Annotated in this window: 76 protein-coding genes (1 of these 76 cut by a window edge); 35 read left to right on the top strand and 41 right to left on the bottom strand. The window is 58.7% G+C overall.

The window, feature by feature from the left end; genetic code table 11:
* Nucleotides 1-198: 198 nt before the first annotated feature.
* Nucleotides 199-1227, top strand: coding sequence for a UDP-N-acetylmuramate dehydrogenase (gene murB, locus ACSVHP_RS14430; RefSeq protein ID WP_447552247.1), 1029 nt, complete (start codon nucleotides 199-201; stop codon nucleotides 1225-1227).
* Nucleotides 1224-2186 (top strand): bifunctional biotin--[acetyl-CoA-carboxylase] ligase/biotin operon repressor BirA, encoded by a 963-nt coding sequence (gene birA, locus ACSVHP_RS14425; RefSeq protein WP_234674044.1) that lies wholly within the window; start codon nucleotides 1224-1226, stop codon nucleotides 2184-2186. Before murB ends, birA begins: the two co-directional genes overlap by 4 nt.
* A 47-nt stretch (nucleotides 2187-2233) precedes the next feature.
* Here the strand turns inward: birA and bcsG are convergent, their stop codons facing one another.
* From bcsG to bcsE, 3 genes are read right to left on the bottom strand one after another with little or no spacing between them, the layout of a single operon-like run.
* A complete protein-coding gene (gene bcsG / locus ACSVHP_RS14420) occupies nucleotides 2234-3916 on the bottom strand; it encodes a cellulose biosynthesis protein BcsG (protein WP_447552246.1) in 1683 nt (560 codons plus the stop codon).
* Nucleotides 3909-4103, bottom strand: coding sequence for a cellulose biosynthesis protein BcsF (gene bcsF, locus ACSVHP_RS14415; protein WP_417314467.1), 195 nt, complete (start codon nucleotides 4101-4103; stop codon nucleotides 3909-3911). The genes bcsG and bcsF overlap by 8 nt, the downstream gene beginning before the upstream one ends.
* Nucleotides 4100-5662 carry a cellulose biosynthesis c-di-GMP-binding protein BcsE gene (gene bcsE / locus ACSVHP_RS14410; protein WP_417314465.1) on the bottom strand — a complete coding sequence of 521 codons (1563 nt, stop codon included), beginning with the start codon at nucleotides 5660-5662 and terminating at the stop codon, nucleotides 4100-4102. The genes bcsF and bcsE overlap by 4 nt, the downstream gene beginning before the upstream one ends.
* A gap of 173 nt (nucleotides 5663-5835) precedes the next feature.
* On the opposite strand from bcsE, the gene bcsR reads away from it, so the two are divergent.
* The 9 genes from bcsR (at nucleotide 5836) to ACSVHP_RS14365 (ending at nucleotide 21677) form a co-directional block, all read left to right on the top strand.
* Nucleotides 5836-6024 (top strand): cellulose biosynthesis protein BcsR, encoded by a 189-nt coding sequence (bcsR, locus tag ACSVHP_RS14405; protein WP_417314463.1) that lies wholly within the window; start codon nucleotides 5836-5838, stop codon nucleotides 6022-6024.
* Nucleotides 6025-6035: 11 nt separating this feature from the next.
* Nucleotides 6036-6788 (top strand): cellulose biosynthesis protein BcsQ, encoded by a 753-nt coding sequence (gene bcsQ, locus ACSVHP_RS14400; protein WP_234674074.1) that lies wholly within the window; start codon nucleotides 6036-6038, stop codon nucleotides 6786-6788.
* A complete protein-coding gene (bcsA, locus tag ACSVHP_RS14395; RefSeq protein ID WP_417314901.1) occupies nucleotides 6785-9400 on the top strand; it encodes a UDP-forming cellulose synthase catalytic subunit in 2616 nt (871 codons plus the stop codon). The genes bcsQ and bcsA overlap by 4 nt, the downstream gene beginning before the upstream one ends.
* Nucleotides 9401-9410: 10 nt before the next feature.
* Nucleotides 9411-11795, top strand: coding sequence for a cellulose biosynthesis cyclic di-GMP-binding regulatory protein BcsB (gene bcsB / locus ACSVHP_RS14390; protein WP_447552245.1), 2385 nt, complete (start codon nucleotides 9411-9413; stop codon nucleotides 11793-11795).
* A gap of 6 nt (nucleotides 11796-11801) precedes the next feature.
* Nucleotides 11802-12908: a cellulose synthase complex periplasmic endoglucanase BcsZ gene (gene bcsZ / locus ACSVHP_RS14385; RefSeq protein ID WP_447552244.1), complete on the top strand. Its 1107-nt coding sequence runs from the start codon at nucleotides 11802-11804 to the stop codon at nucleotides 12906-12908.
* Nucleotides 12890-16387 carry a cellulose synthase complex outer membrane protein BcsC gene (gene bcsC, locus ACSVHP_RS14380; protein WP_447552243.1) on the top strand — a complete coding sequence of 1166 codons (3498 nt, stop codon included), beginning with the start codon at nucleotides 12890-12892 and terminating at the stop codon, nucleotides 16385-16387. Before bcsZ ends, bcsC begins: the two co-directional genes overlap by 19 nt.
* A gap of 118 nt (nucleotides 16388-16505) precedes the next feature.
* Complete coding sequence (gene hmsP, locus ACSVHP_RS14375; RefSeq protein ID WP_234674051.1) at nucleotides 16506-18512, top strand: biofilm formation regulator HmsP; 2007 nt, start codon at nucleotides 16506-16508, stop codon at nucleotides 18510-18512.
* A gap of 159 nt (nucleotides 18513-18671) precedes the next feature.
* A complete protein-coding gene (locus ACSVHP_RS14370; RefSeq protein ID WP_234674052.1) occupies nucleotides 18672-19958 on the top strand; it encodes a dicarboxylate/amino acid:cation symporter in 1287 nt (428 codons plus the stop codon).
* A gap of 225 nt (nucleotides 19959-20183) precedes the next feature.
* Nucleotides 20184-21677 (top strand): M16 family metallopeptidase, encoded by a 1494-nt coding sequence (locus ACSVHP_RS14365; RefSeq protein WP_234674053.1) that lies wholly within the window; start codon nucleotides 20184-20186, stop codon nucleotides 21675-21677.
* 97 nt (nucleotides 21678-21774) lie between these two features.
* On the opposite strand, the gene kdgK is transcribed toward ACSVHP_RS14365, so the two are convergent.
* A complete protein-coding gene (gene kdgK / locus ACSVHP_RS14360; RefSeq protein WP_447552242.1) occupies nucleotides 21775-22704 on the bottom strand; it encodes a 2-dehydro-3-deoxygluconokinase in 930 nt (309 codons plus the stop codon).
* A 230-nt stretch (nucleotides 22705-22934) separates the two neighbouring features.
* Here kdgK and pdeH point away from each other — a divergent pair, with 230 nt between their 5' ends.
* Nucleotides 22935-23708, top strand: a complete 774-nt coding sequence (gene pdeH / locus ACSVHP_RS14355) for a cyclic-guanylate-specific phosphodiesterase (protein WP_234674055.1) — start codon at nucleotides 22935-22937, stop codon at nucleotides 23706-23708.
* Nucleotides 23709-23829: 121 nt separating this feature from the next.
* Nucleotides 23830-25872, top strand: a complete 2043-nt coding sequence (locus ACSVHP_RS14350) for an AsmA family protein (RefSeq protein WP_447552241.1) — start codon at nucleotides 23830-23832, stop codon at nucleotides 25870-25872.
* A gap of 60 nt (nucleotides 25873-25932) precedes the next feature.
* Here ACSVHP_RS14350 and ACSVHP_RS14345 read toward each other — a convergent pair whose 3' ends face one another.
* The 3 genes from ACSVHP_RS14345 to ACSVHP_RS14335 form a co-directional block, all read right to left on the bottom strand.
* Nucleotides 25933-27255 carry an MFS transporter gene (locus tag ACSVHP_RS14345; RefSeq protein WP_447552240.1) on the bottom strand — a complete coding sequence of 441 codons (1323 nt, stop codon included), beginning with the start codon at nucleotides 27253-27255 and terminating at the stop codon, nucleotides 25933-25935.
* A 273-nt stretch (nucleotides 27256-27528) separates the two neighbouring features.
* Nucleotides 27529-28554: an inner membrane protein YhjD gene (gene yhjD / locus ACSVHP_RS14340; protein WP_447552239.1), complete on the bottom strand. Its 1026-nt coding sequence runs from the start codon at nucleotides 28552-28554 to the stop codon at nucleotides 27529-27531.
* A gap of 51 nt (nucleotides 28555-28605) precedes the next feature.
* The gene (locus ACSVHP_RS14335; RefSeq protein WP_447552238.1) at nucleotides 28606-29505 is read right to left on the bottom strand and encodes a LysR family transcriptional regulator; all 900 of its coding nucleotides are present in this window, start codon (nucleotides 29503-29505) and stop codon (nucleotides 28606-28608) included.
* Nucleotides 29506-29624: 119 nt separating this feature from the next.
* On the opposite strand from ACSVHP_RS14335, the gene ACSVHP_RS14330 reads away from it, so the two are divergent.
* Nucleotides 29625-30383 carry an SDR family NAD(P)-dependent oxidoreductase gene (locus tag ACSVHP_RS14330; protein ID WP_417313716.1) on the top strand — a complete coding sequence of 253 codons (759 nt, stop codon included), beginning with the start codon at nucleotides 29625-29627 and terminating at the stop codon, nucleotides 30381-30383.
* Nucleotides 30384-30606: 223 nt separating this feature from the next.
* Nucleotides 30607-31209, top strand: a complete 603-nt coding sequence (locus ACSVHP_RS14325; RefSeq protein WP_447552237.1) for a response regulator transcription factor — start codon at nucleotides 30607-30609, stop codon at nucleotides 31207-31209.
* Nucleotide 31210: 1 nt separating this feature from the next.
* Here the strand turns inward: ACSVHP_RS14325 and ACSVHP_RS14320 are convergent, their stop codons facing one another.
* Nucleotides 31211-31660 carry a lysozyme gene (locus tag ACSVHP_RS14320; RefSeq protein ID WP_447552236.1) on the bottom strand — a complete coding sequence of 150 codons (450 nt, stop codon included), beginning with the start codon at nucleotides 31658-31660 and terminating at the stop codon, nucleotides 31211-31213.
* Nucleotides 31661-31727: 67 nt separating this feature from the next.
* Nucleotides 31728-32270 (bottom strand): GNAT family N-acetyltransferase, encoded by a 543-nt coding sequence (locus ACSVHP_RS14315; RefSeq protein WP_447552235.1) that lies wholly within the window; start codon nucleotides 32268-32270, stop codon nucleotides 31728-31730.
* Nucleotides 32271-32418: 148 nt separating this feature from the next.
* On the opposite strand from ACSVHP_RS14315, the gene ACSVHP_RS14310 reads away from it, so the two are divergent.
* A complete protein-coding gene (locus ACSVHP_RS14310; RefSeq protein ID WP_447552234.1) occupies nucleotides 32419-34008 on the top strand; it encodes an STY4199 family HEPN domain-containing protein in 1590 nt (529 codons plus the stop codon).
* 56 nt (nucleotides 34009-34064) lie between these two features.
* Here the strand turns inward: ACSVHP_RS14310 and ACSVHP_RS14305 are convergent, their stop codons facing one another.
* The 3 genes from ACSVHP_RS14305 to ACSVHP_RS14295 all read right to left on the bottom strand — a co-directional run bounded on the left by ACSVHP_RS14305 (nucleotide 34065) and on the right by ACSVHP_RS14295 (nucleotide 38181).
* On the bottom strand, nucleotides 34065-35714 hold the full coding sequence (locus tag ACSVHP_RS14305; RefSeq protein ID WP_447552233.1) for an alpha,alpha-trehalase: 1650 nt from the start codon (nucleotides 35712-35714) through the stop codon (nucleotides 34065-34067).
* 200 nt (nucleotides 35715-35914) lie between these two features.
* Nucleotides 35915-37267 carry a glutathione-disulfide reductase gene (gorA, locus tag ACSVHP_RS14300; RefSeq protein WP_234674066.1) on the bottom strand — a complete coding sequence of 451 codons (1353 nt, stop codon included), beginning with the start codon at nucleotides 37265-37267 and terminating at the stop codon, nucleotides 35915-35917.
* A 71-nt stretch (nucleotides 37268-37338) separates the two neighbouring features.
* A complete protein-coding gene (locus ACSVHP_RS14295) occupies nucleotides 37339-38181 on the bottom strand; it encodes a 23S rRNA (adenine(2030)-N(6))-methyltransferase RlmJ (protein ID WP_447552232.1) in 843 nt (280 codons plus the stop codon).
* Nucleotides 38182-38395: 214 nt separating this feature from the next.
* Here ACSVHP_RS14295 and prlC point away from each other — a divergent pair, with 214 nt between their 5' ends.
* Entirely contained in the window at nucleotides 38396-40438 is a 2043-nt protein-coding gene (gene prlC, locus ACSVHP_RS14290) for an oligopeptidase A (RefSeq protein WP_447552231.1), read from the top strand.
* A 7-nt stretch (nucleotides 40439-40445) separates the two neighbouring features.
* A complete protein-coding gene (gene rsmJ / locus ACSVHP_RS14285) occupies nucleotides 40446-41210 on the top strand; it encodes a 16S rRNA (guanine(1516)-N(2))-methyltransferase RsmJ (RefSeq protein WP_417313722.1) in 765 nt (254 codons plus the stop codon).
* Between the two features lie 124 nt (nucleotides 41211-41334).
* Here rsmJ and uspA read toward each other — a convergent pair whose 3' ends face one another.
* A complete protein-coding gene (gene uspA, locus ACSVHP_RS14280) occupies nucleotides 41335-41772 on the bottom strand; it encodes a universal stress protein UspA (RefSeq protein WP_003861223.1) in 438 nt (145 codons plus the stop codon).
* Between the two features lie 283 nt (nucleotides 41773-42055).
* Between uspA and uspB the strand changes: the two genes are divergently transcribed.
* Nucleotides 42056-42391, top strand: a complete 336-nt coding sequence (uspB, locus tag ACSVHP_RS14275; RefSeq protein WP_102890054.1) for a universal stress protein UspB — start codon at nucleotides 42056-42058, stop codon at nucleotides 42389-42391.
* 37 nt (nucleotides 42392-42428) lie between these two features.
* Here the strand turns inward: uspB and ACSVHP_RS14270 are convergent, their stop codons facing one another.
* From ACSVHP_RS14270 to pitA, 3 genes are all read right to left on the bottom strand, one after another.
* Nucleotides 42429-42836 (bottom strand): hypothetical protein, encoded by a 408-nt coding sequence (locus ACSVHP_RS14270; protein WP_447552230.1) that lies wholly within the window; start codon nucleotides 42834-42836, stop codon nucleotides 42429-42431.
* A complete protein-coding gene (locus tag ACSVHP_RS14265; RefSeq protein WP_447552229.1) occupies nucleotides 42814-43203 on the bottom strand; it encodes a polymorphic toxin type 44 domain-containing protein in 390 nt (129 codons plus the stop codon). The genes ACSVHP_RS14270 and ACSVHP_RS14265 overlap by 23 nt, the downstream gene beginning before the upstream one ends.
* A gap of 173 nt (nucleotides 43204-43376) precedes the next feature.
* Complete coding sequence (pitA, locus tag ACSVHP_RS14260) at nucleotides 43377-44876, bottom strand: inorganic phosphate transporter PitA (RefSeq protein ID WP_234674072.1); 1500 nt, start codon at nucleotides 44874-44876, stop codon at nucleotides 43377-43379.
* Nucleotides 44877-45103: 227 nt separating this feature from the next.
* Between pitA and ACSVHP_RS14255 the strand changes: the two genes are divergently transcribed.
* On the top strand, nucleotides 45104-46303 hold the full coding sequence (locus ACSVHP_RS14255) for an NAD(P)/FAD-dependent oxidoreductase (protein WP_447552228.1): 1200 nt from the start codon (nucleotides 45104-45106) through the stop codon (nucleotides 46301-46303).
* Between the two features lie 101 nt (nucleotides 46304-46404).
* Nucleotides 46405-47430 carry a TerC/Alx family metal homeostasis membrane protein gene (locus tag ACSVHP_RS14250; protein ID WP_417313724.1) on the top strand — a complete coding sequence of 342 codons (1026 nt, stop codon included), beginning with the start codon at nucleotides 46405-46407 and terminating at the stop codon, nucleotides 47428-47430.
* Between the two features lie 82 nt (nucleotides 47431-47512).
* Here the strand turns inward: ACSVHP_RS14250 and ACSVHP_RS14245 are convergent, their stop codons facing one another.
* Entirely contained in the window at nucleotides 47513-48172 is a 660-nt protein-coding gene (locus ACSVHP_RS14245) for an HAD family hydrolase (protein ID WP_417313725.1), read from the bottom strand.
* Nucleotides 48173-48411: 239 nt separating this feature from the next.
* Here ACSVHP_RS14245 and ACSVHP_RS14240 point away from each other — a divergent pair, with 239 nt between their 5' ends.
* Nucleotides 48412-48939, top strand: a complete 528-nt coding sequence (locus tag ACSVHP_RS14240) for an NlpC/P60 family protein (protein WP_447552227.1) — start codon at nucleotides 48412-48414, stop codon at nucleotides 48937-48939.
* A gap of 5 nt (nucleotides 48940-48944) precedes the next feature.
* Here the strand turns inward: ACSVHP_RS14240 and ACSVHP_RS14235 are convergent, their stop codons facing one another.
* Together ACSVHP_RS14235 and ACSVHP_RS14230 are read right to left on the bottom strand one after the other, a co-directional pair.
* Nucleotides 48945-49739 carry an SDR family NAD(P)-dependent oxidoreductase gene (locus ACSVHP_RS14235; RefSeq protein ID WP_447552226.1) on the bottom strand — a complete coding sequence of 265 codons (795 nt, stop codon included), beginning with the start codon at nucleotides 49737-49739 and terminating at the stop codon, nucleotides 48945-48947.
* 32 nt (nucleotides 49740-49771) lie between these two features.
* The gene (locus tag ACSVHP_RS14230; RefSeq protein WP_447552225.1) at nucleotides 49772-50653 is read right to left on the bottom strand and encodes a LysR family transcriptional regulator; all 882 of its coding nucleotides are present in this window, start codon (nucleotides 50651-50653) and stop codon (nucleotides 49772-49774) included.
* A gap of 99 nt (nucleotides 50654-50752) precedes the next feature.
* Here ACSVHP_RS14230 and ACSVHP_RS14225 point away from each other — a divergent pair, with 99 nt between their 5' ends.
* The 8 genes from ACSVHP_RS14225 (at nucleotide 50753) to arnF (ending at nucleotide 58973) form a co-directional block, all read left to right on the top strand.
* The gene (locus ACSVHP_RS14225; protein WP_234675311.1) at nucleotides 50753-51259 is read left to right on the top strand and encodes a phenolic acid decarboxylase; all 507 of its coding nucleotides are present in this window, start codon (nucleotides 50753-50755) and stop codon (nucleotides 51257-51259) included.
* Nucleotides 51260-51582: 323 nt separating this feature from the next.
* Complete coding sequence (gene arnB, locus ACSVHP_RS14220; protein WP_447552224.1) at nucleotides 51583-52722, top strand: UDP-4-amino-4-deoxy-L-arabinose aminotransferase; 1140 nt, start codon at nucleotides 51583-51585, stop codon at nucleotides 52720-52722.
* Nucleotide 52723: 1 nt separating this feature from the next.
* Nucleotides 52724-53707: an undecaprenyl-phosphate 4-deoxy-4-formamido-L-arabinose transferase gene (gene arnC, locus ACSVHP_RS14215; protein WP_447552248.1), complete on the top strand. Its 984-nt coding sequence runs from the start codon at nucleotides 52724-52726 to the stop codon at nucleotides 53705-53707.
* Entirely contained in the window at nucleotides 53704-55686 is a 1983-nt protein-coding gene (gene arnA, locus ACSVHP_RS14210; protein ID WP_447552223.1) for a bifunctional UDP-4-amino-4-deoxy-L-arabinose formyltransferase/UDP-glucuronic acid oxidase ArnA, read from the top strand. Before arnC ends, arnA begins: the two co-directional genes overlap by 4 nt.
* Nucleotides 55683-56585: a 4-deoxy-4-formamido-L-arabinose-phosphoundecaprenol deformylase gene (gene arnD, locus ACSVHP_RS14205; RefSeq protein ID WP_447552222.1), complete on the top strand. Its 903-nt coding sequence runs from the start codon at nucleotides 55683-55685 to the stop codon at nucleotides 56583-56585. The genes arnA and arnD overlap by 4 nt, the downstream gene beginning before the upstream one ends.
* Nucleotides 56582-58237, top strand: coding sequence for a lipid IV(A) 4-amino-4-deoxy-L-arabinosyltransferase (gene arnT / locus ACSVHP_RS14200; RefSeq protein WP_447552221.1), 1656 nt, complete (start codon nucleotides 56582-56584; stop codon nucleotides 58235-58237). The genes arnD and arnT overlap by 4 nt, the downstream gene beginning before the upstream one ends.
* Nucleotides 58234-58572 carry a 4-amino-4-deoxy-L-arabinose-phosphoundecaprenol flippase subunit ArnE gene (gene arnE, locus ACSVHP_RS14195; protein ID WP_417316404.1) on the top strand — a complete coding sequence of 113 codons (339 nt, stop codon included), beginning with the start codon at nucleotides 58234-58236 and terminating at the stop codon, nucleotides 58570-58572. The genes arnT and arnE overlap by 4 nt, the downstream gene beginning before the upstream one ends.
* Entirely contained in the window at nucleotides 58569-58973 is a 405-nt protein-coding gene (arnF, locus tag ACSVHP_RS14190; protein WP_447552220.1) for a 4-amino-4-deoxy-L-arabinose-phosphoundecaprenol flippase subunit ArnF, read from the top strand. The genes arnE and arnF overlap by 4 nt, the downstream gene beginning before the upstream one ends.
* Here the strand turns inward: arnF and acpT are convergent.
* The 20 genes from acpT to ACSVHP_RS14090 all read right to left on the bottom strand — a co-directional run bounded on the left by acpT (nucleotide 58930) and on the right by ACSVHP_RS14090 (nucleotide 75985).
* Nucleotides 58930-59523, bottom strand: coding sequence for a 4'-phosphopantetheinyl transferase AcpT (gene acpT, locus ACSVHP_RS14185; protein ID WP_417316408.1), 594 nt, complete (start codon nucleotides 59521-59523; stop codon nucleotides 58930-58932). The genes arnF and acpT overlap by 44 nt on opposite strands.
* Nucleotides 59524-59525: 2 nt before the next feature.
* A complete protein-coding gene (locus ACSVHP_RS14180; RefSeq protein ID WP_417316410.1) occupies nucleotides 59526-60755 on the bottom strand; it encodes a beta-ketoacyl-ACP synthase in 1230 nt (409 codons plus the stop codon).
* The gene (locus tag ACSVHP_RS14175) at nucleotides 60752-61483 is read right to left on the bottom strand and encodes a 3-ketoacyl-ACP reductase FabG2 (RefSeq protein WP_447552219.1); all 732 of its coding nucleotides are present in this window, start codon (nucleotides 61481-61483) and stop codon (nucleotides 60752-60754) included. The genes ACSVHP_RS14180 and ACSVHP_RS14175 overlap by 4 nt, the downstream gene beginning before the upstream one ends.
* A complete protein-coding gene (locus ACSVHP_RS14170) occupies nucleotides 61480-61953 on the bottom strand; it encodes an ApeP family dehydratase (protein ID WP_447552218.1) in 474 nt (157 codons plus the stop codon). The genes ACSVHP_RS14175 and ACSVHP_RS14170 overlap by 4 nt, the downstream gene beginning before the upstream one ends.
* Entirely contained in the window at nucleotides 61950-63119 is a 1170-nt protein-coding gene (locus ACSVHP_RS14165; protein WP_447552217.1) for a beta-ketoacyl-[acyl-carrier-protein] synthase family protein, read from the bottom strand. Before ACSVHP_RS14165 ends, ACSVHP_RS14170 begins: the two co-directional genes overlap by 4 nt.
* A 1-nt stretch (nucleotide 63120) precedes the next feature.
* A complete protein-coding gene (locus ACSVHP_RS14160) occupies nucleotides 63121-63699 on the bottom strand; it encodes a DUF3261 domain-containing protein (RefSeq protein WP_447552216.1) in 579 nt (192 codons plus the stop codon).
* Nucleotides 63696-66011 carry an MMPL family transporter gene (locus ACSVHP_RS14155; protein WP_447552215.1) on the bottom strand — a complete coding sequence of 772 codons (2316 nt, stop codon included), beginning with the start codon at nucleotides 66009-66011 and terminating at the stop codon, nucleotides 63696-63698. Before ACSVHP_RS14155 ends, ACSVHP_RS14160 begins: the two co-directional genes overlap by 4 nt.
* The gene (locus tag ACSVHP_RS14150) at nucleotides 65980-66585 is read right to left on the bottom strand and encodes an outer membrane lipoprotein carrier protein LolA (protein WP_447552214.1); all 606 of its coding nucleotides are present in this window, start codon (nucleotides 66583-66585) and stop codon (nucleotides 65980-65982) included. Before ACSVHP_RS14150 ends, ACSVHP_RS14155 begins: the two co-directional genes overlap by 32 nt.
* Nucleotides 66582-67004, bottom strand: coding sequence for an acyl-CoA thioesterase (locus tag ACSVHP_RS14145; RefSeq protein WP_417316424.1), 423 nt, complete (start codon nucleotides 67002-67004; stop codon nucleotides 66582-66584). Before ACSVHP_RS14145 ends, ACSVHP_RS14150 begins: the two co-directional genes overlap by 4 nt.
* Before the next feature lie 3 nt (nucleotides 67005-67007).
* The gene (locus ACSVHP_RS14140) at nucleotides 67008-68699 is read right to left on the bottom strand and encodes a glycosyltransferase family 2 protein (protein WP_447552213.1); all 1692 of its coding nucleotides are present in this window, start codon (nucleotides 68697-68699) and stop codon (nucleotides 67008-67010) included.
* Nucleotides 68690-69043, bottom strand: coding sequence for an ApeI family dehydratase (locus ACSVHP_RS14135; RefSeq protein WP_447552212.1), 354 nt, complete (start codon nucleotides 69041-69043; stop codon nucleotides 68690-68692). The genes ACSVHP_RS14140 and ACSVHP_RS14135 overlap by 10 nt, the downstream gene beginning before the upstream one ends.
* Nucleotides 69030-70388: an AMP-binding protein gene (locus ACSVHP_RS14130; RefSeq protein ID WP_447552211.1), complete on the bottom strand. Its 1359-nt coding sequence runs from the start codon at nucleotides 70386-70388 to the stop codon at nucleotides 69030-69032. The genes ACSVHP_RS14135 and ACSVHP_RS14130 overlap by 14 nt, the downstream gene beginning before the upstream one ends.
* A complete protein-coding gene (locus tag ACSVHP_RS14125) occupies nucleotides 70381-70968 on the bottom strand; it encodes a hypothetical protein (protein WP_447552210.1) in 588 nt (195 codons plus the stop codon). The genes ACSVHP_RS14130 and ACSVHP_RS14125 overlap by 8 nt, the downstream gene beginning before the upstream one ends.
* 6 nt (nucleotides 70969-70974) lie before the next feature.
* Nucleotides 70975-71226, bottom strand: coding sequence for an acyl carrier protein (locus tag ACSVHP_RS14120; protein WP_417316434.1), 252 nt, complete (start codon nucleotides 71224-71226; stop codon nucleotides 70975-70977).
* A gap of 11 nt (nucleotides 71227-71237) precedes the next feature.
* Nucleotides 71238-71495: a phosphopantetheine-binding protein gene (locus ACSVHP_RS14115; RefSeq protein WP_234675333.1), complete on the bottom strand. Its 258-nt coding sequence runs from the start codon at nucleotides 71493-71495 to the stop codon at nucleotides 71238-71240.
* Entirely contained in the window at nucleotides 71476-72309 is an 834-nt protein-coding gene (locus ACSVHP_RS14110; RefSeq protein ID WP_447552209.1) for a lysophospholipid acyltransferase family protein, read from the bottom strand. The genes ACSVHP_RS14115 and ACSVHP_RS14110 overlap by 20 nt, the downstream gene beginning before the upstream one ends.
* Complete coding sequence (locus ACSVHP_RS14105; protein WP_417316438.1) at nucleotides 72288-73010, bottom strand: beta-ketoacyl synthase chain length factor; 723 nt, start codon at nucleotides 73008-73010, stop codon at nucleotides 72288-72290. The genes ACSVHP_RS14110 and ACSVHP_RS14105 overlap by 22 nt, the downstream gene beginning before the upstream one ends.
* Nucleotides 73011-73076: 66 nt before the next feature.
* On the bottom strand, nucleotides 73077-74141 hold the full coding sequence (locus ACSVHP_RS14100; protein WP_234675321.1) for a class I SAM-dependent methyltransferase: 1065 nt from the start codon (nucleotides 74139-74141) through the stop codon (nucleotides 73077-73079).
* 65 nt (nucleotides 74142-74206) lie between these two features.
* Entirely contained in the window at nucleotides 74207-74596 is a 390-nt protein-coding gene (locus tag ACSVHP_RS14095) for a hypothetical protein (RefSeq protein WP_447552208.1), read from the bottom strand.
* A 339-nt stretch (nucleotides 74597-74935) separates the two neighbouring features.
* Entirely contained in the window at nucleotides 74936-75985 is a 1050-nt protein-coding gene (locus tag ACSVHP_RS14090) for an AI-2E family transporter (protein ID WP_234675323.1), read from the bottom strand.
* A 142-nt stretch (nucleotides 75986-76127) separates the two neighbouring features.
* Here ACSVHP_RS14090 and ACSVHP_RS14085 point away from each other — a divergent pair, with 142 nt between their 5' ends.
* Entirely contained in the window at nucleotides 76128-77345 is a 1218-nt protein-coding gene (locus ACSVHP_RS14085) for an MFS transporter (RefSeq protein WP_447552207.1), read from the top strand.
* Between the two features lie 3 nt (nucleotides 77346-77348).
* Here ACSVHP_RS14085 and ACSVHP_RS14080 read toward each other — a convergent pair whose 3' ends face one another.
* Nucleotides 77349-77906: a DcrB family lipoprotein gene (locus tag ACSVHP_RS14080; protein WP_234675325.1), complete on the bottom strand. Its 558-nt coding sequence runs from the start codon at nucleotides 77904-77906 to the stop codon at nucleotides 77349-77351.
* Nucleotides 77907-77978: 72 nt separating this feature from the next.
* Complete coding sequence (locus tag ACSVHP_RS14075) at nucleotides 77979-78644, bottom strand: 7-cyano-7-deazaguanine/7-aminomethyl-7-deazaguanine transporter (RefSeq protein WP_234675326.1); 666 nt, start codon at nucleotides 78642-78644, stop codon at nucleotides 77979-77981.
* Nucleotides 78645-78810: 166 nt separating this feature from the next.
* Here ACSVHP_RS14075 and tusA point away from each other — a divergent pair, with 166 nt between their 5' ends.
* From tusA to ACSVHP_RS14055, 4 genes are all read left to right on the top strand, one after another.
* Nucleotides 78811-79053 carry a sulfurtransferase TusA gene (gene tusA, locus ACSVHP_RS14070; RefSeq protein ID WP_234675327.1) on the top strand — a complete coding sequence of 81 codons (243 nt, stop codon included), beginning with the start codon at nucleotides 78811-78813 and terminating at the stop codon, nucleotides 79051-79053.
* A 204-nt stretch (nucleotides 79054-79257) separates the two neighbouring features.
* The gene (locus ACSVHP_RS14065; RefSeq protein WP_234675328.1) at nucleotides 79258-80229 is read left to right on the top strand and encodes a TRAP transporter substrate-binding protein; all 972 of its coding nucleotides are present in this window, start codon (nucleotides 79258-79260) and stop codon (nucleotides 80227-80229) included.
* A gap of 12 nt (nucleotides 80230-80241) precedes the next feature.
* Nucleotides 80242-80751: a TRAP transporter small permease gene (locus ACSVHP_RS14060; protein ID WP_234675329.1), complete on the top strand. Its 510-nt coding sequence runs from the start codon at nucleotides 80242-80244 to the stop codon at nucleotides 80749-80751.
* 10 nt (nucleotides 80752-80761) lie between these two features.
* Nucleotides 80762-80790 carry the beginning of a TRAP transporter large permease gene (locus tag ACSVHP_RS14055; RefSeq protein ID WP_447552206.1) on the top strand. Its footprint extends 1258 nt past the window's final position, so only the first 29 of its 1287 coding nucleotides appear in the window; it begins with the start codon at nucleotides 80762-80764; the stop codon falls past the right edge of the window.

Genomic DNA, 80790 nt, shown 5'->3' with positions numbered 1-80790 from the left:
TCCCCATGTGAGAGTAGGGAACTGCCAGGCATCAATCAAGAAAAACCCCGTACCGTAAGGTACGGGGTTTTTTGCTTTGGTCAGCGCAACACATACAGCCGGTTTTCCGGCCTACAAAATATAATCCCCCGTAAACTAATCACCCATCCCACTGTATATACGGTAAACTATCCCGGTTTTTGCATCAGGATAGCCTCTATGAACCACTCCCTTAAGCCCTGGAATACCTTTGGTATTCAGCGTAATGCGAATGAAATTGTACGTGCCGAAAATGCCCAGCAACTGCTGGATGCATGGCAAAACGCAACAGAAAACGGTGAACCTGTACTGATTCTGGGCGAAGGAAGTAATGTCCTGTTTCTCGAAGATTTTGCGGGAACCGTGATCGTTAATCGCATCATGGGAATTAACGTTAAAGAAGCCGACGACAGCTGGCATCTGCACGTGGGGGCGGGAGAAAACTGGCACCGGCTCGTGCAGTACACGCTTGAAAAGGGGATGCCTGGGCTGGAAAACCTTGCGCTGATCCCGGGCTGCGCCGGATCGTCACCTATTCAGAATATCGGTGCCTATGGCATTGAACTTAAACATGTTTGTGAATATGTCGACTGCATCGAGCTGGCAACCGGCCAGGCGCTGCGTCTGAGTGCCGAACAGTGTCGTTTTGGCTATCGCGACAGCATTTTCAAACATGAATACCAGGATCGCTACGTGATTGTTGCCGTCGGCCTGCGCCTGGCGAAAGCCTGGGATCCGGTGCTCACTTACGGCGATTTGACCCGCCTCGATCCGGCCACGGTCACCCCGAAAGAGGTGTTTGACGCCGTATGCCACATGCGCATGACCAAACTGCCCGACCCGAAAGTGAACGGAAATGCCGGTAGTTTCTTTAAAAACCCGGTGATCGGTGGCGAAACGGCGAAAGCGTTTATTGAAGCCTGGCCGATGGCGCCGCACTATCCTCAGGCCGATGGCAGCGTAAAGCTGGCTGCGGGCTGGCTTATCGATCGCTGCGATTTGAAGGGCGTTACCGTCGGTGGTGCTGCCGTTCATCGTCAGCAGGCGCTGGTTCTGGTTAACCAGGGCAATGCGACCGGCAGCGACGTGGTTCAGCTGGCACATCATGTACGCCAGCGTGTGGGCGAGAAGTTTAACGTCTGGCTCGAACCGGAAGTTCGCTTCATTGGTCGTTCGGGCGAAGTGAATGCCGTGGAGGCCATTGCGTGAAGGATAACACTATCCCCTTAACCCTGATCGGCATTCTGGCCGACGGTGAGTTTCATTCCGGTGAGCAGCTCGGCGAGCAGCTGGGAATGAGCCGCGCCGCCATTAACAAGCACATCCAGACGCTCCGCGACTGGGGTGTGGATGTCTTTACCGTGCCTGGCAAAGGTTACAGTCTGCCGGAGCCAATCCAGCTCCTCAGCGAAGAGCTGATCCGCAGTCAGATTGAGCACGGGAACGTGGCTGTCCTGCCGGTTATCGATTCGACCAACCAGTATCTGCTGGATCGTCTCGGCGAACTGAAATCGGGCGATGCCTGCGTGGCGGAATATCAGCAGGCCGGTCGCGGTCGTCGCGGGCGCAAGTGGTTCTCACCCTTTGGCGCCAACCTGTACCTCTCTATGTACTGGCGTCTTGAGCAGGGGCCGGCTGCCGCTATCGGTTTAAGCCTGGTGATCGGGATTGTGATGGCGGAGGTCCTGCACGATCTGGGCGCGGATAAGGTTCGCGTTAAATGGCCGAACGATCTCTACCTACAGGATCGCAAGCTTGCGGGGATCCTGGTCGAACTGACGGGAAAAACTGGCGATGCCGCGCAGATTGTGATTGGCGCAGGCGTGAACATGGTAATGCGTAACGTGCAGGCGGACGTGGTTAACCAGGCCTGGACCAACCTTCAGGAAGCGGGGATCACTATCGATCGTAATACCCTTGCCGTGCGGATGATCAAAGAGCTGCGCAGCTCCCTGACGCTGTTCGAACAAGAGGGTCTGGCACCGTTCCTGTCGCGCTGGGAGAAGCTGGACAACTTTATCAATCGCCCGGTTAAGCTGCTGATTGGTGAAAAGGAAATCTACGGGATTTCTCGCGGAATTGACGCGCAGGGCGCATTACTGCTGGAGCAGGATGGCGTGATTAAGCCCTGGGTTGGCGGCGAGATCTCGCTACGCAGCGCGGAATAAAAAAGGGAGCCATTGGCTCCCTTTTCTTTATCACTCTTTAAGAGGCGTTACTGCGGATACAACACCCAGTCCCCGCCGTTCAGGCGAACATACGGTTTATTCTGGTACTGGATCACCACCGCGTTCGCATTCTCCGACACCTCCGCCGTTTGCGGCAGACCGCTGGTGAGCTGGTTCCAGTTCACGCTGTCCTCGACAAACAGCTTCCCGTCAACCGCGCGGGCAACCAGCTCTGAAATCGCCAGATAGCTGCTCGGCTGCGTGATTTCAATCGGCGCACCCTCATGCGGTGCCTTCATGCCGAAGAACTTAATCCCGGCGGGCACGTTTGTGATTGACGGGCTTGGGATATCACGCAGGCCAGATACCTGCATTCTGTCGCCCTTCAGCGCGCCGCCGTGCTCTGGCACTACCACGACCATCACCTTGCGGCCCGATTTTTCCAGTTCGGTAAAGAACGCGTCCAGCTCGTCGAACAGCTTCTGGGCGCGAACTTTGTAATCCGCCGTTTTGCTCACGCCCGGGAAGTGGTTTCCGTCGTGCAGCGGCAGGGTGTTATAGAAGGTCGCGCTGCGGCTGTTTTCGCCCTCTTTGCTGACGGTTTGCAGCCAGCGTTGCAGCACGGCGGTGTCGTCGTAAACCGGTGAGCCGTCAAAGCCCAGCAGCGAAACCGGCAGACCGGTCTGATCCATCAGCGGCGCCTGCATTCCACCCTGCTCACGCACCTCTTTCAGGAAGTTACCGAACTGACCGTTGTGGCCCATCATCAGATGCTGCGTAAAGCCGAGCTTCGACAGGTTATCGAACAGATAACACTGGTTGCCCGCAGGCTGATACAGGTTTTTATGCGACGGCTGACCGCAGCTTGCGCGCAGCAGGCGGATCGCCGCCGGGCCGCTGTAGGAGGTCGCCGAGTTGAAATCTTTGAACTGGATATCGAAATGCGACCACAGCGGGTGCGACATCAACCCCGCCGCATCCACGTCCGCCCACGACAGGGAGCAGATGTTGATTACCAGCAGTTCAAACGGCTGCGCGTCCGCAGGCAACGCATCCGGGAATTTGGTCTGGCGCTTGTCTTCCGCGGTATAGAAGCTGGAAAGCCAGGCGTTCAGGTTGGTAGAGGTCGGCGGCGCGGTCTGTGCGGGAATATCACCCACCACCGGTGTATCGCCTGCGGTTGCCACGGTTGCTGCCGCCGAGCCGCCGGTCGTTGTTACCGTGGTGGTCGGTTGACCCGCCGGCCACAGGGAGAAGCTCGGCCCGGCCAGCGTCAGCACGTTAAGCCAGACCAGGATTGCCACCACAAACACCGTCACGCGGATCCACTGGGACAGGAACAGCCACGCCACCAGCAGCACAAACACCGCGCCAATCATCTGCCAGTTAATAAAGCGCTCGGTCAGATCGAGAAGGTAGTCCGTACTAAATCCCGCTACCTGCGAGCCCTGGCTCATAATGCTCTCAGGTCCCGGTAACCAGGTGTCGTGCCAGAAGAGGCCAAAACCAATCGGGATAGCTATCCAGTGGCGTAAACGGTGCAGCCTGATGTTCGGGATTGGCATCAGCAGGAAAGCCATAAACACCAGGTTAGCCAGCGGGTGGAAGTTCAGATAGCCCGCCCACAGCAGGCCAAACTTGACCAGAAAATAGAAGTTCCAGCCGGACAGTCCGCGCCAGTATTGCCAGAGTGGCGACGGCGCCGAAGAGGTATAGGAAGAATTAGTCATGTTTTCGATTTGCCCTGGCGTTTGTCGCCCGTGTCAGTGTTCCGGCTGGTTTAACGTAGCGAGGTTTTACAAAAAGAATTCTGGCCGTATCGCGAAGACGGCGCAGGGAATGGCGAGCGTAATAGCCCAGCGGGAAGAAAATAAGCGCACAAAGTACGACCAGTTGAATAATGTCGCTGATATTCATAATGACGCATGTTCCTTATTCTCAGACAGCAGGCGAAGGGGTTCAGGTATTCGGCGCCAGACATGTCCGTCATGCTTAGCATTGAGAATAGGTTTTTCATCGGTGGTCATCGGCAGCGGTTTTACCCACTGTTCCGGTGCCAGAGTTCTCATTTGCACCAGTTCTGCGCTAATCAGATTGTCCTCAAACCAGATCATTCGGTTAGAGAAAATATCCCCCGTTGGCAGCGGGAAAATATGGTTCAGCGCCGTGTCGAGATCGTTGACCCGGCAGAAAGATAAAAACAGCACCAGACGGTTGTCGCCAATCGTCATGATGTCCCCGGTGCGGTTCGGGCGGCAGAGCGTCAGCGCTTGCTCAACGCGAATGCCCGGTACGGGGCGCAGCGCCACCATTACGCCTTTGCCATCAGCCGGAAGCAGGGTGTTACTCATCATATTGCCAACGGCGTCGCAGAAGGTGTCCCACTTTTGATAGCCGCGCAGCTTCATCGGCTGGGTCATGGACAGCAGGGTGGAGATATCTTCCGGCACGTGGCGGCCAAACTGCTGGCCCTGAATGCTTTCGATCAGCGTCAGGCAGCGGGAGAGCGGGGCATTCCACGGCACCACCATGTTTGCGCCGCAGCCCAGCAGCAGACGTTCATCCGTTGCGCGCAGGCTGGTGTTATTTTCACGCACTACGATTTTCAACGCGCTGCCGCGCTGGCGGCGCAGGGTATGAATATGGCGCGCCAGGGATTCGATTTGATTATTCTGCATCAGCGAGAAGACGATTGTCGCCGCCTGGGTGGTACGGGCTTCATTGAATACCGCTTCGTTGGTCTCAAGCAGCGTCCAGTTTTCAGACAGCGCAGGCGCACCTTCTAATACTGCAATATGGCTGACGATGCGTTTTTCATCGCTGCGCGGCTGCACCACGGTCTCTTCCTGCTGCGCGAGATGCCATTCATTATTGATATGTTTGAGGGTCAATTGCTGGCGCGCGCTTACCCCTTTTTCATTACACCAGAAGGCAATATCGTAAAGATAACTGTCAGCCTGGTCGCGGATACTGGCGAGCCCGAACAGGGAGCGATATTCCGTCATCAACAGCGAAAACAACTTATCATTATTAGTGCAAGGGTTAATGACCAGCAGGGTGCAATTTTGATTGCGGGCCCATTTATTGATTTTTTGCAGCCACTTAAGCAGCTTCTCATTTGATATATTATGCAGTGCGTTATTAGAACATTTGAGAATCACTAAATAGTTGTCGGGATCGAGCGTGCACTGAATATCGCGGGGCAGAAAGTAGAGACTCTCCGCCTCTGTTGTCATTGAGAATAGCCGCACGGATTGTGGGCCGCTCTCGTCGGCAAGTCTGATGATTGTCTTCGGGTCTTCGCCCATGGTGACAACGGCAACGCGAGCATCCCTGGCCTGCGCAGCAATTGTTTGATTTACCAGGCTTACGGCGTCCTCGTTGCGATCCGTGTTAATCCACCAGACTCCTCCGACCGGCATGTGGCGCAATTCATCCCATAAAGACTGGATGCCAATAGAAAATATGGAGTCCACGGTTTCCCTCTTTTCATCTAATTTATCTGTATCTCAGTTTACTAGCGAAAGCGAAGAAATAAACCTAACATTGAAATTAAAGAACATCAGATTTAGCATGTAAACGAAAATTCTCAGGCAGGATGCCTCGCTACATCTGATCGTACGATTTTACTCAGTGGGATGAGAGAAAAATGCATAATAACGAGTCCGGAACCCCCATCGATTCCACTCTTGGATACACATTCCAAAACGATTTCCTGGCGTTAACTCAGGCTTTTTCATTGCCTGAAATAGATTACACCGATATTTCCCAGCGGGAACAGTTGGCGGCGGCTATTAAACGCTGGCCATTATTGGCTGAATTTGCTCAACAACAATAAGGAAGCCATTGATGGCCATACTAGGATTACAGGGCGTCCGTGGTGGAGTCGGTACGACATCCGTGACCGCGGCGCTGGCGTGGTCATTACAGTTATTAGGCGAATCGGTGCTGGTTATTGATGCCTGCCCCGATAATTTGTTGCGCATGTCCTTTAACGTTGATTTCAACCGTCCCGACGGCTGGGCGCGCTCGCTGATTGATGGCAAAGAGTGGCAGGACGCCGGAATGCGCTACACCTCCCAGCTCGATCTGCTCCCCTTTGGTCAACTGACCCGTCGTGAACAGGAAAATTATGCTGCGCACCAGCCGACGCTGGAGCTGTTCACCCGCGCGCTGGAGCGGTTGAGCCTGGAGGGGCATTATCAGTGGATTTTGCTCGATCTGCCGCACGGCAACGACCCGCTGACCCGTCAGCTGATCTCTTTCTGCGACCATATCCTGTCGATTGCCAACGTCGACGCCAACTGCCATATCCGCCTGCACCAGCAGGCGCTGCCCGCGCAGGCGCATATCCTGATTAACGACCTGCGCATCGGCAGCCAGATTCAGGACGATCTGTATCAGGTGTGGCTGCAAAGCCAGCGCCGCCTGATGCCGATGGTTATCCACCGCGATGAAGGCATGGCGGAATGCCTCGCCTCCAAACAGCCGCTCGGCGAGTACCGCAGTGATTCGCTGGCGGCCGAAGAGATCCTGACGCTGGCGAACTGGTGTCTGCTGCACTTTGCCAAAAGGGCGGAATCTGCCGGGAGCGCGGTATGAGCCGCCTGTCCAGCTGGTTGCTCATCCCGCCGGTCAGCGCGCGCTTAAGCGAACGCTACCGCCACTACCGTCGGCACGGCGCGTCACCATTAAGCGCCGCGCTCGGCTGTTTCTGGATGGTGCTGGCCTGGATGTTTATCCCCCTTGAACACCCCCGCTGGCAGCGCATTCGGGCTGAACATCACGCGCTCTATCCGCACATTAACCCCGATCGGCCACGGCCGTTAGATCCCGCACGCTATGCGATTCAGGCGGTATGGCTGATAGCGACCTCAGCGCGGCAAGAGAATCCTCGCCCGCGCTGGCGCAGCTTCGACCGGGCGGCAAACCTGCGCGAACGCTACCATCAGTGGCTTGACCGGCTTCCTGACCGCGTGGGCGACAGGACCAGCCATCTGGATAACCACAAAGAACTCGGACACCTCCATCCGGGTTTGCGTCGTTTTATTCTCGGCGTGATTGTGGTGTTCTCGCTGATCCTGGCGCTGGTCTGCATCACGCAGCCGTTTAACCCGCTGGCGCAGTTTACCTTCCTGATCCTGCTGTGGGGCGTGGCCCTGCTGGTGCGCCGTATTCCGGGTCGCTTCTCGGCGCTGATGCTGATCGTGCTGTCGCTGACCGTGTCCTGCCGCTATATCTGGTGGCGTTACACCTCGACCCTGAACTGGGACGATCCGGTGAGCCTGGTGTGCGGTCTGATCCTGCTGTTTGCTGAAACCTACGCGTGGATTGTGCTGGTGCTGGGCTACTTCCAGGTGATCTGGCCGCTCAACCGCCAGCCCGTTCCGCTGCCGAAAGACACCAACCAGTGGCCGTCCGTTGACCTCTTCGTGCCAACCTATAACGAAGATTTGAGCGTGGTAAAAAACACCATTTACGCGGCGCTGGGTATCGACTGGCCGAAAGATAAGCTCAAAATCTGGATCCTCGATGACGGCGGTCGCGAAGAGTTCCGCCAGTTCGCAAGCCAGGTAGGGGTGGAGTACATCGCCCGAACCACGCACGAACACGCCAAAGCCGGGAACATCAACAACGCGCTGAAATATGCCAAAGGGGAGTTTGTCTCCATCTTTGACTGCGACCACGTCCCGACGCGCTCGTTCCTGCAAATGACGATGGGCTGGTTCCTGAAAGAGAAAGAGCTGGCGATGATGCAGACGCCGCACCACTTCTTCTCGCCGGATCCGTTTGAACGTAACCTCGGCCGTTTCCGCAAAACCCCGAACGAAGGGACGCTGTTCTACGGCCTGGTGCAGGACGGTAACGACATGTGGGATGCGACCTTCTTCTGCGGCTCCTGTGCGGTGATTCGCCGCGGCCCGCTGGATGAGATTGGCGGCATTGCGGTTGAAACGGTGACCGAAGATGCCCACACCTCCCTGCGTTTACACCGTCGTGGACACACCTCGGCCTACATGCGTATTCCGCAGGCGGCGGGGCTGGCGACCGAGTCGCTCTCCGCGCACATCGGCCAGCGTATTCGCTGGGCGCGCGGCATGGTGCAGATTTTCCGCCTGGATAACCCGCTGACGGGCAAAGGCTTAAAGCTGGCGCAGCGCCTGTGCTACGTCAACGCCATGTTCCACTTCTTGTCGGGTATTCCGCGGCTTATCTTCCTGACCGCGCCGCTGGCGTTCCTGCTTCTGCACGCCTACATCATCTACGCCCCGGCGCTGATGATTGCCCTGTTCGTTCTACCGCACATGATCCACGCGAGCCTGACCAACTCCAAAATTCAGGGCAAATACCGCCACTCGTTCTGGAGTGAAATCTACGAAACGGTGCTCGCCTGGTATATCGCCCCGCCAACGATGGTGGCGCTGATTAACCCGCACAAGGGCAAGTTTAACGTCACCGCGAAGGGCGGGCTGGTGGAAGAGGAGTACGTCGACTGGGTGATCTCCCGTCCGTATATCTTCCTGGTGCTGCTCAATATCGTCGGGGTGATTGCCGGGATCTGGCGCTACTACTACGGCCCGGAAAACGAAATCCTGACCGTATTCGTGAGCCTGGCGTGGGTGTTCTACAACCTGATTATCCTCGGCGGCGCGGTGGCGGTGTCGGTGGAGAGCAAGCAGGTGCGCCGGGCGCATCGCGTCGAGATCAGTATGCCTGCGGCCATTGCCCGCGAAGACGGCCATCTCTTCTCCTGTACCGTGCATGACTTCTCTGACGGCGGGCTGGGTATCAAGATCAACGGCCAGGCAAAAGTGCTGGAGGGGCAGAAGGTCAACCTGCTGCTCAAGCGCGGTCAGCAGGAGTATGTCTTCCCGACGCAGGTGGTGCGCGTGTTGGGTAACGAAGTGGGTTTACAGCTGATGCCGCTGACTAAAAAGCAGCATATCGATTTTGTGCAGTGTACGTTCGCCCGCGCGGATACGTGGGCTCTCTGGCAGGACAGCTTCCCGGAAGATAAGCCTCTGGAAAGCCTGCTGGATATTCTTAAGCTGGGGTTCCGTGGCTATCGTCACCTTGCAGAATTTGCCCCGTCGTCTGTGAAATTAATTTTCCGGTCACTTACCTCGCTGGTTTCCTGGGTCGTGTCGTTTATTCCACGCCGACCTGAGCGGGAAGAGGCGAAGCAATCGGACCCGGTTATGGCTCAACAATGATGATAACGCGATGAAAACTAAACTTTCCTGGTTATGTGCAGTGGCAATGGGGATGAGTGCGCTTCCCTCTATGATGGCGAACGCGGCTCCTGAAACGCCTGCGGCCACGACCGCGCCCGTGGCGCAAGACGCCGCGCCGGCCGTCACCGCGGCCGACAGCGCTGCGCCTGAACAACCGGCTGACGGTGCGCCGCAGCAGGTAGGCAGCGTTATGCCGGGCGTGCCGGGTGCGAACGCGCCGGTGGTAGTGGATAACGCCCCCTCCAGGGACGTGAAGCTCGCCTTCGCGCAGATCGCCCCGCCGCCGGGCAGCATGGTGCTGCGCGGGATCAACCCGAACGGTGGCGTTGAGTTTGGGATGCGCAGCGACGAAGTGGTATCGAAGGCGATGCTGAACCTCGAATACACCCCGTCACCGGCGCTGCTGCCGGTGCAGTCGCAGCTGAAGGTCTACCTCAACGACGAGCTGATGGACGTTCTGCCGGTCACCAAAGAGCAGCTCGGCAAAAAGACGCTGGCGCAGGTGCCGATCAACCCGCTGTTTATCACCGACTTCAACCGCGTGCGTCTGGAGTTTGTCGGCCATTACCGCGACGTGTGTGAAAACCCGGCCAGCAGCACGCTGTGGATGGACGTCGGACGCAATACGTCCCTGCAAATGACCTACCAGTCGCTGGCGCTGAAAAACGATCTCTCGGCGTTCCCGGTGCCGTTCTTTGACCCGCGCGATAACCGTCAGCTTGTGCTGCCGATGGTGTTTGCCGCGTCGCCGGACACGACCCAACAGCTGGCCGCCACCATTGTGGCCTCGTGGTTTGGCTCGCGTTCCGCCTGGCGCGGACAGAGCTTCCCGGTGATGTACGATAAGCTCCCGGACCGCAACGCCATCGTATTTGCGACCAACGATAAACGCCCGTCGTTCCTGCGCGATCACCCGGCGGTGAAAGCCCCGACCGTGGAAATGATGAGCCACCCGGATAACCCGTACGTGAAGCTGCTGGTGGTCTTCGGTCGTGATGACAAAGACCTGCTCCAGGCCGCGAAAGGCATTGCACAGGGTAACGTGCTGTTCCGCGGCAACAGCGTGACGGTGGATAACGTGAAGCCGCTGCTGGCCCGTAAACCGTACGATGCGCCGAACTGGGTGCGTACCGACCGCGCGATCACCTTCGGTGAGCTGAAAACCTATGAAGAGCAGTTGCAGTCCACCGGGCTTGAGCCTTCGCCGGTCAGCCTGTCGCTGAACCTGCCGCCGGATCTGTATCTGATGCGCACCAACGGCATTGATATCAGCCTGAAATACCGTTACACCGCGCCTGCCACCAAAGACAGCTCGCGTATGGACATCAGCCTGAACAACCAGTTCCTGCAATCCTTCAGCCTGACCAGCAACCAGGAGACAAACCAGCTGATGCTGCGTCTGCCGGTGCTTCAGGGTCTGCTCGATGGCAAAACCGATGTCTCTATTCCGGCGCTTAAGCTCGGCGCGGTGAACCAGCTGCGCTTTGACTTCCAGTACATGAACCCGATGCCTGGCGGCTCGGTGGATAACTGTATTACCTTCCAGCCGGTGCAGAACCATGTGGTGATTGGTGACGACTCCACCATCGACTTCTCGAAGTATTATCACTTCCTGGCGATGCCGGACCTGCGCGCCTTTGCCAACGCCAGCTTCCCGTTCAGCCGCATGGCAGATCTCTCTGAGTCCATCGTGGTGATGCCAAAATCACCGAGCGAAGGGCAGGTGACGACGCTGCTGGATACGCTGGCCTCCGTGGGCGCGCAGACCGGCCTGCCGGCCATTAACCTGACGCTGACCGACGACGGCAGCCAGATCCAGAACAAAGACGCCGACATCATGGTGATCGGCAATATCCCGGACAAGCTGAAGGACGACAAGCGCGTCGACCTGCTGGTGCAGGCTGCCCAGTCGTGGGTGAACACCCCGATGCGTCAGACCGAATTCCCGAGCATCATGCCGGACAACAACGACCGTCAGGCTACCGTGCAGACCACGGTCACCTCAACTGGCCCGATGGCGGCGATCGTCGGCTTCCAGTCGCCGTATAACGACCAGCGCAGCGTGATCGCGCTGCTGGCAGACAGCCCGCGCGGATATGAGCTGCTCAACAATGCGATGAACGACAGCGGTAAACGTGCGGCGATGTTTGGCTCCGTGTCGGTGATTCGCGAGTCGGGCGTAAACAGCCTGCGCGTGGGCGACGTCTACTACGTTGGCCATCTGCCGTGGTTCGAACGTCTGTGGTATGCGCTGTCGAACCACCCGGTTCTGCTGGCGATCCTCGCGGCGGTGAGCGTCGTGCTGCTGGCGTGGGTGCTGTGGCGTCTGCTGCGTATCATCAGCCGTCGTCGTCTTAACCCGGACCATGAGTAAGTAGCCATGAACGCCTTTCGCTGGTGTGTTTTCGCCGCGCTGATGCTGGCGGCGACGAATCTTCGGGCCGCCTGCACCTGGCCCGCCTGGGAGCAGTTTAAACAGGGCTATATCAGCGAGGGCGGGCGCGTTATCGATCCCAGCGATACGCGCAAAATTACCACCTCCGAAGGGCAGAGCTACGCCATGTTCTTCGCGCTGGCCGCCAACGACCGCAAGGCGTTTGACCTGCTGTATGGCTGGACGCGCGATAATCTCGCCGCAGGCGATTTAGCCGCGCATCTGCCCGCCTGGCTGTGGGGGCAAAAGGATAAAGAGCGCTGGGCGGTGATCGACGAAAACTCCGCCTCGGATGGGGATGTGTGGATCGCCTGGTCGCTGCTCGAAGCCGGACGACTGTGGAAACAGCCTGAGTACACCCGCGTGGGCAAGGCGCTGCTCAACCGTATCGCCAGCGAAGAGGTGGTGAAGGTGCCGGGGCTGGGCTCCATGCTCTTACCCGGCAAAATCGGCTTTGTAAAAGAGAATACCTGGCGCTTTAACCCCAGCTATCTTCCTCCGCAGCTGGCGAGCTATTTCACCCGCTTTGGCACCCCCTGGACCACCCTTCGCGAAACGAACCAGCGTCTGCTGCTGGAAACCGCGCCTAAGGGTTTTTCCCCGAACTGGGTGCAGTATCAGAAAAACAAAGGCTGGCTGCTTAAGCAGGATAAAGACCTGATTGGCAGCTACGATGCCATTCGCGTCTACCTCTGGGTGGGGATGATGAACGATAACGATCCGCAAAAAGCACGGCTGCTGGCGCGTTTCCGGCCAATGGCGGCGATGACCGCCAGCCGCGGGCTGCCCCCTGAGAAGGTGGATGTCGCGACCGGAAAACGCACGGGTGATGGCCCGGTCGGTTTTTCCGCCTCCCTGCTGCCGTTTCTTCAAAAGCGTGACGCGCAGGCCGTTCAGCGCCAGCGCGTTACCGATCATTTTCCCGATAACGACGCCTATTACAGCTACGTGTTGACCCTCTTTGGACAAGGCTGGGATCAGCACCGTTTTCGCTTCACCGAAAAAGGTGAATTAATACCGGATTGGGGCCAGGAATGCGCAAGTTCACACTAAATCTACTCACTTTTTCGCTTGGCCTGGCCATGATGCCGATGGCCCTGGCCGCCAATTCTCCGCAGCAACAGCATCTGCTGGAGCAGGTGCGTCTGGGTGAATCGACGCAGCGCGAAGATTTAGTACGCCAGTCGCTCTACCGCCTGGAGCTGATCGACCCCAATAACCCTGACGTCATTGCCGCCCGTTTCCGCTACCTGCTGCGCCAGGGCGATACCGGCGGGGCGCAGAAGGAGCTGGACCGCCTGAAGGGGATCGCCCCGGACTCCGGCGCGTACCAGTCCTCCCGCAACACCATGCTGCTCTCCACCCCGGACGGCCGTCAGGCATTGCAGCAGGCGCGTCTGTTAGCCACCACCGGACATACTCAGGAAGCCATTACCGCCTACGAAAAACTGTTTAGCGGCAACCCGCCGAGCGGCGATCTGGCGACGGAATACTGGAACGTGGTGGCGAAAGATCCCGCCCGTCGCAATAACGCCATCAACCAGCTGAAAAAAATTGACACCAGCAGTCCCGGCAACGTGCAGCTTCAGGCGACCCTCGCCGGGCTGCTCTTCCAGACCGGGCGCCGCGACGAAGGCTTTGCGGTTCTTCAGAGCATGGCGAAAACCAACAACGGGCGTAACCAGGCGTCTGATATGTGGTATCAGCAGATCAAAGACCAGCCTGCCAGCAGCGCCAGCGTCAGCGCGCTGCAAAAATACCTGACCGTGTTCAGCGACGGCGACAGCGTGACGGCCGCCCGCGCGCAGCTTGACGCGCAGCAAAAACAGCTCGCCGATCCAACGTTCCGCGCCAAAGCCGAAGGGCTGGCGGCGGTGGATGCCGGGCAGGGCAGCAAGGCCGTCGCCGAGCTGCAAAAAGCGGTCAGCGCCAACCATACCGACAGCGAAGCCGTCGGTGCGCTCGGTCAGGCCTATTCGCAAAAAGGGGATCGCGCCCGCGCGGTGGCGCAGTTTGAAAAAGCGATCGCCCTCGATCCGCAGAGCGACAACCGGGGCAAGTGGGACAGCCTGCTGAAGGTTAACCGCTACTGGCTGCTGATCCAGCAGGGCGACGCCGCCCTGAAAGCCAACAACCCGGCGCAGGCCGAGCGCTATTACCAGCAGGCGCGTAACGTCGATAGCACCGACAGCTACGCGGTGCTCGGGCTGGGCGACGCGGCGGTGGCGCGTAAAGATAACGCCGCCGCCGAGCGTTACTATCGCCAGGCGCTGCGAATGGACAGCGGCAACAGCAACGCCGTGCGCGGGCTGGCGAATGTCTATCGCGCCGAGTCGCCGGAAAAAGCGACGCAGTTTATCCAGTCGCTCTCCGCCAGCCAGCGCCGCAGCATTGACGATATTGAGCGCAGCCTCACCAACGAGCAGCTTTCGCAGCAGGCGGAGCAGCTGGAAAACGCGGGCAACTATGCCCAGGCCGCCGAAATTCAGCGCCGTCGGCTGGCGATGTCGCCGGGGGACGTGTGGATCACCTATCGCCTGTCGCGGGATCTCTACAGCGCCGGGCAGCGCGGTCAGGCCGATACCCTGATGCGCCAGCTGGCGAGCCAGAAGCCGAACGATCCTGAACAGGTGTACGCCACCGGGCTGTATCTCTCCGGAAACGATGAGGACAGGGCCGCGCTCGCGCACCTCAACACCCTGCCGCGCGCCCAGTGGAACGGCAATATTCAGGAGCTGGCGGATCGTCTGCAAAGCAATCAGGTGCTGGAAACGGCGAACCGCCTGCGCGATGGCGGCAAAGAGCAGGAGGCCGAAACCCTGCTTCGCCAGCAGCCCGCTTCCACGCGTATTGACTTAACCCTCGCGGACTGGGCGCAGCAGCGCGGCGATTATGCGGGGGCGAAAGCGGCCTATAACACCGTGCTACAGCGCGAGCCGAAAAACGACGACGCTATTCTGGGCCTGACCGAAGTCTATATTTCAGAAGGCAACAAAGAGGCGGCGCGCACCGCGCTGGCAACCCTTCCGCCTGAACAGGCCGGGGAGCCGCAGTCGCTGAACATGCAGCGCCGCATCGCGATGGCCCAGGCTGGGCTTGGGGACACGGCGGCGGCAAATCAGACCTTTAGCAAGCTTATCCCGCAGGCCACGTCCCAGCCGCCGTCAATGGAGAATGCGCTGGTGCTGCGCGATGCGTCGCGCTTCCAGGCGCAGAACGGCCAGCCGAAGCAGGCGCTGGAAACCTACAAAGATGCGATGGTGGCGTCCGGCATCACCCAGACGCGCCCGACGGATAACGACAGCTTTACCCGACTGACGCGCAACGACGAGAAGGACGACTGGCTCAAGCGCGGCGTGCGTAGCGACGCGGGCGATCTCTATCGTCAGCAGGACGTTAACGTCACGCTGGAGCACGACTACTGGGGCTCCAGCGGCACGGGCGGCTATTCCGATCTCAAAGCCCATACCACCATGTTGCAGGTGGACGCGCCGCTCTCTGACGGACGGATGTTCTTCCGTAGCGATCTGGTCAATATGGACGCCGGAACCTTCGATACCACGGACGGGAAGTACGATCCGAAGTGGGGGACCTGTGCGGCTACCGACTGTCACGGCAGCACCAACCAGTCCGCGAACGGCGCGAGCGTTGCCGTTGGCTGGAAGAATAAAACCTGGGAGATGGATATCGGCACCACGCCGATGGGCTTCGACGTGGTCGATGTGGTGGGCGGCATAAGCTACAGCAACGATCTCGGCCCGATTGGCTATACGGTCAACGCCCATCGTCGTCCGATCTCCAGCTCGATGCTGGCCTTCGCCGGGCAGCGCGATCCCAACACCGACACCACCTGGGGCGGCGTGCGTTCCACCGGCGGCGGGGTGAGCCTGAGCTACGACAAGGGCGAGGCGAACGGCGTCTGGTCGAGCCTGAACGTCGACAGCCTGACGGGTAAAAACGTGGAGGATAACTGGCGCGCCCGCTGGATGACCGGCTACTACTACAAGCTCATCAACAAGAACAACGAGCGCCTGACGGTGGGCGTCAGCAATATGCTGTGGCACTACGATAAAGACCTGAGCGGCTACACCCTCGGTCAGGGGGGCTATTACAGCCCGCAGGAGTATGTTTCCTTCGCGCTGCCGGTGACCTGGCGTAAACGCACCGAAAACTGGTCGTGGGAGCTGGGCGGATCGGTGTCGTGGTCGCACTCGAAGACCAAAGACGGGATGCGCTATCCGTTGCAGGGCTTGATCCCGGATAACCAGAAAGATGCCGAAGGTAACGATATGTATACCGACAAGCATGAGCCTGAAAACGGCAGCAGCTCGTCAGGAACCGGTTATACCGCCAGGGCCCTTATCGAGCGTCGCGTCACCTCCAACTGGTTTGTCGGGGTCGGCGTGGATATTCAGCAGGCAAAAGATTATACCCCGAGCCATGCGCTGCTCTATGTTCGCTATTCAGCCGCTGGCTGGCAGGGCGACATGGATATGCCGCCGCAGCCGCTCATCCCGTACGCAGACTGGTAATCGGATTTCGCTTAATCGATTTGTAAGTCTCTCTAAAAATTGCAGCAATCGGGTATACTCAGGCGCACCAGGTTTATGCCCGGTGCGCCCTGCGCTTTGAGTTTTGTGGAGAGTCATTTTGCGTGTCAGCCGTTCTTTAACTATCAAACAGATGGCAATGGTTTCAGCCGTTACCCTGCTGTTTGTATTCCTGTTCTGCGTCATTCTGCTGTTTCATTCCGTACAGCAGAATCGCTACAACACGGCTTCGCAACTGGAAAGTATTGCCCGCTCGGTGCGCGAGCCGCTCTCCTATACCATCCTGAAAGGGGATATTCCCGAGGCCGAGAGCATCCTGAAACGCATTCAGCCCGCCGGGATTGTCAGCCGCGCCGACGTGGTGCTGCCTAACCAGTTCCAGGCGCTGCGCATGAGCTTTATCCCCGAGCGCCCGGTGCCGATGATGATCATGCGCATGTTTGAGCTGCCGGTGCAGATCTCCCTGCCGATTTACTCCCTTGAACGCCCGGCGAACCCGCAGCCGCTGGCCTATCTGGTGCTCCAGGCCGACTCGTATCGCATGTATAAATTCGTGATGAGCTGGGTTGTGACGTTAGTAACTACTTACTTACTTTTAACGCTGATCCTGAGCGTGGCGTTGACCTGGTGTATCAACCGCCTGATTGTCCACCCGTTGCGCCGCATCGCCCGGGAGCTGAACAATCTGCCTCCGCAGGAGCAGGTCGGGCACCAGCTGGAGGTGCCGCGCCTGCACCAGGACGATGAAATCGGGATGCTGGTGCGCAGCTATAACCTCAACCAGCAGCGTATTTCGCGCCAGCAGGATCAGCTGAACAGCAGCGCCACCCGCTTCCCGGTCTCTGAGCTGCCGAACAAAGCCTTTTTGATGGCGATGCTGGAGCAGACCGTCGCCCGCCAGCAGACCACCGCGCTGATGGTGGTGGCCTGTGAAACCTTGCAGGATACGGCGGGCGTGTTGCAGGAGAGCCAGCGCGAGGTGCTGCTCTTAACCCTGGTCGAGAAGGTGAAATCGGTGCTGGCACCGCGCATGGTGCTGACCCAGGTTAGCGGCTATGACCTGGTGATTATCGCCCACGGCGTGAAAGAGCCGTGGCACGCCATTACGCTAGGTCAGCAAGTACTCACTGTCATTAATGAGCGGTTGCCGATTCAGGGCATCCAGCTTCGTCCAAGCGCCAGCATCGGCATTGCGATGTTCTACGGCGATCTCACTGCCGAACAGCTTTACCGCCGCGCCTTCTCGGCGGCCTTCACCGCCCGTCGCAAAGGCAAGAACCAGATCCAGTTCTTTGACCCGGAGCAGATGGAAAAGGCGCAGCAGCGGCTGACCGAAGAGAGCGATATTCTGACCGCGCTGGATAACCGCCAGTTTGCGATCTGGCTCCAGCCGCAGGTCAACCTGGTGACGGGCGAAGTGAAAAGCGCCGAAGCCCTGCTGCGTATGCAGCAGCCGGACGGCGCGTGGGAGCTGCCGGAAGGGTTAATCGAGAGCATTGAGTCCTGCGGCCTGATGGTGACCGTCGGTTACTGGGTGCTGGAAGAGTCCTGCCGCCAGCTGGCGGCCTGGCAGGAGCAGGGCGTGACCCTGCCGCTGTCGGTGAATCTGTCTGCGCTCCAGCTGATGCATCCGACGATGGTCTCAGAGATGCTGGAGCTGATTAACCGCTACCGCATCAAGCCGGATACGCTGATCCTGGAGGTGACGGAGAGCCGCCGCATCGACGACCCTAACGAAGCGGTGAAAATCCTCAAACCGCTGCGCAACGCGGGGATCCGCATCGCGCTGGACGATTTTGGCATGGGCTATGCCGGGCTGCGCCAGCTCCAGCACATGAAAACCCTGCCGGTGGACGTGCTGAAAATCGACAAAGCCTTTGTGGACGGGCTGCCGAACGACAGCAGCATGGTGGAGGCGATTATCCAGATGGCGCGCAGTCTTAACCTGCACGTCATTGCCGAAGGGATTGAAACCGAAGCCCAGCGCGAGTGGCTGGCGGCGGCGGGCGTGGAGAGCGGACAAGGCTTCCTGTTTGGCCGCGCGGTGCCTGCGGATATCTTTGAAAAACGTTACCTCTCCGGCGAACGCCATCCCGCAAAAGTGTAATTTTGTTGCTGGCTTGTGCGAGCCAGCTCAAAGTTCTTAACATTTCTGTTTCAAATTTGAACCTGCTTTATTTCTGTCCTGTTATGTGGGTGTTATTTTAAAGCCGCAGGTTAACCATAACCTTACAAAGCCTGTGGTTTTTCTTTCCAAGGACACCCTATGAAAACCTCAATCTTCAAGAGCCTTTACTTTCAGGTCCTGACGGCCATCGCAATCGGTATTCTGCTTGGTCACTACTACCCGGAAGTGGGTGCGCAGATGAAACCGCTGGGCGATGCGTTCGTTAAGCTCATCAAAATGATCATCGCGCCCATCATCTTTTGTACCGTCGTTACCGGTATCGCTGGCATGGAAAGCATGAAGGCGGTCGGTCGCACGGGCGCCGTGGCGCTGCTCTATTTCGAAGTGGTCAGTACTATCGCGCTGATCATCGGTCTGATTATCGTTAACGTCGTGCAGCCCGGTGCGGGCATGAACGTTGACCCGTCCACGCTCGACGCGAAGGCGGTTGCGGTCTATGCCGAGCAGGCAAAAGACCAGGGCGTGGTGGCCTTCCTGCTGGACGTGATCCCCGGCAGCGTGATTGGCGCCTTCGCCAGCGGTAACATCCTGCAAGTGCTGCTGTTTGCGGTGCTGTTTGGCTTTGCGCTGCACCGTCTGGGCAGCAAAGGGCAGCTGATCTTCAACGTGATTGAGAGCTTCTCGCAGGTCATTTTCGGCATTATCAATATGATCATGCGTCTGGCCCCTATCGGCGCGTTCGGCGCGATGGCCTTCACCATCGGCAAATACGGCGTGGGCACGCTGGTACAGCTGGGGCAGCTGATCGTCTGCTTCTATATCACCTGTATTCTGTTCGTGGTGGTGGTGCTGGGGTCGATTGCCCGCGCGGCAGGCTTCAACATCTTCAAGTTCATCCGCTACATCCGCGAAGAGCTGCTGATCGTGCTCGGAACCTCATCGTCGGAATCCGCGCTGCCGCGTATGCTCGACAAGATGGAAAAGCTCGGCTGCCGTAAGTCGGTGGTGGGGCTGGTTATTCCAACGGGCTACTCGTTTAACCTCGACGGCACCTCGATCTACCTGACGATGGCGGCGGTGTTTATTGCGCAGGCGACCAACAGCCATATGGATATCTTCCATCAGATCACCCTGCTGGTGGTGCTGCTGCTGTCATCAAAAGGGGCGGCAGGGGTAACGGGCAGCGGGTTTATCGTGCTGGCGGCGACCATCTCTGCGGTGGGGCATCTGCCGGTAGCGGGTCTGGCGCTGATTCTGGGTATCGACCGCTTTATGTCCGAGGCGCGTGCGCTGACCAACCTGGTGGGCAACGGTGTGGCGACGGTAGTCGTCGCGAAATGGGTGAAAGAGCTGGATCACAAAAAGCTTGATGACACCTTAAATAACCGCCATTCCGATACGAAAACGCAGGGTGTTTCCTCCTGATATTGTCACAAATGCCCGCTATCCCTTGTGGGGATGCGGGCTGCTGCGCATAATACCCCCTCATACCTGTCATAATTCGACAAGATTTTTTTTAGGTATATTTCACTTCCGCCCGTGACGTTTCGCTGAACGCGCGGTCTAATCGAAGTGTTTTCATCGTCATATTTGGAGTGCTCCACGTCGGGAGATACTCTTTTTAACCAGGAATGTTGATCAGGGGTTCACATGCAGGGCACAAAAATTCGACTCTTAACCGGCGGTTTGCTGATGATGGCAGCAGCCAGTTATGTGCAGGCAGATGCGCTCCAGCCAGACCCGGCCTGGCAACAAGGGACTCTGGCGAATGGTTTTCAGTGGCAAGTGTTAGCCACCCCGCAGCGCCCGAGCGACCGTATCGAAATCCGTCTGTCTGTGAATACTGGCTCCCTCACTGAAAGCACCCAGCAGACCGGTTTAAGCCATTTTATTCCTCGACTGGCGCTCACCCAGAGCGGCAGTTTGCAAGCGGTGCAGGTGCGCTCTCTGTGGCAACAGGCCATCGATCCGAAGCGCCCGCTTCCTCCGGCGGTAGTCTCCTATGACTACACCATGTTCAACCTGAGCCTGCCAAACAACCGTAACGACCTCCTTAAAGAAGCGCTGACCTATCTGTCAGATGCCACCGGTAAACTCTCTATCACGCCTGAAACCGTTAACTATGCCCTGAGCAACAGCGACATGGTGGCGACCTGGCCTGCGGATACCAAAGAGGGCTGGTGGCGCTATCGCCTGAAAGGCTCTGCGCTGCTGGGCCACGATCCGGCCGAGCCGCTGAAGCAGCCCGTCGATGCCGAGCAGGTGAAATCTTTCTACCAGAAATGGTACACCCCGGACGCCATGACCCTGATTGTGGTCGGGAACGTCGACAGCCGGTCGATTGTCGAGCAGATCAACAAGGCCTTTGGCGATCTGAAGGGCAAACGCGAAGCGCCAGCGCCCGTGCCTACGCTTTCTCCGCTGCGCGCCGAGCCGGTCAGCATCATGACCGACACCGTGCGCCAGGACCGCCTCTCGATGATGTGGGACACGCCGTGGCAGCCGATTCGTGAATCCTCCGCGCTGCTGCGCTACTGGCGCGCGGATCTCGCCCGTGAAGCGCTGTTCTGGCACGTTCAGCAGTCCCTCAGCAAAAACAACACCAAGGATATCGGCCTCGGCTTTGACTGCCGCGTGCTGTTCCAGCGCGCCCAGTGCGCCATTAACGTTGAATCTCCTGGCGATAAGCTGAACGCGAACCTCGCGCTGGTGGCAAAAGAGCTGGCGAAAGTGCGTAAAGAGGGGCTCGGCGAAGAGGAGTTCAACGCGCTGGTGGGGCAGAAGAAGCTGGAGCTGCAAAAGCTGTTTGCAACCTACGCCCGTGCCGATACGGACATTCTGATCAGCCAGCGTATTCGTTCGCTGCAAAACCAGGTGGTGGATATTGCGCCGGAGCAGTACCAGAAGCTGCGTCAGGACTTCCTGAACGGTTTAACGGTGGATATGCTGAATCAGGATCTGCGCCAGCAGCTGTCGCAGGATATGGCGTTGGTTCTGCTCCAGCCGAAGGGCGAGCCGGAATATGACATGAAAGAGTTGCAGGCAACCTGGAGCGGCATTATGGCGCCGGTAACGCAGGCGGCGCAGCCCGCCGTGGCGGATGATTTACATCAGGACGCGACGGATATTCCGCAGGGTCAGTAACGGTATACCCCCTCACCCTAACCCTCTCCCCACAGGGGAGAGGGAACTTGAACACCCTCGCCCCTTTGGGGAGAGGGCCGGGGTGAGGGGTAATCCCTTAAACCGGCATCGCTTCCCGCGGAATAATCGCGCCGCGATACTGGATCACCGTACTGGCCGTCAGGTGTCCGCGCTGTGCTGCCGCTTCCGGCGTACCGCCCGTCAGACGCACCGCCAGATAACCCGCGCTAAACGAATCACCCGCCGCCGTGGTATCAATCACCTTCTCTTTGGCTAATTTCACCGCCGGGACCTCTACCAGCGGTTCACCCGCCACGGCCACCAGGCAGGACTCTGCGCCGCGCTTGATCACCACTTCGCTCACGCCAGCGGCCTGGGTACGGGCGATGACCTCATCAACCGGCTTCTCACCCCACAGGGCGTCTTCGTCGTCCAGCGTTAAGAAGGCGATATCGGTGCATTGCAGCATCTGCTGATAAACCTGCTGTGTCTCTTCACGGCTGGCCCACAGGCGAGGACGATAGTTGTTATCGAAGATCACCTTGCCGCCGTTGGCGCGGCATTCGCGCAGCAGCGACAGCAGCTTATCGCGGCTGGCCGGGCTGAGAATCGCCAGGCTGATCCCGCTCAGATAGAGATAGTCAAAGGTAGCCAGCTCTTCGCAAATGGCGGCCGCAGCGTCGCTTTCCAGCCAGAATTTTGCGGCGGCTTCGTTACGCCAGTAATAGAACGTGCGCTCGCCGGTGCTGTCGGTTTCGATGTAGTACAGACCCGGCAGGCGGTTTTCCATCTGCTGAATCAAAGACGTCTGGACATTTTCACTCTGCCAGGACGCCAGCATCTGCTGGCTAAAACTGTCCGTACCCAGTGCGGTAACGTAGTTCACGACGAGCGCGTCGGGGGCGACCTGACGGGCAATATAAACCGACGTGTTCAACGTATCGCCACCAAAACCGCGGCTGACGTCCGCGCCTTTTTGTGACAGTTCAATCATGCATTCGCCAATCACGGCAATTTTTTTAGACATAGTCGTGAACCTGAACAGATAAATTAACGTTAGTGTGCGTTGTGTGGATTATGCGGTCAACTATATTAAAACGACGTTCCATTATTTTATTTGAGCCAGCGCGTGTTCCTGGCAATTTCTGTCATCTTAATTTCATTTTCCCGCCCGGCTGAACATAAAGTTCTCAATTGCCGGGCCGATAACCCATTGACGAGTCCAGAAAGGCTATCCCATACAACAGGGCATCTGAAATGAAGGCAGAGCAGGTTATCCAGCGGCTAAGCACCACGCCTGAGGCAAGTATTGAGAACTTGCAGGAGCATCGCTACTGGCTGCAATGTGAGCGCGAATACACCTATCAGCCGATCTACCGCACCGACGGGCGGCTGATGGCGATCGAGATCTTAACGGTTGTGACCCACCCGTCGAACCCGACGCAGCGGATCGCGCCGGATCGCTATTTCGCAGAAGTCGCAGTGCGCCAGCGCATCGACGTACTGCAAGAGCAGCTGGAGATGCTGGCGACTAAGCGGGCCTTCTTCGCGCAGCACAACATTCTGGCCTCGGTAAACGTGGACGGCCCGACCCTGATGGCGCTGCGTCAGAACGCGCAGCTTCAGGCGCTGATCGCCACGCTGCCGTGGATGCGCTTTGAGCTGGTGGAACACGTCCGCCTGCCGCAGGATTCGTCATTCGCCTCGATGTGCGAGTTTGGCCCGCTGTGGCTGGACGACTTCGGCACCGGGATGGCGAACTTCTCCGCGCTCAGCGAAGTGCGCTATGACTACATCAAAGTGGCGCGCGACCTGTTCATCATGCTGCGCCAGACCCCGGAAGGACGAAACCTCTTCACGCTGCTGCTACAGCTGATGAACCGCTATTGCCAGGGGGTGATTGTCGAAGGGGTAGAAACGCTGGAAGAGTGGCGCGACGTGCAAAACTCGCCTGCCGCGGCGGCGCAAGGCTATTTCCTCTCTCGTCCGGTGCCAATGGATACGCTGGATAACGTCACTATCGCATTGTAATTAAAGCTGTTTCCCATAATGGCGCGTAGCCTGTACGCGCTATTACCGGACACAGCGCCCCCGCTTACCCAAGCCATGAACTATATTCATGAAAGGTAAGGCCATTGGTAAGGGGAAAACAATGACGAAAACGACCAGGATTGTCACCTGGGTACTTGGGATTTTCTTGTTATTGATTGTGGTGGCAATCATCATTATCGCCACGTTCGACTGGAATCGTCTTAAGCCAACCATTAATGAAAAAGTTTCAACCGAACTGAACCGACCCTTCGCCATTCGCGGCGATTTGGGCGTCGTCTGGGAGCGTCAAAAAGAGGAAACCGGCTGGCGAAGCTGGGTGCCCTGGCCGCACGTTCATGCAGACGATATTGTTCTCGGCAACCCGCCGGACATCCCTGAAGTGACGATGGTGCATCTGCCGCGCGTGGAAGCCACGCTGGCGCCGCTTGCCCTGCTCACCAAAACGGTCTATCTGCCGTGGATCAAACTCCAGCAGCCCGATGCGCGCCTGATTCGCCTGTCGGAAAAAAACGATAACTGGACCTTCAATCTTGCCAGCAGCGACGAAAAAGATCCCAACGCGAAGCCTTCATCCTGGTCGTTCCGCCTGGACAATATTCTGTTCGATCGCGGGCGGATCGCTATCGACGATAAAGTCAGCAAGGCGGACGTGGAGATCTTGGTCGATCCGCTGGGCAAGCCGCTGCCGTTTAGCGAAGTCACCGGCAGCAAGGCCAAAGGGGATAACGCCAAAGCGGGCGATTACGTGTTTGGCCTGACGGCGAAAGGGCGTTACAACGGTCAGCCGCTGAGCGGTAAGGGTAAAATCGGCGGAATGCTGGCGCTGCGCAGCGAAGGCACGCCGTTCCCGGTGCAGGCCGATTTCCGCTCGGGCAACACCCGCGTGGCCTTTGTCGGCACGGTGAACGACCCGATGAAAATGGGCGGCGTCGATCTTCAGCTGAAGTTCGCCGGGGACTCCCTGGGCGAGCTGTATGACCTGACGGGCGTGCTGCTGCCGGATACGCCGCCGTTTGAAACAGACGGTCATCTGGTGGCAAAAATCGATACGGAAAAAGCCTCGGTCTTTGATTACCGCGACTTTAACGGCCGGATTGGCGACAGCGACATTCACGGCAGCATGACCTACACCACCGGAAAACCGCGCCCGAAACTGGAAGGGGATCTGGAATCCCGCCAGCTGCGCCTGGCCGATCTGGGGCCGCTGATTGGCGTCGACTCCGGGAAGGGTACCAAGTCGAAAGAGGTGAAAAAGGACGTCCAGCCTGCGGGCAAAGTGCTGCCTTATGACCGCTTCGAAACCGACAAATGGGACGTAATGGATGCCGACGTGCGCTTCAAGGGCCGCAAAATCGAGCACGGCAGCACCCTGCCGATAAGCGACCTCTCGACCCATATCATCCTCAAAAACGCCGACCTGCGGCTGCAACCGCTGAAGTTCGGCCTGGCGGGCGGGACGATTTCATCGAATATCCACCTTGAAGGGGATAAAAAGCCGATGCAGGGGCGGGCGGATGTGAAGGCGCGCAGGCTGAAGCTGAAAGAGCTGATGCCAAACGTGGAGCTGATGCAGAAGACCCTCGGCGAGATGAACGGTGACGCGGACATTCGCGGCGTGGGTAACTCCGTGGCGGCGCTCCTCGGCAGCAGTAACGGTGACCTGAAGCTGCTGATGAACGACGGGCTGATCAGCCGCAACCTGATGGAAATCCTCGGCCTGAACGTCGGTAACTTCATCATCGGGCAGATCTTCGGTGACGACGAAGTGCGGGTGAACTGCGCGGCGGCGAATCTGGATCTGGTCAACGGCGTGGCGCGTCCGCAGATTTTCGCCTTCGATACCGAGAACGCGGTGATTAACGTGACCGGGACGGCGAGTATGGCCTCCGAGCAGCTGGATTTGACCATCGATCCGGAGAGTAAAGGGATCCGTATCATCACCCTGCGCTCGCCGCTGTACGTGCGCGGAACCTTCAAAAATCCTCAGGCGGGCGTGAAGGCCGGGCCGCTGATTGCCCGCGGTGCCGTTGCGGCCGCGCTGGCGACGCTGGTGACACCGGCAGCGGCGCTGCTGGCGTTGATATCACCGTCGGAAGGGGATGCAAATCAGTGCCGGAATATTCTGTCGCAGATGAAGAAGTAGCTCCCTTTCTCCCTCTCCCTGTGGGAGAGGGTCGGGGTGAGGGCATCAGGCCGCAGTGAACTACAGATCCTGATGCTTAGTCTCGTGCGTCAGCAGCAGGGCAATCAGCGTCAGCGCGGCCATCGCCGCCAGATACACGCCCACGTAGAACAGGCCGTAGTTCGCCTGCAACCAGGTCGCAATGTACGGTGCCACGGATGCGCCGAGGATGGACGACACGTTATAGGAGAACGATGCCCCGGTATAACGCACTTCCGTCGGGAACAGCTCCGGCAGCAGCGCGCCCATCGGGCCGAAGGTCAGCCCCATCAGGCTCAGGCCAATCAGCAGATACGCCATCACCAGCGCCGGGCTACCCGAGCCCAACAGCGGCGGAAAGACGAACAGCGCGAAGAGAATAATCAGCGACGTAATCACGATCATGCTGGAGCGGCGGCCAAACTTGTCCGCCAGCAGGCCCGCAATCGGCACCATCACGCCAAAGCCAATCACCGCCATCATCAGCATCCACAGCACTTCGTTACGCGGCAGCCCCAGCCCAACCGGCGCGGCGGCGGTACTGAAGGTCATCGAGTAGACGGTCATGATGTAGAACAGCGTATAGGTAGCCAGCATGATAAAGGTGCCCAGCACGGTCACGCGAACGTGTTTGGTCAGCAGCGTACCCAGCGGCACCTTAACCTGTTTCTTGGCCGCCGCCACTTTGGCGAACACCGGGGTTTCATGCAGCGACACGCGCACGTACAGGCCAATCAGCACCAGCACCGCCGAGAAGACGAACGGAATACGCCAGCCCCAGCTCATGAACTGCTCGTCGGTTAACAGCCAGGAGAGCAGCAGGAAGGTGCCGTTAGCAAAGAAGAAGCCGATAGGCGCGCCCAGCTGCGGGAAGGAGCCGTACAGCGCACGCTTGCGCGCAGGGGCGTTCTCGGTCGCCAGCAGCGCCGCACCGCCCCATTCACCGCCCAGGCCCAGACCCTGACCAAAACGCGCCAGCGCCAGCAGAACCGGCGCCAGAATGCCGATGGTTTCGTAGGTCGGCAGCAGGCCGATCGCCACGGTGGAGATCCCCATCGTCAGCAGCGACGCGACCAGCGTCACTTTACGCCCGACGCGGTCGCCAAAGTGACCAAACACCGCCGAGCCGATTGGACGCGCGATGAAGGCGATAGCAAAGGTGGCCAGAGACTGTAGCGTGGCGGCCGTCGGGTCGCCCTGCGGGAAGAAGATATGCGGGAAGACAATCACCGCGGCGGTGGCATAAATATAAAAGTCGAAGAACTCAATGGCCGTGCCAATCAGCGAGGCGACGACAACTTTATTGCGTGAGTTTACCGGGGTGCTTTCCGGCTCAGAGTCGAGTGTGGTGGCGGTTGCTTGCATAAAATATTCTTATATTTTGACGAACGAACGGCCATATTACGCACAGCAAAAGCGACATTTCAATCTGTAACAAAGGGGCGCGCTGGCGATAAAACCAGCAAAAAGCGGATAATTTTCAGACCAGAGAAATACCATCTATGAAATGCTTCACACTTTTTAAATATCAGCGAATAACACTGGTTTTTGGTTAAATAAAAGTTACGGGCTGGATTTATATTCTGAAATTATAGAACGGGCTGAATTTTTGCATTCTTATTCAGCCCGATGAATAGGTTAGTGGTGGGTTTTGCCCGGCATACGCGGGTCATCTTTGTACTCGGCGGTGGCGATCCACGCGGCGCAGAACAGCGTCAGGCGAGCGAAGAAGTAGAAGAACGCCATTAGCCCCAGCACCGAACCAAACGCTGCGCCGGACGGGGACTTCACCAGCGATGGCAGCGTGTAGGTCATCACGATTTTGATGATCTCAAAGCCTATGGCCGCAATCATCGTGCCGCGGATCAGCGCCTTCTTGCGCGGACGGTGGCGCGGCAAGCGCCAGAAGATCCAGAAGAACAGCAGGTAGTTGGCAAAAATGGATATCGCCAGCCCAATCAGTCGCCAGGCGGGCTTAAGCCATTCGATGTAGTCCAGATACAGCGCCGAGATAATCATCTGCTGCGCGGAGCCCGCGACGGAAGTAATAGAGAGCGTCACTATCAGCGCTACCAGTAGCCCAATCAGCGAAATAAAATCGCGAAAATACTTCACCCAGATTTTTTCTTCGTCCTGCGGCTTGCGCTCCCACACGTCGCGCGACTGGGCGCGGATCGCCTCGCGCAGGTTGCCCATCCAGTTAATGCCGGAGTAGAGCGCAATCAACAGACCGACGATACCTACGGTGGTGCGCTGCTGAACGGCGGTGTTGATGGTGCTTTTCAGCGTGGTGGCGAGCGTCTGGTCACTGACGTTGGTCAGGATCTTATTGAAGATGTCCTGAAGCAGCGTGGGATGAGAGGCCAGCACAAAACCGGCCGCTGCAAACGACACCATCAGGATCGGGATCATCGATAAAAACGAGAAGTAGGTGATGGCGGCACCAAACTGATTTCCCATTCTGTCGTTAAAGCGTTCCGTTGCGCGTATCAGGTGCGCCACCATCGGGAACTGCTGGATGCGCTGTACCATGCCGGTAACGGTTCCCAGCGCTTTGCTGGCGGTGCCTGGCTCCTTCGGCGTTTCAGGCTCGTTATCCATCTTTTTGATGGGTTCGTAATCTAACTGTTGTGTCGGTCGTTGCGGGTTATTTTCCGGCGTCACGCGCATTTTCCTTTTTCGTTGAGCTGGATGTTATTGAATTATAGCCTGCGTCTAGTCTACGTAAGCTTTTGTTACCTCAGTCAGCCACTCCATGAACAGATGAACCCGGCGGGAGAGGTTGCGACGGTGCGGATAAATGAGCGATACGGGCATCGGCTCCGGGCGGTATTGCGGCAGGATCTCCAGCAGCTTTTTCGACCGCAGGGCATCACGCACGCCAACGCGCGGCACCTGAATAATGCCTAAACCCGCTACGCAGGCGGTGTGATAGGTCTCCGTGCTGTTGACCGTCAGCACGCCGCCCGTTTTCACCCACTGGGTGCTGCTGCCGTTGAAATACTCAAAGCCCAGCGGGCGCGTACCCAGGCTGGTGGCATAGTGAATAACCGCATGGGAGCCTAAATCCTCCAGGCCGTCAGGGTAGCCAAAACGCTCCAGATAATCCGGGCTGGCGCAGTTAACTACCGACAGTTTTCCCAAAGGACGGGCAATCAGCCCGGAGTCCTTCAGCGTGCCGACGCGCACCACGCAGTCAAACCCTTCGCGGATCACATCCACCAGCCGATCGCTGCTGCTGAGCTCCAGCTCAATGCCGGGATACTGCTGCAAAAATGACGGGAGTTTTGGGATGACTAAATTTCGCGCAACGCCCACCGGCATATCCACGCGGAGCCGTCCGCTGATGCTGGAGGGGTCGAGCTGGAACATGCCGTCGAGTTCATCGAGGTTGCTCAGCAGATCTTTTGCACGCTCGTAATAGACCATGCCGTCCTGCGTCAGGCTGACGCGGCGCGTGGTGCGGTGGAGTAACTGCGTGCCGAGCATATTTTCCAGCGCCTGAATGTGCCGGGAAACGCTCCCTTTAGGCAGGCCTAAGGTGTCGGCCGCGCGGGAAAAGCTCTCCAGCTCCGCCACGCGAAGGAACAGCTGCATTGCGTGAATTTTATCCATAGAACAGGCTCATTGTTGTTCGTAATGAAACAGTGAAGCGTTATTGGCGGTATTTATTGATTTTCTATCATCTAATAAGCTGTTCCTCAACGACCAAAATAACCGAAAAGAGGTTTCTCATGTCTGAACGTATTGCTTTAGTCACTGGCGGTAGCCGCGGCCTGGGTAAAAACGCGGTATTAAAGCTGGCGGCTGCCGGCACCGGAATCATCCTGACCTATAACAGCAGCGAGCAGGAAGCGCGTGAAGTTGTCCGCGAAATTGAGGCAAAAGGGGTTAAAGCGGCGGCATTGCAGCTGAACGTCGGCAATACTGCGAGCTTCGAGGATTTTGCTCTACGGGTGCAGGACACCCTTAAAAATATCTGGCAGCGCGATACCTTCGATTATTTATTGAACAACGCCGGCACGGGGTTATATGCACCTTTTGCCGAAACCACCGAAGCGCAGTTCGATGAGGCGATGAACGTCCACTTTAAAGGCCCGTTTTTCCTGACCCAGCGCCTGCTGCCGCTGATTAAAGACGGCGGGCGGATCCTGAACGTGTCCAGCGGCCTGGCGCGCTTCACTCAGCCAGGCTCCGGCGCGTACGCCGCAATGAAAGGGGCGATGGAGGTGCTGACCCGTTACCAGGCTAAAGAGCTGGGGGCGCGCGGAATTTCCGTGAACATTATTGCCCCGGGCGCCATTGAAACCGATTTTGGCGGGGGCCGGGTACGCGATAACGCCGAGCTTAATAAGGTATTGGCTGCTCAAACCGCGCTGGGGCGCGTCGGCCTGCCGGATGATATTGGCGATGCCATTGCCGCGCTGCTCAGCGACAATCTGGGCTGGATGAACGCGCAACGCATTGAAGTCTCAGGCGGGATGTTCCTGTAAGTCTCCCGGTGGGGAAAGGACTCTCCTATTAAGGCGATCCTTAAGCAAGTTGTGTCAAAATCTGGCGAAAGTAAATGAAGCGGAGCAATTTGTAACGCTTCCCGTAGTTGGGTTTTTTATCCAGAAAAGCCTCTGTAGAATCCCCCGGCGCGATTTAGCGCGTCTACATTAACCATCCATGATCGTATTTCGTGGTAGAGCGCTCTCATCGGGGGAGAAATTAATGCGAGTAATCATGTTTGACAGGCAGTCGATATTTATTCATGGAGCAATCAATAGTCTTAAGACGTTTATTCCGGAAATAGATATATCAGGGACGAGTCAGACTGATGAATTATGGACACTTTTATCCCACTCGCCGGCCTCTATTGTCATGTTAGACGGCGGTATTATTCAGCGCGACTGCATGGCTTTGCTGAAGGAGATGCTGACGCGTTTTCCGGCGGCACGGCTGGTGGTGGTGCTAACTAAAAAAGAGGCGCGCTGGGTTGAGCAGCTGATGCAGTGCAACGTGATGGCGATTATTCCACGTAACGCCCATCCCGAGCGCTTTGCCGCGGTGCTGGACTCCGTGTCTAAGGGGATGGTCTGTTTCCCCTGCGAGTGGGTCGCACAGGATAACGCGTCACCGCGTGAGCTCACCTCGCTCAGCGAGCGCCAGCTTGACGTCTTAAAGCTGCTGGCCGAAGGGGAGTCGAACAAAGGCATCAGCCGGGCGTTAAATATCAGCACCGGTACGGTCAAAGCGCACCTTGAAGCGCTGTTCCGACGCCTCGACGTTAAAAACCGGACCCAGGCAGCGATGCTTTATACCCGTGCGGCATAATTTACTCGTCGTGAAAAAGCGCACACTCGGCCTGGCGCATTGCCGCCAGGCTTTCAACCTTCTTTCCGTTTAACATCAGAGCGTTGCGCCACCGCGTCGTTGCCTCTTCGTAGCGCCCGTGTGCCACATTCTGGAGGATGCCGGTTTGCAGGCAGTCGAAAATTCCGCAGCTGAACAGTAATGACACCAGCGCATCGTGTTTTTTTTGTGAGAGCGGATAGGGAATTATTTTCCGTAACACGCGTTCGCATTTTTGAATATCGTCAATGAGTAAACGTTCCGCCTGAGAAGAGGTGATGATGCTGTATGACTTTTCAGACTGACCAATAATATGGCCATATCCAATAATCCATAAACCGCTTTCATCACGATATTTTTCCAGGGAAAGTCCCTGATGTTTTTTTATAAACTCAATTCCGGCAGACGATGTGTTAAGTAACGGGCCAGTCATAATCGTTTCCTCTGTGAGGCGCTACTGTAGAGGAAACGATGATTAAGACATATCCGCCAAATGGCCCCTAATTAGCCTTTAGCGTCTGAATCTCATGTTTTAATAAGCCGAACAGCCAGTCATTTTGCCAGCGCCCTGCAAGATAATAACTTTCACGCAGTTCGCCCTCCAGCCGAAATCCGGCCTTCTCCAGCAGCCCGCGGGACGCCGCATTGCCGGCGGTAACGGTGGCGGTCAGCCTGCGAATGCCGCCATGAGTAAACGCATAGTCGACCAGCGCCTCTAACGACTCATAGCCATAGCCTTTGCCCTGTGCAGACGGCGCAAACAGAAAGCCCACCTCCGCGCAGTCGCTTTCCCGATGGATGTAACCCGTCACGCCAAGCGGCGTCTGGCTGACGGTATCTCGCACCACCAGGCACAGCCAGTGCGCGCTGCCGGGCATCCACGGCAGCAGGCGGGAATCAAAGGCTTCGCGGATCGCGCTAACAGGACGGTCCTCTGCGACATAGCGCATTACGTCTGGATGTTGCTGTAATGCAAGGAAAAAGGGCCAGTCTTCTTCGCCGAGCGGCGTGCAGGTCAGGCGTGCGGTCGTGAGAACGGGCATGACGATCCTCCTTAAGCTTTTAAAATGATTCTAAGGCTGTCACTTTATTTCAACGGAAACTCGGTTATGTTTATAACCTCGTATAATTAAAAAGAAAAACGGCTCTGGCGCGGTCAGCCCTATGTTTTCGTTGTCTTAAAGGAAAACAATGACTCTCAGTACTACACACCTTATCCGCGAGCAGTTTGAACACTGTCTGGCGGTCATTCGTCAGGCCTCTGTCGAAATTTTACTGCTCTTGAATGTACATGTTTCTGAAGGAAAAGACCCTCGCTGGTTCCTGGAACAGCTGGATAGCGCGCGCTTAGCTCTGGGCGGATGGGCGGCGGTCGCGAAGCAGCTGCATCTGAACGACGCCGAGATGTCCGATTTCACGTTGCAGCTCAGGCTGTTGCAGCAGCGCGTTCCGCAGTATGAAAGCGGGCAGGAGGTGAGTGAAAATCAGCTGATTGCCGCGATGCGCTTTGTCACCGCGCTGGAGCGCGTGCGTCTGCAACAGCCGCTGTTAACCTACAGCACCGAGCTTTCTGTGGGTAGCGAGCTTCAGCAGCAGCAGGCGCACAAGCAGGTGCGGGCGATCGAGCTGATGCTAAAAGGGCTGATCCAGCAGGCGTGGCCCGACCCTGTCCGGCTCAATAACCATCTTAAAACGCTTTTTAACCCTGACCGCGTTCGCCGCTGGCTCAAGCTTGGCGAAATCAACGATGTCCTGAGCGGCATGATGTTTAGCGAGCTGGCGCAGATGGTGGTGGATAAACGGGAGTTTAGCCGTTATTACTCGTCGCTGTTTAGCGACCCGATGATGCTGACCCTGCTGGTTGAGCCGCGCAAAACGCTGCAAACCTTCCTCGACGATATTCGCCTGATCCGCAACAGCATTACCGTGCAGCAGCACCTAAGCCCGGCGCAGATCCTGCTGCTGGATAGCTACTATTCGCAAATCACCCGGCCCGTCCAGCGGGCGTTTGAAGAGGGGCGCACGCGCATCAACCCGGCGGGACTGATGGCGGTGGATGCCGGGGAGCTGCACCGCTTCTGGGAAAAGGCACAGCAGAGGGACCGGGTCACCGGAGGCGATCTTTTTGAGGTGCGCGATACCATCGAAAAGCCGACCCACCGTGCGCCGCGCACCCCGGAGCAGCGCGAGCAGCTGATCTCCGGCGTACTCTGGGGAGCCGTTGGGGTGATGGTGATTGCCATTGTGGTCGGGGGATTCTGGCTGGTGACCAGCGTTCAGCCAGCGCCTGCAACGGTGAGCGCCGCCGCGCCCGCGCCGATCGAAGAGATGCGCGAAACGCCCTCGTCGCGTGAGACCTTAACGCGTATGGGGGTGACCTGGGATGAGAACAATTTCCGCTCCGCCATCAACCGTAACGACACGCGCGTGGCGCTGCTGTTTTTACAGGGCGGTATGGACTGGAAGCTGTCATGGACGGAAGAGGCGATGTCGGCGGGCTATGACGACGTGCTGGAGCTGATGCTGCGCTACCGCCAGCAGATGGTGGAGCAAAAGCCGTGCCGCCGGTTTATTAATACGTTGAGCCACGCCATGTCGAACGGGGAGTCGCTGACGTCGCAGCGCAAAGACTATCTGAAGGCGTTTTGCACCGTTCCGGCGGTGGTGAAGCGCCAGCAGCATTACGTGGATATGGCGAAGCGGCGCGCGAAAGCGCAGCCGGATGCGGAAACGAAGAAATGGCAGTCTATACAGACGGCGATATATGAGGTGATTCGCTAAACGTTTCCCCTCACCCTAACCCTCTCCCAAAGGGAGAGGGAACTACAAGAGTTCAGTTAAGGCTCCCCATACAACCCAATCAATCTCCGTACCACGCCGTTCGACCAGCCGAACCCGTCCTGCAACGGATACTCACCCCCGCCACCTTCGCGCGGGGTACTGCTGGCGATGTGGTACTTCTCGATAAGCTTATGGTGCGACTTATAAAAATGGTTCACCGTTTGCAGCCAGCTCCAGGCGATCTCATCGCCCAGCGAGTCGTTACCGTACTGTTTGAACCCCTGGATCGCCATCCACTGCAATGGCGCCCAGCCGTTCGGTTTATCCCACTGCTCGCCGGTTTCGTATTCGGTTGCCAGAATACCGCCGGGCGTCAGCAGACGCGCTTTCACCGCATCGGACAGGCGCTCCGCCTGCTCATGGGTCGCCATGCCCACGTACAGCGGCACGATGCTGGCGGCAGAAAACAGCGCCATCTCTTCGCGTCGCCAGTCGTAGTCGCGATAGCAGCCGTTTTCGTCATCCCACAGATAGCGGTTAACGGCGGCGCGGCGGTCGCTGGCCTTCTGGTGGAACAGCTCGGCGGTCTCTTTATCCCCCTTCGACGCCGAAATATTGGCGATAGCGCTTTCCAGCTTGAACAGGAACGCGTTCAGATCGATAGGGATGAACTGCGTCGTGCGGATGCTCGCCAGTCGACCCGGGTCGCGCAGCCAGCGTGAGGAGTAATCCCAGCCGGAGGCAGCCCCGGCGCGCAGGTCGCGATACACTTCGTTCGGCGGACGCCCTGAGTGTCGGGCGGTTTCCACGTCCTCGATCCAGGATTCGTCGCGCGGCGTGTCGCGGTCGTCCCAGTAGCGGTTAAGCAGGGAGCCGTCCGGCATTCGCACCGCGCTGCGGTACGCCTGGTTGAGCAGCAGCGATTCCGCGCCGTCCATCCAGAAGGCGTACTCCATCTTCAGGTGCTCCAGATAGCGCTTCGCCCCGCGCACGCCATCCTCTTCAAACAGCTCGACCATCAGCGCAAACACGGGCGGCTGGGAGCGGCTCAGATAGTAGGTGCGGTTGCCGTTCGGGATATGCCCGTAGCGCTCAATTAACCACGCGAAGTTATCCGCCATGCATTTAAGCAGGTCGTTACGCCCGCTTTCCGCCAGCCCCAGCATGGAGAAGTACGAGTCCCAGTAGTAGGTTTCGCTGAAGCGACCGCCGGGCACAATATACGCCTGCGGCAGCGCCAGCAGCGACGACCAGGGGATGTGATCCTGCGGCTCGCGCGTCAGCACCGGCCACAAGTTGTCGATATGTTCTTTAAGCGACATACCGGGATCCGAGACATACTCTTTGCTGTAGTCTTCCGGCATCCAGAAGTGGTTCTCCACAAACCGCGCCAGGTCGAAGTCCCGGTGACGACGGACCTTACGGTAGCGGATCAGGATATCCAGCGGATCCATCTTCGGCGCACAGTCAGGGAAGGTTTTGCTGTCCGCAAACAGCCGCGTCGACTGAACGTGCTCGAACAGTTCAAGGTAGCGGTCGGCGGGCGTCAGGGCATCGGAAGCGGGCAGCCCCTCGATCATCTCGGGTTCCGGCTCCGCCTCAATCATTTCATCCAGTTTCAACTCGCAGGGATCGGTTTCGTAGCAAAGCTCTTCCTTAATTTCGAACTCAACGATATCCGCAGGGTGTAGTTTCTGGTTGAACATAATGATAAGCGCCTCCGGTTGCATATTCACTTTTGACAGGTTTTTCCGGGTGTCTATTAAGCGTAGACATTCGCTTCGGTAGTTGGGTAGGGATATGTGCGGTTGATCACGCTTTTCGGAGCATTCGTTTTGCAACAGTTTATGAATGTTAAAAAAAAGCCCCTCCGGAGAGGGGCTTCGGAACGACGTTCACGCGCGTATTAACGCATGGTGACAAACTCTTCCGCTGCGGTCGGGTGGATCGCCACGGTGTTGTCGAAGTCTTTCTTGGTTGCGCCCATTTTCAGCGCCACCGCGAAGCCTTGCAGGATCTCGTCCATACCAAAGCCGATGCCGTGGATACCGACAATCTTCTCGTCCGGGCCCACGCAAACCAGCTTCATGCGGCACGGCTGGCGGTGAGAGGTGACGGCGGTGTACATCGCGGTAAACGACGATTTATACACTTTCACCTGGTCGTCGCCGTACTGCTCGCGCGCCTGCGGCTCGGTTAAGCCGACGGTGCCGATTGGCGGGTGGCTGAAGACCACGGTCGGGATGTTGGTGTAGTCCAGATGCTCGTCCGGCTTGTTGTTAAACAGGCGCTCGGACAGGCGACGGCCCGCCGCAACGGCAACCGGGGTCAGCTCAACGGCACCGGTGTTATCGCCGACGGCATAAATGCCCGGCACGCTGGTGTTCTGGAACTTATCGACAACGATGTAGCCTTTGTCATTGGTTTTCACGCCCGTCGCGGCCAGGTTGAAGTTGTCGTTCGCCGGTTCACGGCCAATCGCCCAGATCAGGCAGTCGACGGTCTGGCTGCGGCCATCTTCCAGCTCCAGGGTCAGGCTGCCGTCCGCGTTTTTCACCACCGCTTTTGGAACGGCGTTGGTGTGCAGGGTTGGGCCTTCGGCGTTCATTACTTCAACCAGGGTATCGACGATCAGCGGATCAAAGCTGCGCAGCGGCGCGTGTTTACGCACGAACAGGTGCGCTTCGGCGCCCAGACCGTTAATCACGCCCGCCAGCTCAACGGCGATATAGCCTGCGCCAACCACGGCAACGCGTTTTGGCAGGGCAGGCAGTTCGAAGAAGCCGTCAGAGTCGATACCGTATTCCACGCCCGGAATATCCGGATGGGAAGGGCGGCCGCCGGTGGCGATCAGGATATGATCGGCGGTGATCGTTTCGCCGTTCACTTCGATCGTTTTCGCGTCCACAAAGCGGGCAAAGCCGTGGATCACATCAACGTTGTTCTTGCCCAGCACGTTGTCGTACGAGGTGTGAATGCGGTCGATATAGGCGGTACGGCTGGCAATCAGCTTGTCCCAGTCGAAGTGGTTGATGGTGGTGTCAAAGCCGTAGTCCGGGCCGTACATATGGATAGCTTCGCGGATTTGCGCGGCGTGCCACATCACTTTTTTCGGTACACAACCCACGTTCACGCAGGTGCCGCCCAGCGCTTTGGCTTCAATCAGCGCACACTTCTGGCCGTACATGGCTGCGCGGTTGATAGAGGCGATGCCGCCGCTGCCGCCACCGATTGCGATGTAGTCATAATGCTTAGTCATAGCTTTTGTCCTTAATCGTGAATTGCCGCGATTGTATACCTGAAATCAATTGGTTCCATCAATGACTGCGATTACTCCGGCACGATCCAGCTGACCGTGGCGTGGCCTGTTCCCGCAGGCACCAGCGTTTTGTGGAGCCACGGCAGCACGCTGTTCATCTGCGCTTCGAGCTTCCACGGCGGGTTGATCACAATCATGCCGGAGGCGGTCATGCCGCGCTGGTCGCTGTCCGGACGCACCGCCAGCTCGATTTGCAGGATTTTGCGGATGCCGGTGGCTTCCAGGTCTTTGATCATGCGCTTGATTTGCGCGCGCAGCACCACCGGATACCACAGGGCGTAAGTGCCGGTTGCAAAGCGTTTGTAGCCTTCGTTAATGCCCGTCACCACCGCCTGATAGTCGGTTTTGATTTCGTAAGGCGGGTCGATCAGCACCAGGCCGCGACGGGATATCGGCGGCAGTTTGGCTTTCAGCTGCTGATAGCCGTCGGCTTTGTCCACGCGGGCGCGGCTGTCTTTCTGGAACTCAGAGCGCAGCAGCGGGAAGTCGCTCGGGTGCAGCTCGGTCAGCTGAAGGCTGTCCTGCTCGCGCAGCAGCTGGCGGGCGATGAGCGGCGAGCCAGGGTAGTAGCGCAGCTGGCCGTTACGGTTGAAATGATTCACCACGCCAATGTATGGCTCCAGCTCGGCCGGCAGATCGTCCTGCTGCCAGATGCGGGCGATGCCTTCCAGGTATTCACCGGTACGCTCGGCGTGTTCCCCGCTCAGCTGATAACGGCCCGCGCCCGCGTGGGTGTCCAGATAGAGAAACGGCTTATCTTTCTCTTTCAGCGCTTCGATGATCAGGCTCTGAACGGTGTGTTTAAGGACGTCGGCGTGGTTGCCTGCGTGGAAGCTGTGGCGATAACTGAGCATGGGTGAACGTGTTCCAGGTTGTCAACGTAGGCCCGATAAGCGCAGCGCCATCGGGCAAAAATAGAGCGTATCGCCACAGTATACAGAAAAGTTCCCACTGCCGCGAAAGCGCAACGTCTGGCATTGAAATCCTCTACACTTAACCCCATTACAGAACAATATGCACAGCGCCGGATGCGCGCTTCATTTACCTTATTCAAACAGGACAGCGCTTATGACCAATCCATTACTGACGCCTTTTTCATTACCGCCGTTTTCTAAAATCCGCCCTGAGCACGTGGTTCCGGCCGTTACCCAGTCGCTGGACAACTGCCGCGCGGCGGTGGAAAGCGTGGTGGCGCAGGGCGGGCCGTACACCTGGGAAAACCTGTGTCAAAAGCTGGCCGAAGTGGACGACGTGCTGGGGCGCATCTTCTCCCCAATCAGCCACCTGAACTCGGTGAAGAACAGCCCGGAGCTGCGCGAAGCTTACGAACAAACTCTGCCGCTGCTCTCTGAGTACAGCACCTGGGTCGGTCAGCACGAAGGGCTGTATCAGGCCTACCGCGACCTGCGCGACGGCGACCACTATGCCGAACTGAATACCGCGCAGAAAAAATCGGTCGATAACGCCCTGCGCGACTTCGAGCTTTCGGGGATTGGCCTGCCGAAGGAGAAGCAGACCCGCTACGGCGAAATCGCCGCCCGTCTGTCCGAGCTCGGTAACCAGTACAGCAACAACGTGCTCGACGCCACGATGGGCTGGTCGAAGCTGATTACCGATGAATCTGAACTCGCCGGGATGCCGGAAAGCGCGCTGGCGGCGGCGAAGGCCCAGGCCGAAGCGAAAGAGCAGGAAGGTTTCCTGTTAACGCTGGATATCCCGAGCTATCTCCCGGTCATGACCTACTGCGACAACCAGGCGCTGCGTGAAGAGATGTATCGCGCGTACAGCACCCGCGCGTCCGATCAGGGGCCGAATGCCGGTAAATGGGACAACAGCCCGGTGATGGCGGAGATCCTCGCCCTGCGTCACGAGCTGGCACAGCTGCTGGGCTTCGACAGCTACGCGGACAAATCCCTCGCCACCAAAATGGCGGAAAACCCGCAGCAGGTGCTCGACTTCCTGACGGATCTGGCGAAACGCGCCCGTCCGCAGGGTGAAAAAGAGCTGGCCCAGCTGCGCGCCTTCGCCAAAGCGGAGTTCGGCGTGGACGAGCTTCAGCCGTGGGATATCGCGTACTACAGCGAAAAACAGAAGCAGCATCTCTACAGCATCAGCGACGAGCAGCTGCGCCCGTACTTCCCGGAGAACAAAGCCGTGAACGGCCTGTTCGAAGTGGTGAAACGCATCTACGGCATCACTGCCAAAGAGCGTACCGACATTGACGTCTGGCATCCTGAAGTGCGCTTCTTCGAGCTGTACGACGAGAAGAACGAACTTCGCGGCAGCTTCTACCTCGATCTCTATGCGCGTGAGAACAAGCGCGGCGGGGCGTGGATGGACGACTGTGTGGGCCAGATGCGTAAAGCCGACGGCACGCTGCAAAAGCCGGTTGCCTATCTGACCTGTAACTTTAACCGTCCGGTGAACGGCAAACCTGCGCTGTTTACCCACGACGAGGTGATCACCCTGTTCCACGAGTTCGGTCACGGTCTGCACCATATGCTGACCCGTATCGAAACCGCAGGCGTGGCGGGTATCAGCGGGGTGCCGTGGGATGCGGTCGAGCTGCCGAGCCAGTTTATGGAAAACTGGTGCTGGGAGCCGGACGCGCTGGCGTTTATCTCCGGCCACTACGAAACCGGCGAGCCGCTGCCGAAGGAGCTGCTGGATAAAATGCTGGCGGCGAAGAACTACCAGGCGGCGATGTTTATCCTGCGCCAGCTGGAGTTCGGCCTATTCGACTTCCGCCTGCACGCGGAGTTCAGCCCGGAGCAGGGGGCGAAAGTCCTCGAAACCCTGGCCGAGATTAAAAAGCAGGTTGCCGTTATTCCTAACCCAACCTGGGGCCGTTTCCCGCACGCGTTCAGCCATATCTTCGCGGGCGGTTACGCGGCGGGCTACTACAGCTACCTGTGGGCCGACGTGCTGGCGGCAGACGCCTTCTCCCGCTTCGAAGAGGAGGGGATCTTCAACCGTGAAACCGGACAGTCGTTCCTCGACAACATCCTGACCCGCGGCGGTTCCGAGGAGCCAATGGAGCTGTTCAAACGCTTCCGCGGCCGCGAGCCGCAGCTGGATGCGATGCTGGAGCACTACGGGATCAAGGGCTAGTCGATTCGTGAAGATCCGCTTAGTAGATGAAACAGGCGCCGGGGACGGCGCCTTATCTGTTTTAGCCGCCCGCTGGGGGCTGGAGCACGATGAAGAGAACCTGATGGCGCTGGTGATGACGCCCGCGCATCTGGAGCTACGCAAGTGCGACGAGCCGAAGCTCGGCGGGATTTTTGTCGACTTTGTCGGCGGGGCGATGGCCCACCGGCGCAAGTTCGGCGGCGGTCGCGGTGAAGCGGTCGCCAAAGCGGTGGGCATTAAAGGCAGCTACCTGCCTGACGTGGTGGATGCCACGGCGGGGCTGGGGCGCGACGCGTTCGTGTTGGCCTCTGTGGGGTGCCGTGTGCGGATGCTTGAGCGCAACCCGGTCGTCGCGGCGCTGCTCGACGACGGCCTGACGCGCGGCTACGCCGACCCGGAAATCGGCCCGTGGTTGCAGGAGCGTTTGCAGCTTATCCACGCCTCCAGCCTGACGGCGTTAACGGATATCACCCCGCGCCCGCAGGTGGTTTATCTCGACCCGATGTTCCCGCACAAGCAGAAAAGCGCGCTGGTGAAGAAAGAGATGCGCGTGTTTCAGTCGCTGGTGGGGCCGGATTTAGATGCCGATGGATTACTGGAGCCTGCCCGTCAGCTTGCGACGAAGCGGGTGGTGGTGAAGCGCCCGGACTACGCACCGCCGCTGGCGGACGTTGCCACGACCAATGCGGTGACTACAAAAGGGCATCGGTTTGATATTTATTCAGGAACGCCGGAGGAGGGGGCGGCCTGATGCCCTCACCCTGACCCTCTCCCACAGGGAGAGGGAACAAACATAAAAAAACGGCAACCATGTTGCCGTTTTGCGTTGACCAGGTAGGCCCGGTAAGCGTTAGCGCCACCGGGCTTTTTTACGCTTATTCGTCTTCTTCGTCACGCAGCGGGACAATCAGCATATCCACGTGAACGGTGTTAATCAGCTGGCGCGCGGAGGACATCAGCTTGCTCCAGAAGTCCTGATGATGACCGCAGACCACCAGGTCCATGTCGTATTTCTTAATCGCATCAACCAGCACCTGACCCAGGTCGCCGCTGCCGCTCAGGGTTTCGGTGATTGGATACCCCGCGTTAGTGGACAGCTCGCTCAGCGCATGGTGAGTCTCTTCGGAAATGCGCTTTTGCATATCGCCCAGATTGACATCGATCAGGCCGGTATAGAGATCGGAGTAATTCACATCAACGTGAATCAACGAAACTTTAGCGTTGTACGGACGCGCCATGGATACCGCTTTATCAACCAGCACTTTGCTCTCCGGGGAGAGGTCTACCGCGATGAGAATGTGTTTGTAAGCCATAGTGTTACTCCTTCCTTAAGTTATCGATGACTAAATGGGGAAGCCGTCGTCTGATGCTTTCATTACCGCCCAGTTGAACAAAATTTTCAAGCTTTGGTGTTGATAACGATTAACCATGTGGCAAAAAAATTAGTGGATCTCCTACACTATTTAATGAGCCGGTCGGATATTAAAATGTGACCCCGATCGACTTTCGAGTCATTCTTCACTGATCTGTCTGTCAGGGCATTGGGGTGCGGTAGTCCCGAAGCGTTGCTTCGTGGGCGGACGCCGGGGAGGAAGTATGATTAGCACCGTCGCATTGTTTTGGGCGTTATGTGTGGTTTGCATAGTGAATATGGCGCGCTACTTCTCATCGTTACGTGCGCTATTAGTGGTACTTCGTGGTTGCGATCCGTTGCTTTATCAGTATGTGGACGGTGGAGGGTTCTTCACCTCGCATGGACAGCCCAGCAAGCAGATGCGTCTGGTAGGGTATATCTACTACCAACGCTACCGCGATCATCACGACGATGAATTTATTCGTCGCTGCGAGCGCCTGCGTCGTCAGTTCATTTTGACCAGCGCCCTCTGCGGGCTGGTTGTGGTGAGTATGATTGCACTGATGATTTGGCACTGAGTATAAAAAGGCGAGGATGGCCTCGCCTTTCTTTGATTCAGGGCGTGACGGTGAACTGAAGATTCGACACGTTTTCCTTCAGCGTGATTACCTTCCCGCTGTAGGCAATGTTCACCTCACCATTTTTACCTGCCTCGGCATGCGTAATGCTGCCCGTACCCACGATAACGGGCGATTTCGTCGCGAGCTGAACAAGGACATCCTCGTCATTTCCCTTCAGTTTATTCGAGAGATAATAACGATAAAGGGTTGGTACGGTTGCGCCACCTTGATCGTTAACGGTCATGTACAGCCATACGCTATCTGACAGCTTATAGGCCCGCTGCAACCTGTCACCGCTACGTGGATCCGGGCTATGGTTGAGCCAGATAAAGCCCAAAACGACTATCAGCAATACTACTGTGACGGTGCCGTGAACCCACTTAATAGCCGTTTTGAATGGCATAGGCGATTCCTTCTTTGATATTGCGCTGATCCGTAGGGTCATCGCCGTAGGGCGGCTTTTCGTGCCACTTTCCCCACTCAGGTTTTGAGGTACCAGCACGGCCCTGTGCCCAACCTGCACCCATCAGGAGGATCTTTTCCGGAATGCCTGCTGCTGTTCCGGCAGCGCCAAAATTGAAATTACCGAATGCGGCGAAATAGGGATCAAATTTTTTGTAATCCCACGGTCCGCCATTTCTGACTTGTTGGTAAAACCAGTAATACGTTGAGGGTGTGGCCATATTTCGCGACATCCCGTTACGGCGAGCTTCACGCATGTTATTCGCTATTACAATCGAGCCTGGACCAGGAGTGGGAACAGAAGCCATATTTCTTCCTTTGAGAGCATTTTATCCTCCATGCATGATAGTTTCTCGCATGTTGAAAATCTGAACAAAAAATGTTCAGATTTTTCTAATGAAAGTAAGGACTTAAGTTGAATGAGCACGCAAAAAAAAAGCGGGTCAGTTTCCTGACCCGCTTTTTTGTCGCACTCAGCCAATTAAATCAGCTTCAGCGAGATCCAGTACAGACCGCCAGACAGCAGGATGGATGCCGGGAGGGTGAACACCCAGGCCATCAGAATGCTGGTCACGGTTTTACGTTGCAGACCGCCACCGTCAACAAGCATGGTACCTGCCACGGAAGAGGAGAGTACGTGGGTCGTTGATACTGGCATACCCGTGTAGCTCGCCAGACCGATTGAAACGGCTGCCGTCATCTGCGCGGACATACCCTGCGCATACGTCATGCCTTTCTTACCGATCTTCTCACCGATGGTGGTCGCCACACGACGCCAGCCAATCATCGTACCGATACCCAGAGCCAGCGCAACGGCCATGATGATCCAGATTGGCGCGTACTCGATGGTGTTGAGCATATCGCCTTTCAGTTTCTTCAGCAGACGCTGATCGTCAGCGTTCACTTCCGGCAGCTTCGCGACTTTGTCGGTCACGTCAGAGATGCAGAGCATGATGCGACGCAGCTGACCGCGCTGTTCCACGGCAAGTTTGTCGTAGCTTTCGATATCACCCAGCATGTTTTTAGCGCGTTCCAGCGCGTTAATCGCGTTTGCTGGATGGCAGTGGAACTCGCCCGGTGCCGTTGCTGCACCCGCTTCCGGAGAAGGGATCAGCTGGTCAACGCCGGTCGCTTTTTTCAACAGCGCAGGGTGCTGCTGGAAATAGACTTCAACGTTGTTAACGGCATCACGCGTACGGGTGATCTCATAACCAGAGGCGTTCATGTTGACCACGAAACCGGCCGGAGCCACGCCAATCAGAACCAGCATCACCAGACCAATGCCTTTCTGACCGTCGTTTGCGCCATGAGAGAAGGCCACACCGATAGCGGAAATGATCAGCGCGATACGCGTCCAGAATGGCGGCTTTTTCTTGCCGTCTTTCTTTTCACGCTCTGCCGGCGTCAGGTGAATACGGGCGCGTTTTTTGGTACCGCTCCAGTAACGACGCAGGATGAAAATCAATCCACCTGCGACCACCAGACCCACGATAGGAGAGATGATCAGCGAGCCGAAAATACCGAGCACTTTCGGGATGTTAAGCGCATCAACAACAGACGTACCGGTCATCAGGGCGTTGGTTAACCCGATACCGATAATTGCGCCGATGAGCGTGTGAGAACTGGATGCAGGCAGGCCGAAATACCAGGTACCGAGGTTCCAGATAATTGCAGCAAGCAGCATTGAGAACACCATAGCGAGGCCATGGCCAGAACTAACGTTAAGAAGCAGATCCGTTGGCAGCATATGCACGATCGCATACGCAACGCTCAGTCCGCCCAGGAGGACACCAAAGAAGTTAAATACCGCCGCCATAACGACCGCAACCTGCGATCGCATTGCGCGAGTGTAGATAACCGTTGCTACTGCGTTCGCAGTGTCGTGGAAGCCATTAATCGCTTCGTAGAACAATACAAATGCCAGAGCAAGCAATAATAAAAGCCCGGTATGTAAATCCAGGCCGGCAAACAAATGTAGCATAGGACGTTACGCCATTTTGAGGACATGAACGCGGCGCATTATCCAGGACAAATGCGCAACGGGCAAAGTGAAATATAGACTTTTTTTGACATACCACCGTAATTGAGATTTATGCCTGAATGTTTATTCTTTAAATTTCAAGGGAATGGCTTTGTAATATCTTTTTACGCTGGTGTGACCACATAGGAAACTTTACAATCCGCGCACTTTACGAAGAGGATTTTGATGTGGAAAGGTTTGATGCCGTTGTGATTGGCGCCGGTGCGGCGGGTATGTTTTGTGCGGCAATGGCCGGACAAGCGGGTCGTCGCGTGCTGCTGCTGGATAATGGTAAAAAACCCGGCCGCAAGATCCTGATGTCCGGCGGCGGGCGCTGCAACTTTACCAATCTTTATGTCGAACCCGCGGCTTATTTGAGTCAAAACCGTCATTTTTGCAAATCTGCGCTGGCGCGGTATACCCAGTGGGATTTTATCGACCTGGTCGGCAAGCACGGCATCGCCTGGCATGAAAAAACGCTCGGGCAGCTGTTCTGCGACGACTCCGCGCAGCAGATTGTCGATATGCTGGTGGCCGAATGCGAAAAGGGCGGCGTGGTGATGCGCCTGCGCACCGACGTGCTCGACGTCGCGCGTGACGAGCAGGGCTACACCCTGCAACTGAACGGCGAAACGGTCAGCGCGGCGAGCCTGGTCATTGCCAGCGGCGGTCTGTCGATGCCGGGCCTGGGGGCGTCGCCGTTTGGCTATAAAATCGCCGAGCAGTTTGGCCTGAAGGTGCTGCCCACCCGAGCCGGTCTGGTGCCTTTCACGCTGCATAAACCGCTGCTGGAGCAGCTTCAGACGCTCTCTGGCGTATCCGTTCCGTCCGTGATTACCGCCGAGGACGGCACCGTATTCCGCGAAAACCTGCTCTTCACCCACCGTGGCCTGTCTGGCCCGGCGGTGTTGCAGATTTCAAGCTACTGGCAGCCCGGCGAGTTCGTGACGGTAAACCTGGTGCCGGAGTGCGATCTTGACGCGTTCCTCAACGAGCAGCGCGCTGCCCATCCGAATCAAAGCCTGAAAAACACCCTGGCGATGCAGCTGCCGAAGCGCCTGGTAGAGTGTCTGCAACTGCTGGGACAAGTGCCGGACGTGTCCCTTAAGCAGCTCAACAGCCGAGAGCAGCAGACGCTGGTCGATACCCTCACTCACTGGCGCGTTCAGCCTAACGGCACGGAAGGGTATCGCACGGCGGAAGTGACCCTCGGCGGAGTCGATACCGACGAGCTCTCCTCACGCACCATGGAAGCGCGCAACGTGCCGGGGCTCTATTTTATCGGTGAAGTGATGGACGTCACCGGCTGGCTTGGCGGGTATAATTTCCAGTGGGCGTGGGCAAGCGCCTGGGCGTGCGCGCAGGCGCTGGCCGAAAAGAACGTTTAAAATCTATTTTTTAGAGTGCGCCGTCGTCTGGGGCACTCTTTTTCTCCTCTGGGTTAACCCAGTCTGCATGGTTAGTGTTCTGTCTTATAAAAGGGTTGTGTATGTCTGCTGCTCATCTCGGTTTCCCGACGGAAACCGTTGTTGTCTTTGTGGTGATGGCCGTAGGGGCGATGTTTATCGACCTCTTTATGCATCGTCACGATAAACCGATATCGCTGAAAAGCGCCGCGCTATGGTCTATTTTCTGGGTCATGATGGCGATGGCGTTTGCCGGGTTCCTCTATATTCACCACGGTGCGGAGATGGCGAGCCTGTTCCTCACCGGCTATGCGCTGGAAGAGGTGCTCTCCGTCGATAATCTGTTCGTGATGATGGCGATCTTCGCCTGGTTTGGCGTGCCGGATAAGTACCGTCACCGCGTGCTCTACTGGGGCGTGCTGGGGGCGATTGTCTTCCGCGGCATTTTCGTCGCCATTGGTACCAGCCTGCTGAGCCTGGGGCCGTACGTTGAGGTGATTTTCGCGCTGGTCGTCGGCTGGACGGCGGTGATGATGCTTAAGCGCAACGAAGAGAGTGACGAAGTCGAAGATTACTCGGGCCATCTGGCCTATCGTCTGGTGAAGCGCTTTTATCCGGTGTGGCCGAAAATCAGCAGCCACGCTTTTATCCTGACCCAGAAAGAGGTAGATGCGGAGCTTGAAAAGCCGGAAAACCAGGACGTAACGGTTGGCCGCGTGAAGAAAGCGAAGCGCTACGCTACGCCGCTGCTGCTGTGCGTGGCGGTGGTGGAGCTGTCTGACGTTATGTTCGCGTTCGACTCGGTTCCGGCCATCATCGCCGTGAGCCGCGAGCCGCTGATTATCTACAGCGCGATGATGTTCGCGATCCTGGGCCTGCGTACCCTCTATTTTGTGCTGGAGGCGCTAAAGCAGTATCTGGTGCATCTGGAAAAAGCCGTCGTGCTGCTGCTGTTCTTTGTGGCGTTCAAGCTGGGGCTGAATGCGACGGATCACTTCTGGCATCACGGGTATAACATCGGTGCCACCGCAAGCCTGTTTGTGGTGCTGGGGGTATTAGCGCTGGGGATTATTGCGAGCGTGATGTTCCCGGGCAGGAAAGAGGCCTGATTTAGTGCCCGGTGGCGCTGCGCTTACCGGGCCTACAGGAAAACCGTAGGCCGGGTAAGCGCAGCGCCACCCGGCAATAAACTTACTTAATCGGCGAATTCCGGCGCGCGCGCGGCGGGTGGAAATGCCGCCAGTGCGGATCCTGCGCCGCGGCCAGCAGTTCGTGATCGCCACGGGTATCGCCCCAGGCGCGCAGGTGGTAGTCGTTCAGATTGCCGTACACCTTCTCAAGCCTTGCGACCTTCTGCGCACAGCGGCAGTTGTGTCCGGTAATGCGTCCGGTCAGCTTGCCGTCCTTCACTTCTAGCTGCGTACCAATCAGCTTGATCCCCAGCTTGTCGGCCCAGGGCTGTAGTACCAGCGCCGGAGAGGCGGAGCAGATGGTCACTTCCGCACCGGAATTGACCTCTGCGGCGACCGCCATCACGCCCGCCGGGCGCATCAGCTTCGTCCAGTATTTCTCGCAAAACGCTTCGGCCTGCTGGCGCAGCCAGCGTTCGTCGACGCCCGTCAGGAAGGTTTTGATCAGCACCTCTTTCAGCTCGTCGCGGGTCAGCTTGCGGCGAACGCAGTGGAGCGTAGGCAGCGCCATACGCACCAGGCGGCCCGCGAAGTAACGTTTGCCAAAGGCAAAGCGCAGGAAGGGGATAAAACTGTCGTGGTGAGTCAGAGTTCCATCAAAATCAAAGACGGAGAGCACGCTGGATTTCGCCACGGCCTCGTCGGCAATCATATTGGTCATAAATAGGTCTTAGCTGAAATACACATTCTGTTCATTAGTTTACCCGCTTTAACACCACAGTCCTTATACATGTGCATATTTTTATCGATCTTGCGACCCTGGCCGTCAGTCCAATTTTGGTCTCGATAAACGTTGGGTAAAAAGTGAGCTGTCTATATTATCACCGCATCGAAAGATATTTCAGGGGAACCTTGTTCTCCACACGTAAGGAAAAACTCACTCACTGCTTTTGATGCGTTATGAACTACAGACTTCTTATTTCAATACTGTCGTTAAGCTTTGCCTCGTTTTCTGCTTTTAGCTTTCAGCTGCCCCCGTCGATGTTATCGGAGCACAGTTCCTTATTGATCTCTCCGGCAAAAAGCGCGTTGATGCATGACGATCCCGGCCCGCTGCGCTCGCGTATTCTCGATCAATACCAGAAGTGGAAAGGGACGCACTACCGCTGGGGCGGCACCACGCACAACGGCGTGGATTGCTCGGCGCTGATGCAGCATCTGTTCAGCGACGCGGCGCACCTTAACCTGCCGCGCACCACGGGCGAGCAGATCCAGCGCGGCGTTAAGGTGGCGCAATACCGGTTGAAAGCGGGCGATTTAGTCTTCTTCCAGACCGGGCCACACCGCCGTCACGTCGGCGTCTATATCGGTGACAGCCAGTTTATTCACGCCTCGACCAGCCAGGGCGTCACCGTGTCGACGCTTGCTGATAATTACTGGCAGGCGCGCTTTATTACTGCCCGCCGGGTGGCAGGCAGTGCGGCCTGAGTCGGCTAGATAATGTCGTCCACCACGCCACCGTCGACGCGCAGCGCTGCGCCAGAGGTGGCGGAGGACTGGGCCGAGCAGACGTAGACCACCATGTTAGCCACCTCTTCCACCGTAGCGGCGCGCTGGATAACCGAGCTTGGGCGATTGGCCATCACGAACTCTTTCGCTAGCGTTTCCAGCGATTTGCCGGTTTTTTCCATTTCGTCTTTCATCATCTCGGCAAAACCGTCCGACATCGTTGGCCCCGGCAGCACGCTGTTGACCGTAACGCCGCTGCCCGCCACGAATTTTGCCAGCCCGCGCGCCAGCGAAAGCTGTGCGGTTTTGGTCACGCCGTAGTGGATCATGTCTGCCGGAATATTGCAGGCCGATTCCGACGAGATAAACACCACGCGCCCCCAGCCTTTTTTCACCATGCCCGGCAGCAGGGCACGGGACAGGCGCACGCCGGACATCACGTTGGTCTGCCAGTAACGCTCCCAGGTCTCATCGTCGGTGGCGTAAAAATCCTGCGGGCCGTAGATCCCGGCGTTATTCACCAGAATATCCACGTCTGACGCAACCTTCAGCAGCGCATCCACACCCTCCTGCGAGCTAAGATCGGCAATGGCGGCGCGAACCTGCACGCCCGGTACCACCTGCTGTAGCTGCTGAATACCTTTATTCACCGAGTCGGTGCTGCGCCCGTTGACGATCACTTCCGCGCCGCTCTCCGCCAGCCCGCGGGCAATGGCAAAACCAATGCCGCCGGTTGAGGCGGTGACCAGCGCGACTTTCCCCGTAAAATCGATTTTCATTGCCTGCTCCTTGTCGTTTTAAGGTTGTGACCTTAAAGCGTAGCAGGTGGGGATGACGGCTCCTGGCTAAAGAGGCGCAACAGGATGTCGACCTGCTCGTCGAGCGGGGCGAGGGAGCGCTTCACGATCAGGTGCAGCGGCGTGGCGCGGCGCGTGCCGTGGCCGAGCGGCAGCATTTTCAGCACGCCCTGTTCCAGCTGAGGCTGAATACGCTCTTCCGGCAGCCAGCCGTAGCCCACCTGATACATCACCGCCTCTATCGCGGCGTCGATGGTCGAGAAGGTCCACGACTCTCCGGCGGCGCGCGCGGCCTGCTGGCTGTCCGCAATCTGAACGAGCGGCCAGGGGCGCAGCATCTCCTCATTTAATGGGGCGGGGAGCGAAAACAGGGGATGATCCCGATGGGCGACGGCAACGAAATCCACGTTCATCAGCCACTCGCCGAGGCCGGTGATGTCCTGGCGACGGGTAAGCACCATCACGTCGGCCTCGTTATTCAGCGCGTCGGCGCGGGTATTTTCCAGCACCTCGGTGAGGCGCACCTGGGTCTGCGGATAGCGCTGCTGGAATTCTCTTAAAATGGCGAACAGCCGACGGCGCGGGAAAATACTGTCTACCATAAGATCGATGCGGGTGCGCATCCCGCTCTTAAGCGTCGCGGCGCGCGTTTCGACGTAGGCGAACGCCTTCAGCAGCGGTTTCACCTGATTTAACAGCAGTTCCCCCGCGGGCGTCAGTACCGCCCGTCGTCCTTCCGCCACCAGCAGCGCGACGCCCAGGCGCTCCTGCAATAATGCGAGGTTGTAGCTCACGGAAGACTGGCTGCGGTTGGTAAGTTCTGCCGCTTTGGCAAAACTGCCCGCCTCTACGACGTGTTCCAGTAATGACCACTGCTCCAGCGTTGTTTTGTGCATGACATATCTAAATTTTGAATTAATTTGATTCAAACATAGCGTTATTCATTCATTTTTTGAAGGGGTACGATACGTTCATCAACACAAAGGAGACACATTATGAGCAACTTTGATAAACATGATTTGAGCGGCTTCGTCGGTAAACACCTGGTTTATACCTACGATAACGGCTGGAACTACGAAATTTACGTGAAAAATGAAAACACCCTCGACTACCGTATCCACAGCGGCCTGGTGGGGAACCGTTGGGTGAAAGACCAGCAGGCGTACATCGTTCGCGTCGGCGAAAGCATCTACAAAATTTCCTGGACTGAACCGACCGGTACCGACGTCAGCCTGATCGTGAACCTGGGCGACAAACTGTTCCACGGGACTATCTTCTTCCCGCGCTGGATCATGAACAATCCGGAAAAAACCGTCTGCTTCCAGAACGATCATATCCCGCTGATGAACAGCTATCGTGACGCAGGCCCGGCGTACCCAACCGAAGTGATTGATGAGTTTGCCACTATTACCTTTGTGCGCGACTGCGGGGCAAATAACGACAGCGTCATTGATTGTGCCGCCAGCGAATTACCAGAAAACTTTCCAGATAACCTGAAATAAGCGCGACAATTAACTAAAAAGAAAAGTTCCCGCCCCGTTTCAATTAACGTTGAAATGGGGCGGGATTTTTTTATTTGTTGAGGCTCTGTTTAGAAAAAACATAATTGAGAGTGAAGTAAATCACATAATAAATAATTCATAATCAGCTAAGCCACTGTTATATATGCATTAAAATGCATGCATACAATTAAGTACAGCCCTGTCTTAATTTTTTCCTAAGAAATGAACGCTACCTTGTGATGAGTTTATGGTTCGTTGAAATACACGCTCCGGCATTTGGTTAATATAAAAAAGCTGCCTTTCATATCTCAAGGAAATTAATAATGAGTGATTTTCTGCCTTTTTCTCGCCCCTCGATGGGAAGCGAAGAATTAGCCGCGTTGCAGGAGGTCATTACCTCTGGCTGGATCACCACCGGGCCAAAAAATCAGGCACTTGAAGAGGCGTTTTGTACCCTGACCGGCAATCGTCACGCGATTGCGGTGTGCTCGGCCACGGCAGGGATGCACGTCACCCTGATGGCGATGGGCATTGGTCACGGCGACGAAGTGATCACCCCCTCGCTGACCTGGGTTTCGACGCTCAACATGATTGTGCTGCTGGGCGCCACGCCGGTGATGATCGACGTCGATAAAGACACGCTGATGGTGACGCCAGAGGCCATCGAAGCCGCCATCACGCCGCGCACCAAAGCCATCGTTCCCGTCCATTACGCCGGTGCGCCTTGCGATATCGATGCCATCCGCGCCCTCGGCAAACGTCACGGCATTCCGGTGATTGAAGACGCGGCCCACGCGGCAGGCACTTATTACAAAGACCGCCACGTTGGCTGGCAGGGTACGGCTATCTTCTCGTTCCATGCCATCAAAAACATGACCTGCGCCGAAGGCGGGCTGGTGGTGACCGACGACGAGGCGCTGGCGCAGCGCATCCGCAGCCTGAAGTTCCACGGCCTCGGCGTGGACGCCTACGACCGCCAGACCCACGGCCGCGCGCCGCAGGCGGAAGTCATAACGCCCGGCTACAAATACAACCTCGCGGATATCAACGCCGCGCTGGCGCTGGTGCAGCTCGGCAAGCTGAAAGAGGCCAATAAACGCCGTCAGGCGATCGCCGAACGCTACCTGAGCGAGCTGGCCGACACGCCGTTTGAGCCGCTGCGCATCCCCGAGTGGTCGCACGTTCACGCCTGGCACCTGTTTATCATCCGCGTGGACGAAGCCCGCTGCGGCATCTCCCGCGACAGCCTGATGGCGGCGCTGAAGGAGAAGGGCATTGGCACCGGCCTGCACTTCCGCGCGGCGCACACGCAAAAATATTACCGCGAGCGTTTTCCTGATGTATCGCTCCCCCATTCTGAATGGAACAGCGCGCGTATTTGTTCTCTCCCCCTTTTTCCGGACATGACTCATGACGACACAACCCGCGTCATTACCGCACTCCATCAGCTTGCAGGACATTGATATGTTCAGCGCGCCGCCTGTACAAAAAGTGTCTGTGGTAATTCCCGTTTACAACGAGCAGGAGAGCCTGCCCGAGCTGATCCGCCGCACTACCGCCGCCTGCGACACGCTGGGCAAGGCCTATGAAATCCTGCTGGTGGACGACGGCAGCAGCGATGACTCCGCGCGGATTCTGACCGAAGTCGCGCAGGCGGAAGGCAGCCACGTGGTGGCGGTGCTGCTTAACCGTAACTACGGCCAGCATTCGGCCATCATGGCCGGGTTCAGCCACGTTACCGGGGATCTGATTATCACCCTCGACGCCGACCTGCAAAACCCACCGGAGGAGATCCCGCGCCTGGTGGCGAAGGCCGACGAGGGCTATGACGTGGTGGGCACGGTGCGTCAGAACCGTCAGGACAGCCTGTTCCGCAAGCTGGCCTCCCGCACCATTAACCGCCTGATCCAGCGCACCACCGGCAAAGCGATGGGAGACTACGGCTGCATGCTGCGCGCCTATCGCCGCCACATCGTCGACGCCATGCTGCACTGCCACGAGCGCAGCACCTTTATTCCTATCCTGGCGAACACCTTCGCCCGCAAAGCGACGGAGATCCCGGTGCTGCACGCCGAGCGCGAGCACGGGGAATCGAAGTACAGCTTTATGCGCCTGATTAACCTGATGTATGACCTGATCACCTGCCTGACCACCACGCCGCTGCGGCTGTTAAGCGTCTTCGGCAGCGTGATTGCGCTCGCCGGGTTTGCGATCTCCGTTCTGCTGGTCGCGCTGCGCCTGGTCTTTGGCCCGCAGTGGGCGGCGGAAGGGGTCTTTATGCTCTTTGCCGTGCTGTTCATGTTCATCGGCGCCCAGTTCATCGGCATGGGCCTGCTCGGTGAGTACATAGGCCGTATCTATAACGATGTCCGCGCACGTCCGCGCTACTTTATTCAACGTGTTGTCCGTCAGGAGCACGAAGCATCTCAAGAGGAAATTCACCCATGAAAGCTGTTGTATTTGCCTATCACGATATGGGGTGCGCGGGCACGCTGGCCCTGCTGGACGCGGGTTACGACATCGCTGCAATCTTCACTCACCCGGACACCGCGGGCGAAAATCACTTCTTCGGCTCCGTGGCGCGCATTGCCGCCGAGCGCGGGATTCCGGTCTATGCCCCGGACGACGTGAACCACCCGCTGTGGGTTGATCGTATTCAACAGCTTGCCCCGGATGTGATTTTCTCGTTCTACTATCGCAACCTGCTGAGCGACGACATTTTACGTCTGGCTCCGGAAGGCGCGTTTAACCTGCACGGCTCTCTGCTGCCCGCCTACCGTGGCCGCGCGCCGCTGAACTGGGTGCTGGTAAACGGCGAAAGCGAAACCGGCGTGACCCTGCACCGCATGGTGCGTCGCGCAGACGCCGGGGCGATTCTGGCGCAGCAGAAAGTGACTATCGATGCGGATGAAAACGCGCTGCAACTGCACCATAAGCTCTGCGAAGCGGCGAAAGCCCTGCTGCGCGATGTCTTGCCCGCCATCAAACAGGGCAACGTGACCGAAACGGCGCAGGATGAAAGCAAGGCCAGCTGCTTTGGCCGCCGCACGCCGGAAGACGGTCGCCTGGACTGGAACAAACCCGCCCGTCAGCTGCACAACCTGGTGCGCGCGGTCACCGATCCGTGGCCGGGGGCGTACAGCTTTGCCGGGGTGAGCAAATTTATCGTCTGGAAATCCCGCGTGCGCGACGACGTTCCGGCAGCCAAACCGGGCACGGTGATGTCGGTTTCTCCGCTGATCGTCAGCTGCGGCGAGCAGGCGCTGGAAATTATCACCGGGCAGACCGACAGCGGCCTGTACGTGCAGGGCGCGCAGATGGCGCAGTCTCTGGGTCTGGTGGCCGGTGCGCTGATCACCAGCGCCCCGGTGGTGGCGATTAAACGCCGCACCCGCGTGCTGATCCTCGGCGTAAACGGCTTTATCGGTAACCACCTGACCGAGCGTCTGCTTAAAGACGACAACTACGAAATCTACGGTCTGGACATCGGTTCTGATGCCATCAGCCGTTTCCTCAACAACCCGCGCTTCCACTTCGTTGAAGGGGATATCAGCATCCACTCTGAGTGGATCGAGTACCACATTAAAAAATGCGACGTGGTGCTGCCGCTGGTGGCGATCGCCACGCCAATTGAATACACCCGTAACCCGCTGCGCGTGTTCGAGCTGGACTTCGAAGAGAACCTGAAGATCATCCGCGACTGCGTGAAATACGATAAGCGTATCATCTTCCCGTCCACCTCTGAGGTGTACGGCATGTGTACCGACAACAACTTCGACGAAGACACCTCCAATCTGGTGGTGGGACCGATCAACAAGCAGCGCTGGATCTACTCGGTCTCTAAACAGCTGCTCGACCGCGTGATCTGGGCCTACGGCGAAAAAGAGGGGCTGCGCTTTACCCTGTTCCGTCCGTTTAACTGGATGGGCCCGCGTCTGGACAACCTGAACGCGGCGCGTATCGGCAGCTCGCGCGCCATCACCCAGCTGATCCTGAACCTGGTGGAAGGCTCGCCAATCAAGCTTATCGAAGGCGGCAAGCAGAAACGCTGCTTTACCGACATCAGCGACGGCATTGAAGCGCTGTTCCGCATCATCGAAAACAAGGACAACCGCTGCAACGGGGCGATCATCAACATCGGCAACCCGGAAAACGAAGCGAGCATTCGCGAACTGGCAGAGATGCTGCTGGCCAGCTTCGAGCGCCATCCGCTGCGCAGCCAGTTCCCGCCGTTCGCCGGGTTCCGCGAAGTGGAAAGCAGCAGCTACTATGGTAAGGGTTATCAGGACGTTGAGCACCGTAAGCCAAGCATCCGCAACGCGAAACGCTGCCTGAACTGGACGCCGACGGTGAAGATGGAACAGACCATCGATGAAACGCTCGATTTCTTCCTGCGCACCGTGGAGCTGGCGGAAAAGGCATCATGAAAAAAGTCGGCTTACGTATAGATGTCGACACCTTCAGGGGCACGCGTGACGGCGTGCCTACGCTGCTCGAACTGTTGAGCAAGCATGAAGTGCGGTCGAGTATTTTCTTCAGCGTGGGTCCCGACAACATGGGGCGCCATTTGTGGCGCCTGATTAAACCTGCCTTTCTGTTCAAGATGCTGCGCTCGCGCGCGGCATCGCTGTACGGCTGGGACATTCTGCTGGCCGGCACCGCCTGGCCGGGCAGGCGCATCGGCGCGGGCAATGAGGCCATTATTCGCGAGGCGGCGCGTCTGCACGAAGTGGGGCTGCACGCCTGGGATCACCATGCGTGGCAGGCCTGGGCGGGCGTCTGGGATATTCCCCGCCTCAGCCGTGAGGTGGAGCGCGGGATGATGGAGCTGGAGGCCATTACCGGCCAGCCGGTGCAGTGTTCGGCGGTGGCGGGCTGGCGCGCGGATCAGCGGGTGGTGAAGGCCAAAGAGCCGTTTGCGTTTCGCTACAACAGCGACTGCCGCGGCAACGGGCCGTTTTTGCCCCAGCTGAGCGAACACCGCACGGGCACCGTGCAGATCCCGGTCACGCTTCCCACCTGGGATGAGGTGGTCGGGCGCGAGGTGAGCGCCGAGGGATTTAACCGCTACATTCTGGACGCAATCCATCGCGACGGCGGCACGCCGGTTTACACCATTCACGCCGAAGTGGAGGGCATCGCGTACCAGCACGACTTCGACGCGCTGCTGACGATGGCCGCACAAGAGGGCATTGCATTCTGCCCGCTGAGCGAGCTGTTGCCTGACGATCTCAGCACGCTGCCCGTCGGCAAAATCGTCCGTAAAGAGATGGCTGGCCGGGAAGGCTGGCTGGGTTATCAACAGATCCTGAGCACGGAATCATGAAAACAGCCCGTTATGGCGTCGGCCTTTTCGCCCTGTTTGTCGTCTATTACCTTATTCCGGTCGATATCCGCCTGCTGTGGCAGCCGGACGAAACCCGCTACGCGGAAATCAGCCGCGAGATGCTGGCCTCCGGGGACTGGATCGTCCCGCATTTTCTGGGACTGCGTTACTTCGAAAAACCGATAGCCGGATACTGGATCAACAGTATCGGGCAGCTGCTGTTTGGCCACACCAACTTCGCCGTGCGCGCCGGGGCGATTTTCTCCACCGGGCTGGCGGCGCTGCTGGTTATCTGGCTGGCCTGGCGCATCTGGCGCGACAGGCGCGTGGCGCTGCTCTCGGGCGTGATTTTTCTGACCCTGTTCCTCGTTTACGGCATTGGTACCTACGCGGTGCTGGATCCGATTATTACCCTCTGGCTGGTGGCGGCGATGTGCAGCTTCTGGCTGGCGTCGCAGGCGAAAACTATCGCCGGAAAAGCGGGCGGTTATCTGCTGCTGGGGCTGGCCTGCGGCATGGGGGTGATGACCAAAGGCTTCCTCGCTCTCGCCGTGCCGGTGATTGGCGTGCTGCCGTGGGTGATCGCACAAAAGCGCTGGAAAGAGGTGCTGCTGTTCGGCTGGCTGGCGGTGCTGAGCTGTGTGCTGATTGTCCTGCCCTGGGGGCTGGCGATTGCCCAGCGCGAGCCGGACTTCTGGCGCTACTTCTTCTGGGTGGAGCATATTCAGCGCTTCGCCCAGAGCGACGCCCAGCATAAGGCGCCGTTCTGGTACTACCTGCCGTTCCTGATTGCCGGAAGCCTGCCATGGCTGGCGCTGCTGCCGGGCGCGCTGCGTCAGGGCTGGCGCGGGCGAGCAAATGACGGCGGCGGTCTGTACCTGCTCGGATGGGTGGTGATGCCGCTGGTGTTCTTCAGCATCGCCAAAGGCAAGCTGCCTACCTACATCCTGCCGTGCTTTGCCCCGCTGGCGATGCTGATGGCGCACTACGCCTGCACCGTGGCGGAAAAAAGCGGCAAGGTGCTGCGCATCAACGGCGGGATCAACCTCGCGTTTGGCGTGGTCGGCGTCGTGGCGGCGCTGGTGGTGTCGCCGTGGGGGCTGACCAAACACCCGGTCTGGACCGCCGTCGAGCTGTATAAAGTCTTCTGCGCGGTGGTGGCGTTTCTTATCTGGGCGCTGGTCGGCTGGTTTACGCTGCGCCAGAGCCAGAAGCGCTGGTGGCTGGCGGCGCTCTGTCCGTTCGGTCTGGCGCTGCTGATTGGCTTTGCTATTCCAAACCGGGTGGTGGATTCCAAACAGCCGCAGTCGCTGGTGGACACCGTGCGCGATCCGCTCGTCGCCAGCCGCTACGTGCTGGCCAACAACGTCGGCGTGGCGTCCGGGCTGGCGTGGGAGCTTAAGCGCAGCGACATTGTGCTCTACGGGCAGAGCGGCGAGCTGCGCTACGGGCTGGACTACCCGGACGTGCAGGACCGTTTTGTCGGCAAAGATGACTTTCCGCAGTGGCTGGCGGCGCATCGCCAGCAGGGGCGCATCTCGCTGGTGATTTTGCTGTCCAGCAACGACGATCTTGAGCGCCTGAAGCTGCCAAAACCGGACAGCCTGTATATTCAGGGGCGTCTGGCCTACTTGCAGTATCTGCCGCAATGATGACCTGGTTCTGGCTGGTGCTGGCAAGCCTGCTGAGCTGCGCGGGACAGCTGTGCCAGAAACAGGCGACCCGCCCGGCGAAAAACGGGCGGCGCGGGGTGCATATCGCCCTCTGGCTGGGGCTGGCGCTGATGGCGCTGGGCCTGGGGATGCTGGTGTGGCTGGTGGTGTTGCAGCGCCTGCCGGTGGGCATTGCCTATCCGATGCTCAGCCTGAACTTCGTCTGGGTGACGCTGGCGGCGAAAACCCTCTGGCGTGAAAGGGTGGCGGCGCACCACTGGCTGGGGGTCGCGCTGATTATGGTCGGGATTGTCCTGCTGGGAGGAAGCCTGTGAAAGGCGTTTTCTGGGCGCTGTGCAGCGTCGTGCTGGTCAGCGTCGCACAGCTGCTGCTGCGCTATGCGATGGTGACGCTGCCGCCGGTGGGCGAGGGCTTCGCCTTCCCGCTCGCCCTGTGGCACGTTGCGCCGGGCAGCGGGGCGCTGCTGCTTGGGCTGATGAGCTACGCGGCCTCGATGGGCTGCTGGTATCTGGCGCTGCACCGCATGGCGCTGAGCCGGGCCTACGCGCTGTTGAGCATTAGCTACATTCTGGTGTGGGGCGCGGCGATTATGCTGCCCGGCTGGGGAGAAAACTTCTCCTGGACCGGGCTCGCGGGCGTCGGATGCATTATCCTGGGCGTGCTGGTGATTTTCAGGCCTGCTGCATCCCGTGAAGGGAAATCGCCTCAGCGGTAAGGGTAAACGGGGTAGGGGTGCAGACGGCAAGGCTCAGGGAGCCAAACTGAAGCTGGCTCACCGAATGCCCCTGCGCGGTGCTGTCGATGCTGACAATCTGCCAGGCGCTGCCGCCGCGCTGCTTCACAATCGCCTCTTTGCGCGTCCAGATCCCCCAGAAGGCGCTCAGCCGCGACTCGGGGGATTCGCTTTCCAGCTCCTCATGTTCCGCCACGCTAAACACCGCGTTCGCCAGCGCCTGCCAGTTATCGCGCGGGCGGATCACTTCGATATCGCACCCCACTTCGCCTTCATCGCTGACCAGCAGCGCAATGTCGTCACCGCTGTGGCTCAGGTTGAACCAGAAAGGATGCGCGTCGACAAACGCCGGTTTGCCCTGTTCGCCGAAGACGATTTCAGGCAGCGGCTCGGGAGACAGGGCGCTGGCGAGCAGCGTCCGGCCGGCGAGCCAGGCGGCGTATCGGGCACCAGGCGGTGCCTTGTCGGCAAGCGTTGACGCCAGCGGGTCCGCGCTCAGGGTGGAGATTTTTCCCAGTATGACCTGGTACATAGTTACGCCCAGCGTTTGATAATGAGTGAAGTATTGATGCCGCCAAACGCGAAGTTATTGCTTTGCAGGTATTCGCAGTCGATCCGACGGGCTTCCCCCATAATATAATCTAAAGCGCCGCATTGCTCATCAGGTTGACTCAAATTGAGCGTTGGCGCGAACCAGCCCTCACGCATCATTTGCAGGCTCATCCACGCCTCCAGCGCCCCGCACGCCCCTAAGGTATGGCCGAAATAGCTTTTCAGCGACGAGATGGGCACGTTGTCGCCGTAAATCGCGGCGGTGGCCTGGCTTTCGGCAATATCACCGCGATCCGTCGCCGTTCCGTGGGCCGAAATATAGCCGATATCCAGCGGGCTTAAGCCTGCCATCGCCAGCGACTGCTCCATACAAATCTGCATGGTTTCGCGCTGCGGCTGGGTGATGTGCGCCGCGTCGCAGTTGGTCGCAAAGCCGACAATCTCGCCGTAAATAGTCGCCCCGCGCGCTTTCGCGTGCTCCAGCTCCTCCAGCACCAGCGTGCCTGCCCCTTCGCCAATCACCAGCCCGTCGCGGGTGATATCAAACGGGGCCGGGGTAGATTTTGGCGCGTCGTTGCGCTGGCTGGTGGCGAACAGGGTGTCGAACACCGCCGCTTCCGACGGGCACAGCTCTTCCGCGCCGCCCGCGACCATCACCGTCTGATAGCCGTGGCGGATCGCTTCCCACGCGTAGCCAATGGCCTGGCTGCCGGAGGTGCAGGCGCTCGACGTCGGGATCACGCGCCCGCGCAGCCCGAAGAACAGCCCGGTGTTGACCGCCGTGGTGTGCGGCATCATCTGCACGTAGGTGGTGCCGGTGATGTTGTTGGTGTGCTTTTCGGTAAGCATGGTGGCGAACTCGCTCACCGGCCCGGTGCTGCCCGTCGACGAGCCGTAAGCGATACCGGTCTGCCCGTTGGTTAACACCGCGTCGCCGAGAAGCCCCGCCTGCTCCAGCGCCAGCTCGGTGGCGCGGGTGGACATCAGCGACACGCGGCCCATCGAGCGGATACGCTTGCGGGTGTAGTGCGCGGGCAGCGTGAAATCATCAATCGGCGCGCCCAGCAGGGTGTGCAGGCCGTCATAAACCTGCCACTCCGGCATCTGGCGCACCGCGTTTTCATATCCCAGCAGCCCGCGCGATACGGATTGCCACGCGTCGCCAAACGCCGTGACGCCGCCCATGCCTGTGATCGCCACGCGACGGGTCATAACATGCCTCCGTTAATGGAAATCACCTGGCGGGTGACATAGCCCGCGATATCCGACATCAGGTAGCTGGCAAGCCCTGCCACCTCCTCGGCCTGGCCCATACGCTTCATCGGGATGATGGACATCGCCTCTTTCAGCGCCGCCTCTTCCATCTCAATCATGCAGGTATCAATCAGCCCCGGCGCGATGCAGTTAACGGTGATTTTGCGCTTTGCCAGCTCGATCGCCAGCGCTTTGGTGGCACCGATAATGCCCGCTTTCGCCGCGCTGTAGTTCACCTGCCCGCGGTTGCCCATCACGCCCGACACGGACGATAAGGTGATGATGCGCCCGCCCTTGCGGGTGCCAATCATCGGCATAATGCAGGGGTGAATGACGTTGTAAAAGCTGTCGAGGTTGGTGTGGATCACGCTGTCCCAGTCCTCTTCGCTGAGCGCCGGGAACGCGCCGTCGCGGGCAATTCCCGCGTTGCTGACTACGCCGTACCACGCGCCGTGGGTTTCGATTTCCTGCTCCAGCACCTCGCGGCACTGTTCGCGATTGCCCACGTCAAAGGAGAGCAAACGCCCCGCGCCGCCCGCCTTCAGGATGGCGTCCAGCGTGTCCTGCGCGCCAGCGGCGTCGCGGTGATAATGCACGCCAACGGTAAAACCGTCAGCCGCCAGCTGACAGGCAATGGCCCGGCCAATGCCTTTGCTGGCCCCGGTGACCAGTACGGAACGACTCATGCGTTAGATCCCTGATTAAAAAGCAAAGTTAATTCTTCTGCGCTGGGCTGGAAGGTGTTGACGCGGCCCGTGGCAAGGGTGGCCTCTTCGGCGGTAATCGCACACTCGAAGCTGCCAAAACGGTCATCCTGCATCAGCAGTTTGACGCTAATGGTTAAGGTGCTGCCTGCGGCAAATCGCCCGTCGGCGCAGACCAGCTCGCGCGCGCCGAGCACCATGCCCAGCGCAATGTGGCTCTGCCCGTTATGCAGACGATGCCAGCCCGACCACACGCCGACGGTTTGCGCCATCAGCTCCAGCGCGTACCAGCCCGGCAGATCGCCGCTGGCGTCCAGAAACGGGGCCAGCACGCCCTGCGGGTTAACGCTCACGCGGCACACCGCGCCCTCGTCGGTGACGCGCTCGACGGACTCCAGCAGCATCATGGGCGCATCGTGGGGAAGATATTCAACGGGTGACAGGTAACTCATGACGCTCTCCCCAGCACGATGCTGGCGTTGTTGCCGCCAAACGCGAACGAGTTGGACAAAATGACGGGCTTTTTCAGCGGCGCAGGCTTATGCAGCACGCCGCACGGCGGCAGCGTGTCGTCCGGCGCGTAGCGGGAAAAATCCTGCGGCGGCAGCGGCAGGTCGCGGGTGAGGATCAGCCAGCCTAGCGCCGCCTCGGTAATCCCCGCCGCTCCCAGCGTGTGGCCGGTAAGGTGTTTGGTTGAACTGCACGGTACGTGTTCCCCGAACAGATCGTGAACCACCTGCGACTCAATCCGATCGTTCAGCGGCGTGGCGGTGCCGTGCAGGTTGATGTAGCCGATATCGCCCGGCTTCAGGTTCGCGTCGTTCAGCGCCTGGGTGATGGCGCGGATCGCCCCTTCGCCCTGCGGATGCGGGGCGGAAATATGGTACGCATCGCTGGATTCCCCTGCACCGAGCAGCGCAACGGGCGCGGGCTCGCGGGCCAGCACCATCAGCGCGGCGGCCTCGCCAATGGTAATGCCCTGCCGGTCGCGGCCAAACGGCTCGCACAGCGTCGGGGAGAGCGATTCCAGGCTGTTAAAGCCGTTGACCGGCATCCGGCTCAGGGTGTCCGCACCGCCGACAATCGCGATATCCACCAGACCGGCTTCAATCAGGCGGCGTCCGCTGATTATCGCCCTTGCGCTGGAGGAGCAGGCCGTCGACAGGGTATAGGCCGGGCCGTCCAGATCAAGCCAGTGCGCCAGGAAGCGGGACGGATCGCCCAGCTCCTGCTGCGGATACCGCCACGCCGTGCTCGCTTCACCGTTCAGGGTGCGGCGCACGTGCTCGTCGCCCTCATCCAGCCCGGAGGTGCTGGTGCCGAGCACCACCGCCACGCGCTCGCGCCCCACGCGGGCGATAGCCTCGTCGACGGCGGGCTGAATCTGCGCCAGCGCCGCCAGCAGCAGCTGGTTGTTGCGGGTGCGGTGCGCGCGCAGGCCGTCCGGGATTGGCGGCAGCTCGCCCTCCACGCCGCCCAGCACCGCATCCGGTATCCCTTGCAGCCAGCCGCTTCGGCGGTGCATTCCAGGGGCGTGCCCGGCGATGAGGTTAGCGGCGATCTCGTCAGCCGAGTTGCCCAGTGCGTTGACCATGCCAACGGCGGAAATGTAGATCATCTCAGTCACCCAGATATTGAATGGTGATGTGGTAGTTAAAGACGTGCTGCTCAATGCTAATCGGCTCGCGTTTGCCCTTGCGTTGCAGATAGACAATCTCGGTCACCAGCCTGCCGCTGGCGTTACGCAGCTCGCGGCGGTCGCCGATATCTTTGAGCGTCCAGCCCTTCGGCAGCTGCGGCTGCCAGGCGCTGATGGGCCAGTGGCTCAGCATCACGTCGGCCAGCACCTGGCTGGCGGGCGGAAGCTGTGGCACCACGATCGACTGCTCGGTGTGAATACCGGTCGCGTCGTAGGTGGCGAGGAACAGACGAATACCCACTGAGGATAGCCCGGCGAGCGTCAGCCTGCGCTCATCGGCGTTGAGCATCACCAGCAGCGACTGGGTTTTGCCGTTAAAGCGCCCGGTTAATAGCTGCTGTGAGCTGACCGCCGGAGTAATACCCGGCGGCGGGAGCGTCACTTTGGTGCCCGGCTGAAGCCAGGCCTGCGGACGGGCGCTGTCGCTATTCGTTGAATGGCTACAGCCCGCCAGCAGCAGGGCGGCAATCAGCGCCGCCGCACGGAAGAAGGGGGTCATCTTCGTTTTCTCTCTTTTTTAGACGGCATCGCCAGCGGGGCGAGCAGGAAGGCGGTGAAAATGCCGCTCACCAGCACAATGCCAAAGCTGCTGATGGCCTGCGTGGCGCTGAACACCAGCATCCCGAGCGTCAGCAGCGTGGTCATCATCGCAAGGGTGATGGCGAGCATGGAGGTGAGCGGCGTGCCGCGCGGGTTGCTGAAAAACAGCGTGTAGTTAATGCCGATCCCGAGCACCAGCACCAGCGCCAGCAGCGAGAACAGGTTCACCGGATGCCCGGTCAGCGCCAGACCGCAGCCGAGCGACAGCACCGACGGCACCAGGCTAATCAGCCCCTTGCGCCAGCCAAGACGCACCATCGCACCGCAGGCAATCACCGCCAGCGCCACCAGCAGCAGCCCGGTGAGCAGGGTGCGATAGAGCGAGAACAGGCCGTCGAAGCTGGCTTTGCGATCGACCCACACCACGCCCTGCTGGGTTGCCGCCAGCGCGCCGAGCGCCGCGCTGTTTTTCACGCCGTCCACCGGCACCAGCACGCCGCTTTGACCGTCAGGCAGGGTCAGCCACAGCAGGCGCCAGCCTTCGCTGGCCGGGCTGGCAAGCCACGCCTCGACGCTTACCGGCATAGGGTTCAGATCCGGCGACACGGTACTCAGCCCGGCGTTTTGCAGCACCTTCGCCACCGCCGGGGTGGCGTGGTAAAGCAGCGCCAGATCGGCGTGCTGCCGCGCCAGCGAATTCAGCGGAAGCGTGCGCCAGCGGGACAGCTCGCCCGCCTTTTGCGCCTGCGCCAGCGCCGGGGTAAAGGCTTCGAGCCGCTCCAGGGTTTGCTGCGCCGTTTTGCCGTACACCACAAACCATTTCTGATCCACGCTTTGGCCGGTCAGGGCGGTGATGGTCTTCTCCTGCGCCAGCAGATCCTGCGGTAGCGCCTGAAGCTGGGCGATGTCGTCATCCACCTTAAGCGTGGCGATCCCCACGATGGAGACCAGCGCCAGCGCGAGGGGCAGGCCAATATAGAGCGATTTTTGGCGTCGCCAGGCGGCGAGCCAGCGCAGCATCCATACCATCGCCGGAACCGGGCGCACCGGCAGACCCCGGCACAGCCACGGATGCCAGAATATGACCGTCAGGCACGAGGCGCTAAGTCCGGCGGCGGCGAACACCGCCATCTGGCGAATGCCGGGGAAGGGGGCCAGCATCATAATCAGGTAGGCCGCCACGGTGGTCAGCAGCGCCAGCAGCAGGGCGTTACGCACTTTTGCCAGGCTCTGCCACGGCGAATGCTCCGCGCCGTGAACCATCCGCTCGGTCAGGTAGTAAAGCGTATAGTCCGCCGAAATGCCGATGATGCTCATGCTCATCACCAGCGTCATCAGGTGCAGCTCGCCAAACAGCAGCAGCGTCGCCACCGTTCCCGCCAGCGCGCCGATGGCGATGGAGAGCAGGCACAGCAGCAGCGGACGCAGGGAGCGGAACACCGCCACAATCAGCAGGATCACCCCCAGAACGGTCGCCACGCCGAGCGTTGAGACATCCCGTTTGGCCTGCTGGCTGGCGTAGTCGCTGTAGAACACCGTCCCGCGCGACAGCAGCTGCGCCTGCGGGAAACGGCTCTGAAGTTTGCCCTTCAGGTCGTTCAGGGTGGTCACCAGCCTGTGGGTTTGCTGCATATCAAACGAGGAACCAACCAGTTCGCCGTGCAGCAGATACCAGTAGTTCCCGGCCTCGTCCTGAGCGACCAGCCAGCCGTCCATCAGCCGCAGCTTCTGGCCGTTTTGCGCCAGCGCGAGCTGCGCGCCGCGCATCAGCATCAGCGGATCGTTTTGCAGCTCTTTACCGCTCACCCCGGAAAAGGCGGAGTAAAGCTGGGACAAAATCCACTGGGCCTGCGCCTCACCGCCGTTTTGCAGGCGGGCGCGCGTGGCCGGGTCGATCAGGGCGTTGCGGTGCTGCCAGAAAAATTCGCCCCAGGCCTTTTGCCCGGCGGCGTCCATCGGGCCTTTTACCTCGCTGAGCGCGGCGCTGTTTTGCAGCAGATCAAGCCACGCCTGCGCCACGCGCGGATCCGGCTCTTTACCGGGGCTGACCAGCCACACCAGCTGGCGGTCGAGGCGCTGCATAAAGCCGTCGTTGAGCGCAGGCGGGATCGCCCCCAGCGTCTGCTTGGGCAGCATGGCGAGCACGCTGCTGTTGAGCCGCGCGCCGGGCAGCAGCGCGAGCAGCACGCCTGCGAGGATCAGGCAGGCCGTGGCCCACAGCAGCGCCGGGCGCAGGCCGTTACGGTGCGGCAAAGCGTTGGTGTTCGTCATCGGTCAGGCGGGCGGGCGTCAGCTGGTGGCGGGAAAGGGCGATATCGGTACGGTCGCCCTGCTTGTCGTTCAGGCGAATGGATTCCAGATAGGTCGCCCCGCCCAGATCGAGGGTGGCGAAAATCTTGTCCAGCGGCGTGGTGGTCGGAGTTAACACCAGCGACCAGCGGCCTTCACCGAGGTCTTTAAAATCGATGCGGAAGTTCTCTTCCAGCACCCTGCGGTCGGCCTGGAACAGGGCGCGCAGCAGATGGTTAAACTGGAACATCTGCGGGTTGTTCTCGGCGGTGATGGTCTGCGGCGGCTGGCCGTTAATGACCTGCACCATCCGTTTGTCATCCAGCAGCAGGGTCATCGGGAAGGGGGCTTTCTGATCCCACAGCAGGCCGTTGTCCCGGGCGATCAGCATCTCGCCCTGAGAGCGCAGCGGCTGGGGCAGATCCTTAATGGTGCGCGTCTGTTCAAAGTGCGCGCGCACCACGGGCTGCTGCGTAAAGCGCTGTTGCAGTTCGTCGAGCGTCACGGCGCCGACCAGCGGGCTGGCCAGCAGGGCCAGCAGTGGCAACCATTTCATGGCGTCACTCCCATACGTTCAAACAGAATGGCCGGGCTGACGAAGCACATTTCGCGCGTCGCCTCGTCCACCGCCACCTGAATGGTGTAGCCAGTGGTGGTGCGTTTGCCGGTTTCCGCATCGAAAATCTGATAGTTGATGCGCAGGCGGTTCTCGAACTCGTCGATGTTCGCCCGCACGCGGATGCGCTGTTCGAAGGTCACCGCATCGCGGTATTTCACCCGGGTATCGACTACCGGCCAGACGTAGCCGGAGGCCTTCATCTGGCGATAGCCGTAGTTAAACTGGTTGAGCAGCGCCTCGCGGGCGATCTCAAAATAGCGGAAATAGTTGCCGTGCCAGACCACGCCCATCATATCGACGTCGTGGAACGGAACGGTGATCTCTACTTCGGTCGTAAAGCGGGGATCGGTCAGCACCCTTTACTCCTTCTCTTTGGCATCCGGCAGCTGCCAGAAATCGAAAAAATTGAACCAGTCGAGCGGCGACTGCAATGCGTAATGCTCAAGGCGCTGCGCGTAGCGATCGACCGCCTGCTGTAGCGCCTGCTGGCGTTCACCGCGCGGAAGCAGCAGCGGATCGGCAAACGGCTCGCAGTGGATTGTCAGCGCGTCGTGCTGGCGCAGGGCGTAAATCAACACCACCGGACAGCGCAGAATCGACGCCAGAATAAACGGCCCCTGCGGGAACGGCGCGGGCTGGCCCATAAACTCGCTCCAGGTCACGCGCCAGTCGCCGCCGCGCTGCGGGGTCACGGCGATGCGATCCCCGACGATCGCCACCCACTCGCCGCGATCCAGCTTCTGCTGAATGGCGATGGCGGTTTCCGGGCCGATATCGGTGACGGACATCAGGTTCACGCCCGCTTCCGGGGCCATCTCCTGCATGATTTGCTTAAAGCGCTGCGCGTTGTCGTTAAAGACCAGCGCGGTAATCGCCTTGCTGCCGTCAAGCTGCGCCAGCGCCCGACAGGCCTCCACGTCGCCCAGATGCGACGCCAGCAGCAGCTTGCCCTGCGGGGCATCGAGATCTAACGCCTCGCGCGCGCCGGGGGCAAACACCACGTCGCGATTGAGCTTAAGCTCTCCGCGCCAGCCCGCGACCTTATCGAGCATCGCGTTGCCAAAGCGCATAAAGTGGAAAAAGCTGTTCAGCCGCGCCGGAACGGGCATCTGCCGCTGCGCGAGCTGCTGCTTCACGCGGGCTATCCACTGCTGCGAAGCCCGTCGCGCCGGGCGGGCGGTGAGCCAGTAGACGCCAATCACCGGCCACAGCAGCGCGGTAAAGGCGTTGCGCCCGAGCAGCTGCCAGACGCGCAGCATCAGGCGCATTCCCCACAGCCCTTTGACCTCTTCCTGCTTTGCCCAGTGCCGCGCGCGGCGGCGGAAAAGCAGCGAAGGGATGCGCGGCAACATGCCGAAGAACAGGCGGGTGTGCATCAGCGAGATCCGCACGTTGTCCTTCAGCGCGTCGAAGTGGGACAGCCCGTCCAGCGGATAGGTGACGCGGGTCGGCAGAAAATAGCTGGTATGGCCCTGCCAGTAGAGGCGCACCATCACTTCGGTATCAAAATCCATCCGCTTGCCGAGCGGCGCGCGTGCCGCCAGGCGCAGCGTGGGCGCCACCGGATAGACGCGAAAGCCGCACATGCTGTCTTTCAGCTGCAAAGAGAGGGTTTCGATCCACACCCAGACGTGGGTGATCCAGCGTCCGTACAGGCGCGAGCGCGGAATGGAGTCGTCATAGATAGGCTGGCCGGAGATGAGCGCGTCCGGGTGGCGTTCGGCGAGCGCCAGCATCTTCGTAATATCTTCGATAGCGTGCTGGCCGTCGGCGTCCACCTGCACGGCGTGGGTGTAGCCCGCGCGGGAACAGGCTTCCAGGCCGTTTATCACCGCAGCCCCTTTCCCGGCGTTTTGCGCCAGGCGGATGAGCGTCACCTGCGGCTGTTCTGCCGCCAGCCGTTCAAGTTCCTGACGGGTGCGGTCATCGCTGCCGTCGTCCACCACCAGACAGGGCAGTCCAAACGGGGCCAGGCGCGCGAGCACCTTCGCCATCATCGCGCCGTGGTTGTAGCACGGAATGAGCACGCAGGGACGGAAGGTTACTGACATAAACGGATCTTCCCGCTGCTGGCGGTGTGGCGTTCATCCCCGGCGTGACGCTGGAAGGTAAAGCCGAGCGTCGCGCGTTCGGCATTCCACGTCAGGCTCAGGGTGACGGTGTTTTCAGGCAGCAGAGGCGCCTGAAACTTCACGTTCTGAAGGCTGTGAAAGCGAAAGCCCGGCGCCAGCACGCGGGTGGCGTAGTGCATCACCCACTCCAGCTGGGCTACGCCCGGCAGCAGGGGCTGCACGGCGAAATGGCCTTTAAACCAGAACAGGGACGGGTCGAGGTAGATCACCACCTCAAGGCTTTCTGGACGTGCCTTATGGCGCGTAAGTTCATGAATTTTCATGAAATAGCTCCTGTAGCTGCGCATAGACACGCTTGTTCATACTGTTAACCGGGATTTCATCGATGATGCGCCAGTAGCGCGGCACGGCCACCGGCTCCAGCCACGGCAGCAGGGCGCGGCGCCAGGCAAACTCCTGCGCCTTTTTACCCTGCTGCTGCCAGCGCTCGCGGGCCTCGTCGTTCAGCACCAGCAGCGCGCCAATGCCCTGACGGCCCCCGCGCGACATCGGCAGGGCGGCGGCATCGCAAATGCCGTCCAGCTCCAGCAGGCGGCGCTCGATTTCGGTCAGCGAAATGCGCTTCTCTTCGATTTTAACGACCCGTCCGCGGCGACCGACGATGCGAAACCGCCCGTCCGGGTCAAAATGCAAAATGTCGTCCAGCGGCAGCCCGTCCGCTTCGTGAATGAGCGGCGAGGTGGCCCACAGGGCATCTTCCTGCGTGCGAAACGCTACGTCGGGGAACGGCTGCCAGGGCAGGTCATCCTGCTCGCGGTGGCGCCAGGCCATGATCCCGGTTTCGGTGCTGCCGTAAATTTCATCGGGCCAGATCCGCAGCCAGGCGTGGGTGGCGGTCACATCGTCCCACGGCAGCATTCCCCCGGCGGAGATCAGCACGGCAACGGACGGCGGCGTGAGATCGGTATCCAGCCGTTTTAAAAAGGCCGGGCTGCTGACGAACAGATAACGCCTGTCATGCGCCAGCGCCGCCAGCTGTTCGGCGTAATAGAGCATCGCGGCGTGCAGCATAAGTCCGAAGGACATCGGCAAAAAGATGCGAAACGTCAGGCCGTACATATGCTGCGGCACAACCGAGGCCACCACCGCGCAGTCCTTCAGGCGATCGCCGAAACGCGCGGCGAGCAGGCGGGCCTCACGCTCAAGGCTAATGATGTGTTTCACCACCCGGCGCGGCGTGCCCGTGGAACCAGAGGTAAACAGCTCGACGTAGCGCGAGCCGTCGATGTCGGGCAGCGGCGTAAACGGGCCGGTCCGGTACGCGGAGGCCACCACAATCTGCGTGCCCGCGAATCCAAGCGTGCGATCGCTTAATACGCCGCTGAACAGCGACTGCTGCTCGTCCAGCAGCGATACGCGGCAGTGGCCGGGGATCACCGGGGTTTTACCCGCGTGGAGCGCGGCAAGCAGGGCAACAATAAACAGATAGCTGTTTTCAAAGCACAGCGCCCAGCGTTCGCCCTCCCGCTGACGCAGGACGTTGACCAGCTGCGTCACGTCATGGCGCAGCTCGCCGAGCGTCCAGGTGTGGTCGTCCAGCCAGGCAACCGGCGTATCGTCAGGCCGCGGCGCGTTTAACCACTGGTTTAAGGGGAGGGGGCTATGCATTGTGCTTCTCTTTATTTATTACCCGCTGGCGCACCAGCCACTCGGTCGCCATCAGCGTGCCCATCAGGAGGTAAGACACCATCCCGTTCCATAACGTCCACAGCCGCACGTCGGCGTGCAGTACGGTAAACAGCGCCATCGCGCCGTTGCCGATGAAAAAGCCGCACCACACCTGGGTTACCCGGCGGGTGTAAGCCACCCCGGCAGGCGGTAAATCGGGGTCACGCAGGCGCGCCAGCCGCTCCACCAGCGGCATCGCGGTCCACAGCGAACCGCCAAACACGGCCAGCATCACGAGGTTCACCACCACCGGGTAGAGCAGCAGCCACTGGTGGGCTTTCAGCACGTAGCTTGCGGTGCAGAGCGCAATGCCCGCCAGCGCGACGCTCTGGATCACGTAGCGCATCGGCCCGGCGTGACGCCGCGCCTGACGCAGACGGAGCAGCAATACCAGCGCCATCAGCGGCAGCAGCCAGTGCAGGCCGTTGTGCGCGAGGCCAAACCAGACCAGAAACGGCCAGGCCAGCAGCATCAGCCCCGTCAAAAGCGGGATTACCGGGAAAGAGCGTCCACCGCGCACAAGGCATTACTCGTCGTGCAGCAGCTGTTCAACGGCGTCCACCACGTCCTGAACGGTGCGGACCGATTTGAAGGTCTCTGGCGTGATTTTCTTACCCGTTTTCTTTTGCAGGTGAACAACCATGTCGACGGCATCAATGCTGTCGAGTTCCAGATCTTCATACAGGCGCGCCTCGGGCGTGATGTCCTCTGGATCGAGTTCAAACAGTGAGCTAAGAAGTGCCGCGACTTCCTGATAGATGGTTTCTTTTTCGGTCATGGGATCGCCTCTCAAGCGCGTTGGGTATGGATAAACGAGGCCAGCGTGGCGACGGAAAAGAAGTGCTGACGCATCTCTTCACTTTCAGCAGACAGCACGACACCGTACTGGTTTTTCACGGCCAGACCCAGTTCCAGAGCATCGATGGAGTCCAGCCCCAGCCCGTCGCCGAACAGGGCGGCATCGGTATCGATATCCTCCGGGGTCAGCTCGTCCAGATTGAGCGTTGAGATGATGAGATCCTTAATTTCAAGATAAAGCGCTTGCATCATTAATTCCTGACAAAGAGTGAAGGCCTGATGTTAATCGATGCTGCAAATGCCGGTTAAGCTGCCGCGCGGCCAGCGCTGGTTCTTGTTGGCTCGCATCGTAAAAATCGTGGATGTTCACGCGATCGCAAACCTCCACGGTGAAAAGCGGTTTATTTGGCGGTATGTCATACCAGCGGCTCTGTTTATCCAGCAGATGTTCGCTGCAATGGATAAGCACGACGCGCAGATCGCGCTGGCAGCGCACGGCGATATTGGCCGCGCCGCGTTGCAGGGAGATCGCCTCACCCACGCGGGTGCGGGTGCCTTCCGGGAAGATAAGCAGGGTCTCGCCCTGCGCCAGACGCTGCTGGCTGGCGTTGAGCAGGGTGTCGGCGTCGCGGTTAATCAGGTAATCCGCCGCGCGGATCACGCCGCTGACGAACGGGTTGCGCAGCAGGGCGCTTTTCACCAGACAGTCGGTCTCCGGCATCACCGAGGCCAGCAGCACGTAATCAATCAGCGTGGGATGGTTCGCCACCACCAGACAGCCTTTGTCGGCGCGCAGCGCTTCCAGATTCTGGATGCGATAATCCAGCACGCCGATACCGCGGGCGATGGTCAAAAAGAGGCGGAAGCTGGCGGAAATGCTCCGGCGCGCCAGGGTGCGGCGCTTTACGCGGTCGCGCTGGAAAATCAGCAGCAGGTTAAACCAGACCAGCGACAGCAGCAGCCCACCTGCGCCAAAGAGCGCAAAGCACAGCCCGGTCATGAGAAGACGCCACAGCCAGCCGGCGCGCGAGAGTATCTGGCTCATTGACGCGTCCACCGCCATAACAAACGTTCGCCCGGCACCGTAAACTGCGGCGCGTCGCGAAGATACTGTTGCAGGAACAGCAGGCTTTGCGGCAGTGCGGGCTCGGTGCCGTCGCTGCCGCGCTGCGTTTCGCAGGCCAGCGCGTCACCGGCTTCAATCACCAGCCCCAGCGCGAACGGCCAGGTGGGCATCTGCGGGGGAAGCGCCGCGTGATAAAACGCGGGCAGGGTGCCGTCAAAATCGACCAGTAAAATGCGGGTATAGCCGGCGTGGAGCAGGCTCAGCACTTCGCATAACCCCTGCTGGAAGGTATCCAGCCCGGCGGATACCGACGACGAGACAATCGGCTGACGGGCGGTAATGGTGAGGTTGCCTACCGCAGAGTTATGCACGGACATGGCGAAGTCCGTCGGGGAAACGGGCTGTTCCGTCGCCAGCGCGTGCAGAATGCGGTAATTGCGCTCCAGCTCGCCGTGGCGGCTGCAATAGACCACCGCGTCAATGCTGTGCTTGCGCAACATCGACAGGCCGATATCCACCGCCAGCTTGCTGCCCGAGTTAAGGCGTCGGGCGGTCATCATCGGCAGTTCGGTCAGTTTCGCCAGCGGCGCGGCGGGATCGATACTCAACGACTGACGTGACCATGCCTGCCACGCGTCGGCATTGCTAAGGCCAGGCGCGCTGGCCTGCCAGTCGATAATGTTTAGTGTAAATTTCATCTGCGCGCGTCCGCGATAAACCCGTGTTCCCGTGGCGAGCGAACCCGCCGCAGCAGTTAACCTGCTTTATTGTTCATTTTTATGGCAAATCAATAAGGTATGACCTACCCCGAGATTGTCCAGCCGTTGCTCGACGCGAAAACCGGCCTGCTCCAGGTAGTGATAAAACTTCTCTACGCTGTAGAAACGGCTGTTCCCGTTCGCCATGCAGGTGAAATACAGTGACGTGGCGTTCAGGCTAAAGGCGGCCGCTTCAAATTTCTGGGCATCCCAGAAAAGCTCCATGATGCACAGCCGTGCGCCGGGCTTCATGACCTGCGCAACGCGGGTCAACATGGCGACGATCTGCTCCGGAGAAAAACAGTCCAGGAACTGGCTCATCCACCAGATATCGGCTTCACCCGGCAGGGCCGCGGTGCTAAGCATATCGACTGGATAGAACCCAATGCGATGAGAAAAACCTTCATTTGCGATATTTTTCGTCGCAAGCGCAATTTGTTCTGGCAAATCAAGGAGAGTGACCGCGACATTCTCATTATATCGACAGCAGCGTAGCGCCCACTTCCCCGTATTGCCGCCCACATCGTACAATTTTGTCGGCCCGGTAGCGAATATATGTGGCAGCGCGGCGTCGAATGCCGCGTCGGAATAGTAATGGTCAAAAGCGAACCAGCTCTCTTTTGCTCTTTCAGGCAATTGCGATAAAGCAGGATAAATGGTCGGCCAGTTGCCAAAAACGCGTAATCCGGAAGGCTTTTCTTCTTTAAGGGCATCGGACAGATGGAATAATCCCTGATAACAAACGTCGTGGGTGAAATCCATATTTACGCGGGTCATGGTGTCATGCAGCAGGAAATGTCCCACCTTCGCGAGGTAATAGCGTCCCGCTTTATGGGTCACTATTCGGCCGCTTAATCCCATATCCAGCAGCAGGCTCACGCCATATTCGTTTAGCGTACTGTGTTCGGTAATTTCTTCCAGGTCTGAACCCTGCTTTCCCCGTTTATCAAGCCAGCTCAGCACCCCTGAATTTCGCAGGCAAAGCGCGGTTTGAAACAGCATCGGGGCAAAAGCGATGCGTTGCGCTTCGGTGATGGCATCCAGCGCGCTGAGGGTGTCCTTTTCGTACATTCTTGCAAAACCTGTAGGGGAAGATAACAAGGCAGTCGGGCCGTTTGCGGCCCGACATGTTTACATTACAGCGCGGCACCCGCTGAGAGATTCAGCTGAATATCGTGGTCGAGATTATGCACCCAGCGGTTATAGCTTTTATGAATTTTGCCGTTGCTGGCTTTCAGGTTTTTGCTGCTGTCATAATTAATGGAATAGCCGGTTGCTGAATAAGGAATACGCACCTCAACGGCGTGATCGCGCGCCTGCAAACGGCCTTTAATCATGCCAGGGCCGGCTTCAGACATGATCCAGTCGCGCTTCTGGCCTGCTTTCAGAATGGCGATTTTCACCTGTTCAGCGCTGTGACCGCTGCTGACGGTCGCGTGAATTTGTGCAATGGGGGCAGTGCGCGCGCAGCCTGCCAGCGCAAAGATAACGGCAACAGCCGCGAACCCTTTAATAACCTTTTTCATCAACAACTCCCTATCAATTAAAACAAGTAAACTGAACGCCTCACGATAATATCATCAGCGAGAATGATTACTCGCCGTCCGTATATTTTCTTAGAATATGAATGTATACATTTATTAGCAGTGAAGGCGCGGCATAATATCATGAAAATAAAATTTTCAGCGGGTGGATTTATAATTTATAGCGCGTCTGGTTTATTTCTCTGATTTAATTAAATAAAAAAATTACTTAGCCGTGAAATATTCTACGACGTAAATAATAAAAAGCGCCGCCATAATATATGGCAGCGCTGACGTAAAACGGGATGGAACAGAATTAACCTACGGATAGTAATAGGTTTACTACCCCGGCAATCGGCTTTTGGGTCGCCCTGGCCCCAGCAGAATCGCCAGCTTGCTGCCGCCTTTGGTGGTCTCCATCCAGATCTTACATACGCTGGTGAGCGGCACCGAGAGCAGCATTCCCACCGGACCGAGCAGCCATCCCCAGACCAGCAACGACAGAAACACCACCAGCGTCGACATCCCCAGACGGTGGCCCATCATGCGCGGCTCAAGAATATTGCCGAGCACCATATGCACGACGAGGAACAGCGCCCCCACCAGCATACATTCATAGAACCCGTTAAACAGGAAGGCCTGAATCATCGGCGGAACGGCGGAGAGCACCGCGCCGATATTCGGCACGTAGTTCAGCAGAAACGCCAGCACGCCCCACATCAGCGCAAACTGCACGTCGAGCAGCACCAGCCCCAGCCAGACAATCACTCCGGTCCACAGGCTCAGAAGGGTTTTCAGCGCCAGATACTTGGACACGCCCTTCAGCGCGCGGTGCAGCCCGGCGATGTGAATTTGCGGATTGTTCAGCGCAAAGCGCAGCTTGTAGGGAACGTGGCGAACCTCAAACAGCATAAACACCACCGTCATTACCAGCAGCAAAATGCTGGCCATCGCACCGGAAAGCCCGGTCATCAGCGTGGTGGCGTAGGTCATCACCTTCTCGGAATCCATCCGGCGCAGCATCCGCTCCGGCGAGATGTGCAGGTTAACGAACGGCATCATGCGCTGGAGATCGACAAGCTTGCGCGTCAGCTCTTTATTGTACTGCGGCAGCATGGTCGAGAACTCGCTCAGCGACGCCGCCAGCACGCCGAACAGGGCGGTCAGCACGATCAGCATCACGATGACCACAATGGTAATGGCGACCGGACGTTTCACTCCCCGGCGTAAAAACCAGGTGACGAGCGGGTTGAGCACGATGGCAAAAAAGAGCGCCAGCAGAAGCTGGACGATGATGTCGGCGGCGGCGTGGATGCCTGCGAGGATAACCACCAGACAGGCGAGTTTAAGTAAAATGTGAAGTCCTGCTTTATCAGGCTGACCGGTTGTCATACGAATTCCTTTTTCGGGGGGCCAGATAAGTGTAGTGCGAAGTATCCCCTTCGCCTGGGGGGTTACTCTGAAAGTCGCTGCTGATTTTCTTATCCCGTCGTGGTAATAGTGAAACACTGTTGTAAAAATCCAGGTAAAACCCATGCCCGAACCGGCCGCCGAACCGGCACTCAGCGGATTACGTCTTAATCTGCGCATCGTTTCCGTCGTTATTTTTAACTTCGCCAGCTACCTGACCATTGGCCTGCCGCTCGCCGTTCTGCCGGGCTATGTCCATGACGTGATGGGCTTTAGCGCCTTCTGGGCAGGGCTGGTGATTAGCCTGCAATATTTCGCCACGCTGATGAGCCGCCCGCATTCGGGGCGCTATGCCGATCTCTTCGGGCCAAAAAGCATTGTGGTCGTCGGCCTGTGCGGCTGCTTCCTGAGCGGCCTGAGCTATTTTCTGGCGGCGTCCACCAGCCAGTGGCCGCTCTTAAGCCTCGCGCTGCTGTGTCTGGGGCGCGTGATTTTGGGTATCGGTCAGAGCCTCGCCGGAACCGGCTCTACCCTGTGGGGCGTTGGCGTGGTGGGCGCACCCCATATCGGCAGGGTGATCTCCTGGAACGGCATCGTCACCTACGGCGCGATGGCGATTGGCGCGCCGCTCGGCGTGGTCTGTTACGCCTGGGGCGGGCTGTACGGCCTGGCTATCACCATTATGGTGGTGGCGCTGCTGGCGATTGTGATGGCGCTGCCGCGCCCGAAGGTCAAGGCCAGCAAAGGCAAACCGCTGCCGTTTCGCGCCGTGCTCGGGCGAGTCTGGCCGTACGGCATGGCGCTGGCGCTCGCGTCGGCGGGGTTTGGCGTGATCGCCACCTTTATCACCCTGTTTTATGACGCCAAAGGCTGGGACGGCGCGGCCTTTGCCTTAACCCTCTTTAGCTGCGCCTTTGTCGGCGCGCGGCTGCTGTTCCCGAACGGCATCAACCGCCTCGGCGGGCTGAACGTGGCGATGATCTGCTTTAGCGTGGAGATTGTCGGGCTGCTGCTGACCGGCGTCGCCACCGAACCGTGGATGGCCAAAATTGGCGTCTTCCTCGCGGGCGCGGGCTTCTCGCTGGTCTTCCCGGCGCTGGGAGTGGTGGCGGTGAAGGCCGTGCCGCAGCAAAACCAGGGGTCGGCGCTGGCAACCTATACGGTGTTTATGGATATGTCGCTCGGCATTACCGGGCCGCTGGCCGGGCTGGTGATGGCGTGGGCGGGTGTGCCGGTGATTTATCTTGCGGCGGCGGGGCTGGTGGCGGTGGCGCTGCTGCTGACGTGGCGGCTAAAAAAAAGGCCCCCGGAGCACGCCCCGGAGGCCTCTTCAACATCGTAAGCGTTACTTGATCACGATGGTATTAATGATGTTTTCAGCGGCGGTCTGCGCTTTCTGCTGATCGTCTGCTGGGAGGGTGATCTGCATGGTCAGCAGTTTATTGTCGACCTTGCCCAGCACCACGGAGGAGTAGGCGGTCTGGCCTTTTGCCGAAATAATGCTGTCGAGCTGCTGCATGGTGTGGCCCTTCAGGTCGATGGACTTGTTGGTCACCACCTGCAACTGCGGATCGCGGCTGCGCTGCTGATCTTCAAGACGTTTGGACAGCACGGCCAGATCTTCGCTGGTGTCGTCGCCCACAATCACAATCACCGCTTTCTGCCCGGTTGCGTCGGAGTAAACGTGCATGTTGTTCGCCTGGGTGCCCAGCTTACCGCTCTGATCGGTCATGTCTGCGGGCAGGGCGAAACTCAGTTTGCCATCCAGAAGGGTGACCGGCTGCCCGGTGGCGTTACTTTCTGCTGATGCGGCCTGAGCAGGTGCTTTCGTGTCGCTGTTATCACAGGCGGCAAGACCCACAACCAGCAGGCCAATCCCGACATATTTAACCAGATTGCGCATTGACTTCATCCTTTCGATAAACGGCCATAACGGCTCATCTAAGCATCTTATCACAACTGTTAAAGCGAACCTTTAACCTGCCTGCAATGCGGAGATTTCAGATTTATCTGCCAGCCTTTTCAACAGCATATTCAGCAACACGCCGTACATCGGCAGGAAGAAGACAATGCTGATAAGCACCTTGAAGCAGTAGTCCACCAGTGCGATCTCCATCCAGTGCTGCGCCATAAAGGCGTCCGGACTGCGCCAGAAGGCGATAAAGAAGAAGGCCAGGGTGTCGCTCACGTTACCAAACAGCGTGGAGGCGGTCGGCGCCATCCACCAGCGGTGGTTCTGGCGCAGGCGGTTAAAGACGTGAACGTCGAGGATCTGCCCCAGGGCGTAGGCCATAAAGCTGGCGGCGGCGATACGCGCCACGAACAGGTTGAAGTGCGTCAGCGCCTCAAAGCCCTGCCAGCTTCCCATGTAGAACAGGGAAGAGATGACGTAGGAGATGAACAGCGCCGGGAGCATCACCGCGAAGATTATCCGTCGCGCCAGCGGTGCGCCGAAAATACGCACGGTCAGATCGGTGGCGAGGAAAATAAACGGGAAACTGAACGCGCCCCAGGTGGTATGGAAACCCAACACCGAGATCGGGAGCTGCACCAGATAGTTGCTGGAGGTGATCACCAGCAGATGAAATAGCGATAGCCAGAACAACGCTTTTACGCGCTGCGATTGAGAGAACTGCGTCATATTGTGACCTTTTTATAAGTTGGGGTGAGGGAACCCAATAAAACGGCTGCATCATACTGCTTTCATTATGCTTTGCAATGGCTAATTTTCGCGCAATCGTTAACCTGGTTTGCAATGCCCTGCGCGCGGCGTAAACTACAGCCGTTTTAATTTCATCGAGAAGAAAATGACCGACCTGTTTTCCAGCCCAGACCACACCCTTGATGCCCAGGGCCTCCGCTGCCCGGAGCCGGTGATGATGGTGCGCAAAACCGTGCGTAACATGCAGACCGGCGAAACGCTGCTCATCATCGCCGACGATCCGGCGACCACCCGCGATATTCCCGGATTTTGTACCTTTATGGAGCACGAGCTGGTGGCGCAGGCCACGGACGCGCTGCCGTATCAGTATTTAATTCGTAAGGGGTGAGTGCGGCCTGACGCCCTCACCCCGGCCCTCTCCCACTGGGAGAGGGAGATAACCGATCCCATCACAGTTTCAAACCATCGTTTCAAAAATTCGCGTTTTTTGTGAGGCGCTTCACCCTCGCTTTTCCAGCCGTAGTCTAGTTTTTAAGCGTACAAAAATAAAACACCGTTTTAACGCTTACCTCACTACCCTGGAGTTGACTCGATGAAAACGACCCTCAAGCCGTTACTGGCCGCTCTGTGTCTGTCTGCTTTCGCCTGCACCGTTTCTGCGCAAACCATTAAAGCTGCCGATGTGCATCCTGAAGGCTACCCGAACGTGGTGGCGGTGCAGCACATGGGTGAAAAGCTCAAACAACAAACCGACGGCAAGCTGGAGATCAAGGTCTTCCCCGGCGGCGTGCTCGGTGACGAAAAGCAGATGATCGAGCAGGCCCAGATGGGCGCGATCGACATGATCCGCGTTTCCATGGCGCCCGTCGCGGCAATCCTGCCAGATATCGAAGTCTTCACGCTGCCGTACGTCTTCCGCGATGAAGACCACATGCATAAGGTGATCGACGGCGACATCGGCAAGCAGATCGGCGACAAGCTCACCGCCAACCCGAAATCGAAGCTGGTGTTCCTCGGCTGGATGGACTCCGGCACGCGCAACCTGATCACCAAAGAACCTATCGTTAAGCCAGACGATCTCAAGGGCAAAAAAATCCGCGTGCAGGGTAGCCCGGTGGCGCTCGCCACGCTGAAGGACATGGGCGCCAACTCGGTGGCGATGGGCGTCAGCGAGGTCTACAGCGGGATGCAGACCGGCGTAATTGACGGCGCGGAGAACAATCCGCCGACCTTTATCGCCCACAACTACATGCCGGTCGCCAAAAACTACACCCTGAGCGGCCACTTCATCACCCCGGAAATGCTGCTCTACTCGAAAGTGAAATGGGACAAGCTGAGCGCGGACGAGCAGCAGAAAGTGCTGACCCTGGCGCGCGAAGCGCAGTTTGAGCAGCGCAAGCTGTGGAATGCCTACAACGCTGACGCGCTGGAGAAGATGAAAGCGGGTGGCGTGCAGTTCCACGAGATCGACAAAACGGTGTTTATCAAAGCCACAGAGCCGGTGCGCGCGCAGTATGGCGACAAGCATCAGGATCTGATGAAAGCCATCGCTGACGTCCAGTAAGCCGGAGTACGTATGTCCGAACTCTACCTGAAGTGGATGGACCGCCTGTACCTGCTCGCCATGACCGTGGCGGGCTTCTCGCTGCTGCTGATGACCATCGTGATCCCGATTGGCATCTTCTCGCGCTACGTGCTCAACCGCGGGGAATCCTGGCCGGAGCCGATCGCCATTATCTGCATGGTGACCTTTACCTTTATCGGCGCGGCGGTGGGGTACCGTGCCGGGTCGCATATCGCGGTCAACATGCTTACCGACCGGCTGCCGGACATGCTCAAAACCCTGTGCGCCCGGGTGGTGGATCTGCTGATGCTGCTGATTTCGCTGATCATGTTCTGGTACAGCTTCTGGCTGTGCGCCGATCTCTGGGAGCAGCCGGTGGCGGAGTTCCCGATCCTGACCTCCGGCGAGAGCTATCTGCCGCTGCCGGTCGGATCGGCGATCCTGATCCTGTTTGTTATCGAACGTCTGCTGTTTGGCTCGCAGGAAAATCGTCCTGTTGTGCTCATCGGCAACCACGGTTAAGGGGTGAACAATGGATGCGTTTATTTTGTTATTCACCCT

The organism is Enterobacter sp. 186315, from assembly GCF_053290175.1.
This window is presented reverse-complemented; position numbering and strand designations above follow the sequence as displayed.

Bases quoted from the DNA above. Each gene is read 5' to 3' on its own strand.
- murB (WP_447552247.1), top strand. From the start codon at position 199: ATGAACCACTCCCTTAAGCCCTGGAATACCTTTGGTATTCAGCGTAAT.
- bcsG (WP_447552246.1), bottom strand. From the start codon at position 3,916: ATGACTAATTCTTCCTATACCTCTTCGGCGCCGTCGCCACTCTGGCAA.
- bcsF (WP_417314467.1), bottom strand. From the start codon at position 4,103: ATGAATATCAGCGACATTATTCAACTGGTCGTACTTTGTGCGCTTATT.
- bcsR (WP_417314463.1), top strand. From the start codon at position 5,836: ATGCATAATAACGAGTCCGGAACCCCCATCGATTCCACTCTTGGATAC.
- bcsQ (WP_234674074.1), top strand. From the start codon at position 6,036: ATGGCCATACTAGGATTACAGGGCGTCCGTGGTGGAGTCGGTACGACA.
- bcsA (WP_417314901.1), top strand. From the start codon at position 6,785: ATGAGCCGCCTGTCCAGCTGGTTGCTCATCCCGCCGGTCAGCGCGCGC.
- bcsB (WP_447552245.1), top strand. From the start codon at position 9,411: ATGAAAACTAAACTTTCCTGGTTATGTGCAGTGGCAATGGGGATGAGT.
- bcsZ (WP_447552244.1), top strand. From the start codon at position 11,802: ATGAACGCCTTTCGCTGGTGTGTTTTCGCCGCGCTGATGCTGGCGGCG.
- bcsC (WP_447552243.1), top strand. From the start codon at position 12,890: ATGCGCAAGTTCACACTAAATCTACTCACTTTTTCGCTTGGCCTGGCC.
- ACSVHP_RS14370 (WP_234674052.1), top strand. From the start codon at position 18,672: ATGAAAACCTCAATCTTCAAGAGCCTTTACTTTCAGGTCCTGACGGCC.
- ACSVHP_RS14365 (WP_234674053.1), top strand. From the start codon at position 20,184: ATGCAGGGCACAAAAATTCGACTCTTAACCGGCGGTTTGCTGATGATG.
- kdgK (WP_447552242.1), bottom strand. From the start codon at position 22,704: ATGTCTAAAAAAATTGCCGTGATTGGCGAATGCATGATTGAACTGTCA.
- pdeH (WP_234674055.1), top strand. From the start codon at position 22,935: ATGAAGGCAGAGCAGGTTATCCAGCGGCTAAGCACCACGCCTGAGGCA.
- ACSVHP_RS14350 (WP_447552241.1), top strand. From the start codon at position 23,830: ATGACGAAAACGACCAGGATTGTCACCTGGGTACTTGGGATTTTCTTG.
- ACSVHP_RS14345 (WP_447552240.1), bottom strand. From the start codon at position 27,255: ATGCAAGCAACCGCCACCACACTCGACTCTGAGCCGGAAAGCACCCCG.
- ACSVHP_RS14335 (WP_447552238.1), bottom strand. From the start codon at position 29,505: ATGGATAAAATTCACGCAATGCAGCTGTTCCTTCGCGTGGCGGAGCTG.
- ACSVHP_RS14330 (WP_417313716.1), top strand. From the start codon at position 29,625: ATGTCTGAACGTATTGCTTTAGTCACTGGCGGTAGCCGCGGCCTGGGT.
- ACSVHP_RS14325 (WP_447552237.1), top strand. From the start codon at position 30,607: ATGCGAGTAATCATGTTTGACAGGCAGTCGATATTTATTCATGGAGCA.
- ACSVHP_RS14320 (WP_447552236.1), bottom strand. From the start codon at position 31,660: ATGACTGGCCCGTTACTTAACACATCGTCTGCCGGAATTGAGTTTATA.
- ACSVHP_RS14315 (WP_447552235.1), bottom strand. From the start codon at position 32,270: ATGCCCGTTCTCACGACCGCACGCCTGACCTGCACGCCGCTCGGCGAA.
- ACSVHP_RS14310 (WP_447552234.1), top strand. From the start codon at position 32,419: ATGACTCTCAGTACTACACACCTTATCCGCGAGCAGTTTGAACACTGT.
- ACSVHP_RS14305 (WP_447552233.1), bottom strand. From the start codon at position 35,714: ATGTTCAACCAGAAACTACACCCTGCGGATATCGTTGAGTTCGAAATT.
- gorA (WP_234674066.1), bottom strand. From the start codon at position 37,267: ATGACTAAGCATTATGACTACATCGCAATCGGTGGCGGCAGCGGCGGC.
- ACSVHP_RS14295 (WP_447552232.1), bottom strand. From the start codon at position 38,181: ATGCTCAGTTATCGCCACAGCTTCCACGCAGGCAACCACGCCGACGTC.
- prlC (WP_447552231.1), top strand. From the start codon at position 38,396: ATGACCAATCCATTACTGACGCCTTTTTCATTACCGCCGTTTTCTAAA.
- uspA (WP_003861223.1), bottom strand. From the start codon at position 41,772: ATGGCTTACAAACACATTCTCATCGCGGTAGACCTCTCCCCGGAGAGC.
- uspB (WP_102890054.1), top strand. From the start codon at position 42,056: ATGATTAGCACCGTCGCATTGTTTTGGGCGTTATGTGTGGTTTGCATA.
- ACSVHP_RS14270 (WP_447552230.1), bottom strand. From the start codon at position 42,836: ATGCCATTCAAAACGGCTATTAAGTGGGTTCACGGCACCGTCACAGTA.
- ACSVHP_RS14265 (WP_447552229.1), bottom strand. From the start codon at position 43,203: ATGGCTTCTGTTCCCACTCCTGGTCCAGGCTCGATTGTAATAGCGAAT.
- pitA (WP_234674072.1), bottom strand. From the start codon at position 44,876: ATGCTACATTTGTTTGCCGGCCTGGATTTACATACCGGGCTTTTATTA.
- ACSVHP_RS14250 (WP_417313724.1), top strand. From the start codon at position 46,405: ATGTCTGCTGCTCATCTCGGTTTCCCGACGGAAACCGTTGTTGTCTTT.
- ACSVHP_RS14245 (WP_417313725.1), bottom strand. From the start codon at position 48,172: ATGACCAATATGATTGCCGACGAGGCCGTGGCGAAATCCAGCGTGCTC.
- ACSVHP_RS14240 (WP_447552227.1), top strand. From the start codon at position 48,412: ATGAACTACAGACTTCTTATTTCAATACTGTCGTTAAGCTTTGCCTCG.
- ACSVHP_RS14235 (WP_447552226.1), bottom strand. From the start codon at position 49,739: ATGAAAATCGATTTTACGGGGAAAGTCGCGCTGGTCACCGCCTCAACC.
- ACSVHP_RS14230 (WP_447552225.1), bottom strand. From the start codon at position 50,653: ATGCACAAAACAACGCTGGAGCAGTGGTCATTACTGGAACACGTCGTA.
- ACSVHP_RS14225 (WP_234675311.1), top strand. From the start codon at position 50,753: ATGAGCAACTTTGATAAACATGATTTGAGCGGCTTCGTCGGTAAACAC.
- arnB (WP_447552224.1), top strand. From the start codon at position 51,583: ATGAGTGATTTTCTGCCTTTTTCTCGCCCCTCGATGGGAAGCGAAGAA.
- arnC (WP_447552248.1), top strand. From the start codon at position 52,724: ATGTTCAGCGCGCCGCCTGTACAAAAAGTGTCTGTGGTAATTCCCGTT.
- arnA (WP_447552223.1), top strand. From the start codon at position 53,704: ATGAAAGCTGTTGTATTTGCCTATCACGATATGGGGTGCGCGGGCACG.
- arnD (WP_447552222.1), top strand. From the start codon at position 55,683: ATGAAAAAAGTCGGCTTACGTATAGATGTCGACACCTTCAGGGGCACG.
- arnT (WP_447552221.1), top strand. From the start codon at position 56,582: ATGAAAACAGCCCGTTATGGCGTCGGCCTTTTCGCCCTGTTTGTCGTC.
- arnE (WP_417316404.1), top strand. From the start codon at position 58,234: ATGATGACCTGGTTCTGGCTGGTGCTGGCAAGCCTGCTGAGCTGCGCG.
- acpT (WP_417316408.1), bottom strand. From the start codon at position 59,523: ATGTACCAGGTCATACTGGGAAAAATCTCCACCCTGAGCGCGGACCCG.
- ACSVHP_RS14180 (WP_417316410.1), bottom strand. From the start codon at position 60,755: ATGACCCGTCGCGTGGCGATCACAGGCATGGGCGGCGTCACGGCGTTT.
- ACSVHP_RS14175 (WP_447552219.1), bottom strand. From the start codon at position 61,483: ATGAGTCGTTCCGTACTGGTCACCGGGGCCAGCAAAGGCATTGGCCGG.
- ACSVHP_RS14170 (WP_447552218.1), bottom strand. From the start codon at position 61,953: ATGAGTTACCTGTCACCCGTTGAATATCTTCCCCACGATGCGCCCATG.
- ACSVHP_RS14165 (WP_447552217.1), bottom strand. From the start codon at position 63,119: ATGATCTACATTTCCGCCGTTGGCATGGTCAACGCACTGGGCAACTCG.
- ACSVHP_RS14160 (WP_447552216.1), bottom strand. From the start codon at position 63,699: ATGACCCCCTTCTTCCGTGCGGCGGCGCTGATTGCCGCCCTGCTGCTG.
- ACSVHP_RS14155 (WP_447552215.1), bottom strand. From the start codon at position 66,011: ATGACGAACACCAACGCTTTGCCGCACCGTAACGGCCTGCGCCCGGCG.
- ACSVHP_RS14150 (WP_447552214.1), bottom strand. From the start codon at position 66,585: ATGAAATGGTTGCCACTGCTGGCCCTGCTGGCCAGCCCGCTGGTCGGC.
- ACSVHP_RS14140 (WP_447552213.1), bottom strand. From the start codon at position 68,699: ATGTCAGTAACCTTCCGTCCCTGCGTGCTCATTCCGTGCTACAACCAC.
- ACSVHP_RS14135 (WP_447552212.1), bottom strand. From the start codon at position 69,043: ATGAAAATTCATGAACTTACGCGCCATAAGGCACGTCCAGAAAGCCTT.
- ACSVHP_RS14130 (WP_447552211.1), bottom strand. From the start codon at position 70,388: ATGCATAGCCCCCTCCCCTTAAACCAGTGGTTAAACGCGCCGCGGCCT.
- ACSVHP_RS14120 (WP_417316434.1), bottom strand. From the start codon at position 71,226: ATGACCGAAAAAGAAACCATCTATCAGGAAGTCGCGGCACTTCTTAGC.
- ACSVHP_RS14115 (WP_234675333.1), bottom strand. From the start codon at position 71,495: ATGCAAGCGCTTTATCTTGAAATTAAGGATCTCATCATCTCAACGCTC.
- ACSVHP_RS14110 (WP_447552209.1), bottom strand. From the start codon at position 72,309: ATGGCGGTGGACGCGTCAATGAGCCAGATACTCTCGCGCGCCGGCTGG.
- ACSVHP_RS14105 (WP_417316438.1), bottom strand. From the start codon at position 73,010: ATGAAATTTACACTAAACATTATCGACTGGCAGGCCAGCGCGCCTGGC.
- ACSVHP_RS14100 (WP_234675321.1), bottom strand. From the start codon at position 74,141: ATGTACGAAAAGGACACCCTCAGCGCGCTGGATGCCATCACCGAAGCG.
- ACSVHP_RS14095 (WP_447552208.1), bottom strand. From the start codon at position 74,596: ATGAAAAAGGTTATTAAAGGGTTCGCGGCTGTTGCCGTTATCTTTGCG.
- ACSVHP_RS14090 (WP_234675323.1), bottom strand. From the start codon at position 75,985: ATGACAACCGGTCAGCCTGATAAAGCAGGACTTCACATTTTACTTAAA.
- ACSVHP_RS14085 (WP_447552207.1), top strand. From the start codon at position 76,128: ATGCCCGAACCGGCCGCCGAACCGGCACTCAGCGGATTACGTCTTAAT.
- ACSVHP_RS14080 (WP_234675325.1), bottom strand. From the start codon at position 77,906: ATGCGCAATCTGGTTAAATATGTCGGGATTGGCCTGCTGGTTGTGGGT.
- ACSVHP_RS14075 (WP_234675326.1), bottom strand. From the start codon at position 78,644: ATGACGCAGTTCTCTCAATCGCAGCGCGTAAAAGCGTTGTTCTGGCTA.
- tusA (WP_234675327.1), top strand. From the start codon at position 78,811: ATGACCGACCTGTTTTCCAGCCCAGACCACACCCTTGATGCCCAGGGC.
- ACSVHP_RS14065 (WP_234675328.1), top strand. From the start codon at position 79,258: ATGAAAACGACCCTCAAGCCGTTACTGGCCGCTCTGTGTCTGTCTGCT.
- ACSVHP_RS14060 (WP_234675329.1), top strand. From the start codon at position 80,242: ATGTCCGAACTCTACCTGAAGTGGATGGACCGCCTGTACCTGCTCGCC.